At 67.4% G+C, this 115,343-nt stretch carries 99 protein-coding genes, 1 other RNA gene, 4 pseudogenes and 1 riboswitch (1 of these 105 running past the window's edge); of the genes and pseudogenes, 60 read left to right on the top strand and 44 right to left on the bottom strand.

Annotation, left to right across the window (positions count from 1 at the left end; translation table 11 throughout):
- Nucleotides 1-292: 292 nt before the first annotated feature.
- The 6 genes from ABH915_RS16365 (at nucleotide 293) to ABH915_RS16340 (ending at nucleotide 6,918) form a co-directional block, all read left to right on the top strand.
- On the top strand, nucleotides 293-2,011 hold the full coding sequence (locus tag ABH915_RS16365; RefSeq protein ID WP_370123237.1) for a trypsin-like peptidase domain-containing protein: 1,719 nt from the start codon (nucleotides 293-295) through the stop codon (nucleotides 2,009-2,011).
- 300 nt (nucleotides 2,012-2,311) lie between these two features.
- Entirely contained in the window at nucleotides 2,312-3,112 is an 801-nt protein-coding gene (locus ABH915_RS16360; protein ID WP_370125025.1) for an electron transfer flavoprotein subunit beta, read from the top strand.
- A gap of 17 nt (nucleotides 3,113-3,129) precedes the next feature.
- A complete protein-coding gene (locus ABH915_RS16355; RefSeq protein WP_370123235.1) occupies nucleotides 3,130-4,080 on the top strand; it encodes an electron transfer flavoprotein subunit alpha/FixB family protein in 951 nt (316 codons plus the stop codon).
- Between the two features lie 4 nt (nucleotides 4,081-4,084).
- Nucleotides 4,085-4,864: a PIG-L deacetylase family protein gene (locus ABH915_RS16350; protein WP_370123233.1), complete on the top strand. Its 780-nt coding sequence runs from the start codon at nucleotides 4,085-4,087 to the stop codon at nucleotides 4,862-4,864.
- Between the two features lie 75 nt (nucleotides 4,865-4,939).
- Complete coding sequence (locus tag ABH915_RS16345) at nucleotides 4,940-5,470, top strand: gluconokinase (protein ID WP_370123230.1); 531 nt, start codon at nucleotides 4,940-4,942, stop codon at nucleotides 5,468-5,470.
- Between the two features lie 53 nt (nucleotides 5,471-5,523).
- Nucleotides 5,524-6,918, top strand: a complete 1,395-nt coding sequence (locus tag ABH915_RS16340; RefSeq protein WP_026538400.1) for a gluconate:H+ symporter — start codon at nucleotides 5,524-5,526, stop codon at nucleotides 6,916-6,918.
- 154 nt (nucleotides 6,919-7,072) lie between these two features.
- On the opposite strand, the gene ABH915_RS16335 is transcribed toward ABH915_RS16340, so the two are convergent.
- From ABH915_RS16335 to ABH915_RS16320, 4 genes are all read right to left on the bottom strand, one after another.
- Nucleotides 7,073-7,972, bottom strand: a complete 900-nt coding sequence (locus ABH915_RS16335; RefSeq protein ID WP_370123227.1) for an anti-sigma factor domain-containing protein — start codon at nucleotides 7,970-7,972, stop codon at nucleotides 7,073-7,075.
- 10 nt (nucleotides 7,973-7,982) lie between these two features.
- The gene (sigK, locus tag ABH915_RS16330) at nucleotides 7,983-8,588 is read right to left on the bottom strand and encodes an ECF RNA polymerase sigma factor SigK (protein WP_018775186.1); all 606 of its coding nucleotides are present in this window, start codon (nucleotides 8,586-8,588) and stop codon (nucleotides 7,983-7,985) included.
- Nucleotides 8,589-8,896: 308 nt separating this feature from the next.
- A complete protein-coding gene (locus ABH915_RS16325; RefSeq protein ID WP_026538402.1) occupies nucleotides 8,897-9,364 on the bottom strand; it encodes a tRNA (cytidine(34)-2'-O)-methyltransferase in 468 nt (155 codons plus the stop codon).
- 81 nt (nucleotides 9,365-9,445) lie between these two features.
- Nucleotides 9,446-10,429 (bottom strand): J domain-containing protein, encoded by a 984-nt coding sequence (locus ABH915_RS16320; protein ID WP_370123222.1) that lies wholly within the window; start codon nucleotides 10,427-10,429, stop codon nucleotides 9,446-9,448.
- Nucleotides 10,430-10,570: 141 nt separating this feature from the next.
- On the opposite strand from ABH915_RS16320, the gene ABH915_RS16315 reads away from it, so the two are divergent.
- Nucleotides 10,571-11,464 (top strand): diacylglycerol kinase family protein, encoded by an 894-nt coding sequence (locus tag ABH915_RS16315; RefSeq protein WP_370123219.1) that lies wholly within the window; start codon nucleotides 10,571-10,573, stop codon nucleotides 11,462-11,464.
- 43 nt (nucleotides 11,465-11,507) lie between these two features.
- Here the strand turns inward: ABH915_RS16315 and ABH915_RS16310 are convergent, their stop codons facing one another.
- Nucleotides 11,508-11,936, bottom strand: coding sequence for a hypothetical protein (locus tag ABH915_RS16310; RefSeq protein WP_370123216.1), 429 nt, complete (start codon nucleotides 11,934-11,936; stop codon nucleotides 11,508-11,510).
- A 92-nt stretch (nucleotides 11,937-12,028) separates the two neighbouring features.
- On the opposite strand from ABH915_RS16310, the gene ABH915_RS16305 reads away from it, so the two are divergent.
- Entirely contained in the window at nucleotides 12,029-12,799 is a 771-nt protein-coding gene (locus ABH915_RS16305; RefSeq protein ID WP_370123213.1) for a helix-turn-helix transcriptional regulator, read from the top strand.
- Here the strand turns inward: ABH915_RS16305 and ABH915_RS16300 are convergent.
- A complete protein-coding gene (locus ABH915_RS16300; protein WP_370123211.1) occupies nucleotides 12,741-13,742 on the bottom strand; it encodes a DMT family transporter in 1,002 nt (333 codons plus the stop codon). The two genes, ABH915_RS16305 and ABH915_RS16300, sit on opposite strands and share 59 nt — an antisense overlap.
- Nucleotides 13,743-13,894: 152 nt before the next feature.
- Here ABH915_RS16300 and ABH915_RS16295 point away from each other — a divergent pair, with 152 nt between their 5' ends.
- Nucleotides 13,895-15,136, top strand: coding sequence for a cysteine desulfurase family protein (locus tag ABH915_RS16295; RefSeq protein WP_370123208.1), 1,242 nt, complete (start codon nucleotides 13,895-13,897; stop codon nucleotides 15,134-15,136).
- Nucleotides 15,137-15,143: 7 nt separating this feature from the next.
- Here ABH915_RS16295 and ABH915_RS16290 read toward each other — a convergent pair whose 3' ends face one another.
- Complete coding sequence (locus ABH915_RS16290) at nucleotides 15,144-16,382, bottom strand: NAD(P)/FAD-dependent oxidoreductase (RefSeq protein WP_370123206.1); 1,239 nt, start codon at nucleotides 16,380-16,382, stop codon at nucleotides 15,144-15,146.
- 268 nt (nucleotides 16,383-16,650) lie between these two features.
- Here ABH915_RS16290 and mnmA point away from each other — a divergent pair, with 268 nt between their 5' ends.
- The 7 genes from mnmA (at nucleotide 16,651) to ABH915_RS16255 (ending at nucleotide 25,275) form a co-directional block, all read left to right on the top strand.
- On the top strand, nucleotides 16,651-17,763 hold the full coding sequence (gene mnmA / locus ABH915_RS16285; protein WP_370123204.1) for a tRNA 2-thiouridine(34) synthase MnmA: 1,113 nt from the start codon (nucleotides 16,651-16,653) through the stop codon (nucleotides 17,761-17,763).
- Between the two features lie 286 nt (nucleotides 17,764-18,049).
- Nucleotides 18,050-19,678: an ABC transporter substrate-binding protein gene (locus tag ABH915_RS16280; protein WP_370123201.1), complete on the top strand. Its 1,629-nt coding sequence runs from the start codon at nucleotides 18,050-18,052 to the stop codon at nucleotides 19,676-19,678.
- Between the two features lie 134 nt (nucleotides 19,679-19,812).
- The gene (locus ABH915_RS16275; protein ID WP_370123199.1) at nucleotides 19,813-20,904 is read left to right on the top strand and encodes an ABC transporter permease; all 1,092 of its coding nucleotides are present in this window, start codon (nucleotides 19,813-19,815) and stop codon (nucleotides 20,902-20,904) included.
- 2 nt (nucleotides 20,905-20,906) lie between these two features.
- The gene (locus ABH915_RS16270) at nucleotides 20,907-21,920 is read left to right on the top strand and encodes an ABC transporter permease (RefSeq protein WP_370123196.1); all 1,014 of its coding nucleotides are present in this window, start codon (nucleotides 20,907-20,909) and stop codon (nucleotides 21,918-21,920) included.
- On the top strand, nucleotides 21,917-23,620 hold the full coding sequence (locus ABH915_RS16265) for an ABC transporter ATP-binding protein (protein WP_370123193.1): 1,704 nt from the start codon (nucleotides 21,917-21,919) through the stop codon (nucleotides 23,618-23,620). The genes ABH915_RS16270 and ABH915_RS16265 overlap by 4 nt, the downstream gene beginning before the upstream one ends.
- Before the next feature lie 192 nt (nucleotides 23,621-23,812).
- Nucleotides 23,813-24,229: a chorismate mutase gene (locus ABH915_RS16260; RefSeq protein WP_370123190.1), complete on the top strand. Its 417-nt coding sequence runs from the start codon at nucleotides 23,813-23,815 to the stop codon at nucleotides 24,227-24,229.
- 2 nt (nucleotides 24,230-24,231) lie between these two features.
- Complete coding sequence (locus ABH915_RS16255) at nucleotides 24,232-25,275, top strand: hypothetical protein (RefSeq protein ID WP_370123187.1); 1,044 nt, start codon at nucleotides 24,232-24,234, stop codon at nucleotides 25,273-25,275.
- Between the two features lie 63 nt (nucleotides 25,276-25,338).
- Here ABH915_RS16255 and ABH915_RS16250 read toward each other — a convergent pair whose 3' ends face one another.
- Nucleotides 25,339-26,070, bottom strand: coding sequence for a DUF4166 domain-containing protein (locus ABH915_RS16250; RefSeq protein WP_370123184.1), 732 nt, complete (start codon nucleotides 26,068-26,070; stop codon nucleotides 25,339-25,341).
- Nucleotides 26,071-26,250: 180 nt separating this feature from the next.
- Between ABH915_RS16250 and mtrA the strand changes: the two genes are divergently transcribed.
- The 7 genes and pseudogenes from mtrA to secA all read left to right on the top strand — a co-directional run bounded on the left by mtrA (nucleotide 26,251) and on the right by secA (nucleotide 36,779).
- Nucleotides 26,251-26,925: an MtrAB system response regulator MtrA gene (gene mtrA, locus ABH915_RS16245; RefSeq protein WP_026538469.1), complete on the top strand. Its 675-nt coding sequence runs from the start codon at nucleotides 26,251-26,253 to the stop codon at nucleotides 26,923-26,925.
- 109 nt (nucleotides 26,926-27,034) lie between these two features.
- Nucleotides 27,035-28,963 (top strand): MtrAB system histidine kinase MtrB, encoded by a 1,929-nt coding sequence (gene mtrB, locus ABH915_RS16240; RefSeq protein ID WP_370123180.1) that lies wholly within the window; start codon nucleotides 27,035-27,037, stop codon nucleotides 28,961-28,963.
- A pseudogene (locus ABH915_RS16235) lies at nucleotides 28,960-30,679 on the top strand (LpqB family beta-propeller domain-containing protein). The gene mtrB and the pseudogene ABH915_RS16235 overlap by 4 nt, the downstream one beginning before the upstream one ends.
- Nucleotides 30,680-30,838: 159 nt before the next feature.
- On the top strand, nucleotides 30,839-31,804 hold the full coding sequence (locus ABH915_RS16230) for a ComF family protein (protein ID WP_370123177.1): 966 nt from the start codon (nucleotides 30,839-30,841) through the stop codon (nucleotides 31,802-31,804).
- 156 nt (nucleotides 31,805-31,960) lie between these two features.
- Nucleotides 31,961-32,686, top strand: a complete 726-nt coding sequence (gene hpf / locus ABH915_RS16225) for a ribosome hibernation-promoting factor, HPF/YfiA family (protein WP_370123175.1) — start codon at nucleotides 31,961-31,963, stop codon at nucleotides 32,684-32,686.
- 33 nt (nucleotides 32,687-32,719) lie between these two features.
- Nucleotides 32,720-33,937: a winged helix-turn-helix domain-containing protein gene (locus ABH915_RS16220; protein ID WP_018775208.1), complete on the top strand. Its 1,218-nt coding sequence runs from the start codon at nucleotides 32,720-32,722 to the stop codon at nucleotides 33,935-33,937.
- A gap of 103 nt (nucleotides 33,938-34,040) precedes the next feature.
- Entirely contained in the window at nucleotides 34,041-36,779 is a 2,739-nt protein-coding gene (gene secA, locus ABH915_RS16215) for a preprotein translocase subunit SecA (protein ID WP_370123172.1), read from the top strand.
- A 206-nt stretch (nucleotides 36,780-36,985) separates the two neighbouring features.
- Here secA and ABH915_RS16210 read toward each other — a convergent pair whose 3' ends face one another.
- Nucleotides 36,986-37,471, bottom strand: coding sequence for an Rv3235 family protein (locus ABH915_RS16210; RefSeq protein WP_370123169.1), 486 nt, complete (start codon nucleotides 37,469-37,471; stop codon nucleotides 36,986-36,988).
- Nucleotides 37,472-37,658: 187 nt separating this feature from the next.
- Nucleotides 37,659-38,468, bottom strand: a complete 810-nt coding sequence (locus tag ABH915_RS16205) for a LysM peptidoglycan-binding domain-containing protein (protein ID WP_370123166.1) — start codon at nucleotides 38,466-38,468, stop codon at nucleotides 37,659-37,661.
- A 181-nt stretch (nucleotides 38,469-38,649) separates the two neighbouring features.
- On the opposite strand from ABH915_RS16205, the gene ABH915_RS16200 reads away from it, so the two are divergent.
- On the top strand, nucleotides 38,650-39,219 hold the full coding sequence (locus ABH915_RS16200) for a hypothetical protein (protein WP_370123164.1): 570 nt from the start codon (nucleotides 38,650-38,652) through the stop codon (nucleotides 39,217-39,219).
- Between the two features lie 14 nt (nucleotides 39,220-39,233).
- Here ABH915_RS16200 and ABH915_RS16195 read toward each other — a convergent pair whose 3' ends face one another.
- Nucleotides 39,234-39,455: a helix-turn-helix domain-containing protein gene (locus tag ABH915_RS16195; protein WP_018775212.1), complete on the bottom strand. Its 222-nt coding sequence runs from the start codon at nucleotides 39,453-39,455 to the stop codon at nucleotides 39,234-39,236.
- Between the two features lie 152 nt (nucleotides 39,456-39,607).
- On the opposite strand from ABH915_RS16195, the gene ABH915_RS16190 reads away from it, so the two are divergent.
- The 4 genes and pseudogenes from ABH915_RS16190 (at nucleotide 39,608) to ABH915_RS16175 (ending at nucleotide 47,998) form a co-directional block, all read left to right on the top strand.
- Nucleotides 39,608-40,252 carry a hypothetical protein gene (locus ABH915_RS16190; RefSeq protein WP_370123160.1) on the top strand — a complete coding sequence of 215 codons (645 nt, stop codon included), beginning with the start codon at nucleotides 39,608-39,610 and terminating at the stop codon, nucleotides 40,250-40,252.
- Nucleotides 40,249-41,575: pseudogene (locus ABH915_RS16185) on the top strand (CpaE family protein). The gene ABH915_RS16190 and the pseudogene ABH915_RS16185 overlap by 4 nt, the downstream one beginning before the upstream one ends.
- Before the next feature lie 57 nt (nucleotides 41,576-41,632).
- Nucleotides 41,633-46,492, top strand: a complete 4,860-nt coding sequence (locus ABH915_RS16180) for an NAD-glutamate dehydrogenase (protein ID WP_370123157.1) — start codon at nucleotides 41,633-41,635, stop codon at nucleotides 46,490-46,492.
- Nucleotides 46,493-46,528: 36 nt separating this feature from the next.
- Nucleotides 46,529-47,998, top strand: a complete 1,470-nt coding sequence (locus tag ABH915_RS16175; protein ID WP_018775216.1) for a sensor histidine kinase — start codon at nucleotides 46,529-46,531, stop codon at nucleotides 47,996-47,998.
- A gap of 149 nt (nucleotides 47,999-48,147) precedes the next feature.
- Here the strand turns inward: ABH915_RS16175 and ABH915_RS16170 are convergent, their stop codons facing one another.
- Entirely contained in the window at nucleotides 48,148-48,396 is a 249-nt protein-coding gene (locus ABH915_RS16170) for a WhiB family transcriptional regulator (protein WP_003804966.1), read from the bottom strand.
- Nucleotides 48,397-48,649: 253 nt separating this feature from the next.
- Here ABH915_RS16170 and ABH915_RS16165 point away from each other — a divergent pair, with 253 nt between their 5' ends.
- Nucleotides 48,650-49,195: a hypothetical protein gene (locus tag ABH915_RS16165; protein ID WP_370123149.1), complete on the top strand. Its 546-nt coding sequence runs from the start codon at nucleotides 48,650-48,652 to the stop codon at nucleotides 49,193-49,195.
- Here the strand turns inward: ABH915_RS16165 and ABH915_RS16160 are convergent.
- Together ABH915_RS16160 and ABH915_RS16155 are read right to left on the bottom strand one after the other, a co-directional pair.
- Nucleotides 49,163-52,873 carry an FtsK/SpoIIIE domain-containing protein gene (locus tag ABH915_RS16160; protein WP_370123146.1) on the bottom strand — a complete coding sequence of 1,237 codons (3,711 nt, stop codon included), beginning with the start codon at nucleotides 52,871-52,873 and terminating at the stop codon, nucleotides 49,163-49,165. The two genes, ABH915_RS16165 and ABH915_RS16160, sit on opposite strands and share 33 nt — an antisense overlap.
- A gap of 184 nt (nucleotides 52,874-53,057) precedes the next feature.
- Nucleotides 53,058-53,228 (bottom strand): annotated as a pseudogene (locus tag ABH915_RS16155) (FHA domain-containing protein); the annotation flags it as partial.
- A gap of 656 nt (nucleotides 53,229-53,884) precedes the next feature.
- Between ABH915_RS16155 and glf the strand changes: the two are divergent.
- The 5 genes from glf (at nucleotide 53,885) to ABH915_RS16130 (ending at nucleotide 60,965) form a co-directional block, all read left to right on the top strand.
- Nucleotides 53,885-55,072 carry a UDP-galactopyranose mutase gene (glf, locus tag ABH915_RS16150; protein WP_018775219.1) on the top strand — a complete coding sequence of 396 codons (1,188 nt, stop codon included), beginning with the start codon at nucleotides 53,885-53,887 and terminating at the stop codon, nucleotides 55,070-55,072.
- Entirely contained in the window at nucleotides 55,069-57,066 is a 1,998-nt protein-coding gene (locus tag ABH915_RS16145) for a glycosyltransferase (RefSeq protein ID WP_018775220.1), read from the top strand. The genes glf and ABH915_RS16145 overlap by 4 nt, the downstream gene beginning before the upstream one ends.
- Nucleotide 57,067: 1 nt before the next feature.
- Entirely contained in the window at nucleotides 57,068-57,949 is an 882-nt protein-coding gene (locus ABH915_RS16140) for an ABC transporter permease (RefSeq protein ID WP_018775221.1), read from the top strand.
- The gene (locus ABH915_RS16135; RefSeq protein ID WP_370123142.1) at nucleotides 57,950-58,675 is read left to right on the top strand and encodes an ABC transporter ATP-binding protein; all 726 of its coding nucleotides are present in this window, start codon (nucleotides 57,950-57,952) and stop codon (nucleotides 58,673-58,675) included. It abuts the gene before it with no gap.
- 130 nt (nucleotides 58,676-58,805) lie between these two features.
- Nucleotides 58,806-60,965 carry an acyltransferase family protein gene (locus tag ABH915_RS16130; RefSeq protein WP_370123140.1) on the top strand — a complete coding sequence of 720 codons (2,160 nt, stop codon included), beginning with the start codon at nucleotides 58,806-58,808 and terminating at the stop codon, nucleotides 60,963-60,965.
- Nucleotides 60,966-61,049: 84 nt separating this feature from the next.
- Here ABH915_RS16130 and ABH915_RS16125 read toward each other — a convergent pair whose 3' ends face one another.
- The 7 genes from ABH915_RS16125 to ABH915_RS16095 all read right to left on the bottom strand — a co-directional run bounded on the left by ABH915_RS16125 (nucleotide 61,050) and on the right by ABH915_RS16095 (nucleotide 68,320).
- Nucleotides 61,050-63,038, bottom strand: coding sequence for a DUF6541 family protein (locus ABH915_RS16125; RefSeq protein WP_370123137.1), 1,989 nt, complete (start codon nucleotides 63,036-63,038; stop codon nucleotides 61,050-61,052).
- Nucleotides 63,039-63,050: 12 nt separating this feature from the next.
- Nucleotides 63,051-63,914, bottom strand: a complete 864-nt coding sequence (gene rfbA / locus ABH915_RS16120; protein WP_370123135.1) for a glucose-1-phosphate thymidylyltransferase RfbA — start codon at nucleotides 63,912-63,914, stop codon at nucleotides 63,051-63,053.
- Between the two features lie 76 nt (nucleotides 63,915-63,990).
- Nucleotides 63,991-64,926 (bottom strand): glycosyltransferase, encoded by a 936-nt coding sequence (locus ABH915_RS16115; protein ID WP_370123132.1) that lies wholly within the window; start codon nucleotides 64,924-64,926, stop codon nucleotides 63,991-63,993.
- Nucleotides 64,923-65,810, bottom strand: coding sequence for a glycosyltransferase (locus ABH915_RS16110; RefSeq protein ID WP_370123129.1), 888 nt, complete (start codon nucleotides 65,808-65,810; stop codon nucleotides 64,923-64,925). The genes ABH915_RS16115 and ABH915_RS16110 overlap by 4 nt, the downstream gene beginning before the upstream one ends.
- Before the next feature lie 9 nt (nucleotides 65,811-65,819).
- On the bottom strand, nucleotides 65,820-66,194 hold the full coding sequence (locus ABH915_RS16105) for a DUF2304 domain-containing protein (protein ID WP_026538433.1): 375 nt from the start codon (nucleotides 66,192-66,194) through the stop codon (nucleotides 65,820-65,822).
- Nucleotides 66,194-66,946: a glycosyltransferase family 2 protein gene (locus ABH915_RS16100; protein ID WP_043423040.1), complete on the bottom strand. Its 753-nt coding sequence runs from the start codon at nucleotides 66,944-66,946 to the stop codon at nucleotides 66,194-66,196. The genes ABH915_RS16105 and ABH915_RS16100 overlap by 1 nt, the downstream gene beginning before the upstream one ends.
- Nucleotides 66,947-67,069: 123 nt before the next feature.
- On the bottom strand, nucleotides 67,070-68,320 hold the full coding sequence (locus ABH915_RS16095; protein ID WP_370123125.1) for a polysaccharide biosynthesis protein: 1,251 nt from the start codon (nucleotides 68,318-68,320) through the stop codon (nucleotides 67,070-67,072).
- A 95-nt stretch (nucleotides 68,321-68,415) separates the two neighbouring features.
- Here ABH915_RS16095 and ABH915_RS16090 point away from each other — a divergent pair, with 95 nt between their 5' ends.
- The 3 genes and pseudogenes from ABH915_RS16090 (at nucleotide 68,416) to ABH915_RS16080 (ending at nucleotide 71,615) form a co-directional block, all read left to right on the top strand.
- Nucleotides 68,416-69,171, top strand: a complete 756-nt coding sequence (locus tag ABH915_RS16090) for a glycosyltransferase family 2 protein (protein WP_370123122.1) — start codon at nucleotides 68,416-68,418, stop codon at nucleotides 69,169-69,171.
- 31 nt (nucleotides 69,172-69,202) lie between these two features.
- Nucleotides 69,203-70,202 (top strand): annotated as a pseudogene (rfbB, locus tag ABH915_RS16085) (dTDP-glucose 4,6-dehydratase).
- A 3-nt stretch (nucleotides 70,203-70,205) separates the two neighbouring features.
- On the top strand, nucleotides 70,206-71,615 hold the full coding sequence (locus ABH915_RS16080) for a sugar nucleotide-binding protein (RefSeq protein ID WP_370123119.1): 1,410 nt from the start codon (nucleotides 70,206-70,208) through the stop codon (nucleotides 71,613-71,615).
- 98 nt (nucleotides 71,616-71,713) lie between these two features.
- Here ABH915_RS16080 and ABH915_RS16075 read toward each other — a convergent pair whose 3' ends face one another.
- Nucleotides 71,714-74,221, bottom strand: a complete 2,508-nt coding sequence (locus tag ABH915_RS16075) for a lysozyme (protein WP_370123116.1) — start codon at nucleotides 74,219-74,221, stop codon at nucleotides 71,714-71,716.
- A gap of 291 nt (nucleotides 74,222-74,512) precedes the next feature.
- Between ABH915_RS16075 and ABH915_RS16070 the strand changes: the two genes are divergently transcribed.
- From ABH915_RS16070 to ssrA, 13 genes are all read left to right on the top strand, one after another.
- Nucleotides 74,513-75,736: a CpaF family protein gene (locus ABH915_RS16070; RefSeq protein ID WP_026266742.1), complete on the top strand. Its 1,224-nt coding sequence runs from the start codon at nucleotides 74,513-74,515 to the stop codon at nucleotides 75,734-75,736.
- Nucleotides 75,736-76,590 (top strand): type II secretion system F family protein, encoded by an 855-nt coding sequence (locus ABH915_RS16065; RefSeq protein WP_018775237.1) that lies wholly within the window; start codon nucleotides 75,736-75,738, stop codon nucleotides 76,588-76,590. Before ABH915_RS16070 ends, ABH915_RS16065 begins: the two co-directional genes overlap by 1 nt.
- Complete coding sequence (locus ABH915_RS16060) at nucleotides 76,587-77,528, top strand: type II secretion system F family protein (RefSeq protein WP_370123113.1); 942 nt, start codon at nucleotides 76,587-76,589, stop codon at nucleotides 77,526-77,528. The genes ABH915_RS16065 and ABH915_RS16060 overlap by 4 nt, the downstream gene beginning before the upstream one ends.
- A gap of 236 nt (nucleotides 77,529-77,764) precedes the next feature.
- The gene (locus tag ABH915_RS16055; protein ID WP_370123111.1) at nucleotides 77,765-78,016 is read left to right on the top strand and encodes a hypothetical protein; all 252 of its coding nucleotides are present in this window, start codon (nucleotides 77,765-77,767) and stop codon (nucleotides 78,014-78,016) included.
- A 3-nt stretch (nucleotides 78,017-78,019) separates the two neighbouring features.
- Nucleotides 78,020-78,445, top strand: coding sequence for a TadE family protein (locus tag ABH915_RS16050; protein ID WP_370123108.1), 426 nt, complete (start codon nucleotides 78,020-78,022; stop codon nucleotides 78,443-78,445).
- Nucleotides 78,426-78,878: a hypothetical protein gene (locus ABH915_RS16045; RefSeq protein WP_370123105.1), complete on the top strand. Its 453-nt coding sequence runs from the start codon at nucleotides 78,426-78,428 to the stop codon at nucleotides 78,876-78,878. Before ABH915_RS16050 ends, ABH915_RS16045 begins: the two co-directional genes overlap by 20 nt.
- Before the next feature lie 35 nt (nucleotides 78,879-78,913).
- Nucleotides 78,914-79,327 carry a pilus assembly protein TadG-related protein gene (locus ABH915_RS16040; protein WP_370123102.1) on the top strand — a complete coding sequence of 138 codons (414 nt, stop codon included), beginning with the start codon at nucleotides 78,914-78,916 and terminating at the stop codon, nucleotides 79,325-79,327.
- A 127-nt stretch (nucleotides 79,328-79,454) separates the two neighbouring features.
- Nucleotides 79,455-80,570, top strand: a complete 1,116-nt coding sequence (prfB, locus tag ABH915_RS16035; RefSeq protein ID WP_018775243.1) for a peptide chain release factor 2 — start codon at nucleotides 79,455-79,457, stop codon at nucleotides 80,568-80,570.
- A 206-nt stretch (nucleotides 80,571-80,776) separates the two neighbouring features.
- Nucleotides 80,777-81,598, top strand: coding sequence for a cell division ATP-binding protein FtsE (ftsE, locus tag ABH915_RS16030; RefSeq protein WP_370123098.1), 822 nt, complete (start codon nucleotides 80,777-80,779; stop codon nucleotides 81,596-81,598).
- Entirely contained in the window at nucleotides 81,595-82,509 is a 915-nt protein-coding gene (gene ftsX, locus ABH915_RS16025) for a permease-like cell division protein FtsX (RefSeq protein ID WP_018775246.1), read from the top strand. The genes ftsE and ftsX overlap by 4 nt, the downstream gene beginning before the upstream one ends.
- Before the next feature lie 26 nt (nucleotides 82,510-82,535).
- On the top strand, nucleotides 82,536-83,939 hold the full coding sequence (locus ABH915_RS16020) for a peptidoglycan DD-metalloendopeptidase family protein (protein ID WP_370125024.1): 1,404 nt from the start codon (nucleotides 82,536-82,538) through the stop codon (nucleotides 83,937-83,939).
- Between the two features lie 113 nt (nucleotides 83,940-84,052).
- Nucleotides 84,053-84,523 (top strand): SsrA-binding protein SmpB, encoded by a 471-nt coding sequence (smpB, locus tag ABH915_RS16015; RefSeq protein ID WP_026266743.1) that lies wholly within the window; start codon nucleotides 84,053-84,055, stop codon nucleotides 84,521-84,523.
- Between the two features lie 111 nt (nucleotides 84,524-84,634).
- Nucleotides 84,635-85,003, top strand: a transfer-messenger RNA (tmRNA) gene (gene ssrA, locus ABH915_RS16010).
- 140 nt (nucleotides 85,004-85,143) lie between these two features.
- Here ssrA and ABH915_RS16005 read toward each other — a convergent pair.
- From ABH915_RS16005 to ABH915_RS15940, 14 genes are all read right to left on the bottom strand, one after another.
- The gene (locus ABH915_RS16005) at nucleotides 85,144-85,488 is read right to left on the bottom strand and encodes an SHOCT domain-containing protein (protein WP_370123094.1); all 345 of its coding nucleotides are present in this window, start codon (nucleotides 85,486-85,488) and stop codon (nucleotides 85,144-85,146) included.
- Between the two features lie 39 nt (nucleotides 85,489-85,527).
- Complete coding sequence (locus tag ABH915_RS16000; RefSeq protein WP_018775273.1) at nucleotides 85,528-85,992, bottom strand: DUF6325 family protein; 465 nt, start codon at nucleotides 85,990-85,992, stop codon at nucleotides 85,528-85,530.
- A 304-nt stretch (nucleotides 85,993-86,296) separates the two neighbouring features.
- Nucleotides 86,297-86,431, bottom strand: a complete 135-nt coding sequence (locus ABH915_RS15995; RefSeq protein WP_018775274.1) for a hypothetical protein — start codon at nucleotides 86,429-86,431, stop codon at nucleotides 86,297-86,299.
- 47 nt (nucleotides 86,432-86,478) lie between these two features.
- Nucleotides 86,479-86,850 carry a hypothetical protein gene (locus ABH915_RS15990; RefSeq protein ID WP_018775275.1) on the bottom strand — a complete coding sequence of 124 codons (372 nt, stop codon included), beginning with the start codon at nucleotides 86,848-86,850 and terminating at the stop codon, nucleotides 86,479-86,481.
- A gap of 87 nt (nucleotides 86,851-86,937) precedes the next feature.
- Nucleotides 86,938-87,306, bottom strand: coding sequence for a CrcB family protein (locus ABH915_RS15985; RefSeq protein WP_370125023.1), 369 nt, complete (start codon nucleotides 87,304-87,306; stop codon nucleotides 86,938-86,940).
- Nucleotides 87,306-87,755 carry a CrcB family protein gene (locus ABH915_RS15980; protein WP_370123089.1) on the bottom strand — a complete coding sequence of 150 codons (450 nt, stop codon included), beginning with the start codon at nucleotides 87,753-87,755 and terminating at the stop codon, nucleotides 87,306-87,308. Before ABH915_RS15980 ends, ABH915_RS15985 begins: the two co-directional genes overlap by 1 nt.
- Complete coding sequence (locus ABH915_RS15975) at nucleotides 87,756-88,469, bottom strand: metal-dependent transcriptional regulator (RefSeq protein WP_370123086.1); 714 nt, start codon at nucleotides 88,467-88,469, stop codon at nucleotides 87,756-87,758.
- A 16-nt stretch (nucleotides 88,470-88,485) separates the two neighbouring features.
- A complete protein-coding gene (locus ABH915_RS15970) occupies nucleotides 88,486-89,775 on the bottom strand; it encodes an Nramp family divalent metal transporter (protein ID WP_026538451.1) in 1,290 nt (429 codons plus the stop codon).
- Nucleotides 89,776-89,941: 166 nt separating this feature from the next.
- Nucleotides 89,942-90,718 (bottom strand): class I SAM-dependent methyltransferase, encoded by a 777-nt coding sequence (locus ABH915_RS15965; RefSeq protein WP_370123083.1) that lies wholly within the window; start codon nucleotides 90,716-90,718, stop codon nucleotides 89,942-89,944.
- A gap of 80 nt (nucleotides 90,719-90,798) precedes the next feature.
- Nucleotides 90,799-92,262, bottom strand: a complete 1,464-nt coding sequence (locus ABH915_RS15960) for an aminotransferase class V-fold PLP-dependent enzyme (protein WP_370123081.1) — start codon at nucleotides 92,260-92,262, stop codon at nucleotides 90,799-90,801.
- Nucleotides 92,263-92,296: 34 nt separating this feature from the next.
- A riboswitch (SAM riboswitch) is annotated at nucleotides 92,297-92,410 on the bottom strand.
- A 179-nt stretch (nucleotides 92,411-92,589) separates the two neighbouring features.
- Nucleotides 92,590-93,420, bottom strand: a complete 831-nt coding sequence (gene hisN / locus ABH915_RS15955) for a histidinol-phosphatase (RefSeq protein ID WP_370123078.1) — start codon at nucleotides 93,418-93,420, stop codon at nucleotides 92,590-92,592.
- A 76-nt stretch (nucleotides 93,421-93,496) separates the two neighbouring features.
- Nucleotides 93,497-94,612, bottom strand: coding sequence for a ribosome small subunit-dependent GTPase A (locus ABH915_RS15950; RefSeq protein ID WP_018775283.1), 1,116 nt, complete (start codon nucleotides 94,610-94,612; stop codon nucleotides 93,497-93,499).
- Entirely contained in the window at nucleotides 94,596-95,984 is a 1,389-nt protein-coding gene (gene aroA / locus ABH915_RS15945; protein WP_370123075.1) for a 3-phosphoshikimate 1-carboxyvinyltransferase, read from the bottom strand. The genes ABH915_RS15950 and aroA overlap by 17 nt, the downstream gene beginning before the upstream one ends.
- Before the next feature lie 7 nt (nucleotides 95,985-95,991).
- Entirely contained in the window at nucleotides 95,992-96,540 is a 549-nt protein-coding gene (locus tag ABH915_RS15940; RefSeq protein WP_018775285.1) for a DoxX family protein, read from the bottom strand.
- A gap of 248 nt (nucleotides 96,541-96,788) precedes the next feature.
- Here ABH915_RS15940 and ABH915_RS15935 point away from each other — a divergent pair, with 248 nt between their 5' ends.
- Both ABH915_RS15935 and rsrA read left to right on the top strand, forming a co-directional pair.
- Nucleotides 96,789-97,541 (top strand): sigma-70 family RNA polymerase sigma factor, encoded by a 753-nt coding sequence (locus ABH915_RS15935; RefSeq protein WP_018775286.1) that lies wholly within the window; start codon nucleotides 96,789-96,791, stop codon nucleotides 97,539-97,541.
- On the top strand, nucleotides 97,538-97,798 hold the full coding sequence (gene rsrA / locus ABH915_RS15930; RefSeq protein ID WP_018775287.1) for a mycothiol system anti-sigma-R factor: 261 nt from the start codon (nucleotides 97,538-97,540) through the stop codon (nucleotides 97,796-97,798). Before ABH915_RS15935 ends, rsrA begins: the two co-directional genes overlap by 4 nt.
- 87 nt (nucleotides 97,799-97,885) lie before the next feature.
- On the opposite strand, the gene ABH915_RS15925 is transcribed toward rsrA, so the two are convergent.
- The 5 genes from ABH915_RS15925 to ABH915_RS15905 form a co-directional block, all read right to left on the bottom strand.
- Nucleotides 97,886-97,960 (bottom strand): 50S ribosomal protein bL37, encoded by a 75-nt coding sequence (locus ABH915_RS15925; protein WP_104061284.1) that lies wholly within the window; start codon nucleotides 97,958-97,960, stop codon nucleotides 97,886-97,888.
- 115 nt (nucleotides 97,961-98,075) lie between these two features.
- On the bottom strand, nucleotides 98,076-98,714 hold the full coding sequence (locus tag ABH915_RS15920; protein ID WP_370123070.1) for a PadR family transcriptional regulator: 639 nt from the start codon (nucleotides 98,712-98,714) through the stop codon (nucleotides 98,076-98,078).
- Nucleotides 98,714-99,541 (bottom strand): DUF4097 family beta strand repeat-containing protein, encoded by an 828-nt coding sequence (locus ABH915_RS15915; RefSeq protein ID WP_018775289.1) that lies wholly within the window; start codon nucleotides 99,539-99,541, stop codon nucleotides 98,714-98,716. The genes ABH915_RS15920 and ABH915_RS15915 overlap by 1 nt, the downstream gene beginning before the upstream one ends.
- A gap of 159 nt (nucleotides 99,542-99,700) precedes the next feature.
- Nucleotides 99,701-100,300 carry a GDSL-type esterase/lipase family protein gene (locus ABH915_RS15910; protein ID WP_026538458.1) on the bottom strand — a complete coding sequence of 200 codons (600 nt, stop codon included), beginning with the start codon at nucleotides 100,298-100,300 and terminating at the stop codon, nucleotides 99,701-99,703.
- Nucleotides 100,301-100,411: 111 nt separating this feature from the next.
- Nucleotides 100,412-104,239, bottom strand: a complete 3,828-nt coding sequence (locus ABH915_RS15905) for a multifunctional oxoglutarate decarboxylase/oxoglutarate dehydrogenase thiamine pyrophosphate-binding subunit/dihydrolipoyllysine-residue succinyltransferase subunit (protein WP_370123066.1) — start codon at nucleotides 104,237-104,239, stop codon at nucleotides 100,412-100,414.
- Between the two features lie 376 nt (nucleotides 104,240-104,615).
- Here ABH915_RS15905 and ABH915_RS15900 point away from each other — a divergent pair, with 376 nt between their 5' ends.
- From ABH915_RS15900 to ABH915_RS15875, 6 genes are all read left to right on the top strand, one after another.
- Entirely contained in the window at nucleotides 104,616-106,094 is a 1,479-nt protein-coding gene (locus ABH915_RS15900; RefSeq protein WP_370123063.1) for a GuaB1 family IMP dehydrogenase-related protein, read from the top strand.
- A gap of 317 nt (nucleotides 106,095-106,411) precedes the next feature.
- Entirely contained in the window at nucleotides 106,412-107,749 is a 1,338-nt protein-coding gene (locus ABH915_RS15895; RefSeq protein WP_370123060.1) for a hemolysin family protein, read from the top strand.
- Complete coding sequence (locus ABH915_RS15890; protein WP_370123057.1) at nucleotides 107,746-108,810, top strand: hemolysin family protein; 1,065 nt, start codon at nucleotides 107,746-107,748, stop codon at nucleotides 108,808-108,810. Before ABH915_RS15895 ends, ABH915_RS15890 begins: the two co-directional genes overlap by 4 nt.
- A 132-nt stretch (nucleotides 108,811-108,942) precedes the next feature.
- Nucleotides 108,943-109,902 (top strand): metal ABC transporter solute-binding protein, Zn/Mn family, encoded by a 960-nt coding sequence (locus tag ABH915_RS15885; protein ID WP_370123055.1) that lies wholly within the window; start codon nucleotides 108,943-108,945, stop codon nucleotides 109,900-109,902.
- A gap of 49 nt (nucleotides 109,903-109,951) precedes the next feature.
- Nucleotides 109,952-110,767, top strand: a complete 816-nt coding sequence (locus ABH915_RS15880) for a metal ABC transporter ATP-binding protein (protein ID WP_370123052.1) — start codon at nucleotides 109,952-109,954, stop codon at nucleotides 110,765-110,767.
- The gene (locus ABH915_RS15875; RefSeq protein ID WP_370123050.1) at nucleotides 110,768-111,649 is read left to right on the top strand and encodes a metal ABC transporter permease; all 882 of its coding nucleotides are present in this window, start codon (nucleotides 110,768-110,770) and stop codon (nucleotides 111,647-111,649) included. It abuts the gene before it with no gap.
- A gap of 122 nt (nucleotides 111,650-111,771) precedes the next feature.
- Here the strand turns inward: ABH915_RS15875 and ABH915_RS15870 are convergent, their stop codons facing one another.
- The gene (locus ABH915_RS15870; RefSeq protein ID WP_370125022.1) at nucleotides 111,772-112,233 is read right to left on the bottom strand and encodes a Fur family transcriptional regulator; all 462 of its coding nucleotides are present in this window, start codon (nucleotides 112,231-112,233) and stop codon (nucleotides 111,772-111,774) included.
- Between the two features lie 114 nt (nucleotides 112,234-112,347).
- On the opposite strand from ABH915_RS15870, the gene ABH915_RS15865 reads away from it, so the two are divergent.
- Nucleotides 112,348-113,004 carry an MBL fold metallo-hydrolase gene (locus ABH915_RS15865; RefSeq protein ID WP_370123048.1) on the top strand — a complete coding sequence of 219 codons (657 nt, stop codon included), beginning with the start codon at nucleotides 112,348-112,350 and terminating at the stop codon, nucleotides 113,002-113,004.
- Nucleotides 113,005-113,089: 85 nt separating this feature from the next.
- Here ABH915_RS15865 and ABH915_RS15860 read toward each other — a convergent pair whose 3' ends face one another.
- Nucleotides 113,090-114,193 carry a PLP-dependent cysteine synthase family protein gene (locus tag ABH915_RS15860; protein ID WP_370123045.1) on the bottom strand — a complete coding sequence of 368 codons (1,104 nt, stop codon included), beginning with the start codon at nucleotides 114,191-114,193 and terminating at the stop codon, nucleotides 113,090-113,092.
- A 48-nt stretch (nucleotides 114,194-114,241) separates the two neighbouring features.
- Between ABH915_RS15860 and ABH915_RS15855 the strand changes: the two genes are divergently transcribed.
- The gene (locus ABH915_RS15855) at nucleotides 114,242-115,114 is read left to right on the top strand and encodes a sulfurtransferase (RefSeq protein WP_370123042.1); all 873 of its coding nucleotides are present in this window, start codon (nucleotides 114,242-114,244) and stop codon (nucleotides 115,112-115,114) included.
- A gap of 67 nt (nucleotides 115,115-115,181) precedes the next feature.
- Here the strand turns inward: ABH915_RS15855 and ABH915_RS15850 are convergent, their stop codons facing one another.
- A protein-coding gene (locus ABH915_RS15850) for a DUF222 domain-containing protein (RefSeq protein WP_370123039.1) crosses the window boundary here: on the bottom strand, nucleotides 115,182-115,343 show its end. It continues 1,407 nt past the right edge of the window; 162 of the gene's 1,569 nt are visible here — the last part of the coding sequence; its start codon lies off the right edge, out of view; the stop codon is at nucleotides 115,182-115,184.

Genomic DNA, 115,343 nt, shown 5'->3' with positions numbered 1-115,343 from the left:
ACCCTTCAGCACTTCTGGGACCGGTTCGGTCGAACCAGCCGTCACAGAAAGCAGCAGCGCCCCCACGCAGATGTAAAGCCGCAGGTCGCTGTGGCATTTCCATTTGATTCTATGGTGCACCCAAATGGCAGTCCACCTAGGGGAATATGCCACCAGCGAAACGCGCTTAACCAAAGAAACACCGGCCCGCGGGCCGCGAAACTGTCCGTTCAGGAACCTCCCAGCAAATGTCCGCTCTAGTGTCAGCCTGAGCGTCCATAGTTAAATGCAGACGAGGATGAAAGGAAGTCTCATGACTGAGAACCCAGTGCCGGGTGTGTCACCGGAGCCGACACAACAGAACCAGGAACCGGCGGGAGCACAGGAGGGCTCGCCGGAGCAGCCGCATGCCGGCCGCACGCCTGAGGCGGCACCGGGAAATCCGGTATCCGAAAGCCCGGCCGCGGGAAGCCCGGCGCCCGAGAACCCGACCCTCCGGCTGGACCGCACCGAGGACGGCGCACCGCGTCCGGTGTACCAGCAGCACCAGCCGCCCGCCGCGGACACCCAGCAGATAGGCGCCCCGGCCCAGCAAGCAGGCCCCTACGGCGGACCATCGCAGCCCGGCCAAGGCCAGCCCGGCCAACCGCCCTACGGCCAGTCGCAGCAAACCCCGTACGGCCAGTCGCAGCAAGCCCCGTACGGCCAGTCGCAGTACGGCGCCAACCCCTACGGTGCCCACTCCGGCGGCCAGCCGCCGTCGGGCCCGTCCTACCCTTCCGGCCCGGCCTTTGCGAACGACCCGGCACACGCCCCCAAGCGCAAGGCGGCATTCGGCGTTCCCACCCTCGTGGCCAGCATCGTGGCCGCCGGCCTGATCGGCGGCGGCGTGGTGGCCGGCAGCAACGTCCTGCTGGGCGACCGTCTTGCCCCGTCCGCCGCGAGCAACACGAGCCAGGCCGGTCCGGTGATCGTCAACAACAGGGACGACGTCAACGCCATCACCGCCGCCGCCCTCAAGGCTTCCCCGAGTGTTGTGACCATCAAGGCAACCAGCGGCAGCGACGGCGGCACCGGCAGCGGGATCATCCTCGACACCCAGGGCCACGTGCTGACCAACACCCACGTGGTGACACTCGACGGCAAGGCCGCGAACGCTTCCATGGAGGTCCGGACCAGCGACGGCAAGGTCTACTCCGCGAAGATCGTCGGTACCGACCCGCTTTCCGACCTCGCCGTGATCAAGATCGAGAACCCCTCGGGGCTGGTCCCGGCAACGCTCGGTGATTCGGGCAAGCTGAACGTCGGCGACACTGCCGTCGCCATCGGATCGCCGCTGGGACTCACCGGAACAGTCACGGACGGCATCGTCTCAACCCTGAACCGGACCATCAGCGTGGCATCCTCGGCTGCGCCGAAGGACGGTGCGGACAACTCCCAAGGCGGTGACCAGGGCTTCCAGTTCGCACCTCCCGGCGGCGGCGAGACTCCGAACACCGCGGATCAGGGCTCGATCTCGATCAATGTCATTCAGACGGACGCGGCCATCAATCCGGGTAACTCCGGCGGCGCGCTGGTGAACACCAAGGGCGAAATCATCGGCGTCAACGTCGCGATCGCCTCCGCCGGCGGCGACGCGGCCAGCGGAAGCAGCAGCGGCAACATCGGCGTGGGCTTCAGCATCCCCATCAACCATGCCAAGCGCGTGGCCCAGGAGATCATCAGCGCCGGCAAAGCCTCCCACGGGCAGTTCGGCGTCAGCGTGAAGCCCAAGGCCGCCGGCTCGTCCTCCTCCGGGTTCTCGGTGGGCGCGGAGGTCGCGACCGTCGAGTCCGGCTCGGCCGCAGACAAGGCCGGCATCAAGGTCGGCGACGTCGTGACGAAGTTCCAGAACCTGACCATCAGCGATCCCAACCAGCTCACCGCGGCGGTGCGGGAACAGGCCGCCGGGGCCACGGTCAAGGTGACTGTGCTGCGCGGCGGCCAACTCAAGGACGTCGACGTGACGCTCGGCGCCGCAGCTGAGCAGTAGAACTGAGCAGTAACCTGAGCAGTAGGAAGCCAGCGCAGCAGTAAACAGCGCAGCGGCAGACTGCGCAACAGTCAAGAACAGCGCAGTACCGGGCAGGCCGGGCGGCACCGGAAAGGTGCGGCCCGGCCTTTGCCGTCCCGGGCCCGTTCGCTGACACAGACCTTAACCGTGGCCGCGCTGCCCGGCGGCTATATGGTTAGCTAGGAACAGCCCGGCTGCCGGGCGATCCGTGGCCATGACCCCGTCAGGGGCGGCTGTCCACCCGCATGGAAGGCTGCTGTAGACACAGTGGAAGAAACTCTGAAAATCATTGTGCTGGTCAAGCACGTCCCGGATGCGCAGTTCGACCGCCACCTCACCGATGAGGCCAACACGGTGGACCGCTCCGAAAGCATCCTGTCCGAACTGGATGAATACGCCCTGGAAGCGGCGCTGCAGCTGACCGAGGCCCGCGGCGGAGAAGCGGCCGGCAACAAGGTCATCGCACTGAGCATGGGCCCGGCCGGGGCCGTCAATGCTGTGAAGAAGTCCCTCCAGATCGGCGCCACGGAAGGCGTGCACCTCAGCGATGAGGCCTTGGCCGGTTCTGATGCCGCGGCCACGTCGCTGGCGCTGGCCGCCGCGATCCGCCACCTCGGCGCGGATGTCCCCGCGGACCTGATCCTCACAGGGATGTCCTCCACGGACGGGGAGACCTCGCTGGTCCCGGCACAGCTCGCTGAACGGCTGGGTCTCCCGCAGGTAACTTTCGCCGCGTCCCTGGAGCTCGACGCCGGCAAGCTCACCGCCCGCCGCGACGGCGACACCCACGCGGACACCATTGAGGCCGCACTGCCGGCCGTCGTTTCCGTCACCGACCAGATCAATGATCCGCGGTACCCCAACTTCAAGGGCATCATGGCGGCGAAGAAGAAATCCATCACCACCTTGAGCCTTGCCGACATCGGCGTCGACGCTGCCCAGGTGGGCAAGTCCGGTTCCTGGACCGCCGTCGAGACCGCAGAGGCCCGCCCGCCGCGGACGGCCGGCACCATTATCACCGACGAAGGCGACGCCGGCATCCAGCTGGTCGAGTTCCTGGCCGCCCAGAAGCTGCTCTAAAGGGGATTATCCGAATCATGGCAAAAGTACTCGTTTTCATCGACAATCCCGGTGCCGCGCTGAAGAAGTCGAGCCTGGAACTGCTCACGATCGCCCGTTCCCTGGGCGAGACCGTCGCCGCCGTCAACGGCGAACTGCACGACGACGTCGCCTCGACCCTGGCCGCCTACGGCACCCAGGCACTGTACCGCCCGTCTGCCGAGGACCTCGACGACTACCTCGTAGGACCCAAGGCGGCATTCCTGGCCGCGGCCGCCGACGCCGCCGGGGCTGGCGTGGTCCTGGCCGAGAACTCGGCCGAGGGCAAGGAAATCGCCGCCCGGCTCGGCATCAGGCTCGGCGCCGGCGTCATCACAGACGTCGTGGCCGTGGACCCCGACGGAACGGCACACAAGTCCGTGCTGGCCGGGTCCTACACCACCACCGCGAAGGCCACGACGCCCGTTTCCGTGCTGACCGTGAAGCCCAACAGCGTCACGCCCGAGCCCGCGGTCACCGGCACGGCGCCGGAAAGTATCACTGTCCAGGTCCCTGACGTGACCGCGGCCGCCGCCCGGGTCACGGCGCGCACCGAAAAGCCTGCCAGCGGACGCCCCGATCTGTCCGAGGCGCGGATCGTCGTGGCCGGCGGCCGCGGCGTAGACGGAAACTTTGGTCCGCTGGAGGAACTCGCCGACGCCCTCGGCGCGGCCATCGGCGCCTCGCGGGCTGCCACGGACGCCGGCTGGATCGGCCATGACGCGCAGATCGGCCAGACCGGCAAGACCGTCGCGCCGCAGCTCTACATCTCCGCGGGCATTTCCGGAGCCATCCAGCAGAAAGCCGGCATGCAGACCGCCAAGGTGATCGTGGCCGTGAACAAGGACGCCGAATCGCCGGTCTTCGAGATCGCGGACTTCGGCATTGTGGGCGACCTCTTCCAGGTCCTGCCGCAGGCCACCGCCGAAATCAAGAAGCGCAGAGGCTGACCGCATGAGCACCACCGCCATCCCGGCACAAAGCCCGTTCGATCCGGAGACCTCCCGGATCGAGCGGGTGCTTTGTTTCACGGCCCACCCCGACGACATCGATTTCGGCGCCGCCGGCACGGTTGCAGCATGGACCGCCGCCGGCGTCCAGGTCAGCTACTGCATCATGACCGACGGCGATGCCGGCGGCTTTGATCCGGAGCAGCGGGAGGAAATCGTGCGGCTGCGCGTTGCGGAGCAGCAGCGCGCCGCCGCCCTGGTCGGCGTCACGGACATCCATTACCTGCACCAGCGCGACGGCTACCTCGAACCTTCGCATGAGGTGATGCGCGAGGTGGTGCGCCTGATCCGGCAGCTCCGGCCCGACGTCGTGGTGTCCATGCATCCGGAACGCAACTGGAACCGGATCCAGAAGAGCCATCCGGACCACCTGGCCGTGGGGGAGGCCGTGACCCGTGCTGTGTACCCCGCCCTGGAAAACCCGTTTGCGTACCCGGAACTGGCCGAGGCCGGGCTGGAGGCCTACAAATTGCCCTGGCTGTGGCTCTTCGCCGGGCCGGAAGAGCGCGAAAACCACTTCGTGGACGTCACAGAGCATGTGGAGAGCAAACTGGCCGCCATCCACATCCACGTCAGCCAGCATCCCGACGTCGACGCCATGGAGCGCACGGTCCGCGGCCTCATGCTCGGCACCGGGGCCCGCGCCGGACTTCCCGCCGGGCGCAGCGCCGAGGCCTTCCATGTCGTAACAGTTAACGGCCAGGGGACCATCGCCGGCTTCTAGTGTTGCTGCAGCACAACCTCTGCCATAAGCTGGCCTCTGTTTAAATCATATTTATTTGATGGAAGGCAGACTTTGATGGCGAAGACTGCGCAACACCCCGTTCTTGTGATCATGGGCGTCTCCGGATCCGGCAAATCAACTGTCGCGGGACTTCTGGCCGGCAGGCTGGGCTGGGACCTGGCCGAGGGCGATGATCTGCACCCCGAATCAAACGTCGCGAAGATGCACGCAGGACAGCCGCTGACCGACGAGGACCGGTGGCCCTGGCTCGAAAGCATTGCCGACTGGATCAGGGCCCACACCGGGTCCGGGAATCCCGGCGTCGTGACCTGTTCGGCGCTGAAGAAGCGCTACCGGGACATTCTGCGCGGCGAAGGGGTGGTCTTCGTGTTCCTTGAGGGATCACGGGACAAGATCTCCGACCGGCTGGCTTCCCGCCACGGGCACTTCATGCCCCCGGCCCTGCTGGAGTCCCAGTTCGACGCGCTCGAAGCCCCCACAGCGGACGAAAACTTCATTTCCCTGTCCGTCTCCGCAACGCCGGCGGAAGAAGCACAGGAAATCATCACCCGACTTAATCTCGACGCCGCCGACGCCAGGCCCTGAGCCTTCCCGCGTTCCGCCGCGACCAAGGAATTTTTGTGAAATCACTGTTAGCAATGCAGCTTCCGGCTGCCGTTGAGGCCGGGACCGGCGTCAATACCCAACTACTGCTCATTGCGGGCCTGGGCATCGCCCTGCTCGTGGTGCTGATCGCCAAATTCAAGTTCCACCCCTTCCTGGCCCTGATCCTGGGATCCGGATTCGTCGGCCTCGCCGCCGGTGTGGAACCGGCCAAGGTGATCGCCAACTTCGAAGACGGTGTGGGCGGCGTCCTGAAGGAAGTCGGCCTGCTGGTCGCCCTCGGCGCGATGCTGGGCAAACTGCTCGCCGACTCCGGCGGCGCCAACCGGGTGGTCGACACCCTCCTGGCCAAGGCCACCGGAAACAAGCTGGTCTGGTCCATCACCCTGGTCGCCGTGATCATCGGCCTGCCGATGTTCTTCGAGATCGGGCTCGTCCTGCTGCTGCCGGTGATCGTCCTGGTCACGCAGCGCTCGAAGATGCCACTGATGCGCATCGCCATCCCGGCGCTGGCCGGCCTGTCCGTGCTGCACGGGCTGGTGCCGCCGCACCCGGGACCGCTGATCGCGATCAGCGCCGTCAAGGCGGAACTGGGCACCACCCTGGCCCTCGGCATCCTCATCGCCGTGCCCACGGTGATTATCTGCGGCCCGCTCTTCTCGCGTTTGGCGGCCCGCTGGGTGCCGGTGGGCGCCCCCGCCGTCGCCGGCGGCGTCGACACGGTGCATGGCGCGGACATGGAGGGCGTCAAGCGCCCGCCGAACTTCACCGTCACGCTGCTGACCATCCTCTTCCCGGTGGTCCTCATGCTGCTCAGGGCCGTCGTGGACATCATCTGGCCCGACCCCAGGACGGCCCCGGCGATCCGGATGTTCTTCGACTTCGTCGGGCAGCCGCTGGTGGCGATGACCCTGGCCGTCCTGCTGGCCATGGTGACCTTCGGCTACGCCGTGGGCCTGAACGGCGCCAAGATCACGAGCAAGATCGCGGCCAGCCTGGGCCCGATCGCGGGGATCATCCTGATCGTCGGCGCAGGCGGCGGCTTCAAGCAGACGCTGATCGGCGCCGGCGTCGGTGACTCCGTGAAGGCTTGGGCCGAGGGGACCAACATGTCCGTCCTGGTGCTCGGCTTCATCGTGGCCGTTGCCCTGCGCCTGGCGACCGGCTCGGCCACCGTCGCCACAGTGACGGCCGCCGGCATCGTGGCACCGCTGGCCAGTTCGCTGTCGCCGACGCACGCAGCCCTCCTGGCGCTGGCGATCGGTGCGGGCTCGCTGTTCTTTTCGCACGTGAACGACGCCGGGTTCTGGCTCGTCAAGGAGCTGTTCGGACTCACGGTGGGCCAGACGTTCAAGACCTGGTCCGTCATGGAAACGCTGATCTCCGTGGTGAGCTTCGGCCTGGTCATGCTGCTCTCGCTGGTCATTTAGCCGGACAAGACGTCCACCGGACAAGACGTCCACCGGACAGGACGCCCGCCGGACACAACACAGAAGCCGCCCGGGCCTTGAGTCCTTCTACGGAAGGAGCCAAGGCCCGGGCGGCTTTGTGTCTGCGGGCGGCTTTGCCGTGTCCTGCAGGTTGCTAGGCGTCCAGCGGTGCGGCTGCGACGGTCGGCAGGGTAGGTGACGCGGATCCGCCTTCGGGTTCCACGGTGATGCCCAGCGCGGCAGCGGAACCGATGCCCTTGACCACCGCGGGCTTGGACAGGGCTTCAGCGTCCATGAGGCCCTGCGAGACCGGGGCAGAGCCGTCCTTGGGGATCAGCCACATCTGGTAGACCTTGCCCGTGGGCGGAGCGGGGACGCCGTTCATTTTGACGACGGCTGCGTCCTTGGACGGGGAGATCGACACGGTGGCGGTGCCGCCACCGTTGACGTCGACGGTGGCCTGGCGGACGTCGCTGGCCTGCATGACCTGATTCAGCGGATCGTTCTGGTTGGCGACGTACGCGCCGACGCCCACGCCGCCCAGGGCGATCACGGCTGCGGCGGCGACGCCGATGAGCCAGTTCCGCATGCCCTGCGGGCGGCGGCGTTCTTCCCTGCGCTGGCGGGCCGCACCGAGTTCGTCGGTGGCGGGCAGTGCGGAGCTGTCGCGTGCCGGATGCGGCAGCACCGGCGTCGCTTGCGGACCCTTGCCGGGAAGGGGCACTGCGGCGGGGATCCGCGCTGCGGCCTGCTCTGCCGTTTGCGCGGGCAGGGATGACATGATCCGGTCCAGCAGCCCGGCCGGAGGCTCTTCCTCTGCGGTGAAGCTGGTGGCCAGGGTCTCCCGGGCCTGCCGGACACGGTCGTTGAAGGCATCCCGGTCTGCTGCCGGCGCGGAGGCGAGGAACTGCTCGATTGCGGTGCGTTCGGCGTCGTCCACGGCGTTGAGGGCGTAGACCTCGGCGAGGTCCACGACGCGGCCGGACGACAGATCGGTGGCGATCTCGGCGGTGAAGCCGCCGGGGAGGCGGTTGTTGTTCTCAGGTGCGTTCATGTCGGTCAATTCAGCTCACCCCCAAGCAGGTCTTCAGTCGGATGAGTCCATCGCGGATGCGGGACTTGATGGTAGGTACTGCGGCATTCAGCCGCTCGGCCACTTCCCGGTAGGTGAGGCCGCCGTAATATGCCAGCCGGACGGACTCCTGCTGCGTATCGGTCAGCGTCTCCATGCACCGGACCACGGCCTCGGCCTCGAGCCGGCTGCCGACTTCGTCCGAGACGGAATCGTGGTCGATCTCCTGGCTGCTGGCACCGTATCTGGCTTCGCGGTCGGTGGCGGACTGCGAGGACCGGACTTTGTCAACGGCGCGGCGGTGCGAGATGGTCATGAGCCAGGCGAGCGGACTGCCGGCGGCGGGATTGAACTTGGCGGCGTTCTGCCACACCTGCAGGAAGACTTCCTGGGTGGTGTCCTCACTGAGTTCGGTGTCGATCAGGACCCGGCGCGCCATGCCGAAGACGCGCCTGGAGGTAAGGCTGTAAAACTCCGCGAACGCCGTCTGGTCACCCTGGGCAATCAGTGCCAGCAGGCTGCTGAGCCGGCCGTTGATGTCGGCTGAGGTGCCCGCCGGTGCGGCGGCCTCGGGGTTCGGGGCATTCGGAGTTTCCATCACTCCCAAGCATAGGGCGCCTGCAGGCCAACGCGGGCCACTCGGTGCGACATGCTGCGCGAGGCCGGCCCCTGCCGCGCCGGCAGAGGATCTGTCCAGATGTACTGTTCTCACCCGCCGTTCCTCGCTCCCTTCCGTTTCTCCGCATGATGCTTGGTAGACACAATGCCGAGTGGCGGATTTGGTGTCCGCCTTCAGAAGTGATTCGGCGCAGCCCGGCACCTGGATGGGCGCGGTGCGCGGGAATTCTTTCCCGCGGGCTCCCCATGGGGCCGCCGCCGGTCCTGGCGGGCCTCCGCGGCGGACCGCTACAACTTGGCCCCTGCGAACCCGTTCTGGCGCCACGCCTCGTAGACGGCGATGGACGCCGCATTGGCCAGGTTCAGCGAGCGCAGGGCTGGCAGCATCGGAAGGCGGACCCGGGACGTCACCCGGGGACTGTGTTTGACTTCCTCGGGCAAGCCCACGGATTCAGGACCAAACAGGAGGACGTCCCCGGCGCGGTAGCGGATGTCTGTGTACGTGGTCTCGCCGTCAGAGGTGAAGGCAAATACCCGTTCCGGTTCCAGAGCGGCCCACGCCGCGTCGATGTCCGGGTGGACGGTCACGACGGCGAGGTCATGGTAGTCCAGGCCCGCCCGCCGGAGTTTGGCGTCGGAGAAGTCAAAGCCCAGGGGCTCCACCAGATGCAGTTCGGCGCCCGTGATGGCAGCCAGCCTGATGGCGTTTCCCGTATTGCCGGGGATTTCGGGGGTGTGGAAGAGGATGCGGAACACGTTTCCATCCTAGCGAGCCGGCGGCGTCGAACGCGCCGCGGGCCTTCTGTCCCGGGGGCGCAGGGGAGTACTGGGCGGAATCTAGTGCATTCCGCCCAGCAGGCGGGCCAGAACGGGAACGTTGACCGTGTTGGGAGCCGGTCCCGAGCCGAGGAAAAGTTTGAGGCCACGGGCCAGGCCCGCGGCATTGACCACCTCGACAAGGCCCGAGCCTTCCCCGTACCCGCTTCCCTGGCCGCCGGCGCGGCGGTGCCGGTCGATGACCGGTTGATGCAGATTGCCGTCCGTGCTGTGGACAACAATCCAGCCGGTGACATTGAGCTCGGGAAATATGTCCTGCATCCGGCGCACGATGTGGCCCAGTTGGGGCGGGGCAACGGAGCGTCCGCCGTGGGTCAGCGTGCTGCCGTTCCACGCATAGGCGCCCGGCGGCAGGAGCATGGATCCCACGATCGCGAGCCGGTACCCGGCAAGGACGGCGTGGTCGATGTGGCTGTTGTCCGCCGGGGACTGCAGCCCGTTGACGAGGCGCGCCGCCGGGATGGTGGTCAGGATCTGTCTGCTGATGAGCTGCACGGTGCGCATCTCGCGTTGGATCCGGGCTTCGGCACCGAAGATTCCGCGCTTGCGGGGCATGCCGTGGACCTGCTGTCGGGCCACGCTGGCGGGAATCAGCGGCACCGCCGTCCCGCCGTCAAACTGCTCGAACGGCGGAACGTAGACGGGTGGGTCCGCGGCCGTATTCCGCGGCGTGTTCGGCCGTCGCACGTTGGCCGAGGCCCGGCTGCCCGCGGCCGGCGCGTCGAAGTGGGCGCCCTCGTCGCCGGCGGGAGACGCATACGCCCCGCCGGATGCGCTGCCGTAGGAGCGGTCATAGTCCGCGCGGCGCTTGGTGTCGATGAGTGTCTCGTAGGCGAGGGTGACGCGCCGAAACGCGGCAGGATCGCCGCCGTGGTCCGGGTGGGCGGTCCGGGCGGCCTTGCGGTACGCCACTTTGATGTCCTTCTCCGTCGCCGACAAGGGGATCCCGAGGACCTGGTAGTGCGAGCTGCTGCCCTGCGTCAAACAGAGATCCTTTTCATTGATGGTGCCGGCGGTGCGAATGCCGGACCGTTCGTGGGCGTCCGGCGTGCCCAGTTTAACCGGCTGGAAGGATAACGACTGCGTGTACAGGGATGGTTCCCGGCGGCTGGCATAATTGCGCGCATGCTGATCGCCGTCGCCGTCAACCCGCGCGCATCCTTTGGCCGGGCGCGGCACGCCGGGAAGGACGCGGCGGCGCACTTCCGTGCAGCCGGGGCGGAGGTCCTGCTGCTGTGCGCAGACAGCTATGCCGGGCTCGCGCAGGCCGTTAAGGATGTGCTGGAGTCCGGCGTGGATGCCCTCGTGGTGGTGGGCGGCGACGGCATGGTCCACCTCGGGCTCAATGCGATTTCCGGTGCCGGCCGTCAGGTTCCGCTGGGCATCATTCCAACCGGGACGGGCAACGATACGGCCCGGGCGCTGGGCCTGCCGCTGCACAACCTCCCGGCGGCCTGCGAACGGGCGCTGGAGTCTTTGGCCGACGGCGGCCGGATGATCGACGCCGGCAGGATTACCGCTGGAGGATCCTCCCGCTTGTTTGCGGGCGTCGTCTCGGCCGGGTTCGATGCCGCCGTCAATGAGCGGGCCAATGACTGGCATTGGCCGCGCGGCAAGATCCGCTACCAGCTCGCCATGCTTCGGGAACTGGCGTCGTTCCGGGCCATCGATTACACGGTGACGGCCGACGGCGAGCGGTGGCAGCAGGGCGCCATGCTGATTTCCGTCGCCAACGGCCAGTCGATCGGCGGCGGGATGAGGATTGTCCCGGAAGCCGTCCTCGATGACGGCTACCTGGACCTGTTCATTGTCAGCCGGCTGTCCCGGACCGGGCTGCTGGCCGTGTTCCCGAAAGTGTTTGCCGGCAAGCACGTGGGCCACCCCGCCGTGCAGCTTCGCCGGGTCCGCACCGTGGAACTGTCGGCCGGCAACATCATGGCCTACGCCGACGGCGAGCGGATCGGGGCGCTCCCGATGACCATCGAGGTCGTTCCGCGGGCCGTCTGCGTTTTGGCGTAGTGCCCGGCGTCGTCGCTTAACTGCTGGGGACCAGCCGATTGGCCTAGCTGCCCGGCGTAGCGGCCGGCGCGGCCTTGCGCGGGGATAGCCTGTTCAGTGCCAGGGCGCCCACGAGCAGCCCGAAGTCACGCAGAGCGACGTCATAGAAGCCGCCGAGGATGATCAGGTTGATGATGATGCCCAGCAGCCAGGCGGCCACAAGCGCCGATCCGAAACGCGGGCGCAGCGCCACCGCTACACCGGCGGCGATCTCCACCACGCCAACGATGTACATGATCGTCTGGGCCGGCAGCGGGACCACCTGGGTCACCACGGGGGCCAGATACATGGTCCAGTCGGTCAAAAGGTTCGTGAACTTGTCCAGGCCGAACAGGATCGGCGCAACCGTGAAGACGGTCCGCAGTGACAGGAAGGCCTGGCGGTCCTTTGTGAGCTGATGCGTCTGAGTGGCGGGGGCTGGGGAAACTTTCATGGCATTGCTCCTTCTAAAAGTGGATACCTCGATTTTAGAGGGCCGCACGAGGATTAAGCAATGATTCTTGTTTTTAGAGTTATTCTTGTTTCATGACCAAGCTTCCGTGGAACCACAGGCTCGCGGCGGTCGCGTCGCTGGGAGACGAGAGCCGCAGGAGGCTCTTTGACTTCGTCGCCTCAGCGGCGGATGCCGTTGGCCGGGAAGATGCAGCCCGGGCCGTCGGCCTGGCGCGGAGCACCGCCTCCTTCCATCTGGACCGGCTGGTGAAAGACGGGCTGCTGGCCGTGGAGTTCCGCAAGCTCGGAGGGCGGGAGGGCCCCGGTTCCGGCAGGCCCGCCAAGCTGTACCGGGCCGCCGTGGACGAGGTCGCGGCCTCCGTTCCCGACCGCCACTATGACCTCGCCGCCGAACTGCTGGTGTCCGCGATCGAGGACGCAACCAGCGGCGGCGGATCGCCGCGGGAGGCCCTGCTCCGGGCTGCCCGCGCCAGGGGGCAGTCAGCGGGTGAGTCGGCAGCCCGCGCAGCCGGCCGCGAGCCGGAGGGGGCCGCCGGGGCTGCGGAGGCGGACTCCGCCGGCGGTCCCGATGGCGCCGGTCCGTTCGCGGACTTCCTGGCGGGGCAGGGCTACTGCCCGGCGGACGACGGCGGCGGGGGACTGGTGCTGCTGAACTGCCCGTTCCACCGGCTCGCCGCCGGGCACGCAGACGTGGTGTGTGCCATGAACGGCGCCTTCCTCGGCGGGGCCTCAACGGCCCTGGGGATCGACCCGGGCCGGATCGAAGCGCTCGCCATCGAAGATCTCAGGGAGCAGGGCGGCGCGCAGCCCGGGCAGTGCTGTGCCCGTATTCTGCCATTGTGACCGGGCTGCCTGCGTGACCCGCCCTGCCTGACGCGGCGGCGACCGTCCCGGCCGGGGCCCTGCCGGCGGGCCGGCCGGCACTGCGGGCCTGGCCCTTGATTCCGGTCAGCAGGACGCCGGCGATCACCAGGAGGCCGCCTACGATCTGCACGAGGGTGAGCGGCGTCCCGAGCAGCACGGTGATGATCGCGGTAAAGACGACCATCAGGTTGAGGTAGTTTCCCGCAGTCCCGGACGGGGTGGTTTTCAGCGCCAGGTTCCAGAGCAGGTAGGAACCAAGGGACGGGAACAGGGCGATGTACGCCATTGACCAGCCCTCGGCCGCGGTGTCGGGAAACTGCACGTTCATGGCGAGGGCAAACGGCGCCAGCGTCACGGTCGCGATCACCACCTGCACCGCTGTGGCCGCGATGGGCGGCACAGTCAGCCGGCGGGCAATGATCGTGTAGAAGCCCCAGACGATGATCGCGCCGATCATCATGAGCTCACCGGTGTTGATGGAGAGGCTGACCACGCGGGCCAGGTCGCCCTGGGTCAGGACGAGCAGCACACCCAACAGGCCAAGGCAGATGCCGAGCCAGCCCAGCCGCGTGGTCTTCTCGCCGAGCAGGATGATCGCCATGACCACGATGAGGGCCGGGTTTGCGGCCGTCATCAGGGAGGCGTTCATCGCGGACGTGAATCCGAGCGCGCCGTAGAGCAGCAGCGTGTAGCCGCTCATGCCCAGGACACTCAGCAGCAGGAGCACCCGCCAGTGGCGCAGCACGGCGCCCCAGTCGGGCTTCTCGACGAAGTGGGCCAGGACCAGCAGCGGCACGGCGGCCAGGGTCCAGCGCCAGAAGGTCAGCTCCAGCGGGGTCATGGAGGCGACGGCGGCCCGTCCGACGACGAAATTGCCGGACCAGAACAGGGTGGCCAGCACAAGGCAGAGTGGCGCTTTCACCGCTTGAATGTACACCAGTACCGTCCTCTTCCCCGTCCCTCCGCCCGGCGCCCTCGCCCCGGACCTTCGGCCCGGCACTATGCCTTCGCCCCAACGCTGCGCTTTCGCCCTGGCGCCGCGGCTGCCCGGGTGCACGCAGGTAGAATTGGGCTGTGCCTGTCTACCTCGATCACGCCGCCACTACCACCCTCGCCCCGGAAGCGCTGGCCGCACTGACGCGCGAACTGGCCCGGACCGGCAACCCCTCATCGCTGCATGGATCGGGCCGCCGTGCCCGGCGTTCCGTGGAGGACGCGAGGGAAGTTCTCGCGGCGGCCGCCGGCGCCCATCCCTCGGAGGTCATCTTTACCTCCGGCGGGACCGAGGCGGACAACCTGGCGGTCAAGGGCCTGTACTGGGCCCGCCGTGCCGAGGATCCCGCGCGTAACCGCATCCTGTGTTCCGCCGTCGAACACCACGCGGTGCTGGACACCGTCGAATGGCTCGAACGGCATGAGGGCGCCGAGGTCTGCTGGCTCCCGGTGGATGCCGCTGGCGTCGTGGACCTGGCCGTGCTCGAAGCCGAGCTGTCCCGGGATCCGGGCTCGATCGCACTGGTGAGCGTCATGTGGGCCAACAATGAGGTCGGCACCATCCAGCCCGTCGCCCGGGTTGTGGAACTGGCCCACGGTGCCGGCGTACCGGTCCACTCCGACGCCGTCCAGGCCTTCGGTTCCCTGCCCGTTGACTTCCGCGGGACGGGCCTGGACGCCATGTCCGTCTCCGGGCATAAGATCGGCGGACCGGTCGGCGTCGGTGCGCTGATCCTGGGCCGCGCGGTGAAGCTGACCCCCGTCCAGCATGGCGGCGGGCAGGAACGCGACGTCCGTTCCGGGACGCTGGACACCGCCTCGATTGCCGCGTTTGCCGCGGCCGCCGAGGCCGTTGCCGCGAAACTCCCCGACGAAGCGGCCAGGATCGCCGCCCTTCGGGACCGGCTGATTGAGGGGGTCCGTGCTGCCGTCCCCGAGGCCGTCCTGCGGGGTGCCCCGGGCCCCGGGCGGCTGCCCGGCAATGCGCATTTCACGTTCCCCGGCTGCGAAGGGGACTCGCTGCTGTTCCTGCTGGACCTCGCCGGCGTCGAGTCCTCCACGGGCTCCGCCTGCACCGCGGGTGTTCCGAGGCCCTCCCACGTGCTGCTGGCGATGGGCCTGGATGAGGACACTGCGAGGGGGGCGCAGCGCTTTACGCTCGGGCATTCCTCGACCGACGCCGACGTCGATGCCCTGCTCGCTGCGCTGCCGGGAGCCTATGCGCGGGCCCGCCAGGCGGGCATGGCCGGGCATGAGTCCAGCATCCAGACCGCGGGAACGGTCGCGCGGGAGTCTGCCCGTCAGGCTTCCGGCAGGAGCTGATCCAGAGTTAATCCAGGAGCTGATCCAGGGGTACCGAGGAGTCGGCAAGCAGGTCCGGGCTCACGGCGGTGCGTGCGTTGATGAGCGCCTTGATCGCCTTCTGCGGCTTGGCGGCGCGGGGCCAGTTGACGTTCATTCCGGCGATCACCCGGCCTTCCTGCTGCCAGAAGGCAATGAACTCCTTGTCCGCCAGTGAGCCGCGGATGACCGGCGGCCCGGCAACGAGCGTCGGGAAGCCCGAGTACTCCATGCTGACGTCGTACTGGTCCGTGTAGAAGTACGGGATGGTGTCCAGTGTGGCGTCGAGGCCGAGCATCGCCTTGGCGGCCACCTTGCCGCCATTGAGGGCATTGGACCAGTGCTCGCTGCGGTGGTGCGCGCCGGTGAACGGGTGCACGGCATTCGCGACGTCGCCGGCGGCGAAGATCCCGGGCGCGGAGGTCCGCAGCGACGCGTCGGTGAGGATGCCGTTGCGGATCCCGAGGCCGGCCGCCTCGGCCAAGCCGACCTCCGGAACGACGCCGACGGCTATGACTACCAGGTCGGCGGGCAGCACTTCGCCGGCATCGGTGACCACTGCCGTCGCCCGTCCAGACTGCCCCTGAATCCCGGCAGCAGACGCCGGAAGCCTGAACCGTACACCGTGGGCCCCGTGCAGCTCGCGGAAGAAGCCACCCAGGTCCGGGCCGATCGCCGCGCCCAGCGGCACGTCCTCCAGCCCCAGCAGGGTGACGGTGTTTCCAAAGGTGCTGGCGGCGGCGGCCAGTTCCATCCCGATCCAGCCGGACCCGACCATGACCACGTTCAGGCCACCTCCGGCGAGGCGGGCATGCAGGCGCCGGCTGTCCTCCACCGTCCGGAACGTGCTGACGCCGTCGAGCCCGCTGCCGGGCAGCGGGATGGTCCTGGGCCGCGCTCCCGTGGCGAGCAGGAGCGAGCCGTACTCCAGCCGCTGCCCGTCCTCCAGAACCACGGCCCGGGCCGCGGGGTCCAGCGCCGTGGCCTGGACGCCGAGCCGGAGGTCGACGTCGTTCGCGTCGTACCAGTCCTCGGGCACCACCGGCAGGGTGTCGTCGCCGGCCTTGCCCAGCAGGTACTCCTTGGACAGCGGCGGGCGCAGGTAAGGCGGGTGGTATTCGGCGGCCACCAGCACCACGGGGCCGCCGAATCCCTCCGCCCGCAATGTCTTGGCGGCGGTGGCGCCGGCCAGCCCGCCGCCCACGATCACGATGTTCCCGACAGCCATGTCCGCTCGATTCCCGCGAGTGCGCATTCCCGTTTTCTAAAACCGCTTATCCTGACGCTAGAAGGGGGACTCGGCCCCGTCAAGGCTTTTTGGGGAGGATTCGGCGTGGCGATAGAATGGCGTAGCAGGCATTGTGCTATTTCCGGGGGCCGGCAGTACCAGCCCAGTTGTTAAGCCCAGTTAAGCCCAGTTGTGAAGCCCAGCCGTACTGCAGCTGTGAACAGCATCCCCGGAGCCTGCGACACCCCGAACCCTAGAGAAAGCCAGTATGCGAGTTCTTGCAGCCATGAGTGGCGGCGTCGATTCCGCCGTTGCCGCCGCCCGCGCCGTCGAGGCGGGGCACGACGTCGTCGGCGTCCACCTCGCGCTGTCCCGGATGCCGGGCACCCTGCGAACCGGCAGCCGAGGCTGTTGCACGATCGAGGACTCCCGTGACGCCTGGCGTGCCTGCGACATCCTCGGGATCCCGTACTACGTCTGGGACTTTTCCGAGCGGTTCAAGGAAGATGTCGTCCAGGACTTCATCGATGAATACGCCGCGGGCCGCACCCCCAATCCCTGTATGCGCTGCAACGAGCGGATCAAGTTCGCCGCCCTGCTGGAGAAGGCCATCGCCCTGGGCTTCGATGCCGTGTGCACCGGCCACTACGCCAAGGTCATCACCGACGCCGACGGCAACCCCGAACTGCACCGCGCTGCGGACTGGGCCAAGGACCAGAGCTATGTGCTCGGCGTGCTGACCCACGAACAGCTTAAGCACTCGATGTTCCCGCTGGCCGAGACGCCGTCCAAGGCTGAGGTCCGCGCGGAGGCGGAGCGCCGCGGCCTTTCGGTGGCGAACAAGCCGGACAGCCACGACATCTGTTTCATCCCCGACGGCGACACCGCCGGCTGGCTCGCCGAGAAGATTGAAATGACCACGGGGGACATCGTGGACGAATCCGGCGCGAAGGTCGGCGAGCACCCGGGCGCCAACGCGTTCACCGTGGGCCAGCGCCGCGGGCTGAAGCTCGGCACTCCGGCCGCGGATGGCAAGCCGCGGTTCGTGCTGGAGATCCGGCCCAAAGAGAACAAGGTGGTGGTGGGCCCGGAGGCGCTGCTCGCCATCGACGAAATCCGCGGCATCAAGGTCTCCTGGGCGGGGCGGCCCATCGCCGAGGTGGCAACGGGCGAAGAGTTCGACTGCTACGCCCAGGTCCGCGCCCACGGCGACCCCGTCCCGGCCCGCGCGCACATGGCGGGGGACGAGCTCGTGGTCACCCTCACCGAGCCGCTGCGCGGCGTGGCCCCCGGCCAGACCGTCGTGCTCTACCAGGGCAGCCGCGTGCTCGGCCAGGCCACGATCGATGCCGCGCGCTCACTCCAGCGGGCCGCGCTCTAGCCGGCCGCCACACCGACTCCAGCGAAGGGTCCCGCCAGATGGCGGGGCCCTTCGTCGTTCACCCCACGGCCGGCGGGCCAGCGACCCTGCCGAAGATCCGGGCGGAATCCTGAAGAAAATGAGAGAAACCTTCGAATCGTGTAAATTTTGTGTCTCAACTCACAAAATGCAACGTTTCACCGAATGATTGTCTGGTTGAATCTAGGGATCAGCAAAGCGTGCCGCCCGACGAGTCCTTCGTTTCACTTCGGGCTGCGCTAGAACGCATCGAACAGAAAGTTCACAGATGGCAATGAACAAAAAGGCCTGGCAGAGCGTCATCGCGCTCGCCGGGGTTTCCGCCTTTGCACTGACGGCCTGCACCGGGCCGACGGGCGGCGCTGGCGGGTCATCAGCCGCAGCAAGCGGTCCGATCGCCTACGGCACCACGGACAAGGTCACAGCCTTGGATCCGGCGGGCGCCTACGACAACGGTTCGTTCATGGTGATGAACCAGATCTACTCCTTCCTCCTCAACTCGAAGCCGGGCAGCGCAGATCCCGTGCCGGACCTGGCCGAGTCCGCGTCCTTCACCTCGCCGACCGAGTACACGGTCAAGCTCAAGCCGGGCCTCAAGTGGGCCAACGGCCACACGCTCGACTCCAAGGACGTCAAGTTCTCCTTCGACCGGCAGACCAAGATCAATGATCCCGCCGGTCCCGCAAGCCTGCTGACCAACGTCGAAAGCATCACCGCCCCCGATGCGAACACCGTGGTCTTCAAGCTGAAGCAGGCGAACGACCAGACCTTCGCCCAGATCCTCAGCAGCCCTGCCGCGCCGATCGTCGACGATGAAGTCTTCCCGGCGGACAAGCTGCTTGACGACGACTCGATCGTCAAGGCCAAGGCCTTCTACGGCCAGTATGTGATCGACACGTACAAGAAGAACGAGTTGATCAGCTTCAAGGCATTCCCGGATTACCAGGGAGTCCTCGGCAAGCCGGCCAACGACGCCGCCACGATCAAGTACTACGCCGATCCCACCAACATGAAGCTGGACATCCAGCAGGGGAACATCGACGTCGCTAACCGCAGCCTGAGCGCCACCGACGTCGATGACCTGAAGAAGGACTCCAAGGTCAAGGTCAACGTTGGCCCCGGCGGCGAAATCCGCTACATCACTTTCAATTACGACACCATGCCGTTCGGTGCGAAGGCTGCCGACGCCGATCCGGCCAAGGCGCTCGCCGTCCGCCAGGCCGTCGCGAACCTCGTTGACCGCCAGTCCATCGCGGACCAGGTCTACAAGGGCACCTACCTGCCGCTGTACTCCAACGTTCCCAGCGGCTTCCTGGGCGCCAACGAATCGTTCAAGGACGCTTACGGCGACGCCGGCAAGCCGAGCCTGGACAAGGCCAAGAAGGTCCTGGCCGACGCCGGTGTGACGACCCCCGTCTCGATGAACCTGCAGTACAACCCGGACCACTACGGCAAGTCCTCCGGCGACGAGTACGCCATGATCAAGGACCAGCTGGAGAAGTCCGGTTTGTTCAAGGTCAACCTGCAGTCCACCGAATGGGTCACCTACAGCAAGGCCAGCCGCGCCGATGAATACCCCCTGTTCCAGTTTGGCTGGTTCCCGGACTTCAGCGACGCCGACAACTACCTGACCCCGTTCTTCCCGGAGGGCGGCTTCCTGAAGAACCACTACAACAACCCGACCGTCAACGACCTGATCAGCAAGCAGCTCACCACCGTCGATAAGACTGAACGCGAGTCCACAATCAAGGATGCGCAGAATGCCCTCGCCAAGGACATCTCCACGCTTCCGCTGCTCCAGGGCGCGCAGGTTGCCATCTCCGGCAGCGGTGTCAAGGGTGTCGATACCACCCTCGATGCCTCCTTCAAGTTCCGTTTGGGAACTATTTCCAAGTAAGGCTGCACCTGTGCTGACCTGACCAGCCTGCCAGGCGGGGCGCCCTCGAGGCGCCCCGCCTTTGCTGGTCATTGCCGCACCCTGCAGTCCACGCCGGCCCGCCCAAGGCCGCGACAGCACAATCTTAGGTACCAATGACAACATTGATTGAGGCGCCGCCAAGCGACGCCGACGGACTTCTTCCGTCCAAGAAAAAATCCTCGGGTGGGGGCTTGGGGACCTACATCCTGATCCGGTTCTTCCTGATCATTCCGACCATTTTCATCCTGGTGACGTTGGTCTTCTTCCTGATGCGGGTCATCGGCGACCCCATCACCGCAGCCCAGGGCGGCAGGCTTCCGCCGGAGGCGCTCGCGCAGCGCATCCACGATGCCGGCTACGACCGCCCGATCCTCGTGCAGTACCTCGAATACGTTGGCCAGGTGGCGACCGGCAACTTCGGCACCACCATCACCGACCGCCGGCCCGTGGTCGAAATGATCATCACGTTTGGCACGGCAACCCTGGAACTGGCCATCAATGCCCTCATCGTGGCGCTCTTGGTCGGCATCCCGCTCGGGCTGATCTCCGCCTACAAGCGCGATAAGGCACCCGACGCAGTCCTGCGGTTCTTCGCTATCCTCTGCTACGCCACCCCGGTGTTTTTCGCCGGCCTGCTGATGAAGCTGGCCTTCTCCGTCTGGCTCGGCTGGCTGCCCGTCGCAGGACGGGCCTCCACCAGGACCGAACTGGCCATGGGAAGCCTGGCCGCACCGACCGGGATCTACTGGCTGGATGCCTTGCGCAGCGGCAACATGGCCGCGTTCGGCGACGTCGCGGCCCATTCAGTCCTCCCCGCGCTCACCCTCGGGCTTCTGACGGCAGGGGTCTTCCTGCGGCTGGTCCGCACCAACGTCATCGGCACGCTCGGCAAGGATTACGTCGAGGCCGGCCGGTCCCGTGGCGTCAGTAACTACCGGCTCGTGACCAAGCATGCCTACAAGCCTGCCCTCATCCCGATCATCACGGTCATGGGGCTCCAGATTGCCCTCCTGCTCGGCGGCGCCGTCCTCACGGAGTCCACCTTCGAGTGGAAGGGCCTCGGCTACCAGCTGGTGCAATACCTGAACGCCCGTGACTTCGTGGCCGTCCAGGGAATCGTCGTAATGCTGGCGGTCATTGTTGCCGTCACGAACTTCATCGTGGACGTCGTCGCAGCCCTGATCGACCCGCGAGTGAGGTACTAGCCATGAATGCAACCAAAGTAAGCGGGCGCAAGCAGCCCCTCGTCTACCGGCTGCCGGTGATCTCGCATTTCCGCTCGAGCGTCGGGCTGCAACGCGGCATGCTCGTCACGGGCATGGTGCTGGCCGCCGTCTTCCTGCTCGTCGCCGTGTTTGCGCCGTGGATCGCGCCCTACGGGTTTGCCCAGCTCAGCGACGCCGCCGGTCCCTTCCCGACCCAGCAGCCCCCCAGCCCGGCCCACATCTGGGGCACGACGGTTGGTGGCTATGACGTTTATTCGCGGGTGCTCTGGGGTGCCCAGACGGCCGCCGTGGTGATCATCGTCGCCGTCGCGATGTCGATCTTCCTCGGCGTAGCCCTCGGACTCGTCAGCGGCTACTTCGGCGGCTGGCTCGACCGGGTGTTCGTGGTGGTCGCCGACGCGATCTACGCTTTCCCGTCCCTGCTGCTGGCCATCGTGATGTCAATCGTCATCAGCCACGGCCAGTCCAGTTTCTGGGGAGGCATTGTTGCCTGCTCCATTTCCATCTCGGTGGTGTTCGTCCCGCAGTACTTCCGCGTCATCCGTGCCGAGACGATCCGGCTGAAGGCGGAGCCGTACGTCGAATCGGCCAAGGTGGTGGGTGCCTCCAGCATCCGCATCATGGGCCGGCACATCTTCAAGAACGCCACCCGCACGCTGCCGCTGATTTTCACGCTGAATGCGTCCGAGGCCATCCTGACCCTGGCGGGCCTTGGCTTCCTGGGGTTCGGCATCGAGCCGACCTCCGCCGCCGAGTGGGGCTATGACCTGAACAAGGCCATTGCAGACGCCTCTTCGGGCATCTGGTGGACCGGTGTCTACCCCGGTACGGCGATCGTCCTGACCGTGCTTGGGCTGACCCTCGTCGGTGAGAGCATCAACGACCTCAACGATCCCCGCCTGCGGGGTCGCAAGAAGGCTGTGGCAGGCAAGGGCGGACCGGACTCCACCGCCGGCACCCAGGCTGCACTCGAAGCAGAATCGAGAGTTCTATGACCATCAACATCGACAAGCCGGGCGCAGGCGCAGGCCCGGTCCTGGACATCGACCACCTTAAAGTCACCTTCGCGACCGACGCCGGGGATGTGTACGCCGTCAAGGACGTCAGCCTCGAGGTCAACCCCGGCGAAGTCGTCGCCATTGTTGGCGAGTCGGGATCGGGCAAGACCGTGACGGCCAAGACCATCCTGGGACTTTTGCCGGAGACGGCCATCAGCCAGGGCGCTGTCCTGATCAACGGCAACAACGTCATCAGCGTCAGTGAAGCCAAGCTGCGGGAGATCCGGGGCCGCGACGTGGCCATGGTGTTCCAGGAGCCATCCACCGCCCTCAACCCGGTCTTCACCGTGGGGTGGCAGATTGCCGAGGGCATCCGCGCACACGCCGGCAGCGGCGGCCGCAGCAAGGTCTCGGCCAAGGAGGCCAAGGCGCGGGCAATTGAGGCCCTCCGCAAGGTGGGCATCCCGGACCCGGAGACGCGGGTCAACTACTACCCGCACCAGTTCTCGGGCGGCCAGAAACAGCGCGTCGTGATTGCCGCCGCGCTGGCCCTGAACCCTGGCCTCATCGTGGCCGACGAGCCCACGACCGCCCTGGATGTCACCGTGCAGGCCGAGATCCTTGAACTTCTGCGGGACCTGCGCGACAACTACGGGACCTCCATCGTGCTGATTACGCACAACATGGGCGTCGTCGCCGACCTCGCCGACCGCGTCGTGGTCATGTACCAGGGCGACGTCGTGGAGGAGGCATCCTCACGGGTGCTGTTCGCCGAGCCCAAGGAGGACTACACCAAGAAGCTCCTCGCCGCCGTCCCGCACCTTGGCCGCAACTCCGCCTCGGAGGGCATGGTCGAACGCGCCCACCAGGGCGGCAAGGTGCTGGTCGAGGCGAAGAACCTGACCATCGAGTATCCGGGGCGGCTCGGCAGCCCGGCGTTCAAGGCCGTCGACGGCGTCAGCTTCACCGTCTCCGAAGGCGAAGTCTTCGGCCTCGTGGGGGAGTCCGGCTCCGGCAAAACCACCATCGGCCGGGCAATCGCCGGCCTGAACCGCACCACGGGCGGCAGCCTGAAGGTGCTGGGGTACGAGATGCTGAACTTCAAGGAGCGCACCTTCAAGCCGCTCCGCAAGGAGATCGGCTTCGTGTTCCAGGACCCGGCAGCCTCGTTCAACCCGCAGCTGACCATCGGCGACTGCGTGGCGGAACCGCTGATCATCCACTCCAACCCGACCGCGGCCGAGGCGCGCAAGAGGGTCGGGGAGCTGCTCGAGTCCGTGCAGCTGCCGGCCTCGTACGCTGACCGGTTCCCGCACGAACTCTCCGGCGGGCAGCGCCAGCGCGCCTCCCTGGCGCGGGCGCTCATCCTGAACCCGAAGCTGCTCATCGCCGATGAGCCGACCTCGGCCCTGGACGTGTCCGTGCAGGCCGTGGTGCTGGAGCTGTTCAAGGAGATCCAGCAGGAATTCGGCTTCGCGGCCCTGTTCATCAGCCACGACCTCGCCGTGGTGGACATGCTCTCCCACTGGGTCGGCGTGCTCTACAAGGGCAAGATGGTGGAGCAGGGCCTCGGCAACCAGGTGATGGGCAACCCGCAGCACGACTACACGAAGAAGCTCATCGCTTCGCTGCCCGTTCCGGATCCCGACGAACAGGCAAGGCGCCGCGAGGCATTCAAGGCCGTGCTCCACAGCTAACCGCCAGGACCGGGCGCCGGCCCGATTGAGGCCCGCTCCGGCGCCGGCCCGGGCTCCGGCAATGCCGCAGCCACTTGGGCATGCCCACCGTTCGCCACGAACGGTGGGCATGCCCATTGGTGTCTCCGCGGGCGGCCTGCAACGGTGCTTAACAGCGGGAGGCATTGGCCGCCGAACCCCTAGACTGGGTCAATGACCGAGCAGAACCCCAATCTTCCCGAAACCGATTCCTACGACCCGGCGGCAAGCTCCCTGGCCGGTTCCGTGGATCCCGCGGTCATGGCGGAGCTGCTGTCGATCCGCTCCAGCATCGACAACATCGATGCCACCTTGGTCTTCCTCCTCGCCGAACGCTTCAAAGCCACCCAGAAGGTCGGCTTCCTCAAGGCCGCGCACCAACTTCCCGCCGGGGACCCGGGCCGCGAAACGGCGCAGATCGCCCGGCTGCGGCACCTCGCCGCCGAGGCCCACCTGGACCCGGCGTTCGCGGAGAAATTCCTGAACTTCATCATCGGCGAGGTCATCCGCCACCACGAGGCCATCGCCGAGGACCACCAGGCCGCCCAGGCCTCCGGCTCCGCGGACGCCGCCCGCGCCGCGGGCGCCTAGCCATGGCCGCATCAGAGGCTCCCGCACCGGGCCAGGTGACCGCGACGGCCCTTGGCCCCTGGCCGGGCGAGGATCCGGCCGAGGCCGCGCGCATCATCCGCGGTGAACTGGGCAGCCCGCACCTGCCGTTCCTCGCCGAACTTCCCGACCGCGGCGTCGGCTCCGATGCCCTGGGCCGGACCGCCTCATTGCTCGTGGAACTCGCCGTCGACGTCCAGCCGCATGGATGGCGGTTCGTGGACCGGCCCGGCAAGGACCTGCAGCGGGCCAAGTCGGCCCTGTCCACCGACATCAACATCCTGGCGGACGTGATCGGCGTCGAGGAAGTGCCGTCGGACGATATCAAGATCCAGCTGCGCGGGCCGCTCAGCCTTGCCGCCGGCCTGCACCTGCACAACGGTGAGCGGGCCCTGATCGACTACGGAGCCCGCCGGGACATCGCAGACTCGCTCGCGGCAGGCGTGGAAGGCTACCTCAAGCGGGTGGCGGCGGCCGCCCCCGGTGCCCGGATCGTCGTCCAGATCGACGAACCCGAAATTGCCTCGGTGCTGGCCGGCACCATTCCCACCGCCAGCGGTTACCGGACCTTGCGCTCGGTGCCGGGCCGGGAGGTTACCGAGTCCTGGCAATTGGTGATCGACGCGCTCCGGGCCGCGGGCGCCGTCGAAACCGTAGTGGCGGTCTCCGAGGTCGAGGCGCCGTTCGAGCGGATCCTGGCGGCAGGCGCGGATGGAATCGCCGTGCCGCTTCGGGCACTGACGTCGCGCCAGTGGGAACAACTCGCGGGCGCGGTGGAGGCCGGCAAGCGGCTCTGGGCCGGCGCGCTGGACGTGGCCGACCCTGCCGCGTCGCTGCCAAGGGTCCGCGACGTCGTGGAAGACGTGTGGCGCCCATGGCGGCAGTTGGGTCTCCCCGCGTCCACGCTCGGGGCGCTCCGGGTCACGCCGTCGGAGGGCCTGGCCCGGCACTCGCCCGCCACTGCGGCAGCGGTCCTGACCCGCCTGACCCAGGTCGCGGACGGCCTCAACCAGCTCGCCCTCGGTTAGCCCGGCACCTTAAGCCCCCGGCGGGCCCGGGCCGCAACCGGGCCCCGGCCGCCGGGGACCCGGTCAGACCCTGCTTTCCCAGCCGTCCGGGCGGGCGTGCCCGGGCAGGTAGCCCGGCGTCGCGATACCGCCGGGGTAGGGCTCGAGCCGGTAGTCGAAATGGCCGGCGTAGACCAGCACCAGGCCGAGCTGGGGCTGGATCACCTTGACCTGGATCCGGTGCCGGCCGCCGTCCTGCGGCTCCCACCACTGCTCGGCGTAGGCCTTGGCATCGAAGGCAGCCGGCAGCGGGATCCGGAGCGGTCCCAGGAACAGCCGCGACGCCTCGGACACGCCGCGCAGCCGGCCCTCCGGTGTGACGCTGAGATTGAGGTCGGTGACCAGCCGCCGGTACCGGCCCACGTAGTCCACGAGCCCTGGCCCGCGCCCGCCGTTAGCCGGCCCGCCGTCGTCGCCGTCATCAAAGCTGGTGGTGTCCTGGAACAGCCGGGTGGTCCCCGGGAAGAAGATTTCCCGGCGGGCCGTCAGGCTTGACCGGCCAAAGGGGTCCAGGTGGGCGTGGTTCTCGATCCGGAAGCGCACGCCCTCGCCGTATTCGGGGAAGAAGGCCTGCTCGCCGGTGGTGAGCCGCAGCAGGGGGCGCAGCCAGGCCTGCCGGCAGCCGACGACGTCGAACACCCCCTCGCCGACGCCATAGTGGCCGGATCCCGGCGCCAAAGCAAAGTATTCTTGAAGCTCCGGCTGCAATCGGGCAAAGTCGCTGCCCAGGGCACGCTCGTAGATCGGGGTGTTCACGGGTTCCTCCTGCGGTCCGGGCCGGTTCACTGGGCCTGTCCACAGCATGCAGGACAACGCGGCAATTGTCACAGCGTCCCGTACGGCGGCCGGGTTCCGGCAGCGGGTGCAGGCCCAGTAGCACCATGCCGGCGGGCCGCCCGATACGACAAAGCCAATTCAATGGGGGAATATATAACTATGAAGGCACGCATTCTGGTAGTGGATGATGACGAGGCACTGGCCGAGATGATCGGTATTGTGCTGCGCAACGACGGCTTCGAACCCGTCTTCTGCGCTGACGGCGCACAGGCGCTGGACGTGTTCCGCTCCTCCAAGCCGGACCTCGTGCTGCTCGACCTCATGCTTCCGGGGATGGACGGCATTGAGGTCTGCCGCCAGGTCCGCGCCGAGTCCGACGTCCCGATCGTGATGCTCACTGCCAAGGCGGATACCTCGGATGTGGTCCGCGGCCTCGAGTCCGGGGCCGATGATTATGTGCCCAAGCCGTTCAAGCCCGCCGAGCTCGTCGCCCGGGTCCGGGCCCGGCTCCGCCCGGGTGACCAGAAGGCCCCGGAAACCCTGCGGATCGCCGATGTCACGATCGACGTGGCCGGCCACCTGGTCAGCCGCGGCAACGACCGGATCTCCTTGACGCCGCTGGAATTCGACCTCCTCGTTGCCCTGGCCCGCAAGCCGTGGCAGGTCTTTACCCGCGAACTGCTCCTGGAGCAGGTCTGGGGCTACCGGCACGCTGCCGACACCCGGCTGGTCAATGTCCATGTCCAGCGGTTGAGGTCCAAGATCGAACGCGACCCGGAAGCCCCCGAAGTTGTATTGACGGTCCGTGGTGTCGGCTATAAAGCAGGTTCCTGAGCCTGCGGACCGCAGTGTCCGGCAGGCCATAGCAACGGATACGTCGCCGGACACGAGGCCGGCCGAGCCATCCGCGGCGCCATCGCCAGAGTCATCAGCAGGCACCTCGATGCCCCGCGCGCCCGAAACGCCGCCGGCCGGCGGCGGGCCGGACCCTTTGCGCCGTCTCGCCTTCCGGACCCGGTTGTGGGCCAAGCGCGCGAGGATCGTGGGCGTCCGGGTCGCGCGGCTGGTCCGCACCGGGATGCAGCGCCTGTGGCCCGGCATTCTGTACCTGCTCCGGGCGGTGCAGCGGAAGTGGCGGCGGTCCCTGCAGTTCCGCACCGTCCTGACCACGCTGATGCTGGCCATGGGCTCGTTCGCTGTTGTGGGCGCCTACCTGTCCAACCAGATCGCCAACAACCTGTTCCAGGAACGGCTCGCCCAGGCCGAATCGGAGACGCGTTACAACGTCAAACAGGTCCAGGACACGTTCGACGGCGCCCAGGTCACGGACCAGTCCAGCGTCATCACCTTGGTCTATGACACCCTGAATGCCGTCGAAGGCCGCGGATCCGTGATCCAGCGGCGCTACGTCTTCGAGGCCATGCCGGAGCAGACCAAGCCGCGCAACCGTTGGGTTGAATCCCGGGCCTCGGACCAACTCACCATCGGCGTCATCCCCCCGGACCTGCGCAAGGCTGTGCAGGACTCGGGCAAGGACCAGTACTGGGCGTCCACCCAGTTCCCGGTAGGGACCGAAGACCGGCCCGGCATCGCCGTCGGCAACAAGGTGACCTTCAACGGCACCGTCTACGAGCTCTACCTCATCTATGACCTCAATACGGCGCAGAAGACGCTGGACGAGATCCAGAATGTCCTGCTGGCCGGCGGCGCGCTGCTGGTGCTCATGATCGGCGGCGTCGCCTGGTATGTGACCCGCAACGTGGTCAGCCCCGTCAGCCATGCCGCCGTCGTCTCCGAGAAGCTCGCCGCCGGCCAGCTGCAGGAGCGCATGGTGGTCAAAGGCGAGGACGAGGTTGCCCGGCTTGGTGCCTCGTTCAACCACATGGCCGCAAGCCTCCAGGAACAAATCACCCAGCTGGCCACGCTCTCCCAGATGCAGCAGCGGTTCGTCTCCGATGTCTCCCACGAGCTCCGCACACCGCTCACCACGGTCCGCATGGCCGCCGAAGTCCTCTATGACGCCCGCGATGACTTCGACCCGATCAACAAACGCTCCGCGGAGCTGCTCTACAACCAGGTGGAACGGTTCCAGTCGCTCCTGGCGGACCTGCTGGAAATCTCCCGCTTTGACGCCGGCGCCGCCACCCTTGACGCCGAGCCCACCGACATTGTGCAACTTGTCGCGCAAGTCATTGAGGCGGTGGCGCCCGTCGCCGCCGAATACGGGTCCGCCGTCACCCTCAACGCCCAGGCCGGCAGCGTCATTGTCGATATGGACGACCGCAGGATCGACCGGATCCTGCGCAACCTGATCCTGAACGCCCTCGAACACGGCGAGGGCCGGCCGGTGAACGTTTCCGTGGCCGCCAGCGACACCGCCGTGGCCGTGGCCGTTCGGGACCACGGAATCGGCATGACCCCGGCGGAGGCGGCGCGCGTCTTCGACCGCTTCTGGCGCGCCGATCCGGCCCGGGCCCGCACCACCGGCGGCAGCGGGCTGGGACTGTCCATTGCCGCCGAGGACACCAAGCTCCACGACGGCTGGCTGCAGGCCTGGGGGAGCAAGGGGCACGGGTCGAATTTCCGCCTGACCCTTCCCCTGCGCCGGGACGAGCCGATCACCAGGTCCCCGCTCCAGCTCGAACCGGTCAACGTCGGGCTCCCCGAGGCAGGCCGCCAGCGGACCGTGGTGTTGCCGGACCCGCTACGGACCGCGGGCAGCGGGACCAGTGCTGAGGGGTCCGCGGGCGGATACGCCGACGGTTTCGATGGCGACTTTTCTGGCGACGGCGGCAGCGGTGCCGCCGGCGGGGCAATCCCGGACGGCGGTTCGGCCGGAACCCGGGGAACCGGGACGGAGGGCAGGGCATGAGTGGGGTTTCGGGCAAGTTCACCCGCGTGGGAGTTGCGCTGCTGGCGCTCGTCCTGCTTCTGTTGACCTCGTGCGCCCAGATTCCGCGCTCGGGGCCGGTGGGCAAGAGCACGGACGAGAGCGCGGGCAACCCCAACGCCCCGGTCTTCTTCCCGGCCGCGCCGCGTCCCGGCGCCGGACCCGAAGCGGTGATCGAAGACTTCTACCTCGCCGGCAGCGGCTACGAGGACGACTACGCCGTGGCCCGGCAATACCTCACCCAGGGTTCGTCGGTGACGTGGAAGCCGGACCAGCGGGCGCTCGTGTTCCGCAAGGCCACTGTGGTGGCCACCGGCGTCGAAAACGAATTCAACTACCAGCTCGACCTCGCCTATTCGGTAGACGCCGACGGCGTGGCCACGCAGCTTCCCGAGGGCACCACCGAAAACATACCCGTCACCGTGACCCAGGTGGACGGTGAGTGGCGAATCTCCGCATCTTCCGGACGGCACCGCCATCCCGGAAGAGACCTTCAAAGTCATCTACGGCGCCTACCCGATCTACTTCTACGACCCCACGTTCACCTATGCGGTGCCCGATGTCCGGTGGTTCATCCGCAAGAAGACCGTCAAAGCCATGACGAGCGCCCTCCTGGGCGGACCCGCCCCCTACCTCAAGGGCGCCGTCGTCAGCGCGTTCCCTTCGGGCATCAAGCTGGCCCGCGAGTCAGTGCCCGTTGTCTCCGGCGCCGCGCAGGTGGATCTCACCGCCAAGGACCTGGTCGAGGCCTCCAACGAGGACCGGCTGCGGATGCAGACGCAGCTGGCACTGACGTTCCGCAGCCAGCCCGATGTGATCAATGTCGAGCTCCGGGCCAACCAGGACCTGGTGCGCGTCGAGGACAACGGCACGGTCCTGCCTCCGGTCCAGAACGAAAGCGTCCCCGCCTACCAGATCGCCGTCAGCAACAATGACCTGGTCCGGTACGAAAACAACAGGCTGTCACCGCTCCCGGACGTCCGGTCCGTCGCAGCCCTGTCACCCCGGGCGCCCGCGGAGTCCACCGAGTCGCAGGCGGCCGCGTTCCTCAACGCCGCCCGCACCACGCTGTACTCGATCGTTCCGGGCCAGCCCGCCAGGGCGTTGACCACCCGGGCCGCGCTGTCCCGGCCTTCGTTCGGCCGGTACGACTGGGTCTGGACCGCCGGGCCGGGTGCCGGCGGCGCCACCGAGGTGGTGGCCTACCGGCCGGTCGGTGTGGCGGAGAACGCCAGCGTACCCACCGTCACCCTGTCGCCGGGGTGGCTCTCGGGCCGGACGGTCAAGGAGTTCCGGATTTCCCGGGACGGCACGCGTGCCCTCGTCATTTCCCAGCAGAACGGCAAGAGCAAGGTCCAGATCACCGGGATCATCCGGAACGCGGACGGCACCCCCAGGGACCTGACCGTGCCCCTGACCCTCCTGACTCCACGGGATCCGGATCAAGGCGTCTGGGTGGATGACACCACAGTCGCGGTCATGAAGGCCTCCGCCAGCGATGCCGTCACCCCCGAGCTGTTGTCGCTGACCTCGGCACAGCCGCAGCAGCTGGCGCCGTGGCCCGGGCTGACCGCCCTCAGCGCAGGCAACGGACCAGCCGAGATCTACGGCCAGTCCGCGGAAGGGATCTTCCAGCGGCTGGGCAACGGCTGGTCACCGCAGCTCAAGGGCCCCATCGACCCCTCGTTCCCCGGCTGACCGGCGCCCCCTCGGAAGGCGCCCCTGCATCGATGACGGCGACGCCGCCGACGGCGGGGCCGCCATCACCGGGATCCGGTGACGGTTCCGGCCGGGGTGTTGTCCACATGGCTGCCCGCCGGGCTACTACTCGGGGCGTACCCGGTCCAGGATCGGAGGATGGGCAGCCACACCACCCGCGTCCCGTCCGCCGATCCTGACCTCGCCCCGGCCGCGGCCAGGGCGGCCCGACACCGCGGGAGCTACGCGCGGCCGCTGGCGAGGCTGGGGGACCGGACAGCCGAAGCGGCGGCTGAGGTGCTCGCCCTGGCCATTCCGGTGGACTGCGTCTGCTGCGGGGCGGAGGACTCCGCACTCTGCGGCGCGTGCTCCCGGAAGCTGCGCCTGCTGACGCTCAGGCCGTTCCGGGCAGAGGCCCAGGCTCCGGCCCTGATGGACATGGACGGCTCCGTGCTGCTGCCCGTGGTGGCGGCCGGGGCCTACCGGGCCGAGCTGGCGCAGTGCCTGCTGTCCTTCAAACGCCACGGGCAGGCCCGGCTGGGCGCCGAACTGGCCCGGGGCCTGGCGCGCGCCCTCCACGCCGCGGCCGGGCCCGGGCAGGGACTCGTCCTCGTCCCCGTGCCCACGAGCGCCGCCGCTTTCCGCATGCGGGGCTTCAGCCCCGTCCATCTCCTGCTCCGTCGGCTCGCCCGCGGCAATGAACTCGCAGGGTTCACCGTCGCGGACGCGCTGCGGAAATCCGTGCCGCCCGCGCGGACCACGAAACCCCCGGCTTTCCCCCTGTGGGACCGGTTACGGGCCGGCCCCACAGGGGCCCGCTCCCTGCCCGGCGGACAGAAGGGACTGGGCGGGGGTGAGCGCGCCCGGCGCGTGCGCGGATCCATGCGGGCCAGGTCCGGTCCGTGGCCTGCGCGAGTCGAAGGACGTCCCTGCATCATCGTCGATGACGTGCTGACTACCGGCGCTACACTGGCGGAGGCGGCCCGTGCGCTCCGGGCCGCGGGGGCCATTGTCAGCGGCGCCGTTGTGCTGGCCGCGACACGCCCGCCGGCCGCCGCCGATGTCGGCGCCGCCAGCCCCGCGGCGGCGCGGACGATCGGCGGGACCCAAAAAAATAAACCGTAAAAGGATGAATAACAGGTGTCTATGAACTAACGTCGAAGATGGGTACCAAGAACAGATGTACCTGTCGATAGCGGCTCGGAAAGGGGCTCGACTGTCAGTCAGATCGGCCCCCGGGAAGTACCGCCGTCGTGTCACCGAAGTCATTTGGAGGGCACCATGGAGTTCATGATCAGCGGACGCAACTTGACGGTCTCAGACCGGTTCCGCGAATATGCCGACGACAAGATCTCAAAGATCGCGTCGTTGGGAGACAAGGTCCAGAGGGTAGACGCGAAGGTCACCAAAGAGACCAAGGCCCGCCAGACCGCCGAATCGCTCACGGTTGAGTTGACAGTCCTGGGACGCGGCCCAGTAATCCGCGCAGAAGCGAGTGCCGCCGACAAGTTCGCTGCGTTCGATCTCGCTTACAACAAGCTTCTTGAACGCCTGCGCAGGGCCAGGGACCGCAGAAAGGTCCACCACGGCCGGCATACCCCCAAGTCCGTCACCGAGGCGACGGCAGCCTTGGAGCCGGCCAGCCCCAGCGAACCCCTCTACGTCGAGGCGGCGCAGCAGCAGGAGAGCCAGGCGACGGCGGCAGAGAAGTCGCCGTATGAGGTCGAGAACGATATTCCGGCCGGCGACTCGCCCGTGCTGATCCGCCGCAAGGTGTTCGCCGCGTCCCAGCTCACCCTCGATGACGCCGTCGACAACATGGAACTTGTGGGTCACGACTTCTATCTTTTCGTGGACAAGGAGACCAAGGCGCCGTCGGTCGTCTACCGCCGTGACGGCTGGACCTACGGGGTCATCTCCCTGGACCAGACGTGCGAACCCGGACATTCGAGTCTGGAAGAGAAAATCGTGGCCTACCGTTCAGAGGATGAGCCCGCCAGCGCATAAGCTGGTGCAGACTTTTCCGACGAAGGGACTAACGTGCAAGCATCGCTGAGCCTGGCACAGGCACGGCGGATCGCGTTGGCAGCCCAGGGACTGGACAAGGAACGGCCCACCGGACCCGTGAATGCGCGGGCGGTGGGCCGTACCTTTGCCCGGCTGCACCTGGTTCAGATCGACTCCGTCAATGTGGTGTCCCGCAGCCACTTCCTGCCCTTCTTCTCTCGGCTCGGCAACTACGACCGCACCATCCTGGCGCGCATGGCGGGGACCCACCCGCGCCGGATGATGGAGTACTGGGCCCACGAAGCCTGCTTCATCCGCCCGGACCACTTCCACGATCTCGTGCAGTGGCAGAGCCGCAAATGGGTGGGCGCGCATGCGATGGACCCCGAATTGCGCAACGGCGTGGCGGCCAAGGTGCTCGAAACCCTGGCCGGCGGGAAGCCGCTGACCGCCGCCGAACTGACAGCCCGGCTCGGGCACGTGGAAGACCAGCAGCGGGACAACTGGGGCTGGAACTGGAACGCCGTCAAAAGGGTGCTCGAACACCTCTTCGAAGAGGGCCTTGTCTCCGCATCCTCGCGGACCGAATCCTTCGAGCGGCGCTACACCCTCACAGCCCGGGTGCTGCCCGGACCGGACGGGGAAGCGGCGGCACCTGAACCGGATGCGGCCGCCGCCATGGACCGGCTGATCGACGCCGCGGCCCAGGCCCACGGTATTGGGACCGTGCGGTGCTTCGCCGACTACTTCCGGACACCGCAGAAGGACGCCGCCGTGGCCGTCCGGAACCTTGTGGACAGCGGCCGGCTGCAGCCGGTCACGGTAGCCGGCTGGGACCGGCCCCTGTACCGCCACACGGAGGCGAAACTGCCGCGCTCAGCCACCGGCCGGGCGCTCCTGAGCCCCTTCGACTCCCTCGTGTTCGAACGCCGGCGGCTCGAGGAGCTCTTCGGGTTCCACTACCGGATCGAGATCTACACGCCCGAGCCGAAGCGGAAGTACGGCTACTACGTCCTGCCGTTCCTGCTCCGCGACGCGATCGTCGCACGGGTCGACCTCAAAGCGGACCGGGCCGGCGGGCGGCTCCTGGCCAGGGCCGCCCATGCGGAACCCGGCGCGCCGGAGGACACCGCCGTCGAACTCGCCGCGGAACTGCAGCTCATGGCAGAGTGGCTGGGACTGGACGACGTAGTTGTCTCGCCAACGGGGAACCTTGCGCCGGCGCTCGCCGAAGCCATGGCTGCCCGGTGAACCGCACTATCCGCTGTGAGGGAACAGGCGCCACCGGCCCGGCGTCTCTCCCGTAGACTAAACACGCCAGAATTCGGCAGCTTGAGACTGGGAGCAACTTCACGTGGCATCACTTATCGAAAAACTTCTCCGCACGGGTGACAAAAAAACCCTGCGGCAACTGCGGAACTATGCCGATTCCATCAATGCCCTGGAGAGCTCCTTCCAGACCTTCACGGACGCCGAGCTCCGTGAAGAAACTGACCGTCTGCGCGAACGCCACCTGGCCGGCGAGAAGCTCGACGATCTGCTGCCCGAAGCGTTCGCGGCGGTACGCGAGGCCTCGTCCCGTACCCTCGGCATGCGCCACTTCGATGTCCAGCTCATGGGCGGCGCCGCCCTGCACCTGGGCAACATCGCCGAAATGAAGACCGGTGAAGGCAAGACCCTGGTGGCCACCGCTCCGGCCTACCTCAACGCCCTTACCGGCAAAGGCGTCCACGTCGTCACCGTGAACGACTACCTCGCCGAATACCAGTCCGACCTCATGGGCCGCGTCTACCGCTTCCTCGGCCTCACCAGCGGCTGCATCCTCTCCAACCAGGACCCTGCGCTGCGCCGCGAGCAGTACGCCGCGGACATCACGTACGGAACGAACAACGAATTCGGCTTCGACTACCTGCGCGACAACATGGCGTGGGACAGCTCGGAACTCGTCCAGCGCGGCCACCATTTCGCCATCGTCGACGAAGTGGACTCGATCCTCATCGACGAGGCCCGCACCCCGCTCATCATCTCCGGTCCGGCGCAGGGGGACACCAACCGCTGGTACAGCGAATTCGCCAAGGTGGTCATGCGCCTGCAGGCCGAGACCGACTACGAGGTCGATGAGAAGAAGCGCACCGTGGGTGTCCTCGAGGCCGGCATTGAAAAGGTCGAGGACTACCTCGGCATCCACAACCTTTACGAGTCCGCCAACACGCCCCTGATCGGCTTCCTGAACAACGCCATCAAGGCCAAGGAGCTGTTCAAGCGCGACAAGGACTACGTCATCCTCGACGGCGAGGTGCTGATCGTCGATGAGCACACCGGCCGCATTCTCGCCGGCCGCCGCTACAACGAAGGCATGCACCAGGCCATCGAAGCCAAGGAAGGCGTCGAGATCAAGGCCGAGAACCAGACGCTCGCCACCGTCACGCTGCAGAACTACTTCCGCATGTACGACAAGCTCGCGGGCATGACCGGCACGGCCGAGACCGAGGCCGCCGAGTTCATGAGCACCTACAAGCTCGGCGTCGTTGCCATCCCCACCAACCGTGACATGACACGGATCGACCAGGCCGACCTCGTCTACAAGAACGAGACCGTCAAATTCGACGCCGTGGTCAAGGACATCGCCGAACGTCACGAAAAGGGCCAGCCTGTCCTCGTCGGCACCACCAGCGTCGAGAAGAGCGAATACCTCTCCCGGCTGCTGGCCAAGGAAGGCGTCCGGCACGAGGTCCTGAACGCCAAGAACCATGCCCGTGAAGCGTCCATTGTGGCCCAGGCCGGCCGCAAGGCCGCCGTCACGGTCGCGACCAACATGGCCGGCCGCGGTACCGACATCATGCTCGGCGGCAACGCGGAGTTCACCGCCGTCGCCGAAATGGCCAAGCGCGGCCTGGACCCGGAGGAGAACTCCGAGGAATACGAGGCCGCATGGCCCGAGGTGTTTGAATCCGCCAAGCAGGCCGTCAAGGACGAGCACGAGGAAGTCCTGAACCTGGGCGGACTCTACGTGCTCGGCACTGAACGGCACGAGTCCCGCCGCATCGACAACCAGCTCCGCGGGCGTTCCGGACGCCAGGGCGACCCCGGCGAGTCCCGGTTCTACCTCTCGCTGACCGATGACCTGATGCGTCTGTTCAACTCCGGCGCGGCCGAGCGGCTCATGAACAGCTCGGTGCCGGACGACGTCGCCCTCGAATCCAAGCTCGTCTCGCGCGCCATCGCCTCGGCCCAGGGCCAGGTGGAGGGCCGCAACGCCGAACAGCGCAAGAACGTGCTGAAGTACGACGACGTCCTGAACCGCCAGCGCGAGGCAATCTACGGTGACCGCCGCCGCATCCTCGAAGGCGATGACCTCCACGAGAAGGTCCAGTACTTCCTGGAAGACACCATCAACGCCTTCATCGACGCAGCCACAGCCGAGGGCACGGGCGATGACTGGGACTTCAACCTCCTGTGGTCGAATCTCAAGACGCTCTACCCCGTGAGCTTCTCTCCGCGCGACGTCATTGACGAGGCCGGCGGCAAGTCCCGGATCACGGTCGACTTCCTCCGGGAAGAGATCCTCTCCGATGCCCGTCTGGTGTACCAGGCCAGGGAGCAGGCGATCGGCTCCGAGAGCATGCGCGAATTGGAGCGCCGGGTTGTCCTGTCCGTCATCGGGCGCAAGTGGCAAGAACACCTCTACGAGATGGACTACCTCAAGGAGGGCATCGGGCTGCGCGCCATGGCCCAGCGTGACCCCCTGGTGGAGTACCAGCGCGAGGGCTTCATCATGTTCCAGGCCATGATGGAGGCCATCCGCGAGGAGAGTGTCGGCTTCCTGTTCAACCTCGACGTCGAAGTGACACCGGCGGAGGACGTTGTGGTGGCGGACGCCCAGGGCCAGCACACCGAACACCACGAGCCGCAGATCCATGCTGCCGGACTCGAAGCCCCGGAGAAACCCGCGCAGCTGCAGTACACCGCCCCTGGCGAGGACGGTGCCGCCCAGACCCGGATCGAGGCGAAGGTCTCCGGTCGTTCGGGAAACCCGGCCAAGGCCGCGGCGCAGGACATTGGCCGCCGCGCTGCGAAGAAGAAGCGGCGCTAGGCACGACGCCAACGTACGGGAGGACCGGAGCATTTGCTCCGGTCCTCCCGTGTTTGCGCCTCCTTTCCTTGACAGTCCGGCCCTAGACAGTCCGGGCTTTCCCTTGCAGGCCGGGGCCGGTCCCGCAGGTTCCTGCCCGTTGCGCCTTCGGCCCGCTACTGTTTTCTGCCGGCTCTCAGCCTGTTTTCTGCCTCCGGCCCTGCCGTTCAGCCGATCTCCAGCACGGTGACGCGCCAGGCCGCCGTGCCGCGCTCCAGCCGCAGCGCGACTGCGCGGACCCGTGTTTCCTCGACCACCACCGCGCTGGCCTCGTAGACGTCATCCGCTACGCGGCAGGCCCGGACGGACCGGACAGACGGGTTGCGGTGCAGCCTGCCCGCCGTTGGCGAGCTGCCGGAGGCAACCCGTCGGGTCAGTGCGGCGCGGTGCTGGAGGGCCGCCAGGCAGCGCGGGTCCAGGCGCCGGGAGAGCTGCTGTGCGGGCCGCGTGCCGGCCAGCACTTCGATCGCGGCCTGCACGGTGCTGCGGGAAATCGCGCATATCTCGCGGGCCTCGTCAACAACGCGCAGCGGCGGCGGGGCCGCGGCGGCGTGGTTGGCCGCTGGTGTTGCCGTGCCGGACACAACCCGGAGGGCGGGGGCGTGCGGGACGGGGGTCGCCGCGGCTGAGCGGATCCCGGTGACTGCCTTCATGACGGTTCCTTTGCTGATGGCTAATGGCTAATGGCTAATGCGGGCGGCTGGTGCCTGTGCGGGTGGCTGTGCCGGATGAATTTCCGGCCGGCCCGTGCTGTGGTCTTCGGTGTAGGCGGAGCCGGAGCCGGAGCCGGAGCCGGAGCGGGGCAGGGGCCGTGGCTGCGGCCCGTGGTGCGGCGGGCGCCTAGCGTGGCGGCGGGAGGACCAGGACTTGTCCGGGCCGCAGCAAGTGCGGGTCGGCTCCGATAGCGTCGCGGTTGCCCGCATAGAGCCGGGGCCACTCCCTGGCGATGTCGGCGTCGGAAGCCAACGGCCCCAGCGCCGCCGCGGCGATGCTCCACAGCGAATCGCCGGACCGGACCGTGACCTCTCTGCGGGCGCCGGGGATGTCCCGCGCGCGCACATGGCGTGCAGCCAATGGTCCGGCATCCACGATGGGGCTCAGCGGCTTCCACCGCGGATCCAGCGCGGTACCGGCTCCCGGCCCTTGCGGGTCCGGCGCCAAGGCCTGCCCGGGCGACGGTGTCCACGAAGCCGACACTGCTGCGGGGCCGGTCCGGTCCGGCCCGGCCACGCCGGGCGCAGTGGCCGCGTTGGCCAGCGGCGCTGTCAGCAGCTGCAGCCCGACGGCGGCGAGCACCAGCCGCCGCATGAACGCCGGGCTGAACCGGGCCGTGGCCGCCGCCGCGCGGGTCCTGCCGAAGCGGTCCAGCAGTGCCGCTGCGACGGCGATGGCGAGCGACATCACCCACCAGGTGATGACAATCAGCCCGGCCGTATTTGCCACGATCCCCACCTGGTCCTCGAAGGACAGTGACTGCCGGCGCGCCGAGCCGGACTGCCAGCGCTGAATGAGGAAACTTCCCGTAGCCGCGAGGAAGATCCCAAGCAGCAGGATGACGGCGGCCATGGCGGCGTCGGCCCGAACTGTCTGTCTGGGCAGGCGGACGGGCAGGGGACGGGCCCCGGGTTGCGGTGTTGCTGTCCGGTCCATGGGCTGTTTCCTCCAGTCAGAATAGATATCTTTTGATGCTGTTTGATGTCGTTTGATTGTGTTTAATTCTGTTTAACGAAGTGTGATCCTATTGCGTCCCGGTTGTCTAGGTGCAGTGCGTGCCTGTGGATAGGGTTGCCTACGGATTGACCGGCGCGGGAGGCCCGCCTACGCTGGCGCCATGCGGTGGGATGCCTTGTTTGAGGACATGGAGGGACAGCTGGCTGGGCGCCAGCGGCTGGAATTTGAGGCCGAAATAGCCGAGCGTGCACTGGTGGACTCTGCGGGAGTGGAACTCGCGGACCGGCTCCGGGGGTCCCTCGGGCTCAGTATCCGCGTGCAGCTGTCCTCGGGGAGGGCGTTCGAGGGAGTGCTGAGCCATGCGGGCAGCGAAGCCCTGGTCCTTGACGAGCCCCAGCACCAGGTACTCGTTCCCTACGCCGCGGCGGCGTACTATGGGGGTCTTTCGCGGGTGGCGGTCTCCGAACCGTCAGTTGTCCGCCGGCGGCTCGGTTTGGGCAGCGCCCTGCGGGGACTCGCAAGAAACCGTGCGCCGGTGACGATATTTGTCGCTCACGATGGGGCGGATGCCGGGCTCTATGGGGTCATTGACACAGTCGGCAGGGACTTTTTGGACCTGGCCGTGAGACGGGAGGGCGAGGAACGGCCTCCGGGGAACGCCCGGCAGGTGCTGGCCATTCCCTTCGGTGCCCTCGCGGGCATCAGATCCGTTGGTGCCGCCGGCGGCTAGTCAGCCCGCCAGGTTCAACTTCCGGCGGACTTCGCCTTGGCCTCTTCGATCATGCGGCTGGCCTCGGCGTAGCGCTCCTGGATGTACTGCTCAAGCATCTTCTCCTCGACGCGCCACTGGCCGCGCCCGCCCACCTGGATTGCCTTCAGCTCGCCGCTGCGAACAAGCGCGTAGGCGGCCGGAGAGTTGATCTGGAGCTGCTCGGCAACGTCAGCGAGAGTCAGGAATCGGGGCATGAATCCATTTTGCCACCGTTGAGGCCTACTGGTGCCGTTATCCACAGTTTGCGCCTGTTTGGCCCTGGATCTTCCACGAAGGCGGCCCGGGCGCAACAATAGGGGTGCCCGGCATCCCGGGAACGGACGGCGACGACAGGGGGAGCGGACGCATGAGTGGAAGCGCGGCAGCCGGAGGTGCCCGTTTGAAAAGGCCGTCCTGGAAAGACCCCCGGCTCCTCGTCGGAATCCTGCTCGTCCTGGCATCCGTGGTGGGCGTGGTCTCGCTGGTCGGTGCCGCGGACCAGACCACGGAAGCGTATGCAGCGCGGGAGCCGATCGCCGTGGGGGAGACGCTGACTGCCGACAAACTGCACCGGGTCAAGGTACGGCTCGGGGATTTGGAACAGCACTACCTGACCCCGGAGGCCGGCCTGGATGCCGGACTCGTGGCCGTGCAGCGGATCGGCAAGGACCAGTTGCTGCCGCGCGAGAGTGTCGGGCAACTGGACGGGCTGGATCGAAAGCCGGTCGCCGTCACCGTCGAGGAGACCCTTCCCGCCCAGGCCGTGGCGGGCTCGCGCGTGGATGTCTGGGTTGCCTTGCCGGATACCCGCAACGGCTTCAGCGAGCCTGCGTTGCTCCTCTCCGGCGCCGAAATTGCCCAGATCACCTCGGGCAGTACGGCTCTGGGCTCCTCCCGCTCCACGGTGGTCATGGTGCTCGTCCCGGACGCCCAGATGCCCAAGCTGCTGGGGGCCCAGGCCAACAAAGCAAAGATCGCGGTCGTGTGGAACCCGGGCGGTACCGCGCGATGAGCATTCCCGTGGTGACCGTGGGGGACTCCCGTGATGACCTGGTCGGCGGACTCGAGCGGCTGCACGGGCCCGTGTCCGTTGTCCGGCGGTGCAGCGAACTGGCTGAACTGCTGGCGGCCTGCCAGAGCGGGTTGGCCCGCGCCGCCGTCGTAGCGGCCGGCAGTCAAGAGCTGACGGCCTCGCTGGGTGGACCGGCTGTCCGCCGTTGGCGTCGTCGTTATCGCCCTGACCGACAACCCTGAGGAAACGGTCCGCCTGCGGACTATTGGCGTGGCAGCGGAAGCCCGCGCCATTGATGCCGCGGCCCTGGCGGCGCGGATTTCCGCGGCGGTGGCGCAGCTCAGCGGCGCCGGAGACGGGCCGGGGCTGGCCGCGGGTGACGGCGCCTCGTCCGTCGCCGTCGCGGCCGCAGGGCAGATGCCGCGGTCTTCCGGGGCGCCCCCGGTCACCGCAAGTCCAGCCGCGAAGGGCCGGATCATTGCGGTCTGGGGCCCCGCCGGCGCGCCGGGCCGGACCCTGGTGGCCGCCAACATCGCGGGGGAGTTGGCCGCAGAAGGCCAATCCGTGCTGCTGGTCGACGCCGACAGTTACGGTGCCAGCGTGGCCGCCCTTTTGGGTCTGCTTGACGAGGCCGCCGGGCTGGCCCAGGCCTGCCGGCTGGCAGACCAGGGTCTGCTCGACGCCGATGCCCTGCTCAGGATCGCCACGACGGTGCCGACCAAGGCCGGGGCAATGCGGGTGCTCACCGGCATCACGCGGGCGGACCGCTGGACGGAACTGCGCGCTGCGGCCCTCACGCTGGTGCTGGACCGTGCCCGGGAGATTGCGGATGTCACGGTGGTGGACACCGGTTTCTGCCTCGAAACCGATGACGCGCTGGGCTTTGACAGTGGCGCGCCGCGCCGCAACGCCGCGACCCTGCGAAGCCTGGAACTGGCCGACACGGTCTTTGCCGTCGGGGCAGCCGACTCCATCGGCGTGCCGAGGCTGGTCCGTGGCCTCGCCGAACTCCGGACGGCCGTCCCGCAGGCATCGCCCCACGTGGTCCTGAATAAAGTCAGAACCTCCGCCGTTGGACGCTCGCCCGAACGTCAGCTGCGGGCCGCCTGGGAGCGGTACGGCCCCTCGGCGCCGTTGTCGGCGTTCCTGCCCTCCGACCCCGCAGCGAGCGACGCCGCCCTCCTGTCGGGGGCACTTTTGCTCGAAGCCGCCCCTGAATCCGAGCTGCGGCATGCGATCGCCACATTGGTTTGTGCACCTGCCCAGCGAATCAAGAAATCCTTTGTCTTTTCTTCCACAGCACGACGCCGGGCAAAGGGTTAGTGTCAACGTAAGGGCCGCAAAGAGGCGGCTGTGAACTTCTTTTATGGAGGCGTTTCGATGTCGTCTGGGTCCAGCGTGGAGGATCAGCCCGTTTCGATCGGTAGTAGCGAAAGCTACCTCGGGGATTACTACGAGCACCTCGCGGAGGAGGATTTCCGGGCCTATCCCCAGGAAGTCCTGACGGCAAGGACCGAAACCCACCGCCAGATCGCGGCGACGCGGAAGCCGGGCATCGCGAACATCGCCCTCCGTGACGAGGCCGACTGCAGCGTCCTGTACATCGTCACCGATGACATGCCCTTCCTCGTGGATTCCGTCAACGCCGAACTGGTCCGCCAGAACGCGCCCATCCACCTCGTGCTGCACCCGCTTTTCGTGGTGACCCGCAACCGGGAGACCGGCGATCTCGTCAAGGTGGCGCGCGTCCCCTCCCACCTGGGCATCTCCAGCGGTGACACGGCGGCCATGCCGAACCTCTCCCACCTCATCGCCGAGGGCGACAACGCCTCGCACATGGAATCCTGGATCGCCGTCGAGATCGACCTCGTCGACGAGGAGAAGCGCGCGGAACTGGTCAAGGGAATCTCCCGCGTGCTTGGCGATGTCCGCGCCGCCGTCGAAGACTGGCCCAAGATGCGCACGAAGGCCCTGGAGATCTCCGCGGATCTGGACCGGGTGGCCAACCGGGCGCAGATTGCCGAGCTACGGCAGGCCCAGGACCTGCTCCGCTGGCTCGATGACGGGAACTTCACTTTCCTCGGCTACCGCGAATACGACCTCGTGAACGAATCCGGTGAGGATGTCCTCGAACTGCGCGAGGAAAGCGGCCTCGGCCTGCTCCGCGCCGGCGCGGACACCCGACAGGTCCAGCACCTCACCGAGGCCGGCCGGAAGAAGGCCCGCGAGAAGCGCGCGCTCGTGATCACGAAGGCGAACTCCCGCTCCACCGTGCACCGCCCGGCGTACCTGGACTACATCGGCGTCAAGAGCTTCGACGCCGCCGGCAACGTCAACGGGGAACGCCGCTTCATCGGCCTGTTCGCCACGACCGCCTACGCCGGATCCGTCCGCGATATCCCCGTCGTCCGGGAAAAAGTGGCCGCCGTCCTCAGCGACGCCGGCTTCCCGCCGGACTCGCACTCGGGCAAGGACCTGCTGGGCATCCTTGAAACCTATCCGCGCGATGAGCTCTTCCAGATCGAAATCCCGGACCTCGCCGCCATCGCCACCGGCATCCAGCGGCTGCAGGAGCGCCGCCGGACGCGGCTCTTCCTCCGCCCCGACATCTACGGCCGCTTCATGTCAGCCGTCGTCTATCTGCCCCGCGACCGCTACACCACCAACGTCCGCCTGCGCATTGAGCAGGAACTGCGGGAGACCTTCAACGCCGTCTCCATCGACTACGAGGCGCGCATGACAGAGTCCGCTCTGGCCCGCCTCTTCTTCCGGATCCGGCTGCCCAAGGACGCCGACGTCAGCAACGTCAACAGCGACGAGCTGGAGAAGCGCCTGGTCCGGGCCGCCCGTTCCTGGGGCGAAGGCATTTCCGAAGTTCTGCGGGCCCGCGGCGACGGCGGAGACGCCAGCGCCAAGGAACTGGCAGCCGTCTGGGCGGAAGCATTCCCGGCCGGCTACCGGGTGGACTACGAGATCGAAGACGCGCTGCAGGACATCGACCGCTTCGAAAAGTACGGTGCCGCGGCCGAACGGGCCGGCGAAGCCGTCAAGGAGCACCCCGGTGTCCACGTGTACCTCCCCGATGGCGCCGGAGCCACACTGGAAGAGGACGCCCGGGTCAAGCTCTACATGCTGGAGCCGAAGAGCCTGAGCCAGATCCTGCCGTACTTCCACAACCTCGGCCTCGAGGTCCTGGACGAACGCCCGTTCGAGATCGAGACCGCGGATCACCGGGACTTCTTCCTCTACGACCTTGGCCTCAAGTACCCCGCCGGCGTGGATCCCCAAGCCACCGGCCAGCTGCTGGGCGAGTTCTTCGGCGCCGCCGTGACCGGCGCCGTGGAATCCGACAGCTTCGACCGGCTGGTGCTGCGGGAAGGCATGCACTGGCGCCAGGTGGTCGTACTGCGCGCTTACGCCAAGTACATGCGGCAAATGGGCAACACCAACTCCTTCGGATTCCTGGCCGACACCCTGCTGGCGAACCCGGATGTCACCAGGGGACTCAGCGCCCTGTTCACGGCACGCTTCGACCCCGCGCTCAGCGACGCCGACCGCGTGCTCAGGGAAGTAGAGGTCCTCGCCGGCCTGGATGCGGCGATCGAGCAGGTCGCCACCCTCGATGCCGACCGCGTGCTGCGCACGTTCAAGAACCTCATCCAGGCCACGCTCCGCACGAACTACTTCCAGAACAAGCCCCACCTGAGCTTCAAACTGGATCCGTCCCAGATCGAGGGCCTGCCGTTCCCGCGGCCCATGTTCGAGATCTGGGTCTACTCGCCCCGGGTCGAGGGCGTGCACCTGCGCTTCGGCAAGGTGGCCCGTGGCGGCCTGCGCTGGTCGGACCGGCGCGAGGACTTCCGCACCGAAATCCTGGGCCTGGTGAAGGCGCAGACCGTCAAGAACGCCGTCATTGTGCCGACGGGTGCCAAGGGCGGCTTCTACGCCAAGCAGCTCCCGGACCCCGCGGCAGACCGCAGCGCCTGGATGGCCGAAGGTGTCGAGAGCTACAAAACGTTCATTCGCGGGCTACTGGACATCACGGACAACCTGATCGTGACGCCCGAGGGCGAAACCGTCCGGCCCCCGGCCGACGTCGTGCGCCATGACGACGACGATTCCTACCTCGTGGTCGCGGCCGACAAGGGTACGGCGTCCTTCTCCGACATCGCCAACGGACTGGCCGGCGAATACGGCTTCTGGCTCGGCGACGCCTTCGCCTCCGGCGGCTCCGTCGGCTACGACCACAAGGCCATGGGCATCACCGCCCGCGGCGCGTGGGAGTCGGTCAAGCGCCACTTCAGCGAACTGGACCTCGACACCCAGGCCGAGCCCTTCACCGTGGTGGGCGTCGGTGACATGTCCGGCGACGTGTTCGGCAACGGCATGCTGCTCTCCAAGCACATCCGCCTGCTGGCGGCGTTCGACCACCGGCACATCTTCCTCGACCCCACCCCGGACGAGGCAACGTCCTACGCGGAACGCCAACGGCTCTTCGAACTGCCCCGGTCCTCCTGGGATGACTACAACAAGTCGCTCATCAGCGAAGGCGGCGGCGTCTTTGCCCGGCAGGCCAAGTCGATCCCCGTGTCCGCGCAGGTCCGCGCGGCCCTCGGCCTCCCGGAGGGCACCACGGAGCTGAGCCCGCCGGAGCTCCTGCGCGCCATCCTCCTGGCCCCGGCCGACCTGCTCTACAACGGCGGCATCGGCACCTACGTCAAGGCCAGCACCGAAACGAATGCCGAGGTCGGTGACAAGGCCAACGACGCCATCCGCGTGGACGGCCGCGAACTGCGGGTCAAGGTGGTCGGGGAAGGCGGAAACCTGGGGATGACCCAGCGCGGACGCATCGAGGCCGCGCTGCAGGGCGTCATCCTCAACACGGACGCGATCGACAACTCGGCCGGCGTGGACTGCTCGGACCACGAGGTCAACATCAAGATCTTCGTGGACCGGATGGTGGCGGCAGGCAAGCTTGAGCCCGCCGAGCGTGCGGACTTCCTGGCCTCGATGACCGACGAGGTCGGCCGGCTGGTGCTCGAGGACAACATCGACCAGAACATCCTGCTCCTCAACGACCGGATGCGGGTCTCCGAATGGAGCCCCAGCTACGAACGGCTCATGGACTGGCTGGAAAAATCTGCGGACCTCAAGCGGGACCTGGAGGCGCTGCCCACCACGGACACGCTGCGGGAGCGCCTGGAACAGGGCCAGGGGCTGACCTCCCCGGAGCTGTCGGTCCTGGCCGCCTACGCCAAGATCGAACTTGCCACCGCGCTGCGCGACAGCGGCCTCGCCGATGACCCGTGGTTCCGCACGACACTGCGGGCCTACTTCCCGGAGCAGCTGCGGGAGAGGTTCGACGCCGAACTGGACACCCACCCGCTGCGCCGCGAGATCATCGCGACCGTGGTTGCCAACGACATGATCAACCTCGGCGGCATCACCTTCGCGTTCCGTGCCATCGAGGAAACCTCGGCCACGGAGGCGGCCGTCGCCAAGGCGTTCGTGGCCCTCCGCGAGGTCTATGAGCTGGACATCATGGTCACGGAACTCAACGAACTGCCGGCGTCGTTCCCGACCGAACATTGGAGCACCGTCCACCTGGACATCCGGCGGCTGCTGGACCGCGCCGTCCGGTGGCTCCTCGGCCAGGGCTCGGCGTCCCGCCCGATCGCCGAGATCGTGGCCGAATTCAAACCGCTGATGGATCCCATGCGGGCCCGGCTGCTCGACTACCTCCGGGGCGACGACCGCGCCCGCGTGGCCGAATGGCTGGAGAAGGCCCGCAGCTGGGACCTTCCGGAAGACCTGGCTCACCGCTGGGCGGAACTGTTCGAGAGCTTCGTGCTCCTGGACATCGCCAAGATCGTCCACGGCAGCAAGGAATCCGTGGCCGATATTGCCCACGTGTACTACACCGTCTTCAACCGCTTCCATGCAGATTCCCTCCTCGAACGCATCACCAAGCTGCCGAGGGAGGACCGCTGGCAGGCCCTGGCCCGTGCAGCCCTGCGCGATGACCTCTACTCCACCGTCTCGGACATGACGACGGCGGTGCTGGAGTGCACCCCCGCCGGGACTCCCGCGGAGGAGCGGCTGGCGGTCTGGGAGGGCCAGAACGCGGAGCAGCTGGGCCGGGCGAAGTCAATGTTTGACGAGGTCAATGCGCTCGAGGCCGATGACATGGCCTCACTGTCGGTAGCATTGAGGCTCTTGAGGTCAATCGTCCGACGCTAAGGGGCTGCCGTCCCTGGCGTCGCAAATGGAGGTGCTGTGGCAATCTTTACGGACCCAATCAGGGAACATGCTGATTTCGGGCCGGGGGACGCCGAATGGCTGCATCTCCTGGTCGGCGACTGGCAGATGGTCGCCGACCTCGCGTTCGCCGACCTTGCCCTGTGGTTTCCGCATCCTGAGTTCGGCTATGTGGCACTGGCCCACGTCCGCCCCTCCACCACGCACACGGTGTTCCACGCCGACTTCGTGGGGGAGGGGATCCGGTCGGACCTGCAGCCGCTGGTCGACAAGGCGTGGGAGAGCCGCGCGATCGAGCGCTCCAACGAGACCAACTGGAGCAGCGACATGGCGCTGCGGGTTGAGGCGGTCCCGATGGTCCGCAACGGCCGTACCCTGGCGATCGTGACCTCCCACATGGACCTTTCGAGTTCGCGGATGCCCTCCCGGCTCGAACTCACCTACCGGCAATGCGCTTACGATCTGCTGCGCATGGGAACCCTGGGGCTGTGGCCGGACTTCGCGTCGCCCACGGGCTCGCGCCGGGGCGCTCCCCGTGTGGGTGACGGTTTGATCAGGCTCGACGCCGAGGGGATCGTGCAGTACGCCAGCCCCAACGGGGTCTCGGCGTTCCGCCGCCTCGGAGACGGCGAGTCGCTCGAGGGCCGGTCCCTGGCCGAGGTCACTGCCGGGCTTTTGCGGGACCGGCGCATGGTCGATGAAACACTGCCGCTCGTCGTCACCGGCCGGATGCCGTGGCGCAGTGAAATCGAGTCACGCGGTGTGAGTCTTTCGCTGCGCGCGATCCCGCTGCGCGACGAACAGCAGCGCTTCGGCGCCTTGGTCCTGTGCCGGGACGTCTCGGAGCTGCGCCGCCGGGAGATGGAGCTGGTCACCAAGGACGCCACGATCCGCGAAATCCATCACCGGGTGAAGAACAACCTGCAGACTGTCGCGGCCCTCCTGCGGATGCAGTCGCGGCGCATGGTCAGTGACGAGGCCAAGCAGGGACTCGAGCAGGCCATGCGGCGGGTGGCGACCATTGCCCTCGTGCATGAGACGCTCTCGCAGGGCCTGACGCAGAGCGTTGATTTTGACGAACTCATCGGCCGCCAGTTCCGGCTCTCGGCCGAGGTCGCCTCGCCTTCGCAGCAGGTCAAGACGCAGCGTTCGGGCCTCTTCGGCGAACTGCCGAGCGACTTCGCCACCCCGTTGGCCCTCGTCATCAACGAACTGGTCACGAACGCCGTCGAGCACGGGCTGGAGGGGAGGACCGGCACTGTCTGGCTGCTCGCCGACCGGTCTGAGAGCGAGGACGGGGATGAACTTCTCACCGTGACAGTGGAGGACGACGGCGTCGGACTGCCGGACACGCCGTATGTCGAGGGCCTGGGCCTGCAGATTGTCCGCACACTGGTCATGAGTGAACTCGGTGGCACCATCCACTGGCAGGGAAGGGATGGCGGGGGAACAGCAGTCCAGATTGTCCTCAGCCTGACGCCGCGCTGACAGCTTGGCGCCGCATTGACAGCTTGGCGCCGCGCTGGCGCCGGCTTAACGCGCTGGCGTGGGCTTAAACGGAGAATGGCCGCGGACCTGTGGGTCCGCGGCCATTGCTGCAGGGTAGGGCGATGGCTGCCGGCACTCCGGCAGCAGGCTTAGGAGGCGCGCCGTGCCCGTGCTGCGCGGCGCTTGAGGGCGCGGCGCTCGTCCTCGCTCATGCCGCCCCACACTCCGGCATCCTGGCCGGATTCCAATGCCCATTGCAGGCAGGTGTCCACGACGGGGCAGCGTCGGCAAACACTTTTCGCTTCCTCGATCTGCAGGAGGGCAGGGCCGGTGTTTCCTACGGGGAAAAACAGCTCCGGGTCCTTGTCAAGGCAGGCTGCGCGGTTACGCCAATCCATGCTGATCAGTCACTCCATTCCTGGGAACACGTTAAATGCCTTGTGAAATTATTCACTAGAGGCTTCATAAGAAAAGGGCCCATTGGGGCCCCCTCGGTCATCTGGATTAAGCGTGTCATGTTAACGCTGTGTAAACAAGGGGTAATTGAGGCCAAGATGCCTCGAGACCGTGAGCGATGCATCACATTCAGTGGCGGAGTCCTCACATCTAGACGACTATGTCCGGTAGTGTGCCAGTGTGTCAAGGCCCCCTGTGAACCCTAAAGACCCCCGTGAAAATGCCGGCGAAAACCCCGGTGAGAATCCCCGCGAAAACCCCGGCGACAGTCTCCGTGAAAATGCCGGCGGGCCTCCCGCAGCAGATTCGCTGCCCAATCCGGGCGAAGCCCCTGCCGGAAGCCCTGTGCGGCCAAGGGGAATTGTTGTCATCGCCGTGATCGTGGCACTGGAAGCCACGGCGCTGCTCGTGGCGGCCGTCTGGTATGGGACCCAGCTTTTGACCGGGGCGCCGGTGCTTTCATTCTGGGGTGCGGTCTTTACGCTCTGCCTCCTGCTGGCCTTCTCCGTCTGGCTCTTTGCCGTTGCACGCTTCCTGCTGCGGGGGTTCCGCTGGACTCGGGCCGGTGCCCTGGTGGCCCAGCTCTTCCTGCTGACCATCGGCTTCCCCACCCTGACCGGCGGCTATCCGGTGGCCGGACTGGCCATGCTGATCCCCGCTGTGACGGCGATCGTGCTTCTGTTCGACAAGCGGGTCATAGCGTTCGCCTCACGGGCAGCCGGAGCCCCGCCCGCCCTGTAGCGGTCCGTCCCGTGCGGCGTGCCGCCCAGATGAGATGCGCTCGGCCCCGCCGTTGGACCGGAGAGAATCCGGCCGGACGGCAGGGCGGGGCGCAGCCAGCTGGACCGGCGTCGCGCGGCCGTCGGAAATGATGACGGCGCGTCCCGGCGGGGGACTGTGCTCCGGATCGAACCGGACCCCGAACGGCTCACTGTCCATTGGCCCCCGCGGACGTATCAGGACCGCCCGTCCCTGGCCACGCACGGTGGCGGCTAGATCCACCCGTTGCCCAAAGGACGGGCCATATCCCGCGGTAAGGATCACCCTCCAGCCCAGACTGTTCAAGGACGCCAGGGCCCTGTTGGCCTCCGGTGAGAGCAGATCGGCGTCGTCTGCGAGCGCGATCGCTGACCGGTCCAGCGTGCCTGCGAGCGCGCTGGCGTGGAGTCCGGACCAGTACTGGCCGGAATCGGTCCCCGGCCGCGGCGCGAGCCAGGCGCAAGCGGGGTTCATCCCCGGCAGCGCAGCCAGCAGCGTGCTTTTGCCCGAGCCGGGGCCGCCGAGGACCGCGAGGACGCCGCCGGGCGGCCACTGAATCTGTTGCGGCCGGAGTTCGTCGCCGCCGACCCCGAGGACCAACGCGGCCGCCGGGACCGGGACGTCCGCGGTGCCGGGCAAGGCGCTGGACCCGGCAGCAGGCGCCGGAGTCCTCTGCCCTGGACCGGAGCTGCCGGACTGGGCCATCACCTCGTCCACGGTCACCAACCCAGGCAGCGCGTCCACCCGGAAGGGCCTCGTCGAGACGGCTCCGCCCGTGGCGTGCCGCCCGCCCGCGGCTGCTGGTTCGAACAGCTGGGCCGCATGCCCGGTCGCCAGAGGCGTGGGAACAAAGGCGCCGAACACGGCCACGCGGCCGGGGACGGTTTCCAGCGCCGGAAGCCGCGGCCATGCAAGCCGGCCTTCGTCGGTAGACCCCAAAGGGAAGAAGATCCGGTTAGGCAGGCCAGCGAAGAACCTCGCGGTCACGAGCTCACGCCCGCCCGAGACGATGACAGTGATCCCTGCCCGGGAACCGTCCCGCACGATGTCATGAACGAGGTCTTCGGCCCAGGCCAACGGGCCGGACCGGAATGCCGAAACCCAGGCGCCCCAGCCGCTGAGCACCAGGACCAGCCCGGGCCGCGGCCCGCCCGCAGGCGTCCCCAGCCGTGACGTGGCTTCCTCGGCGACCCGCCGCAATACCCTGGCGGCCCGGCGCACTTCCTGCAGCCCGGCCACCGCGCCGACACGGGGCTGCGCCGCGGCGCCGCTGAAAGCCCCGGTGGCGTCAAGTATGTACAGGTGCGACTCGACGCTGCCGGCCAGGAGCTGATCGACTGCGAGGGCCAATACAGGATCGCCGCCGCCGTCCTCAGCGCCGACAAGGCCCAGATGCCCGTGCGCGGCAGGACTCCAGCCCAGCTCCGCGACGCGTTGGAGTTCCGGCAGGTCCACCCGCCCCAGCCGGACCGTGTCCCGCTCGGCGTGCCCGGGACCTGGATGCGGCAGCAGGGCCGGCAGGGGATCTGCCACCGGCCGGCGGGGCCGCCGGGCGCCGAGATCCTGCCAGATGGCCACAGCGGCGTCGATGAGCGCGCCCGATCCCTGTGCCGGAGTCGAGACCGGTGACGGGGCCGCGCCGTCGTCAGCGTCGCGTCCGGCGGAGCCGCCGGCGTTGGAACCGGCGGCTGCCGGTGGCCGCGTCAGCTCGTCCGTGACCGTGCGAACCGTGATTGTTCCCTCGGCCTGCGGGGCGGTCCGGGCCGTCAGGGCGGCCGTCTGGAACTCCTCCGGAGCTTGTGCACCGCGGATCAGGAACGCCCGCCCGGGGCGGCCAATGGGAATGGCGGCCGCAAGCCCGGAGCCCATAATGTCGAACGATTCGGGGCCGGACTGGACCCGCAGCGCGATGCAGGTGGTGACATTGGCCCTGATGTCGGCGTTCAGGGCTCCCTGCGGGCGCTGGGTGGCCATGATGAGATGGATCCCCAATGACCTGCCGATGGCGGCAATCCTCATGAGTTCGGAGAGGGCGCCGGGCGCCTCGTCCACCAGGATCCTGAACTCGTCAACGACGATGACCAGATAGGGGACGGGCGGTCCGGCGGCCGGTAACCCCTCGTAGGTTGTGAGGTCCGGTGCATTGGCCCGGGCGAGCAGCTCCTCCCTCCGCCGGACCTCGGCCCGCAGGGAAACCAGTGTGCGCTCCACCTGCGTGGCGCCCAGATCGGTCAGCATGCCGACGCAGTGCGGAAGGCCGGTAAGCGGGCCCAGGCCGGAGCCGCCCTTGAAATCTATGAAGAGCAGGTTGACCCGGTCCGGAGGATGGCTGGCCGCGAGGCCGGCGGCAAGAGTCCGCAAGAACTCCGACTTCCCGGAACCCGTGGTCCCCGCGACCAGGAAGTGCGGACCGTCAGCCTTTAGATCGATTCGCACGGTCCCCCGGATCGCCGCGCCGACGGGCGTACCCAGCCCGGCCTCCGCGCCGCTCCGGGACCAGCGCCGGGAGATGTCCGATGCCGAGAGGGGAAGGACGTCGGCCAGGCTGCAGTGCTGCGGGATGGCCGGCGGGGGAGTCGCCGGCGTGCGCCGTGTGGCACTGAACCCCCGGCAAAAGCGGTCAAAGACCTCGGCCGGGACCAGATCCGGGACGAAGTCCAGGGGCAGGGACCCAGTCCTGATCAGGGCGCCGCGCCGGCCGAGGACAATGCCGGGGTGCACGCCGGGACCCGGCTCCGGCGAGCACTCGATCACCTTCCACCCGTGTGCCGCCGCCAGTGCCCTGAATGCCGGGCCGGCGCCTGCAGCGTCCGGCCCGGCAGCGCCCGGTCCGGCAGCGGCGCCGGACCGCGCCGGAGTGTCCCAAAGCATGAGGAACCCCCCGTCGAAGCCCTCGCCCGGACCCGGACCACCGGTACTGCCGGGACCGCCCGGACTGCCCTGACCCGCGGGACCGCCCGGGCTGCCCTGACCCGCGGGACCGCCCGGGCTGCCCTGACCCGCAGGACCGCCCGGGCTGCCCTGATCGCCGGTACTGCCGGGACCGCCCGGACCGGCAGCCAGCAGGGCCGCGGTGGTGGCGTCATTTGCGGACAGTGTGACGCTGGGCAGGAAACGCGCTGGCAACGGCACCGTGTCCGCCGGGCCGTGCAGCAGCAGACGGGTGCTGCCCGCCAGGGGATAGGCGGCCAGTTGCAGGATGAACGAGCGCATCAGCCCGGCCGTCGCGGGCGCGGGGCCGTGGACAGTCACCACTGCCGGGAGCGGGTCCAAGGTCAGGGGCACTTGGCCGAGTGGGGGTGGCCGGAAGCTGGAGTCGGGTGGTTCGAGCCGGATATTCGCCCTCTGGTCCGCCAGCCCGAGCCGCAGGCAGATGTCCGGCGGCTCCCCGTGACGTGCACGGGCCGCCGGGGGTACCGCGGCCGCGCAGCCAATGGTCAGGTCCGCCGCGGAGGGTGCGGCCTGCCGGCGTCGTTCCCGGTCCTGCAGGGCGGCCTCCGCGACAGCGGAATGGAGCTCGCGGCGTTGGCGACGGCCCGCAAGGAATGGGACGAGGACGGACACGCCAGAGACTGCGGTGAAGGCCAGGAACATCCACATGCCGGTGAGAAGTGCCAGGCCGACGCCGGCCAGGAGCGGCAGAACGGCGGCCAGCGCCACGGCGGCCCGGTGGCCTGGGCCAACGGCGCCGCGGACAACCAGTGGCGCGGCAACGCTGGAGCCGGACCAGCGACGTCACGGTGTCCATCGCAGCACCGGGTACGCCCGGCGGCCCGAGCCGGAGCGAGATGGTGGAATCGCCGCAGCGGATCGAGGACGCCGTGGTCACCGGGGCCATTCGCACTTTCTGGCCATCGACGCTGGTGCCGTTCGCACTGCCGAGGTCGTGGATCGTGACGTCCGAGTCCGCGACGTCCAGGCGCGCGTGCTCCCGGGAGAGCGCAGCATCAGGGATCACGATCTCGGTGCCGCCGCGTCCGATCCGGAACCGTCCCCGCCGCAGCGCGACAAGCATGCCCGCGCCGGGACCGCTGTCCACGGTGAGCAGCAACGTGGCAGTGGCCGGTTTGCCCGGCCCGGAGCGGAATGCCGAGCCCGATCCGCTCACCGGCCCGGCACCCTCAACAAGCACCGCCGTATCAACCAGTACGGCACCCTGGACCAGTGGAGGCACGCCAACGGTCATGGCGGCGACCGGCGCTCCCCGGACCGACAGCCCACCGGTCCCGTAGCGCCGGGCGACGGCAACCTCCAAGTCCGCGCCCGGGCACGGGTCGGGGACCTCGACGGACAATTCAATGAGCTGCCCGTCCGGCGTCGAACCCGCCGCGGGCGCGCTCTGGATCAGGGTGCTGGGCACAAGAGTGCAGTGGTAAATCATCCGCGACCTCCTTTCCCGTGCGGCCGCCCGGTTCCGCAGGCCCGGTTCCATAGGCCCGGTTCCACAGTAGGGATGGTCCGGCCCGACCGCGCCCGGGAAAATGATCCATGTGGAAAACGCTTCGGAGCGGCGCGGCTATCCCTGCCAGGCGGGGCTCCCGGACCCTTTATGGGGGTGGTATCGGGCCGTGGGGCGAGGCACGATTCGCCGGTACCCGCCGGGTCTCAGGTAGGCTAGACCAGCAGACAATGCACAACATTGCGCTGCCCGCATTCGAACCAGGAGAGTTTGTGACCGCTGACCTCGTCATCGTAGGGTCGGGCTTTTTCGGCCTGACAATCGCAGAACAGGCCGCCACTGAGCTGGGCTTGAAGGTAGTCGTCATCGACCGCCGGCACCACATTGGCGGCAACGCCTACAGCGAAAAGGAAGAGCAGACCGGTATTGAGGTGCACCGCTACGGTGCCCACCTCTTCCACACGTCCAACGACCGCGTGTGGGAGTACGTGAACCGCTTCACGACGTTCACGAACTACGTCCACAAGGTCTACGGCGTGCACAAGGGCGAGGTCTACTCCCTGCCCATCAACCTGGCCACGATCAACCAGTTCTTCCGGGCCAACCTCACCCCCGGGCAGGCCCAGGAACTGATCAAGGAGCAGGCCGGCGAACTGGCCGGCACCGATCCGCAGAACCTGAACGACAAGGGCATCCAGCTGATCGGCCGCCCGCTTTACGAGGCGTTCATCAAGCACTACACCGGCAAGCAGTGGCAGACGGATCCGAAGGACCTGCCCGCGGGCATCATCTCCCGCCTTCCGGTGCGCTACAACTACGACAACCGGTACTTCAACGACAAGTACGAGGGCCTTCCGACCAACGGCTACACGGCGTGGATCGAAAAGATGGCCGAACACCCCAACATCGAGGTCCGGCTCAACACGGACTTCTTCGATGAGTCCCACGAGTACAGCAAGGGCAAGGTGGTCGGCAACATCCCGGTCGTCTACACCGGACCCGTCGACCGCTACTTCGACTACGCCGAAGGCGATCTGTCGTGGCGCACCATCGATTTCGAAGAAGAGGTGCTCGACGTCGGGGACTTCCAGGGCACATCGGTAGTGAACTACAACGACGAAGACGTCGCGTACACCCGCATCATCGAGCCGCGGCACTTCCACCCGGAGCGCGACTACCAGTCGGAGAAGACCGTCATTATGCGCGAGTTCTCCCGTGCCGCGGAGAAGGGCGACGAGCCCTACTACCCGATCAACACGCCCACGGACCGCGATCGGCTCCTCAAGTACCGCGACCTGGCCGCGGCCGAGCAGGATGTCCTCTTCGGCGGCCGCCTCGGCACCTACAAGTACCTGGACATGCACATGGCGATCGGCTCGGCCCTGACCATGTTCGACAACAAGATCCGCCCGCACTTCGAGGGCGGCGCCAAGATTGAAAGCGGGGGAGTGGACGCATGAGCGCCGCAACCGACACCCAGGTAGAGTCCGCCCAGCAGTGGGACACCCTCCAGCGGGTCATCCTGCCCAACGCCAGCCAGATGGACACGGTTCCCCTGTACATGGACATGGGCACCGCGACCGGCATCCAGCTTCCCACGGTTGGCAGCGGCGACGGCAAGAAGGCCAGGGCACAGTCCTTCAGCAGCTCCACCAAGGAAGCCCACGTTGAAGACTTCCTGTCCCGCAGCTCCACCAAGGTCCGTTCGGGGGAGCGGGTCTCGTTCGGCAGCTACTTCAACGCCTTCCCGGCGAGCTACTGGCGGCGCTGGACGACGGTGGACAAAATCCGGCTTCAGGTCCGCACCCAGGGCGCCGGATCGGTCATCGTCTACAAGTCCAACGCCCGCGGGTCCCTGCAGCGTGTCGACACGCGGCGTGTCGAGGGCTCGGCCGAGAACACCTTCGAGCTGTCCCTTGCGCCTTTCGGTGACGGCGGCTGGTACTGGTTCGACCTCGTGGCGGGCTCCGAACCGCTTGTGATGGTCGACGCCGAATGGCAGGGCCCCGCTGTTGAGAGCACGCCCGGTTCTGTCACCCTGCAGATCACCACGCTGAACAAGACCGACTTCTGCCTCAACAACCTTCGGCTGCTGGCCGAGAACCCCGATGCCCTCAAGCATGTCCAGGAAATCCTGCTGGTTGACCAGGGCACGCAGAAGGTCGAGGACGCGGACGGTTTCGCCGAAGTCCATGAGTCGCTTGGCGGCAAGCTGCGGATCATCAACCAGTCGAACCTCGGCGGCTCCGGCGGCTTTGCCCGGGGCATGTTCGAGGCCGTCGAAAACGGCAGCGACTACGTCCTGCTCATGGACGACGACATCGTGGTGGAGCCTGAAAGCATCATCCGCCTGCTCACGTTCGCGGACCGCTGCAAGACCCCGACGATCGTCGGCGGCCACATGTTCGACCTCTACAACCGGACGGTTCTCCACACGTTCGGCGAGGTGGTCAACCCCTACCGTTTCCAGCCGTCATTGCCGAGCGAGGACATGGTCCTTGGGCATGATTTCCTGTCCTCGAACCTGCGTCAGACCTCCTGGCTGCACCGCCGCTGCGATGTGGACTACAACGGCTGGTGGATGTGCCTGATCCCGACCTCGGTCATCCGGGAAATCGGCCTCTCGCTGCCGCTCTTCATCAAGTGGGACGACTCGGAATACGGGCTGCGCGCCAAGGCGCACGGCTTCCCGACAGTCTCGCTGCCGGGTTCGGCCGTATGGCACGTGTCCTGGATCGACAAGGACGACCTCGTCGGTTGGCAGGCCTACTTCCATGCCCGCAACCGGATCGTGGCGGCATTGCTCCACAGCCCTTACGAGCACGGCGGCCGCGTGGTGCGCGAATCGCAGTATGCGGACATCAAGCACCTCGTGTCGATGCAGTACGCGACCGCGCACGGCCGTGGCTGGGCGCTCGAGGATGTTCTCAAGGGCCCGGCCGATCTGCCGGACCTGCTGCCCTCGAAGCTGCCCGAGATCCGTAAGATGATGGCGGGCTATTCGGACTCGATTTTCCGGGCCGACGCGGACGAGTTCCCGACGCCCAAGATGGACAAGCCGCCGCGCCGCGGGCACGGCGTGTCGCAGCCGTCCAGGGTCACCCTCCTTCCCTGGGCTGCCAAGACGGTCGCACGCCAGTTGTTCCGCCCGGTCACCAAGACGAGTGCGGAGCGTCCGCAGACCAACATTGCGCACCAGGACAACCGCTGGTGGCGGATCGCGCAGTTCGACAGCGCCATCGTCTCCAACGCCGAGGGAACCGGCGCGTCCTGGTACAAGCGGGACCCCAAGCGTGTGAGGGAGATGCTCACCGAGAGCAGCCGCCTGCACGCTGCCCTGCTCAAGGACTGGCAGTCGCTGAGCAAGCAGTACAAGGCCGCGATGCCGGAGCTCACGTCCCTGGATTCCTGGAAGAAAATCTTCGAAGAACACACCCAGAGTGAAGTGAAGTAGCGTGACAACCACGATTTCCGGGGAATTGACCCGCCCGGGTCTCGGTGGTGGATTTCGGGATCTTCGCCAGTCCAGTTTTCTGCTGAAACTGCTGGTCCGGAAGGAACTGAAAGTCCGCTACCGCGGCTCCGTTCTGGGTCTCCTCTGGTCCTATGTGAAGCCCGCCGTGCAGTTCATCGTGTTCTATGTGGCCTTGGGCGTCTTCCTGGGCCTGGAACGCAGTGCACGCAACCCGGACGGCCTCTCGAACTACGCCGTGTATCTCTTCTCCGGAATCGTGCTGATCAACTTCTTCTCCGAAGCCCTCGGGAACTCCGCGCGATCGATCGTGAACAACGGCAACCTGATCAAGAAGATCTATCTTCCCCGGGAGCTGTTTCCAGTTGCGTCGGTCTGGGTGTCGGCCGTGCATTTCTTCCCCCAGCTCGTTGTCCTGGTGATCGGATGCGTCGTTGCCGGGTGGCATCCGGACGCGTTCCAGCTCTTGGCTGCGGTAGGCGGTTTCGCCATTGTGGGCTTCCTGGCCACTGGGCTCGGGCTGTTGTTCGGGGCCGCCAACGTATATTTCCGTGATTCGGAAAACCTCGTTGACATGCTCCTGATGGTGGCGACCTGGGCATCGCCCGTCATGTACTCCTGGACGATGGTGGAATCAAAGCTGGGCCCGGGATTCTTCGCCCTCTACCAGGCAAACCCCATCACGGTGGGCGTCGAGCTGTTCCACTATGCCTTCTGGTACCCCACAACTGACGGTTCGGCCGCGATGCCGCCGAACCTGTTCAGTCTGTGGCTGCCGGTCGGCATGGTCATTTCGCTGGTGGTCCTGGCTCTGGGACAGCTAACTTTTCGGCGGCTTGAAGGCCGCTTTGCCCAGGAGCTCTAAATGGCAAACGCGATTGAAGTTTCCAATATCAGCAAGGAGTTCGTGCTCCGCCACACCCGTTCCATCAAAGAGGCGGTTGTCTGGCTCGTGAAGGGCCGCAAGGGTGATCTTTCCAAGAAGTTCCACGCCCTGAAGGACGTCTCTCTGATGGTGGAAACGGGGGAGACCGTGGCGCTGCTCGGCCTCAACGGCTCCGGCAAGTCCACCCTGCTCAAGCACATCTCCGGCGTGATGCTCCCGGATTCCGGCAGCGTCTATACGCGTGGCCGCGTGGCCGGGCTGATCGAGGTCGGGGCGGGTTTCCATCCTGACCTGTCCGGCCGCGACAACGTGTACCTCAATGGAGCGATCCTGGGGATGACGGAGAAGCAGATCAACGAACGCTTCGACGCGATCGTCGAATTCTCCGAGATCGGCGAATTCATCGACACGGAAGTCAAGTTTTATTCGTCCGGCATGTACCTGCGCCTGGCGTTTTCCGTGGCCGTCCACACCGACCCCGAGGTCTTCCTGATCGATGAGATCCTCGCCGTCGGAGATGAACCGTTCCAGCGCAAGTGCATAGCCAAGATTCAGGAACTGGCCGGGCACGGCAAGACACTGGTGGTTGTCAGCCACGACCTTGACCTGGTGTCGCGCATCTGTGCCCGGGGTGTCTATCTCGAGCATGGCAACGTATTATTCGACGGACCTATTGATGAGGCCGTTGCCCGGCTGCGGGCCTAGGCGGTACCGCAGCCGGTGACGGCAGCGCAGCTGAAGGGACCATGTCCACTGGACATGGTCCCTTCAGGTTCCCGGCAAGCGCACTTGGCGCAAAATAACGATGACGTTGTTTGAACACAGAAAGAGAACCGTGACCTCTTTGCCGTCGGCGGCTGTTCTGCCCCAGCCCCAGGGTTTCCCCGAGTGTACCGGCCCCGCCAGCCCTGCGGGCGCTTCCAGCGCGGGAAGGAACGGCCGGCGACTGGACATCCAGGGGCTGCGCACCCTGGCGGTGGGCATGGTGATCATCTATCACGTCTGGCCCGGTATTCTCCCCGGCGGCTTTGTCGGCGTCGACGTCTTTTTCGTCATCTCCGGCTTCCTGATCGTGGGATCGCTCGTCCAGGAACTGGCGCGTACGGGACGCATCCGGCTCGCCATCTTCTACGCGAAACGGATCAGGCGCCTGCTGCCCGCTGCCACCACGGTTCTGCTGGCGACCATGCTGGGCGCCGTGGTCCTGCTTCCGCAGAACCGTTGGCAGTCCATTTCCCTGGACGTCATCATGTCCGCCCTGCAAGTGCAGAACTGGAACCAGGCCTTCAGCGTGGACAGCTATGCCGCGGCGACCGCCCTGGTGTCCCCGGTGCAGCACTTCTGGTCCCTGGCGGTGGAAGAACAGTTCTACCTGATCATTCCCGTCATTCTGCTGGCGGGAGTGGCCGTCACGGTGAAACGGCGCCTCCGGATCGAAACCGTCTCCTTATGGATCCTGGCGGCGGTGTCGGTGGCGTCCTTCGTCCACAGCGTCGACTTCTCGTCCGCCCAGCACGACATGGCGTACTTTGCCACCACCACGCGGATCTGGGAGCTGGGCGCCGGGGGCATCGGCGCCCTGCTGATTCCCAAATTGCGCCTGGGCCCGGTGCGGGCCTGGCTTTCGGGCTGGATCGGTCTGGGCGTGATCGTCTTTTCCGCGATGGCCCTCTCCGTTGCGATGGACTTCCCGGGCAGCATCGCCCTCCTGCCCGTCGCGGGGACATTACTGCTGCTCACAGCCGGTTCGCCGGCGGCCGGACCGGCCACTCCGGGCAGCCCGGTCGGCTACTCGGCAAGCCGTGTCCTCAGCCTGCGGCCAGTGACCTACATCGGTGATCTTTCGTATTCCCTGTACCTGTGGCATTGGCCCGTCGTCGTGTTCTACGTCTTCCACCTCGGGCGGGCTCCGGGCGTCTTCCAGGGCACCGCGATGGTGGCCATCAGCCTGGCGCTGGCGGCCGCCTCGTACCACCTTGTCGAGCAGAAGTTCCGGCACGCGCCGGCCGTCCAGGGGCCGTCGCCGCGGCCTGGACGGTGGGGATTGCTGCGCCGGAACGCCTTCGTCCTGGCGGCAGGACTGCTCGTGGCGTCGACGGTGGCGGCTGCGGTGCCGTGGGGCGTCGTCGAAGCCAAGTCGCAGCAGCTGAACGGGGCCTTGGATTTGCGCGACTATCCTGGCGCGACGGCGTTTGATCCCGTCCGGCCGGCCGCCGTCCCCGACGGCGTGCCCGTCCGGCCCGATCCCGCCGTCGCCATGAAGGATGTGCCCCTGACCTGGACGGAGACGTGCGGGAAATTCAATCCGGCCGTCACCGGGGCTGACCAATGCGTTTTCGGCGCGCCGGACGCCACCCAAACGGTGGTCGTCGTCGGGGACTCACACGCCGCGCAGTACGTGGATCCGCTCGTGATTGCCGGCGCAGCCGGGGGCTGGAAGGTGCAGGCCATGGTCCGGAACGGGTGCCCCTTCACGGCAGCGCCGGCGATGAATGGCGCCACGGTGCACCGCAGTTGCTCCGAACAGAACAAGGCCACGTTGCAGCGCATCCTGCAGGTGCGGCCGCGGTTGGTGGTGGTATCGGGAATGGCGCCGGCCGGCTACCGCGAAGCCCTCAACTGGACGTGGGGCAGCCCGGAAGAACTCGTCAAAGGCTATGTCCAGCTCTTGAAGCCGCTCCGGGAAGCCGGGATCCGCGTGGCTGTGGTGCCCGACACGCCGTATCCGGATTTTTCGGCGCCGGACTGTGTTCAGGTCAACGGACGGGATGCGCCCGAGTGCCAGTTCACGGCATCCGACGCCGCCGCAGACCCCCTGCAGCTGGCCGGAGCACTCGTGCCCGGCGTCGAGGTTCTCGATATGTCCGCCTACTTTTGCCGGCAGGGGATCTGCCCGGCCGTCATCGGCAACGTGCTCGTGTACCGGGACAACCATATGACCAACACCTTTGCCAAGACGCTGGCACCGGCGCTGGCCCGGCAGCTCAGCTTCTAGGCCACGGCCGCGGGGCAGGCGCCGGGGCAGGCGCCGGGCCAGGCTGCGGAACCTGCCCCGCGGCGGCAGGGCAGGCTGCTGGGTTCAGTTCCCGCAGGCGGTGACTTTGTAGAGCTTCGCCTCGCCCTGGCTGTCGATGAGCTGCACGCCGGGGTTCGCTGCGAGATTGCGCAGGCCGGCCGGAGTGTGGTCTCCGCCGTGGACCTCGACCGGGCCGAAGTCCAGGATGTAGTAGGCATTCGCCGCGCGAACCGCCTGGCACACGCTGGCGTCCGTCGTCACGTTGCCTATCGAATCGTAGATCCGCTTCACCTCCGGGGAGACGTAGCTCATGACATGGAGCTGGGCGGACTTGCGCTCGCCCAGCGCGTAGGACAGCGCCGCACCGGTGTACGGGTTATCGATCAGCAGCGCATTTTCGGGAACAGTCTGGGGCAGGCGCTTCATGAGCTGGAGTTCGTCGGTGGAGACCAGCGGCGAATCGGCGGCGAGCCTGTAGTTTCTTGAGCCCTGCTCCACCTCCAGCTCCAGGCCGCCCTGCTGTCCCAGGGCGATGGCGGCCAGCACGATGGCGGCGATGCCCACGGACCGGTAGGCTGCCGTTCCGGCGCGCCCCCAGCGCGGAGAGCCGTCCAGGGCAAGCTCGATGGCCTTCGACCGGCCGCGCATCGCCAGGATGCGGCGCCCTGCCCAGTCAACGCCGACGGCGACCAGCAGGACCGCAACCAGCGGCAGCAGGGCGGCAATCCGGTAGCTGTCGTTGTACCAGACGCCGGTGAGGAAGTCCCGGGTTTCCGACTTGGTAAAGCCGGAGACCACAACGAACAGGTAAGTGAACAATGCGAAGACCCCTGCGATCCACACCCGCTGCCAGCGGTGCTGGAAGCAGGCCCAGAGGCCGAGGAATACGAGCGGTGCCACAAGCCAGGCCAGTGCGAGGCCGTCGGGGGAGATGGTGACGGCTTCGCCAATGGCCTTCGGAATGCTCTGGTACGGGCCCCAGAACGAAGCCTCGGGTGGTGGGCGCAGGTTGGTCCACAGCAGGTCGAAAGCGACGGCGTATCCGGCGACCGGCAGCGCCAGCCTCAAAACGTACGAGCGGGCGCGGGCCTGCTTCCGCCGAAGGGCAGCCGCAGAGCGCCACACCAGCGTCACCACCATGGGCAGCGTCCACGTCAGCCAGGCCATGAACGTCGTGGGATGGGCGACAATCAGGCCGGTGAGCGCCAGCAGCAGGGCCAGTATCGAGGCGAGATCGCGGCGGACAAGTCCGGGCGTCAACCCGGCACACGCCGCTGCCAGGGCGACGCTGGAGGGCAGGACGCTAATGGCCAGCAGGTTGGGATACAGGACCCCGAAGTCCATCATGAGCAGCGGGAAGGCACCCAGCGACGCCGCCGCAATGCCTGCGGCGACCAGGGCGGCCGGGCGTCCCCCCACCACGGACCGCGCAAGCAGGAGGCATCCCAACGGCCAGAAGACGGCCGCGAGGACGATGCTGGTGATATTGACGGCGAGCGGGACGCTCGCGCCCGTCGCCATGGCGACGAGGGTGGCTACAGCGTTCCAGCCGGCCGGGTAGGCGCCGCCGCCGGTCATGGCACCCAGGGTCAACGACGACGCCTGGCCGGTGTCCAGGGCAAACCTGACCGAATTCAGGTGGAACACGGCGTCATACGTCTGGGAAATGGCCTGCGGGCTGCCGATGAGGTGGACGCTGTGGACGGCGAGGAGCCCTCCGGCGATGACGGCTCCGGCCAGCGCCGCGAGGTCGCCGCGGACGTCCGGCACCCGCAGCGGGTTCAGGCCGGTTGCGGCCGGGCCGGAGGGACGGAACCGCGCCGCCCACAAACCGAGCAGGGAGAGAACCACCGTCACCGCGGCCACGGGGAGCAGCCCGAACCTCACCTTCAGGAACGGGGCCAACGTGGAGGTGATGACCACAACACCGACGGTCAAGGCGGGGGCAAGCGCCAGGGCACTGAATCCCCTGAACCGCAGGGCAACGGAGATGATCAGCCCGGGCAGGATCAAGACAGCGCAGGCGATCAGGACCTGCGGTAAGACGGACATCCACATGGAGGGTTACGGCTCCAGGAGTTCGAGGAGATACGCTCCGTACCCGCTCTTGATGAGCGGCTCGGCGCGCTGGCGGAGTTCGTCATCGTTCAGGAAGCCCTGGCGCCAGGCGATCTCCTCCGGGGCGCCGATCTTCAGGCCCTGCCGGTTCTCGACCGTGCGGATGAAGTTCGACGCGTCGTTGAGGTCATCGAAGGTTCCGGTGTCCAGCCAGGCCGTGCCGCGGGGCAGGATTTCGACGCGGAGCTTGCCCTTTTCGAGGTAGGTCCGGTTGACGTCGGTGATTTCCAGCTCGCCGCGGGGCGAGGGCTTGAGATCCTTGGCGATCCCGACGACGTCGTTGTCGTAGAAGTACAGGCCGGGGACGGCGTAGTGGGACTTGGGCCGCTCCGGCTTTTCCTCCAGCGAGACGGCCTGGCCGGCGTCGTCGAACTCCACGACGCCGTAGGCTTTGGGGTTCTTGACCCAGTAGCCGAAGACGGCGCCGCCGTCGATGTCTTTGTGCTTCCGCAGCTGGGTTCCCATCCCCTGTCCGTAGAAGATGTTGTCACCCAGCACCAGGGCGACGGTCTCGTTGCCGATGTGTTCCTCGCCGAGGATGAAGGCCTGCGCCAGTCCGTCGGGGGAGGCCTGCTGGACATAGGTCAGGCTGATGCCGAACTGTGAACCGTCGCCGAGGAGGCGCTTGAACTGCTCGGCGTCATGCGGGGTGGTGATGATCAGGATGTCCCGGATGCCGGCCAGGATCAGCGTCGACAGCGGGTAGTAGATCATCGGCTTGTCGTAAACCGGGACGAGCTGCTTGCTGATGCCGTGGGTGATGGGATGGAGACGAGAGCCGGTCCCGCCGGCAAGAATTATTCCGCGCATGGTATACATCCTCCCCTACCGGTCTGCACTCGGCCAAACCCGTGGAGGGCCCGGCGGCCCGGCCTCCTGGGCGGTGTCAGGCCGAATGCCGGCGCCCGGTCCGGCCGCGGAGGCCGTCGGCGGTGCCGCGGAGCGCCGAGCCGAGCCGGGCGGAGCGGCCGGGCGCCAGCAGGGTCACGATCAGCAGATGCCGCAGATCGCCCCACATCCCACCGGCCACCCAGCCGGGATACCGGACCGCGTACCGGCGGCCCGTGACGAGGCGGTTCCTGAAGATGTAGTAGTAGCGCCAGGTCGCGGCGGTGCGCACCTGCAGCGGGCGGCCGCCCGCCGGGACGGGCCGGCCGAACACCTTGGCCTCCACCATCGTTCCGAGGGAGTGGTCGAACTCCGCCTCCGCGAGAACGGTGGGCAGGCCCGCGGCGAGTGCGCGGTAGTAGTACTCGGTGTCGACCAGGTCGATGAAGAGTTCTTCCCAGAACCCGCCAAGGACGTCCAGCGTGCCGGCCGGGATCAGGAGGCCCGACTGGATCGGCTCCCGGCCCAGGGCGACGCCGTTCCGGGTCCCGGCGCGCAGCACCGGGTTTCCGTGGATCCTGGACGGGGAGATGAGGCCGGGCTCGACGCCGGCGGCCCGCGCGTCCGCGGCGGCGCGGCGCAGGGCCTGAACGTAGCCCGCGGGCAGAAGCGAGTCCTGGTCCACGGTCAGGATGTAGTCCGGGTTGCCGTGCCGGCGGGCCGTGCGGATGCCGGCGTTCAAGGCGGCGCCGATGCCCGCGTTCTGCGGGAGGCGCACCACTTCTGCGCCGGCCGCGGCCAGCGCGGCGAAGATCGGCTCGTAGCCGGCGCCGCCGCCGTCGTCAACCACCACGACGGCGTCCACCTGTTCCCGCAGCGATTCGACGTTGCCGATCAGCGCCGGCGTCGGCCGGAATGCGGTGACGACGCCGGTGACGCCGGTGGCGCCCGCGGCAGGGACGGGGGACTCGCCAGTCACGTGGGGATCGCTCACTTTCCGAAGGAGTGCCGCAGGAGGATGCCGAGCGTCCCGGAGGCACTTTGCCGGAGTGTGCCGGCGAGGATCAGGAGTGCATGGGCCCGGGACGTGAGCCGCAGCCGGGCGGCGCGGGCCGCCTTGCGCCAGCCCTTCGCCGTGCACAGCGCCGCGGCCAGGTCGAAGAAGTCGCGCTCACCGACGAACCGGGACCCGTCGACGAGTTTCGCGGACGACGCGCTGCTGGTGTGCCGGCGGTATTCGAAGCAGATCTCGGGGACGATCAACAGTTCGGCCCCGCCAAGCACCATGTCGATGACGAGGGCGAGGTCCTGGATGACGGGGAAGCCATCACGGAAGTCATAGTCCCGGATCCGGTCGCGCCGGAAGGCCAGGGAGGGCCAGTAGAGCCAGTCGCCGTGCAGGAGGCTTACCGCCAGCCGCTCGCCGCCCACAAGCCGCGACCTGGTGCCGCGCGGTTTGACCAGCCGCTGTTTGACGATGTCCACCAGGGGAACGGAGGGTTTGCCGTCCTCGTCGATGATCTGGACGCCGGGCTGGATAATCCAGGCGTCGGGGAATTCGGCGTGGGCGCGCAGTACGACGTCCACGAAGTTCGGCAGCAGGAGGTCGTCGCATCCCATGACCACCAGGACGTCCTGGCTGGCCAGCGAGACGCAGGTCCTGAAGTTCTCGGTGATGCCCTCGTTCTTTTCCTTGCGGATATAGGTGATCCGGGGATCGTCCGCGGCCTCGACGTAGCGTCTGACGTCGTCACCCGGGTAGGCGTCGTCAACCACCGTCAGGCGCCAGTCCGGGCTGGTCTGGGCCAGGACGCTGTCGACGGCCTGTTTCATGTAGTTAACGTCGCCCCAGTAGGGGATAAAGATGTCCAGTGCCACCGGGGCCTCCTACTTCGTCGTCGGCGTCGCTGGAGCGTCGCCGTCCTGGGCGGACATGTCCTCGACCATGGTCCGGAGGATGGCCACTTCCTCCGCGAGGGTGCGCGTCTCGTCCTCCACCACGGACAGCTCCCAGGACAAGTGCAGGCAGACACCGAGCAGCAGCAGGATGCTGATGATGAACAGCAGATTGGAGGGCAGCTGGACGCCGACGCGTTCGGCCACGATCGTCAGCAGGCTCGGAAATGCGGCCAGAACCAGCGTGCCGATTCCCACGAAGAGCCAGAGTGCTGCGTATTTCTCGCGTAGCTTCTTCCGGCGGAGCATCTCGAAGACGACGCCGACGATCGCCAGGGCAAGGAAAAAGGCGGGCCAGTTGCCCATTAGACGGCTCCTTTGGCGGCCAGCGCGGGGTCGGAAATGGTGGACCGCTTACGGGTCAGCGCGAACATGAGGGCGAAGACGGACCGGCCGAGGTAGACGGCGGACTTGACGGGGTTGTGGCTGGGGGTCCCGCCTTGGCGCGGGCGCATTTCCACCGGGACCTGGGTCACCCGGCAGCCGGAGCGGATCGCCACCACCAGTGAGTCGATGGTGTCGCCCAGGTACTCCGCGGGGTAGTGGTCCAGGTACTGGTTGATGGCGCGCCCGTTCGCTGCCCGGAAGCCGCTGGTCACGTCCGTGAGCCGGGTCTTGGCCAGTGCTGAGATGACCTTGGCGAGGAGCTGCATGGCCCACTTGCGGGGGCCGCTGACCGAATAGTCGCCGCGGTCGGCAAAGCGCGCGCCGATGGAGATGTCGGCGTGCTCCAGGCCTGCCAGGACCTCGTGGATATTGCGGGGATCGTGCTGTCCGTCGGCGTCCACCTGGATTACGCGCTGGTAACCGAGGCGCTGGGCGTACTTGAAGCCGGCCCTCATGGCGCCGCCGACCCCCAGGTTGAACGGCAGCGTCAGGACGGTGGCGCCGGCGTCTTTCGCGACGGCCGCGGTGGCATCCGTGGAGCCATCATTGACCACCAGGACATCGTAGGGCCGGCCGACACTAAGCACTTCCCGGACGGTGTTCCCCACGGACTCGGCTTCGTTCCACGCCGGCATTATGACCAGCACACGGGTCGAGTCAAGAATTTTCATAGTTCTCCAATATATCAACGGCCCGGAGGCGGCTGACGGAGTGGGCGGGGTCCGGCTCGGGATTGGTGATCACCCTGCGGAATGCGGCGTTGGCGGCGGCGACCGGGCGCGGGCATCTGTCGATCACGCTGCTGATCCTACCTTCCGGCCCCGGCCGCGGGCGCCCGCGGGCAGGATCCGGAGGGAGGGACGCAGCAGGCCAAGGAACAGCAGGGCTTCGCTCACGGCCATGCCCAGGGCGACGCCGGGAACGTTGGCCGCCAGACCGGCCGCCACCATGAGCAGCACGCCGACGACGGCGGAAACCGCGGTCCACAACAGCACCGACTTCTGGCGCTGGGCGGGGATCAGCACGTTCCGGATCAGGGGCGTTGATGAGGAGATGAAGAAAAAGGACACCCCGTAGAACAGGCACGTCAGGGTGTCCGCGCGGACGGCTTCGCCGAACATCACCCCGGAGACCCACGGGCCGAACAGCGTCAGGAATATCCCGCCCGCAAGCCCCAGGACCGCGTGGGCGGCCATGGCCACGAAGTGGCGGCGCCGCGGGTCGGTGGCGTCGTGTTCCAGGGTCCAGCCCTGGAACGTGTTGCCGAGCGCCACGATCGTGAAGAGCCCCAGACGGTAGATGGCGTCCGCCGAGGCGAAACCGGCCGTGGCAGCGGCGGACGGCACCGTCGCGGTGGCGATCGGAACCGGGGACGAGCCGTAGGCGCTTCCCGTGAAGTTGATCCCTGCCGTGCCCGCGGTGGGCACGATCTCCCCCACGACCTTCCGCGGGCTCCGGGGCAGCCAGGTCCGGGGTTCGCCAAACCGGCGGTGGAACGCGACCAATGCCACCAGCGTCGTAAGGACCGAGACCAGCCCGTACGTCCAGACCTGTCCTGTGAGCAGGATGACCGGGGCGCTGAGGATGGCCGCGAAGAAACGGGGGAGCGTGTCGTAGACGGCAAGGATCCGGGGCTGGCCGGTGCCGATGCCGTACCAGGCGGGCGAGAATCCGGTCAGCGCCGTGGCCCAGGCCATGGTGATGGCGTCGAGGCGGAAACCTTCACGGGCCACGAGCGCGACGATCACGCTCATGACGGGCAGGACGATCACCGCGAGCAGGATCCGCGAACGGACGCTCCTGGAATACAGGGCCGCCCGCAGCGGGAAGGCGCCGGCGCGGGCAATCTCGACCGGGCCGGAGATGTTCCAGCTCCAGAGAATGATGGTGGACGCAAAGATGCCAATGGCCTGGCCGGAGGTGATGCTTGACCAGCCGGCGGCCCCCACGACGCGCGAAACGACCGGCAGGAGCAGGAACGGCAGGACCAGCGCCAGCAGCGGCAACAGGGTGAAGCCTGCAAGCCTGAACAGAACGGGTCTCATGCGGTGCGGTCCTCGTGCTGGGGGGCTTGACCTAACGATGATACGCGATTGCCCCGCACCGGCCCCTGGCCCAGGAGTCGCCTAGAGTGGTTCGCATGAACGACGAGAATGGCCCCGGCATACCGAAGATCAGGGCCAGCGTGTGCATGGCCACCTACAAGGGTGCGGCCTTTGTCCGGGAGCAGATAGCGTCCATCCTCGCCGAGCTGGGTCCCGACGACGAGCTCGTCGTGGTCGATGATGCGTCCCCCGACGAGACTGCCGCGATCGTGGAGGGCATCGATGATCCGCGGATCCGCCTCGTCCGCTCGCCTGTCAACCGGGGGTACGTGCGCAGCTTCGAGGAAGCGATCCGGCTGAGCCGCGGGGAGTACGTGTTCCTGTCCGACCAGGACGATGTCTGGATTCCGGGACGGCTGGAGCTGATGCTCGCTGCCTTGTCCGGTTCATTGGTGGTCGCCAGCAATTTCGACATGTTGGGCGGCGGGAGCCGGCCCTGGATTCCGCGGCTGAAGTCCGCGGACTCGCGGCGGCACCTGGCAAACTTGTTCGCCATCCTGATCGGGTACCGGGCGTACTACGGCTGCGGCATGGCCTTCCGCCGGGAGGCTGCCCGCTACTTCACCCCCATTCCCGCTTACGTCCGGGAATCACACGATCTCTGGCTGGCCATCTGCGGCAATGTCGCCGGATCGATAACCCACCTCGACGAGTCGACCATTTACCGCCGGATCCACGAATCGAACCAGACGCCAGCCGGCCTGCGGTCGCTGCCCAAGATCGTCGCGGCCCGCGTAATGCTGGTCCGGCTCATGGTCGAAGCCCTCCGGAGGACCCGCCGGCGCGTCTGAGCCGGCAACGGCCTTTCGGTAAGCTGGCCTCATGCAGAAACTCCTCGTCACCGGCGGCGCCGGATTCATCGGCTCCAATTTCGTCCACTACGTATTGCAGAATACCGACCACCACGTCACGGTCCTCGACAAGCTCACCTACGCGGGCAATGTGGAGTCGCTGGCGGGCCTGCCTGCGGACCGCTTCACACTGGTGCAGGGCGACATCTGCGACGCCGCTGTGGTGGAGCGCCTGGTTGCCGGGTCCGACGTCGTGGTGCATTACGCCCGCCGAATCCCACAACGACAACTCGCTGCACGATCCGCGTCCGTTCCTGGACACCAACATCATCGGGACCTACACCCTGATCGAGGCCGCGCGGAAGCACAACAAGCGCTTCCACCACATCTCCACCGACGAGGTCTACGGCGACCTCGAGCTCGATGACCCGGAGCGGTTCACCGAGAGCACGCCCTACAACCCCTCCAGCCCGTATTCCTCCACCAAGGCGGGCTCGGATCTGCTGGTCCGCGCCTGGGTGCGGTCCTTCGGCCTGCAGGCGACCATCAGCAACTGCTCCAACAACTACGGCCCGTACCAGCATGTGGAGAAGTTCATCCCGCGCCAGATCACCAACGTGATCGACGGCATCCGTCCCAAGCTGTACGGCAAAGGCGAGAACGTCCGCGACTGGATCCACGCCAACGACCACTCGTCCGCTGTCCTGGCGATCATCGCCAAGGGGCGGATCGGGGAGACCTACCTGATCGGCGCCGACGGCGAGAAGAACAACAAGGACGTCGTCGAACTGATCCTCAAGCACATGGGCCAGTCGCCGGACGCGTACGAGCACGTGGTGGACCGGCCCGGCCACGACATGCGGTACGCCATCGACTCCACCAAGCTGCGCGAGGAACTCGGCTGGGAGCCGCAGTTCTCCAACTTCGAGGCCGGCATCGAAGACACCATCGCCTGGTACCGGAACAACGAGGACTGGTGGCGGCCCCAGAAGGCCGCCACGGAAGCGAAGTACAAGGAACAAGGCCAGTAGATTATGTCGATCGAGTTCTCGAAGAAGCTCACAGCGCACGAAACCCCGATCCCCGGCGTCGTCCTCTACGACCTTCCCGTCCACGGTGACAACCGGGGCTGGTTCAAGGAGAACTGGCAGCGGGAAAAGATGGTGGCGCTTGGCCTGCCCGACTTCCGTCCGGTGCAGAACAACATCTCGTTCAACGAATCCGCCGGCACCACCCGCGGCATCCATGCCGAGCCGTGGGACAAGTTCATCTCCGTGGCCACCGGCAGGATTTTCGGCGCCTGGGTGGACCTGCGCGAAGGCCCGACCTTCGGCGCCGTGTTCACCGCCGAGCTGGACCCCAGCCAGGCCATCTTCATTCCCCGCGGGGTGGGGAACGCCTTCCAGACGCTGGAGGACAACACCGCCTACACCTACCTCGTCAACGACCACTGGTCCGCCGACGCCCAGGGCCAGTACACGTTCCTGAACCTCGCCGACGAAACCGCGGCCATCAGCTGGCCGGTGCCGCTGGAGGAGGCCGAACTCTCGGACAAGGACAAGGCGCACCCGCGCCTGGCGGACGTCACGCCGATGCCGCCGAAGAAGGTCCTCGTGGTCGGCGCCAACGGCCAGCTCGGCAAGGCCCTGCGCCGGCAGTACGACGGCGACCCGTCCGTTGAGTTTGCCGGCCGGGACGAGTTTGACCTCGGCAGCGAGGACGCCTTCGCCGGACGGAACTGGAAGAACTACTCCACGATCATCAACGCCGCGGCCTACACCGCGGTGGATGCCGCCGAGTCGGCCGAGGGCCGCACGGCCGCCTGGGCGGTCAACGTCACGGCCGTGGCGCGGCTGGCCCGCACCGCCGTCGAACACGACCTCACCCTGGTGCACGTGTCCTCGGACTATGTCTTCGACGGCACGCGCGCCACGCACGACGAATCGGAGCCGGTGGCGCCGCTGGGCGTCTACGGCCAGACCAAAGCCGCGGGCGACGCCGTCGTCAGCGTGGTGCCCCGGCACTACATTGTGCGCACCAGCTGGGTGATCGGTGAGGGCAACAACTTTGTCCGCACCATGGCCTCGCTGGCCGAGCGCGGCATCGAACCGTCGGTGGTTGACGACCAGATCGGGCGGCTGAGCTTCACCGAAGACATCGCCGCCGGCATCCGGCACCTGCTGGAATCGGGCGCCGAGTACGGCGTCTACAACCTCAGCAACGACGGCGAGCAGCAGTCCTGGGCGGACATCGCCGCGGACGTCTACGAACTCTCCGGCAAACCGCGGGAGGCCGTGACCGGTGTGAGCACCGAGGAGTACTTCAAGGGCAAGGCCGTCTCGCCGCGGCCGCTGAACAGCGCCCTCACGCTGGACAAGATCAAGGCGACCGGGTTCACCGTTCCCTCCGCAGCTGAGCGGCTGAGCGACTACCTCGGTTCCTGATCTAACGGTCCTTAAGGGCAGCCCCAGGCACCACAACGCAGACCGGCCCCCGCATGTGCGGGGGCCGGTCTGCGTTATGCGGCGTCAGTCAGGTGGGGCTAATAGGTGAGGTTTTGGCACCCCAGCAGGGAGTTGTTCAGGCTCAGCATCGAGACCGCGACGCCGTAGGCGCACACCCGGTACTGGCCGCGCTGGGTGATGGGGACCGATGACGTGAAGCCGTGATTTCCGACCGTGTCGAGGGCCCGGTTGACGTCCGGGCGCTTCTGGTCGGCCATGAAGGCGTACCCCTTCCGGACGCCGTCAGGCGAGGTCACGTAGACGTGGTCCGGGATCGATGAGGCCGGGAAGGACGGATCCAAGGTCCAGCCGGAGGCCCTGATGGAGGCTTTGCCGCTGGCGACCTGGATCGAGGCCGCATCCAGGTAACCCATGGTGGCCGGGGTTGGGCTTGCGCTGATGGACTTGCAGCCCAGCAGGGTATTGCCGGCCGTGACCGGGGCGATGCCGATGGCGTAGGCGCACACGGTGTACTTCCCGGCACGGGTCAGCGGGACCGAGACCTGGAAACCGTGGTCACCGACCGTCTGCAGCGCGGCATTGACGTCCGGGCGCGGGCGGTTCGCGGTGAAGGCGTAGCCGGGATTGGTTCCGTTGGGCGACTGGACGTAGACGTGCACGGGCACGCTCTTCCCTGGCTGCACCGGATCCAGTGCCCATCCGCTCACCTGGAAGTTCGCGGCGTTGGGCGCCTGGGTGAGGGACACCGAATCGTAGGAGCCGAAGGGTGCGGGGTTGGCCTGGACATTTGTGGTCTTGCAGGACAGCAGCACGTTGGCGTTCCGGCCGATCCCGTAGACGCACGCACGGTACGATCCCGGAACGGTGGCTTTGACCTGGTAGTCGAAGCCGTGGGCCAGCCCCAGGCCGGTCGCGTCCGCGACATCCTTCCGGGCGACGTTGGCCGTCATCCGGTACCCGGTGGTTTTCCCGGCCGGGTCGGTGACGTAGGCGTCGGCATAGCTGGAGGCCGAGGGGTTGGCGAGGTCGGCCGCCCAGCCTTTGAGCTGCAGCGTGACCTTGTCGGCCGTGCGGACCTGGCCGAAGCTGTCGAAGGACCCCGTCGGTGCCTCCACGCCGGTGGCCCGGAGTGACTTGCAGTCCAGGAGTGTGTTGCCGAAGGAACCGATGGCGTAGGCGCAGACCTTGTAGGTACCCGAAGCTGTGATCCGGACCGTGCCGTCGAAGCCGTGCAACGGACCGTAACCGAGTGCCTGGTCAACGTCCGGCCGGGGCTGGTTGGCCTGCCAGGCGTAGCCCTTGGTGGTCCCGGACGGATCAGTGACGTAAATGTGGGTCTGGATCGAGGACGACGTCTTGGCCAGGTCTGCCGACCAGCCCCGGGCGCGCAGGGAGACCGCGGCGCCGTCGCGCGTCACGGAGAGGTCGTCGAAGGACCCGGTGGGCAGCGGCGTCCCGGCGAAGCGCTGGAGTGAGGCATAGTCGCCATTCCAGATATTGGAGTCGCCCACGAACGGCCCGGTGCTGCTGTATTGCCACATGCTGAAAACGCTCCAGCTGGAGGGGACGGGCCCGGCGTTGTCCGTGGCGGAGAGCGGGTAGGACGCGACCCACAGCGGGTAGTCGCCGAAGCCCGGCGCGTTGGCCGTGCACTGGTTCCACCACGACGTGTTGGTGTAGATGACGGGAAGGCGGCCGGTGAGGGCCCGCATGGTGTTCCCGAAGTCGCGCACCCAGGACGTCAGCTGCGAGGGGGACATGCCGTAGCAGGTGTTGCCGAAGTAGAAGCCGTTGATGGTGCGGCCGGCGTAGGGGTTGAATTCGAAGTCGAGGACCGGGGGCATGGTCCGGCCGTCGGCACTCCAGCCGCCGCCGTTCTGGACGAAGAAGCGTGCCTGGTCCGCTCCCGAGGACCAGTTCGGGATCGCGAAGTGGTAGGCGCCCCGGATCATGCCGACGCTGCGGGCGCCGCCGTACTGGGCGGCGAAGGAATCGTTGGTGAAGTAGTTGCCTTCGCTGGCTTTGACGTAGGCAAAGCGGGCGCCCATGTTCCACTGGCTCTGCCAGTTGACGCTGGTCTGGTGGCCGCTGACGTCCAGGCCTTTGACCCCGTACGACGGCGACCACGTGCCCTGCGTGGTGAGCGATTCAATGCCGGCGGACTGGGTGGTCGCCTTCAGCAGAGGCGATGGAGCGCTGACCCGGGCGGAGCGCTGGCCCATCTCGGCACCACCGGGGCCGACCGCCGCGGCCATGGCCGCCCGGTCCTTGACGCCGCCCGGCGCCGCCGCGGCCTGTGCCGCTGCCTGCGTTGCGGTCGGTGACGGTGAGGGGGCCGGTGCCGGGGCGGTCGTGGCGGCCGGGCGGGCCGTTGCGGACGGCGCCGGAACGGTGCTCGTGACCGTCGGCGTCGGGGTGGCAGCCGGCGTGGCGGACGCGGTGGCAGATGCCGAGGGCGTGGCCGGCGGCTCGACGGCGGTTGCAGGCGCCGGAACACCGGTGATGGCCAGCAGGGTGGCGGCGAGGAGAATGGCCCCGGGCCGGCGGCATCGGTGGCTGGTGGGGGGATGTGGGGTGCGCTTCATGTTCCGCTCCGGGGCAATGGCACGCTGTGGGAGCCGCGCCACACGGTCTCGCGCCCGAGGGGCTACGAGGAGAGCTGGCCGGGCTGAGAGAATGTCTGACTTAACGCGCTCACCCTAACACCGGCCGACATCCGAGACCAGTGATTCAAGTGTTGCCAAAGTGAAAGTTGTCATGTTGAAACCTGCCGGTTATCCACATGGGCGCCCGGCACCCCTTGTCGGGCCGGTGGCCCGCCCCTAGTTTTAACCCCATCGCCCCGGCACAGGGGCGGCAGTCATATGGGGGTCCGCGTGGAGGCTGTACGCATTGTTGAGGACGAGGTCCGTGAACTGATCCGCCGGCGGGGCCTTGACCCCCTGCGGGAGTCCGGGGAGGTCCGGCGCCTGGTCGAGGCGGCGGTCAGCGACTATGACGAACGGGCCCTCCTGGCGCCGCTGCCCCCGCTGGGCCCGTTGGAGTCGGCCCGAAGATTTGTCTTCGACGCTGTGGCGGGCTTCGGCGCGCTCCAGCCACTCCTGGACGACCCGGGCATCGAGGAAATCTGGCTCAACGCGCCGAATGAAATCTATGTGGCGCGCAATGGCGAATCGGAGCTGACCTCTGTTTCGCTGACGGACCAGCAGGTCCGGGACCTTGTGGAACGGATGCTGAAGAGCTCGGGCCGGCGCCTGGACATGTCCTCCCCGTTCGTGGATGCGGCGCTCCCGGACGGCTCCAGGCTGCACGTCGTGATCCCGGACGTCACCCGGCGTCACTGGGCCATCAATATCCGAAAGTTCGTGGTCAAAGCCAGCCGGCTCGAGCACCTGGTGGAGCTGGGAACGCTGACCCCGCAGGCGGCCAGGTTCCTCGGTGCGGCTGTCGCCAGCGGCCTCAACATCCTGGTCTCGGGCGCCACCCAGGCGGGCAAAACCACCATGCTCAATTGCCTCGCCGCCAGCATCGGCACCCGCGAACGGGTTATAACGGTGGAGGAAATCTTTGAGCTGCAGTTGCCGCTCCGCGACGTCGTCGGTCTTCAGTGCCGTCAGCCGAACCTGGAGGGGCAGGGCGAGATTCCGCTGCGCCGCCTGGTCAAGGAGGCCCTGCGCATGCGGCCGGACCGGCTGGTGGTCGGGGAGGTCCGGGAGGCCGAGAGCCTGGACATGCTCATCGCTTTGAATTCCGGGCTTCCCGGGATGTGCACCGTACATGCGAACTCCGCCCACGACGCCGTGACAAAAATCTGTACCTTACCATTGCTCGCCGGCGACAACATCTCGAGTGCGTTCGTAGTTCCCACTGTCGCGTCCTGCATCGACCTGGTGGTCCATTGCAGCAGGCACGCCAGCGGGCGCCGGCAGGTCACCGAGATCCTGTCCCTGGGCCGGCGGGTGGAAAACGGGATCATCGAGTCTTCCATGGTGTTCACGATGTCGGACGGGCAGCTTCTGCCCAAGGCCAACTCCATGCCCGCCGCGGAAAAGTTTGCCCGATCCGGGTACGACGTCGCGGCGCTGCTGGAGCAGCGGTGATGGCGCCGCTGGTGGGCATGCTGGGCGGCGCCGGCCTCCTGCTGATCTGGTGGTCTGCGTGGGAGAAGCCTGAGAGCGTGCCGCGCAAGCCCCGGACCAGCCGGCTGGAGGACCTCCTGCGGTCGGCGGGCATCGAAAAGGTCAGCGCGGCAGGGCTGCTCGCCTCGTGCCTTGGGCTCGGGGCATTCACAACGCTCGCGTTCTTCGCAGTCACCGGGTCCTGGCCGATCTCGGGATGCTTTGGCCTGTTTGGCGGCTGGCTGCCGATGGCGATGGTCCGGTGGCGTGCCAGAAAGCGCACGGCTGTCCTCCGCCAGCTCTGGCCCGACGTCGTTGATCATTTGCGCTCAGCCATCAGGGCCGGCCTGTCACTGCCGGAGGCCCTTATCCAGCTGGGCGACAAGGGCCCCGTGGAGCTTCGTCACGTGTTTGTGGACTTTGGCTCCGACTACCGGTCGGGAGGCCAATTCGATCCCTCACTCACCCGGCTCAAGGACCGTCTGGCCGATCCCGTGGCGGACCGGATCGTCGAGGCCCTCCGGCTCACCCGGGAGGTGGGCGGCTCGGACCTCGGGAGGCTGCTGGGCACCCTCGCGGAGTTCCTGCGGGAGAGTGCCAGGACCCGGAGTGAACTGGAGGCAAGGCAGTCCTGGACCGTCAACGCCGCACGCCTCGCGGTCGCTGCGCCCTGGATTGTCCTGGTGTTGCTGGCCAGCCGTCCTGAGGCAGTGATGGCGTACAACACCCCGGTCGGCGCTGCCGTCCTTTTGGGCGGCCTTGCCGTCTCCCTGCTGTCCTACGCCCTCATGCTGCGCATCGGGGCGCTGCCGGAAGAACAACGGGTCCTCCGATGACCGGACTGATGGCCGGCGCCACGGTGTGCGGGGCCGTGCTCGGGGCCGGACTCTGGCTGTTCCTCGTCCGGCTGCCCTTCATGCGCCCAACGACGTTCGTGGAACGTATCGAACCGCAACTGCGAACCCATAACCTGGAATCCCGGCTTCTGCGCACCGCCCCGCGGAATGTCACGCCGTTTGGGCCGCTGGAACGAATCCTCCGCCCGGCGATCCGGGACGGTGCCAGGTCCCTGGGCGGGATCAACCTTGGCGCAACAGCATTGAACCGCAGGCTTGCCCGCGCCGGCAGCGCCAAAACAGCCGTGGACTTCCGGGCTGAACAGCTCCTCTGGGCGGCGGGCGGCTTCGTCCTGGCGATAGGAGTTGTGGCGCTCGCCGGCTCGGTCGGCCGCTTCAGCCCGTTCGTCGCCGTCGTCGCCGTCGTGGGAAGCGCCGTCGGCGGATTCCTGCTCCGGGACTACCTGTTGGGCGCGCACATCAAGAAACGGGAGACGCGGATGATGGCGGAGTTTCCGAGCATCGCCGAACTCATGGCCCTGGCCGTCAGCGCCGGCGAAAGTGCCACCGGCGCCCTGGACAGGGTCTGCCGCAGCGCACGGGGTGAGCTCTCGCAGGAATTCGGCCGTGTCCTCGCCGAGACCCGGTCCGGCAAGCCCCTCGTGGAAGCCCTCCACGAGTTCTCGTCCAGAACCGATCAAGGGCCGCTGCTCCGTTTCGTGGACGGGATGATCGTGGCCGTCGAACGTGGAACACCCCTCGCCGACGTCCTCCGGGCGCAGGCACAGGATGTCCGGGACACAGCCAAGAGGGAGCTCATGGAATCCGCCGGCAAGAAGGAAATCGGCATGATGGTGCCGCTTGTCTTTGGCGTCCTTCCGCTTACGGTCATCTTCGCCGTCTTCCCCGGTCTGGCCGCCATCAGTCTCGGACTCTAGGCGCCTGGCGCACGACGACGACCAACAGCCGGCGGCGGCCCACCCGGCCGGCACGGGCAGGACTCAAGAAAAGTCATACGAGGAGGGAACAGGATACGAAGAACGCCCTGCAGCTCGCCGGCCAGCCTGGCGTGCAGCACGATCCGTCGGCGACACACCACGACCCGTCAGATCCAAAAACAGGACTCCAAGAAAAACAGAAAAACCAAAAAACCAAAACCAGGAAAGAGGACACGGTGAAGAACTTCGGAACCCGGGCGGCATTGGCGGCCTGCGCGCTCAGCATGTTGACCTGGTGGTCTGCTCCGTCGCGACCGCGGGCGGGGGACCATCCTGACGCGGGAGTCGCCAATCCCCAGCGCGGCGACGTCCCCGGCTGGGTCATGATCACCCTCATGTCGGCTGTCCTCGTGGCCGCCTTGCTCGCCCTCGCCGGGCCCGCGCTCGAGGGACTCTTCAACCAGGCCATGGACAAGGTCGGACAGTAGGCAATGGCAGCCCAGGGCAGGGGGACCGGGCGCCACGGCAATAGCCGGCAGCACCGCAAGGATGTTCAGCGAGGCGCCGCCGTGGTGGACTTCGTGCTGATCGGTGCCATGCTCACCTTGCTCTTCCTCGCGATCGTCCAGCTCACCCTGGTACTTCACGTCCGGAATACGCTCATCGACGCCGCCGCCTCGGGCGCCAGATACGGCACGCTGGCCGACCGCGACGACGGGGACGCCAGGGACCGGACGGTCCAGCTGATCACCGCGGCGCTCAACCCGGATTTCGCCCGGGACGTGGCCACGAGCGAATCGACGTTCCAGGGCATCCGCACACTGGAGGTGACCGTCCGGGCACCCCTGCCGGTCATCGGCTTCATCGGTCCCCGGGCGCTCTTGGAGGTGAAGGGCCATGCGGCCATCCAGCGTTGAATGGCCGGAGCCCGGCACCTCGGCGGACGAGGGGAGCGCCGTGGTCGAGTTCGTCTTCCTGTCCGCGCTGCTGATGGTGCCGCTGGTGTACTTCATCATCACCGTGGCTCAGATCCAGGGCGGGTCGTTCGCGGTGGTCGGCGCTGCTGACCAGGCCGCCAAGGTCTACGTCGCCCAGCCGGACGCCGGGAGCGGACGGGCCGCCGCCGAGCAAGCCGTGCTGCTGGCGCTCGCCGACTACGGCCAACCGGCGGAAAACGCCAGCGTCGACACCCGCTGCGAGCCCGCCGACTGCCTGGCTCCCGGCTCGGCGGTGACGGTCACCGTCCACCTCTCAGTGCCCCTGCCGTTTGTGCCGTTCAGCGACGCACTGCATCTGAACGCGAGCCGGCTCAGCGCGTCGGCAACCCAGCTGGTGGGCAGGTTCCGGTGAGAGTCCGGCCCCGGGCCCGCCGGCAGGAGGGGCAGGTGCTGGTGCTGAGCATCGGCTTCATGCTGATTGCCCTGCTGGTCGCCACCGTCGTGATGGCGGCCTCCAGCGTCTACCTCGAGCACAAGAAGCTGCTCTCCGTCGCGGACGGCGCCTCGGTGGCCGCTGCGGACAGTTTCACGCTCGGCCAGCTGGGCAACGCCGGCGGTACACCGTCCGCCGTCCTCAGCGGGGCGAGGGTTCGCAGCACCGCCGTCGACTATCTGGGCCGCAACGGCGCGTTCGACCGCTTCAGCGCCCTAAGCGTGGCGCCGTCCACCGGCAGCCCGGACGGTGCCACCGCCGTCGTGGTGCTGAGCGCAGCTGTCCATCCGCCGGTGGTGAACTTCCTGGTGCCGGACGGCATCCGGATCGAGGCGACGTCGACAGCGCGCTCCCGCCTCAGCCGCTGAGCTGCTGGCCCACCACTCCGGTTGCCCTATCAGTAGATGCTGCCAACCAGGCCTTCAGGCAACCCAAAGTGACAGGTCAACCGGGCGGGTCAGAGGGCTAGGACACATAGCGTAGGCTTAAAAAACCATGGCAAACATTGATTTTCCCGCTGAAATCCGCGCGCTGCGGGCCACCTATGCGTCCATCGAGAACGTCTCGAACGTCGAGGCGCTCAAGGAAGACATCGCCGAGCTCAGCGAGCGGGCCGGTGAACCCAATCTGTGGGACGACCCCGCCGCCGCCCAGGTCATCACCTCGAAGCTCTCGCACAAGCAGACCGAGCTCGAACGGCTCAACAAGCTCGTGGCCAGGATCGACGACCTCGAGGTCCTCGTGGAACTCGGCCAGGACGAAGACGACGCCGACTCCATGGGCGAGGCCGCCGCGGAACTCGAATCGGTCCGCAAGGCGCTCGCCGACCTCGAAGTCGTCACCCTGCTCTCCGGCGAATTCGACGAACGCGAAGCCGTGGTAACCATCCGCGCCGGCGCCGGTGGCGTGGACGCGGCGGACTTCGCCGAAATGCTGCTGCGCATGTACCTGCGCTGGGCCGAACGCCACGGCTACCCGACCACCATCATGGACACCTCCTACGCCGAAGAAGCCGGGCTGAAGTCCGCCACGTTCGAGGTCAAGGCGCCGTACGCCTTCGGCACGCTCAGCGTCGAGGCCGGCACCCACCGCCTGGTCCGGATCAGCCCGTTCGACAACCAGGGCCGCCGCCAGACCTCCTTCGCGGCGGTGGAAGTGATTCCGCTGATCGAGCAGACGGACTCCATCGACATCCCGGACAACGAGATCCGCGTGGACGTCTTCCGCTCCTCCGGCCCCGGCGGCCAGTCGGTCAACACCACCGACTCCGCGGTGCGCCTGACCCACATCCCCACCGGCACCGTGGTGTCCATGCAGAACGAGAAATCGCAGCTGCAGAACCGCGCCGCCGCCCTGCGGGTGCTGCAGTCGCGCCTGCTGCTGCTGAAGAAGGAACAGGAGGACGCCGAGAAGAAGGCGTTCGCCGGCGACGTCAAGGCCTCCTGGGGCGACCAGATGCGTTCCTACGTCCTGAACCCGTACCAGATGGTCAAGGACCTCCGCACCGAGCACGAGGTCGGCAACACGTCGGCCGTGTTCGACGGCGAAATCGACGACTTCATCGACGCCGGGATCCGCTGGCGGACGGACAACCGCAACGCCGAGAAATAGGCCTGCCGCATCGACTGAGCGCCCGGCTGGGAGCCTCCGCTGGGAGGTCCCTGACAATCGCGCGACACACCCCGCCGTTCCGGCCGATCCGCCGTTACCCGTGCGTATAGTCGAGGGGCCGGAGCTCTACTTCCCCCAAACGAAAGCCCTTGCGCCGGCAGCAGAACCGGGCCCCCGCGGCCTCGTCCTGCAGGGTACTAAGGGCCATGATCCGTTTCGAAAATGTCACCAAGGTCTATGACCAGAAGGCGCGGCCGGCGCTGGATTCGATCAACCTTGAGATCGACCGTGGCGAATTCGCCTTCCTCGTCGGAGCTTCCGGCTCCGGCAAATCGACCTTCCTGCGCCTGGTCCTCAAAGAGGACCGCGCCTCCTCCGGCGCCGTCTACGTCGCCGGCCAGAACGTCGCCAACATCTCCAGCTGGCGGGTACCGCGCCTGCGCCGCGGAATCGGCGTCGTCTTCCAGGACTTCCGCCTGCTGCCGCAAAAGACCGTCTTCGCCAACGTCGCCTTCGCCATGCAGGTCATCGGCAAGAGCCGCAGCGTCATCCGCGACACCGTCCCCGAGGTCCTGAAGACCGTCGGCCTGGAAGGCAAGGAAAACCGCCTCCCGCACGAGCTCTCCGGCGGCGAGCAGCAGCGCGTGGCGATCGCCCGCGCCGTCGTGAACCGCCCCGGCATCCTGCTGGCCGACGAGCCGACCGGAAACCTGGACCCCACCACCTCGATGGGCATCATGGGCGTGCTGGACAAGATCAACCAGAACGGCACCACCGTGGTGATGGCCACGCACGACGACGACATCGTCAACGAAATGCGCAAACGGGTGGTGGAACTGAAGAACGGGGTCGTGATCCGCGACGAGGCCAAGGCCCTCTACACCTCCATGATTCCCGTCGTGGGCCAGTCGCGGCGCCTGCGCGACGCCAGCGGACGGGACGAACAGCCGCAAGTTCTCCCGCCCCGGGCCGGGTCACGCGCCGAAGCCCGCGCCGAACTCCGCACCGCAGGGGAGGGCCAGGCGTGAGGCTTGCATTCGTCCTGGGCGAGATCGGCAGCGGCCTGCGCCGCAACCTGTCCATGGTGATCTCCGTGATCCTGGTGACCTTCGTGTCGCTGACCTTCGTCGGCGCCGCCGGCATGCTGCAGCTGCAGATCAACCAGATGAAGGGCTACTGGTACGACAAAGTCCAGGTGGCCATTTTCCTCTGCAGTGACGGTTCGACGGCGCCCGGCTGCGCCACCGGGCCCGCGACGCCGGAGCAGGAGGACAACCTGCGCACGCTGCTGCAGTCTCCCGCGGTGGCGCAGTACGTCAACGACTTCCAGTACGAGTCCAAGGACGACGCCTACAAGCACTTCAAGGAACAGTTCTCCAATTCCCCGATCGTGGACTCCGTGACCCCGGACCAGCTGCCGGCGTCCTTCCGGATTAACATGAAGGACCCGGAAAAGTACGAGATCATTTCCGAGACCTTCTCCTCCCAGGCCGGCGTGGAGACCGTGATCGACCAGCGGCAGCTGCTGGAGCGGCTGTTCTCGGCCATGAACGCGGCGTCGCTGGTGGCCGTGAGCATCGCCGGCGTCATGATCATTTGCGCCATCCTGCTGATCGCGACCACCATCCGGCTCTCCGCGTTCAGCCGCCGCCGGGAAACAGGCATCATGCGCCTGGTGGGCGCCTCCAAGATGGTCATCCAGCTGCCGTTCATCCTCGAAGGCGTCATCGCCGCGGTGATCGGTGCGGCCCTGGCCTCCGGCACCCTGTGGGCCGTGGCCCACTTCTTCCTCGAAGGCGTGATGTCCAAGCAGTATCCGGACACCGCGTTCATCTCGCCCGGGCAGACGCTGATCCTGGTGCCTGCCCTGATCGGCCTGGGCGTCGTCCTGGCCGGAATTTCCTCCCTGCTGACCCTCCGCCGGTACTTGCGGGTCTAGCTTTGCGCAACGAAAAGGGAATGCTTATGACACCGATGGCCCGCCGCCCCCTCCGGCAGTCCCTCCGGCACCGCCTGGTGGGGCGCCGGAGCCGGATGATCGGCGCCACCCTGGCGCTGGTCCTGGCCGGGACCATGGGGGCCTCGAGCCCGGCGGCATTCGCCGACGACCTCGAGGACCAGCAGGCCGCGCTGCGCGAGGAGGCCGCACGGGTCCAGCACTCCCTCGAATTCGTGGACGGCCGGATCGCCCAGGCCGCGGCAGACCTGGTCCTGTACCAGGGCCAGCTCCCCGGCGCCCAGCAGGCCCTCACGGACGCCCAGGGCCGCGTGGCCGGCGCGGTCCAGGAAGTGCAGGCCCTCGCGGCCCGCGTGGACCTGGCACAGCAGAACAAGGCAAAAATCACGCAGCAGCTGGAAACGGACAAGCAGAAGATCGCGGACACCCGGAAACTGATCGGACAGATCGCCACGCAGGCCTACAAGTCCGGCGGCGTCCCGTCCAATCTGTCCCTGTTCTTCGGATCGAACCAGGGCAGCAGCCTCACGGACACCATCGACCTCGCGGACCAGGCCCTGCGGAGCCAGAACTCCGCGATGGACAAGCTCACCCAGCAGAGCGCCACCAACGTCAACGCGCAGGCCCGGCTGGCCGCCGTCGAGGCTGAAATCACCGACCTCAAGGCCAAAGCCGACGCCGCGCTGGCCCGGGAAAAGGCCGCCCGGGACGAGGCCGCAGCCAAGAAGGCCGCCGTGGACAAGCTGATCGCCGACACCACCCGGCTCGACGCCCAGCTCCAGGCCGCCAAGCCCGGCATCCAGAGCCAGCTCGCCCAGGTCAAGGCGCAGCAGGACGCCGTGGCCGCCGAAATCGCCGAACGCGACCGGAAGCTGCGGGAGGCCTGGTTGGCCGAGCAGCGGCGCATTGCCGAGGCCGCGGCGGCCGCCGCCCGGGCCCAGGGCCAGGCCGTCCAGCCGTATGTCCCGCCGGCCCAGGGCTCACCGTCGGCCTTCGGGCTGCAGCACCCGTTCCCCGGCAATATTCCGATCACCTCCGGGTTCGGCTGGCGTGCGACGCCGCCGGGCACCATCGACTTCTACGGCCAGGGCGGCTACATGCACACCGGGATCGACTTCGGCGCCGCCTGCGGCACCCCGGTCTACGCCGCGGCCGCCGGCACCGTCTTCTCGGCCGGCTGGGCCAACGACGGCGGCGGCAACAACGTGAAGATCTCCCACGGGGTGGTCCAAGGCAACTCGCTGACCACGATTTACTACCACAACACCTCCGTGGCGGTCTCGGTCGGCCAGCACGTCAACCGGGGGCAGCTGATCGCCTATTCAGGCACCACCGGCAACTCCACCGGCTGCCACTCGCACTTCGAGACCTGGCTCAACGGACGGGCCGTGGACCCGATGAACCTGCTGTAGTCCGCACGGGCCATCCGGCGGGCCATCCGCTGAGGCGGGCGCCCTGCCGTAAACTGGAAAGACTCCGCACCACTTGGCCGGAGTGAACCACCAACAAACCGAGGAGTCCTACCGTGCCCAAAGAAAGTGGCCGTAAGGTAGTGGCCACCAACCGCAAGGCCCGGCACGACTACCACGTCCTTGACACCTATGAAGCCGGCATCGCGCTGATGGGCACCGAAGTGAAGTCCCTGCGCGAGGGCCATGCCTCGATGGTGGACGGCTTCTGCACGTTCTACAACGACGAGCTGTGGATGGAGGGCATCCACATCCCTGAGTATCACCAGGGGAGCTGGACGAACCACGCCGCGCGCCGCCGTCGCAAGCTGCTGCTGCACCGCGAAGAGCTCACGAAGATCTCGCACAAGATCCGCGAGTCGGGTTTCACGATCGTGCCGCTGCAGCTGTACTTCGTGGACGGCCGCGCGAAGGTCGAAATCGGCGTCGCCCGCGGCAAGAAGGAGTACGACAAGCGCCAGACGCTGCGCGAACAGCAGGACAAGCGCGAGGCCCAGCGGGTCATGCGCGAACGCAACCGCCGCTAGCGCGCCGCAGGCTGTCACCTTCCCCGGGAATGTTTCCCGGAGGCGGTGCGTTATGATTGGTAGTCCGGGAAGGATTCGAAAGTGTCCGGTCCGGGTTTGATAAAAAAATACGGGGATGATCGGTTTCGACGATGTTAGTCGCGACAGGTGAAGCGGGCCGAGGATGCAGAATTATCTCGTAAACGCTGTCTGCAAACCAATAAGTGCCGAATCAAAACGCACTGACTTCGCTCTCGCTGCCTAAGCAGTAAGACAGTCCGTCAGCCCGAGGTTGCTATTGCCCCGGATCCTGGCGTCATTTAGATAGCCACTGCTGTTTACCTCCGTCATCGGGGTAAACGGGACTCTTAGATGACTGGGCCCGGATCAGCCAGCTGTTTGCAGCATGGCTGGGGCCGAGAAAATCCAACGCAAACTGCGCCCGGAGAAGCCCTGACAACACGACATCGGACGGGGGTTCAATTCCCCCCATCTCCACATAGGGGCCCGGCAACGGCGCTCCACCCCGTATTGGGTTCACAGAACTCCCCGCCGGCTTCGGCCGGCGGGGAGTTTTGTGCGTTAAGCGGGAAGGGAAGCGCCGGCAGGCACTTCCCTTCCCCTTACGCAACACGCCAACGTCAGGTGCCGAGGACTTTCGCCTTCTGGGCCGCAAACTCCTCTTCGGTGAGGATCCCTTGCTCCTTCAGCGCCCCGAGCTCCTTGAGCTGCTGGATGGCGTCGTTGCTGATGCCGCCGGCGGGCGGGGGAGGGGGCGGCGCTTGCTGGTAGACAGGCTGCTGGTATTCCTGCGGCGGTGGCTGCTGCTGGGCCATCTGCGCATCGTAGGCCTCCTGCTGCTTGGCCGCCGTCGCGGCGTCCTTCTCGGCAAACTTGTTGGCCTGGCGGCGCTGGACCCGGCCGCTGACTGCACTGGCCGTCCCGGCAACGACTGCCGTCCGTGCCACACCCCTAAGAAGTCCCATAATTCTTCTCCTCTCACATCTCTTGTTCTGCGTCAGGTCTTAGGCGTCGGCTACCGGAGGTGCGGCGGCGTCAAGGGCATCAAGTGCTTCCATCACGTCCGGCGCAGGGATCCGCGTGCTCGCGATGAGTTCGCCGCCGCTGTCCCGAACAGCCGCCACGAATGGGGCGGCCCAGGTGTTCTCGTAGACGATCAGCGCGGCCACCGTCCCGGGGAGCAGCGCGGCCGATGCCTCGGCGATATCATCGTCGCCCAAAAGCCCGGTCCGGGCTCCCTCGAAGTAGGAGAACCCCGCCGCGGGACCGCCTGGGTCGGTCAGTTCGAGCACCTCGACAGATCCGTCGTCATTCTTCATGACGACGAGGAGATCGAAGAGGCGGATCACGCCCTGCTCGACGAGCTTAACGAGTTCCTCACTCGCCTGTCCCGTTAACCCCGATACGGGGAACTCCAGGAGTACGAAGTCGACCGGCCCGTGGGCCTCAGTCTCCGGTGTGGTTGTCACTGGTATTCCTCCGGTCTGTGTCGAGCACGCTGTCTGGCGCACTGGTCTTAGTGTGGGCGGTCCCCGCCGGGCCGTCACCACCCGCGTCGAATGATTCCGATGGCGGCCCGCACCCGCTCAACGGTTGGAACTGGCCCGCGGACATGGGCTGGAACCGGACCTCGCGGTTGGATCCCAAGACCCACTAAAGCGCCAACCGGAGATTGTCACATCATCCATTTCGGGTGAGCCCCCCATCCCTCCGGCATGTGTCAGGGCCACACAACAAGAGGCCGGAAGCAACGGCTTCCGGCCTCTCGATTTTTCAGCGCTTCTTGATGTGTGCCACTGGGTCGGTGTGGGCATCAACGATGTGTTTCGCCTTTTTCTCTGCCCGTTTTTCCTTGATGGTTTTAACCGACTTCTTCGACACGCTCTGGTGCGGCGTCTTGTCAGGCATGGTGCTCTCCCTCACGGCTGGGGCCAGGAGTAGCCCCGACTTTTAAGCTACGCCTCCGGAACCGCGGCGTCCACGATCCCTGCGAAACGGCTGCCGACGCCGTCGTACACGCTGCGCACGAGCCCGGGCCCGAGCACCGGGATGTCGCGTTCCTCGTGGTGCGCGCAGCAGACATAGGTGAAGTCCGGCCACCATTTTTTGGGCCGGGCCGCTTCGGAGAATCCGCAGACGGCGCAGGTGAGCTGGACCCAGACGGGCCGCTTGCCGGTGCGGTTTGCTTTGGACTGGACCAGCCACGCCGGCGGGTTGTCCAGCAGCTCGCCGAGCTCGGCTTCGGAGAGCCGGGGTGGGATGCCGTGGCGGTGCGCCATTTCCAGGGGAATGTCGAGGATCTGGGCTGCTTCACGTCGGGTAACCATCCTTCAACGATACGGGAACGACGGCGGCCCGAAGCCACCCGAACGCCCCGGTGTAACGCTCGACACACCGGCGGCTGGCTGCGGTTTTCAGCCCGCGAGGGCAAGTCCCAGCGCCGCGGCCGCGAGCCCCGCGAGGAGGTTCGAGCCGATGTTGAGCGCCGCCGCCCGGTACCGCTCTTCGCTGACCAGGCGGATCGTCGCGGTGGTCCATGAGCTGAAGGTGGTCAGACCCCCGGCGAGACCGGTTGCGATCGCGGCGTGCCAGTCGGCGCCCAGCTCCAGGTGGCCGGTCAGGCCGACGGACCAGCCGATGATGAAGGATCCGACGACGTTGACCGTGAACGTCGCCCAGGGCCAGTGCGGTCGGGAGCCCTGATGGTGCGCAAACCAGGAGTCGACGGCGAACCGCAGGAGTGCTCCCGCCACGCCGCACGCCCCGACCACGAGCGCGGTCATCATTGGGCACCGCCGCGGAGGTCGGCAATCGCCTTGCCGGTTTTCCAGCCGGCCGCCGCCGCCCCCAGGCCCAGGACGAGCGAGAGCCCCAGGTAAGCCAGCCACGTGGCGTGGAAGCCGCCGCGGATCTGCTGGTCAATGGCGATCACCAGCGCCGAAAAGGTGGTGAAGGACCCCAGGAGGCCGGGGCCGATGCCGGCGCGCAGCCAGAATGCCGTCTGCGGCCGCGCGATCCAGAGGGTCGTCAGGGTGGCCAGGACGAAACTCCCGAAGACATTGATCGTCAACGTTGTCCACGGCACCGCGCCGGCGCCTTCGGGAAAAATCAGGCCGGCGCCGAAACGCAGCTCGGTTCCGATCAGTCCGCCGACGGCGACGGCGGACCAGGCCTTCCAGCCCGGGACGCCGGGGCGCGGTCCGGCCCGGCGCTCGTCCAGCGCACCCTTCACTCAGTTCTCCGTGACGCTGCAGCCGGCGTGCGCGGCTTCGCTGTGGACCCAGAGGGCCGAGGCGACCTCGTCGGCGAAATCGAACTCGCGCGGTGCCGCGGCGGAACCGATCCGCACCACCATGGGGCCGCCGAAGGGCCGCCGGCCCACGACCTCGACTTCGGCGTCGAGGTCGATGTCCTCGGCGGCGAGATAGCGCAGGAGTTCCGGGTTCTCGTCGCTGATCCGGGTGATCCGGCCGGTGTGGCCGTCGTCGAGTTCGCTCAGGCGGTGAGCGGCGGGCATCAGCACCGAGCCGTCCGCTGCCGGGATGGGATCGCCGTGTGGGTCCCGGGTAGGGTTCCCCAGCTTGGCCGCCATCCGTTCAATGAAGGTGTCAGAGACGGCGTGCTCCAGGAGCTCGGCTTCGTCGTGGACCTCGTCCCAGCGGTACCCGAGCTCCCGGACGAGGAAAGTCTCGATCAGCCGGTGCCGCCGGACCATGGACAGGGCGAGCCGGACTCCATCGCTGGTGAGCGTGACGGCGCTGTAGGGCTTGTGGTCTACGAGGCCTTGGTCCTTGAGTTTGCGGACCATTTCCGAAACCGAGGAGTTGGCGACGCCCAGGCGCTGCGCCAGCTGCGTGGAGGTGATGGGCTTGTGCTGCCACTCGGTGAACGAATAGATGACCTTGACGTAGTCCTCGATCGAGGAGGAGGGCGTACTGGTCTTCACAGACCTAAGCCTACCGTCAGCTGCCTCCGGAGAAAGTGAGCCACAGCAGGACCAGGTTGAGTGCCACGACGAGGACCACGCTGATGATGGCTGCGATTCGGAGGGCAGGGCCGTCGGCAAACCGTCCCATAAGGGCCTTGTTGCTGGTCAGCATCACCAGCGGGACCAGGACAAAGGGAATCCCGAAGCTGAGGACGACCTGGCTCAGGACCAGTGCCCAGGTGGGGTCGAAGCCTACCGCCAGCAGCACGACGGCGGGAATGAGGGTCACGACGCGCCGGGCCATGACGGGAATCCGGATCTTGAGCAGGCCCTGCATGATGGAGCCACCGGCATAGCACCCCACCGAGGTCGATGCCAGGCCGGAGGCGAGCAGCCCGACAGCAAAGACCACGCCGACGATCGGGCCGAGGTTGGCGGTGATGGCGGCGTGCGCGCCCTCGATTGTGTCCGTGCCCTCTTCGCCGCCGAGGGTGGAGGCGGCCAGGAGCAGCATGCCGATGTTGACCAGTCCGGCGATCGCGAGTGCGGCCACGACGTCGAACCGGGTGGCCCGGACCAGGCGCGCGATGGCCGCCGGGGGAACATGCAGGTGTTCGTCCGGCCGGTGCCGGTCCCGGGACAGGGCCGAGTGGACGTAGATGGCGTGCGGCATGACGGTGGCCCCGAGCATGCTGGCGGCCAACAGGACAGTGTCCGGGCCCTGGAAGCCGGGCATGAGCCCGGCCAGGGCGGCCCCCGGATCTGGCGGGCTGATGAACAGCCCGGCCAGGAAGCCGATAGTGATGATGCCGAGCAGGAACATGATGATGAATTCGAACGGCCGCTGTTTCTGCCGGGCCTGGACGGCGAGCAGGAGCATGGAAACGGCACCGACAATCAAGGCGCCAAGGGGGAGCGGGAGGCCGAAAAGCAGGTACAGGGCGATAGCGCCGCCCACTACCTCAGCGAGGTCGGTGGCGGCGGCGACAACTTCGGCCTGCACCCAGAAAGCGCGGCGCCAGAACGGCTTAAGCCGTTCACCAAGGATCTCCGGAAGGCTCTTGCCCGTCACGATCCCGAGCTTGGCGGACTGGTACTGGACGAGGACGGCCATGACGTTGGCGGCCACGAGGACCCACACCAGCAGGTAGCCGTACTGCGCGCCGGCGGTCAGGTTGGCGGCCACGTTTCCGGGGTCCACGTAGGCGATCGATGCCACGAACGCCGGCCCCAACAGGCCGATCAGCGCCCTGCGGGCACCCGGGTGTTTGTAGGTGGGGGCGACGTCCTGCGCCGGTTGCCCGTGTCCTTTTACCTCCAGCACTGCCAGCTCCTGTGATTGGCGCGTCCGCGTTGACGCGATGATCGGCGCCGGCTGGAAAACAGCCGGCGTCAAAGTTCCATCTGCCTACAAGTAATTATTAGGCATACCGAAACAATAAGCCCGGCGGGGCCTTGCATGCAATCCGGGAATCCGGGGGGAACGGGCATCAGGCCCGGAATGCCCGCCACGTCTGGGTGAGGTAAGGCAGTTGGAGCACGTCGCCTGGGGTGTGCCCCAGGTGCTCGTGCAGGTACCAGGTGAGGTTGGCCATGACCTTGGCCCGGGTGGAGTCCGATGCCGCGAGGTAGTAGCTGCGGGATTTGGTCAGCTCCTGGATGTCCTCCGTGGTGACGGAATCCTCCCACCGCGTCAGGTGGCTCTCCAGCCCGGTGAACTCGGGGCCCACAGCGGGGCGGAAGTGTGGTTTGAGGACGTCCCCGGCGTGCATGATCCGGGAGAGGCGGTGCACCCAGGGCACGCTGGTGTCCAGCTGGTTCCAGATCAGGCCCAGCACTCCGTGCGGCCGCAGGATCCGGGCAATCTCGATGCTGGCCAGGCCAGGATCGCACCAGTGCCACGCCTGGGCGACCGTGACGAGGTCGAAGGATTCCGGCTCGAGACCCGTGTCCTCGGCGCTGCCCTCGATGGCGATGACGTCCGGCAGGGTCCGGCGCAACTGCTCCAGCATGTCGGCAGAGGGGTCCACAGCCACCGTGTCCAGTCCGCGTTCTGCCAGGAGCGCAGTGAACTTCCCGGTGCCGGCGCCAATGTCCGCGGCGTCCCTGGCCCCCGCCGGGACCAGCCAGCCGGCGGACTCCTGCGGATAGCCGGGGCGGACGCGTTCATAGTGTTCCCCGCCGTCCTGGAAGCTTTGTCCGAGTTCCTGGCGCCGCCCGCTCTGCAGCTTGGGTCCACTGTGCAGCCTGGGGCCGGCGCTTGCCACGTGCGATCTCCTTCGGAAGGTCCTGCTTGTTTCAGGTACCTTTCGAATTTACCGCACCCTCGCCGGGCCCTGATCCTGCGCTAGTCGAGGGTGCAGGGCGCGGCGCCGGCGGTGCCCGGGGTGTTCGGCGCCCAGTGGGGGTAGCTGCGGGTGTCGTTGGCCGGCACCCAGCGGCCGGCGTCCACCACGTAATCCCAGCCGAGTCCGTTCTGCCGCAGCTGCTGCAGGCCGGCCAGCAGGCGTTCGGCGTCCTCCAGCCGCGAGCCCAGCCCGAAGCTGGCCCGCAGGGAGCCGGCGGGCAGGCCGAGCCGCTTGAGCAGCGGGTGGGCGCAGAATCGGCCGTCGCGCAGGCCAATGCCGTGTTCGGCCGACAGGTAGGCGGCCACCAGCCCGGCGTCGAAGCCTTCCACGGAAAAGTTCACGACGCCGATCGTGCCGGGGCCTGCCTGGCCGCCTTCGGGGGAAGAAACGGAAGGCGAATCGGCAAAGATACGGTGCACGGTTACTCCGTCGATGCCCTGGAGGCCTTCGACGAGGAAGGACCGGATGGCGTCCTCGTGGGCCTGCCACTGCTCCTGGTCCAGGGCCGCAATGACCTGGGTGGCACGGGCGAGGGCCGCCGCGCCAAGGACGTTAGGCGAGCCGCCCTCGTGCCGGGCAGGTCCCGTGGTCCAGCTGACGGAGTCGAGCCGGGCGTCGCGGACAGCGCCGCCGCCGGCCAGGTGTGGGGTGCCGGCGTCGAGCCAGTCCGTCCGGCCCACCAGCACGCCCGCGCCGAACGGGGCGTACAGCTTGTGCCCAGAGAAGGCGAGGTAGTCGACGCCGTCCGCGGCGATGTTAATCCGCCGGTGCGGGGCCAGCTGCGCGGCGTCGACAACGATCCTGGCGCCGTATTCGTGTGCCAGCGCGGCCAGGGTCCGGATCGGCAGGATCTCCCCGGTGACGTTGGAAGCGCCGGTGATGGCCAGCAGGCTGACATCGCCGCGCGCCAGCTCCTCGCGCAGGCGGTCCACCGTGGCCGCGAGGGTGGGGGCGGCCACGACGCTGCGGTGCGGGACATTCTGCCAGGGCAGGAGGTTGGCGTGGTGCTCGATGTCGAGGTAGACGACCTCGCCCGCGGGCCGCCCGTCGCGCAGCGGCAGGCAGCCCGCCAGCAGGTTCAGGGAATCGGTGGTGTTGCGGGTGAAGATCACGGAATCGTCCGGCCGGCCGCCCACGAAGTCCCGCACGATGTCCCGGGCGTTCTCGTAGACGGACGTGCTGATCTGCGATGCGTAGCCGGCGCCGCGGTGCACGCTGGCGTAGTACGGCAGGATTTCGTTCAGGTAGGCCGAGACCACGGACAGGGCCGGGGCGGAGGCGCCGTAGTCGAGGTTGGCGTAGCGGGTGTGGCCGCCGGTGATCAGCGGCGCCTGGATTTCCGCCCCGGTAACGGCGGCCAGCGGGCGGGCCGCGAGGGCGAGGCGGCCATCAGCCTGCCCTGCAGACCGTTCTGCACCGGCGGCATGGAATTCGGGGGCGACGGGGAAAATGGCAGTTGTCATGGGACCTCACTCGAACAGGACCCCACACCGTGGGAATCCGCGCTTGCCGGGTCCGTTCCGGACCGGCCAGGTCGTCACCCGGGGCACCCCACCGCGACTGGAGGGTTGCCGGCCAGCAAACCGGGGTTTAGCGCTGGCACTCGTGACCTGCATCGAGCGTAGGACATCCGCGCAGCCGGGGAAAAGGCGGGCGCCGATTGTGAAGCGGATTATTACGGGCGCGGCCACAACGCGCTGTGGCCGAACAAACGGCGGCGGCGGCCCCGCAATGGGGGTCGGCCGCCGCCGTTTGTTCGATCAACCAGGGGCTTGGATCAGTGGTTCGGTTCAGTTGTTGGGGTGAGCCGGGAAGAGGTCGTCGAGACCGGGGTTAAGCCGCTTGAGGACTTCCGAGTGCAGGATCGAATTGGTGGCCAGGGCATTGCCGCCGAAGGGTCCGTCCTCTCCCTCGAGCGAGGTGAAGCGGCCGCCGGCCTCGGTCACGATCGGCACCAGGGCGGCCATGTCGTAGAGGTTCAGCTCGGGCTCGCAGGCGATGTCCACGGCACCCTCGGCCACGAGGCAGTAGGACCAGAAGTCACCGTAGGCGCGGGTCCGCCACACTTCCTCGGTCAGGCCCAGGAACTCATCCAGATTCCCGCGTTCCTTCCAGCCGCCAAGGCTGGAGTAGGACAGCGAGGCGTCCTCGAGATTGGAGACATTGGATACCTTCAAGCGTGTGGCGGCGGCGAGCGAGCGGCCCGTGTAGGCGCCCGCACCCTTGGCGGCCCACCAGCGCTTGCCCAGTGCCGGCGCGCTCACGACGCCGACCACCGGTTCGCCCTCATCGACGAGGGCGATCAGGGTGGCCCAGACCGGGACGCCGCGGACAAAGTTCTTGGTGCCGTCGATCGGGTCGATGATCCACCGGCGGGAACCGTGGCCCGAGCTGCCGAATTCCTCGCCCAGGACCGCGTCCCGCGGACGTGACCGGGAGAGCTGGCCGCGGATGGCCTCTTCCGCGGACTTGTCGGCATCGGTGACGGGTGTGAGGTCGGGCTTCGTCTCGATCCGAAGGTCGAGCGCCTTGAAGCGGCTCATGGTCTGGGAATCGACCGAATCTGCCAGTACATGGGCAAGGCGCAGGTCATCGTTGTAGCTCGAAGCGGGTTGGCTCATGGTTCCAAACTACCGTCAAACCGGGCTGCCGGGCGGGAGGCCGCGGCACGGCGCCGCAGCCCGGTTGCCGGGCCGGCTAGGAGACGGTGCCCAGTTCCTTGGTTTCCTGTGCTTCCATCCGCGGGTCCGTGCCCAGCAGCCGGCGCAGGGACGCGAGCCTGGCCGGTCCCGAGGGCCCCGCGTGCCCGGCGGCCACCCACTTGTCGACGCCGCAGTTGACGGCGGTGGAGTCATGCTTGCAGCCGCGTTCGCAATCATCGGTTCCCGGTTCCAGGTCCGGGAAGGAACGGAGGATCCGGTCCGGGTCCACGTGGGCCAGGCCGAAGGACCGGATGCCGGGGGTGTCGATGATCCAGCTGCCCGCCGGGGCATCGTTGACCTTCAGCGCCAGTGCCGAGGAGGACGTGTGGCGGCCGCGGCCGGTTACCGCATTCACGCCTCCCGTGGCCCGCTCGGCCCCGGTCAGGGCGTTGACCATGGTGGACTTGCCGACGCCGGAATGGCCCAGCATCACGGTGACCTTGCCGTCGAGGTAGTCGCGCAGCTGGGACACCGCGTCCTTGTCGAGCCGGGCGGAGAGCCCGTCGTCGGAGCGGGCGTCGATGCCGGAAGCGGCGGAGTCCGCGGTCTTGGAGATGATGACGGGAAAATCGAGGTGCTGGTAGTTGGACAGCAGTTCGGCGGGATCCTTGACGTCGGCCTTGGTGACGAGCAGCAGCGGCTCGATGCCGGCGTCGTATGCGGCCACCAGTGCGCGGTCGATGAAACCGGTCCGCGGCTCGGGGTTGGCGGCGGCGACCACCACCACCAGCTGGTCGGCGTTGGCCACGACGGCGCGTTCGATCGGGTCCGTGTCGTCGGCGCTGCGGCGCAACAGTGTCTTGCGGTCCTGGATCTTGACCAGACGCGCGAGGGTGTCGGGCTCGCCGGTGACGTCGCCGACCAGGGAGACGAAGTCGCCGGCAACCACGGGGTTGCGGCGCAGCTCCCGGGCGCGGGCCGCGATGATCTTGCGTTCGTCCGGGGTTCCTTCGCCGACGACGGCGGTGTAGCGGCCGCGGTCAACGGTGATGATGCGTCCGGTGACGGCGTCGTCGTAGCTGGGCCGGTCCTTGGTGCGGGGGCGGGTGCCCTTCTTGTTCGGCCGGATCCGGACGTCGGACTCGTCCCAGGAATCAGTGCTGCGTGCCACCGGCGGTGTCCTCATCTGCGGCGGGTCCCTGTGCCAGCATCGCTTCCCAGAGTTGCGGGAAATCGGGCATGGTCTTGGCCGTGGTTGCGATGTCCTCGACCTCCACGCCGGGTACGGCAAGGCCGAGGATGGCGCCGGCGGTTGCCATGCGGTGGTCCGCGTAGCTGTGGACTACGCCGCCGTGCAGCGCGGCCGGGCGGATGATGAGGCCGTCGGCGGTCTCTTCGGCGTCGCCGCCGAGGCGGTTGATTTCGGCGACGAGGGCGGCGAGCCGGTCCGTTTCGTGGCCGCGGAGATGGGCGATGCCGCTGAGCCGCGAGGGGCCGGCGGCGAGGGCGCAGAGTGCGGCCACGGTGGGGGCGAGTTCGCTGGTCTCGTCGAAGTCGCCGCCCTTGATCTCCGGCCCTCCGCTGACGGTCAGGGTGCCGTCGTCCACTGTCACGGTGGCGCCCATGGCGGTCAGGATGCCGCGCCAGAGATCACCGACCTGGGTGGTTTCCGCGGGCCAGTTCGGGATCCGCACGGTGCCGCCGGTGGCCAGGGCCGCCGCGAGGAACGGGCCGGCGTTCGAGAGATCCTGCTCGATCCGGACGTCGAAGGCGCGGATCGGGCCGGGGGAGACAACCCAGTGGTTCGGCACCGAGTCATCGACCGCCACGCCCACGCCGCGCAGCACGGCCACGGTCATGTTGATGTGGTCCAGGCTCGGCACGGGCTTGCCGACATGTTCGAGGTGGAGTCCTTCGGTGAAGCGTGCCCCGGCCAGCAGCAGGGCGGAGACGAACTGGGACGAAGCGCTGGCATCGATGATCAGGTGGCCGCCGCGCACCTCGCCCGTGCCGTGGACGGTGAACGGCAATGACGACGCCGGACCGCCGTCGGGCGCGGTCACGGCCACACCCAGGCCGGCCAGGGCCTCGATGATGGTGCCCATGGGGCGTTTGCGGGCGTGCGGGTCGCCGTCGAAACGGGCCTCACCGCGGCGCAGCGCCGCCACCGGAGGCACAAAGCGCATGACCGTGCCGGCCAGGCCGCAGTCGATCGCCGTGTCCGCCGCGGCGGCGTCCATGCTGATCGGGACGATTTCCAGGTCGGGGCCGAAGGCGCCGTCGCCGGGAACCTCCGTAACGGTGGCCCCCAACTGCCGCAGGGCCTCAATCATCAGCGCGGAATCGCGGGAGTGGAGTGGGGCCCGCAGCCGGGACGGCCCGTCCGCGAGGGCGGCGAGCACGAGGTACCGGTTGGTCAGGGACTTGGATCCCGGAACGGTGACCGTGGCATCGACGGGCCGTGCGGCGAAGGGGGCGGACCAGTGCGGACCGCCGTTGGCAGGGTGGGACGGGGCGGCTGCTGAGGGGGTGGTGCCAGTCATTACCGTCTTAGGCTCCGGCAGAGTGGTCTACGGCCTTGCGGACGACTTTGTCGGCCTTCTTCAGCTGCTTGTTGGTGGTCTTGCGGGCATCGGCGGCGAGGTGTCCGGCGCTCTTCTTGGCATCCGCGGCCAGGTGCCCGGCGCGCCAGGCCAGGCTGGGCTTGCCGGCGGTATCGACCGCGGCGAGGAGCACGCCGCCGGTGAGGGAGACGTTTTTCAGGAGCTGTTTGCGGCGGGCGTCGCGGGCTTCCTTCGAGGAGATGTCCGCGCTGCGCCATTCGACGTAGCCGTTCAGGATCGAAATGACGGCGAGCAGGGTGGCCGCCAGCCGGGCGGATTTGCCGAGGGCGAAGCAGAGGCCGGCACCGATCTGGGTGCCGCCGATCACGCGTGCCACGACTTTTTCATTCGGCTGGAACGGCAGGGCGTCGGCCGTGCGGCGCAACAGGGGCGACAGCTGGGCCGCAGTGTCATCCGCGTTCTTGAGCTTGTCCATGCCGGCGAGGACGAAACTGGAAGCGAGCATGGGCCGGGCGAGAAAGCGGACAAACGACATGAATTTCCTCCTGGATGGACGAACAGCGGCTTCACTGCGGGAGAACCGGTTCTAGTCTTGCACTTTTGCGGAATATTTGCCCGCAGGACGTGGTTGTGAAAGGCAGATCCCAGCAGGCTAACGAAGGCGGAGATTTGACTCTGGTCAAAGACAGGGCGGAACCGGAAGCCGGTTCCGGGCAATCATGGACCCTCGCGCTTCCGGCGGTTCCGGGTGCCCGGCGGAAGGTGACAGTAGACTTGAACGCAATGAGCACCATGGACCCGGCCGTTGCGGCCATGCACGAGGTTGCCGGAAACGACGCCACGCCCACCAAGACACCTGATGCCGGCGCGTCCGCGGCCTTGGAGACCGAGGTGGACGGGAAGCCCCTTGATGTCTCCACCGAGTCCGCGGAAGAGCGCCGGGTGCGCTTTGAACGTGACGCGATGCAGTACGTGGACCAGCTGTATTCGGCGGCCATGAGGATGGCCAGGAACCCCTCCGACGCCGAGGACCTGGTCCAGGAGGCGTATACAAAGGCGTTCTCCGCGTTCCACCAGTACAAGCCCGGAACCAATCTGAAGGCCTGGCTGTACCGCATCCTCACCAACACGTACATCAACCTGTACCGGAAGCGTCAGCGCGAGCCGCTGCAGTCGAATTCGGACACCATCGAGGACTGGCAGCTGGCCCGCGCCGAGTCGCATACGTCTTCGGGACTGCGTTCGGCGGAGGCCGAGGCCCTCGACCACCTGCCCGATTCGGATGTGAAGCGCGCCCTCCAGTCGATTCCGGAGGAGTTCCGGCTGGCCGTGTACTTCGCCGACGTCGAGGGTTTCGCGTACAAGGAAATTTCAGACATCATGAACACCCCCATCGGGACCGTCATGTCCCGGCTGCACCGCGGCCGGAAGATGCTGCGGGACATGCTGGCGGACTATGCCGCCGAACGAGGATTCAGGGCCGCCACCGAGTCAAGCGCCGCGGCCGACAGCAACAAACAGGAGAACAGGAAATGAGCGACTGCCAGGGACTGGGCGATTGCGATGACGCCCGGATGCAACGTATCTATGAATATCTGGATGGTGCGCTCACGCGTGCGGACATCGCAGAGATCAAGGACCACCTGGACAGTTGCCCGGAGTGCCTGGAGCAGTATGACCTCGAATGTGTCATCCGCGTGATGGTCAAGCGTTCGTGCACCGAAGCGGCTCCGGAAAACCTCAAGAACTCCATCCTGGACCGGATTCACTCGATCCGGACCGTGGAAGCCTGAGCCGGCCCGTACCGGCATAAACGAATGACCCCGGAATCCGTGCGGATTCCGGGGTCATTCGTTTAAAGCTGTCATTCCAAGCTTTGCTTAGGCGTTGGGGCGCTTACCGTGGTTCGCGCCGCCACGCTTACGGTCACGACGTTTACGTGCACGTTTGCTCATAGCTGGCCTCCTTAATCTTGGTACTCAAAAGAGCTGCCCTCAAGTCTCCCACATCGCGGCACCCGCCGCGAACCGGGGAACCCGCGCTACGGGCCGTGACGGGTTGGGCCCGATCTCAGCCGTCCAACGAATTGCGGATCGAGATCCGGGCCTGGTCCAGCACGGTCCTGACTGTTTCGAGCGTGACGGCGGTGACCGGATGGCTTCCGGCGTGGCGCCGCAGTTCCACCCGCATGTCATCGCGGAACGCCTGCACCAGCATTTCCGCCTCCTTCAGCCGCCGTTCGCCCTCCGGGGAGTACCACGGGCTGCCCGCGCCGCCGGCAGTGCCTGTCCCGCCGGCAGAACCCGCGGCGCGGGCCGAGGTCCGGGCCGCCTCCGCCGTCGCCGCAAGGTCGGCCCGGAGGCCTCGCATGTTGACGCGGATGTCCTGGCGCAGGTTGTCGGCAAGCCGGCGGACTGACGCCGAGATGTCGTTCTCGACGCCGGCGAGTTCGTCCCGCCGGCTGTTCAGTTCCGTGAGACCGGCCGGGGTGATGCTGTAGTTGGTGCGGCGGCCCTCGGTGCGGGTGGCCACGAGCCCTTCCTCTTCAAGCTTGCCCAGGCGCGGGTAGATGGTCCCGGCACTGGGGGAGTACGTGCCGCCGAAACGCTCGCTGAGCGCCTTGATCAGCTCGTAGCCGTGCTTGGGGCCCGTTTCGAGCAGGGCGAGCAGGTACAGCCGCAGCGCCCCGTGGGCGAAGACGGGAGGCATCAGAGGGCCGTTTCGGTGTCCGGGCTGGGCTGGCCGTGGAAGAGCGAAGTTTTTCCCGAGACCGAGTTCGTCCGGACCAGCATCAGCTTGGCGTCCGGTCCCGCGATGGTCTGCACGGTGCCGCCGGGCTGGACGTACCTCGTGTCGTCGATGACCACCGCGCCGCTGGCGGACTTGGCAACGATGTCCACCCCGATGTCGTGCGGAAGCCGGATGGTGACGTCGCCGGAGACCGAATTGGCCCCGAAGTCATGGGTGAAGCCGTGCAGGTCGAAGTTCAGGTCGCCGCTGACGGTGTTCGCGCGGATGTTGCTGAATTCCCCCGAGGCCGTTACTTCGCCGGAGACGCTCTTGGCGGTCAGGACGCCGCGGTGGTTGCGGGCAATCACCTCGCCGCTGACCGTGTTGACTGACAGGTTCCCGGAGGTGCCGTCGGCCAGCACGGATCCCGAGACGGTGTTGAGCCGGGTGTGGCCGCTGAGTCCGGAAACCATGCCGTCGCCGCTCACCGTCCCGGCCTCGACCTCGACGCCGGCCGGCAGGGCGATGCTGATGACCACCGAGTTGCTGCTGCCGTTGTTGACGGTGCTCATCAGGTTCTTGAACCAGCCCTGGGGGCCGTGCAGCTGGTGGCGGACTTCCAGGCGGCCGTTGACGACCGAAACGGACAGGGGATCGCCTTCGATTTCGGAGACCTCGATCCTGGCAACGTCCTCCTCATGGGTGACGATGTCGAAGCGGCCGCGGACAATCCCGAGTTTGAGGGAGTGGACGCCGTCGACGTCGATGGTCTGCGGGCCGGTCACGGTCCACGTGTTCTCTGACATGGTTCCTCCGGAAAGGCGAAAGGGGCTGGACAACTAACGATATATCGCGACTATGAATTCACGATATATCGCGCTTGCCGCCAGGTCAAGATATATCGCGAAATTCCGTGGACGGTGGGCCCGGGCACGGCCGGTTGCCGCTTGCCCCTGCTCGTCCGCCTATTCCGGGGCGTCCAGGCCCAGCCACTGGAACCAGCCGCGGTGCAGCACGAGCCAGGCCATGAGCCCATAGCCGGCCTGGCCGGGCGTGCCGCCGTTGGCCGCGAGGTCCTGGCGCCACTGCTCGTGGTTCAGCAGCGGCGAGAACGTGTCGACATAGAGGTGCTTCCGGCGCGTCGTGACGTCGGCGAAGGCGGTGTTGAGTTCGCCGAGCCTGCGGTTCTGTGCGGGGTCAAGTGTGGGCGGCGGGCCCACGACGAAGACCTCGATCTTGTTCTGGGAGGCGGAGTCCAGGATGTTGGCCAGGTTCAGGCGGCTGCGGGCCGTGGACAGGCCGAACTCGATGTCGCGTCCGGACAGGCCGATCACCAGGCGGTTTTCGTGGTGGTTCCCGAAGCGCCGGCCCGCTTCCTCGAGCCAGCGGGCTGCGATGCCCTCGGTGCCCTCTTCCGGGCATGGCAGGGAGTAGCACTCCAGGGCAACACTGTCCTGCGGCGTGCGGGCCAGGACCCGGCCCAGCCAGCCCAAGGCGCGCGGATCACCAAGCCCGGCCAACAGCTCGTCCCCAACGGCCGCGATCCGCAGCTTCCGATCTTCCACGACTACCTCTTCACTTCAACGCTGTCCAACAAGCTGACCACTAATAGTCCATTAAACAGAACCGCCCGGCCGGAGTGTTGTGTTTCAGTCTCCGGCCGGGCAGCAATGCCGCTATTTACGAGCGAATGCCTGCTTCAGCAGGGCGTCCTGTTCTGCCGCGTGGCGCTTCATCGACCCTGCCGCGGTGGAGGCCGAGGCGGGGCGGGAGATGAGGCGGACCCGGCGGTCCAGGGCATCCGGCAGGTTCAGGCCGATGAACGGCCACGGACCCTGGTTGGCCGGTTCGTCCTGTGCCCAGACCACTTCGGCGTTCGGGTACTTGGCCAGCTCGGCGGCGATCTCGTCGGCCGGCAGCGGGTACAGCTGCTCGACGCGGACGATCGCCGTGGTCTTGTTCTCGGTCTTCTGCCGGGTGGACAGCAGATCGTAGTACAGGCGTCCGGAGACCAGCAGCACGCGTTCGACGGCGTCGGCCTGCAGCTGCGCGTGCTCCGGAATGACCGGGCGGAACGAGCCGGTGGTGAAGTCCTCCACGGAGGACGCGGCGGCCTTGAGGCGGAGCAGCTGCTTGGGCGTGAAGATGATGAGCGGCTTGCGCGGCCTGCTGTACGCCTGGCGGCGCAGCAGGTGGAAGTGCGAGGCCGACGTCGTGGGGTTGGCCACGATCATGTTCTCCTCGGCGCACATCTGCAGGAAACGCTCGATGCGGGCGGAGGAGTGGTCCGGACCCTGGCCCTCGTAGCCGTGCGGCAGCATGAGAACCAGCGAGGACCGCTGGCCCCATTTCTGCTCGGCCGAGGAGATGAACTCATCGATGATGGTCTGCGCGCCGTTGACGAAGTCACCGAACTGCGCTTCCCAGAGCACCAAAGCATCCGGGCGTTCCACCGAGTAACCATATTCGAAGCCCATGGCGGCGTATTCGGAGAGCAAGGAGTCGTAGATCCACAGCTTCGCCTGGTTGTCCGACAGGTGCGCCAGGGGCAGCCACTCGTCGCCGTTGGCGCGGTCGTGGAAGACGGCGTGGCGCTGCACGAAAGTGCCGCGGCGCGAGTCCTGGCCGGCGAGCCGGACGGGGACGCCTTCCATGATGAGCGAGCCGAACGCGGCCAGTTCACCAAAGCCCCAGTCGATGCCGCCTTCGCGGGACATCGCCTCGCGCTTCTCCAGCAGCTGCTTGAGCTTGGCGTGGACAGTGAAGCCGTCCGGGATATCGGTGTGTGCCTTGCCGATGCGGGCCAGGGTCTCCGCGGAGATCGCGGTAGAGACCGGCGCGCTGACGCCGGAATCGGACTGCTGGGCCATGGGGCGTTCGAGGTCCGATACCGCGGCGGAATCGGCCGTGATGATCGGGATCGGAGACGTCTGGGCCGCGTGGGTTTCCGCGAAGACGCGTTCCAGGCGTTCCTGGTAGTCCCGAAGCAGTTGCTCGGCTTCTTCCTCGGTGATGTCACCGCGGCCGATCAGCGATTCGGTGTACAGCTTGCGGACCGAGCGCTTGGCCTCGATCAGGTTGTACATCAGCGGCTGGGTCATCGAGGGGTCGTCGCCCTCGTTGTGGCCGCGGCGGCGGTAGCAGACCATGTCGATGACAACGTCCTTGTGGAAACGCTGACGGAACTCGTAGGCAAGCTGTCCGATGCGGACCACGGCCTCCGGGTCATCGCCGTTCACGTGGAACACCGGTGCCTGGATCATCTTGGCGACGTCCGTGGAGTACGTGGAGGAACGCGAGGACGACGGCGCGGTGGTGAAGCCGACCTGGTTGTTGACCACGATGTGGATGGTGCCGCCGGTGCGGTAGCCGCGCAGCTGGGAGAGGTTGAGCGTTTCCGCGACGACGCCCTGGCCTGCGAAGGCGGCGTCGCCGTGCACCATGATCGGCAGCACGGGGAACGCCTCGCCCTGGTCCAGGCGGTCCTGCTTGGCGCGGACGATGCCTTCGAGGACGGAGTCGACGGCCTCGAGGTGGGACGGGTTCGCGGCGAGGTAGACCTTGGTCTCCTTGCCGTTGTCCGAGGTGAAGGTGCCCTCGGTGCCCAGGTGGTACTTGACGTCGCCGGAGCCCTGCACGGAGCGCGGGTCCTGGGTGCCCTCGAATTCGCGGAAGACCTGCGCGTACGTCTTGCCCGCGATGTTGGTCAGCACGTTGAGCCGGCCACGGTGGGCCATGCCGATCGCCACTTCGTCGAGTTCGTCGTCGGCGGCGTCGGAGATGATCGCGTCCAGCAGCGGGATCAGGGACTCGCCGCCTTCGAGCGAGAAGCGCTTCTGGCCGACGAACTTCGTCTGCAGGAAGGTCTCGAAGGCCTCGGCGGCGTTGAGCTTGGAGACGATGCGCAGCTGCTCGTCGCGGCTCGGCTTCGAGTACGGGTGCTCCAGCTGGTCCTGGAACCACTTGCGCTCGGCCGGGTCCTGGATGTGCATGTATTCGATGCCGGCGGTGCGGCAGTAGGCATCACGGAGGACGCCGAGGATGTCGCGGAACTTGAGCATCGGCCTGCCGCCGAAGCCGCCGGTGGGCCACTCGCGGTCCAGGTCCCACAGGGTCAGGCCGTAGGTCAGGACGTCGAGGTCCGGGTGCTTGCGCTGGACGTACTCGAGCGGGTCGGTGTCCGCCATGAGGTGGCCGCGCACGCGGTAGGCGTGGATCAGCTGCTGGATCCGGGCAACCTTGTTGATCTCGTCGGCCGGGTCCACCTGCAGGTCCGGGCTCCAGCGCACGGGCTCGTAGGGGATACGCAGGGACTCGAAGATCTCGTCGTAGAAGTTCTGCGCGCCCAGCAGGAGCTGGTGCACGAGCTTGAGGAACTCGCCGCTGCCGGCACCCTGGATGACGCGGTGGTCATAGGTGGAGGTCAGCGTGAGGACCTTGCTGATTGCGTTCTGCGCGATGATCTTCTCGCTGGCACCCTGGAACTCGGCCGGGTAGTCCAGCGCGCCGACGCCGATGATGGCGGCCTGGCCCTTGGACAGGCGCGGCACCGAGTGCACGGTGCCGATGCCGCCGGGGTTGGTCAGGGACACGGTGGTGCCGGAGTGGTCGTCCGCGGTCAGCTTGCCGTTGCGGGCGCGCTTGATCAGGTCCTCGTAGGTGTGCCAGAACTCGGAGAAGTTGAGGGTCTCCGCCTTCTTGATGTTCGGGACCATGAGCAGGCGGGTGCCGTCGGGCTTGGGCATGTCGATCGCGATGCCGAAGTTCGCATGCGCCGGCTGGACAGCCACCGGCTTGCCGTCAATCTCGTCGTAGTAGACGTTCATCGACGGGAACTGGGACAGGGCCCGGATGACGGCGTAGCCGATCAGGTGCGTGAAGGAGACCTTGCCGCCGCGGGCGCGGGCCAGGTTGGAGTTGATGACCACGCGGTTGTCGATCAGGAGCTTCGCCGGGATGGCGCGGACGCTCGTGGCGGTCGGCACTTCCAGGCTGGTGACCATGTTCGAGGCGATGGCCTTGGCCGGGCCGCGCAGGACCGAGACGACGTCTTCTTCGGGTGCCGTCGGGGCCTTGAGGTTCTTGGGCAGCTGCGCCGGGATCGGCGCGGTGCCGGGGCCGGCGTCGGAAGTCTTGGAGCCGTCCCGGGCGACGGTGGCCGGGGCTTTCTTGGCTGCGGGCGCAGCCGGTGCGGGCGCAGCCGGTGCGGGCGCAGCCGTGGCGGCGGGAGCTGCGGGGGCCGCGGGCGCTGCCGGCGCAGGTGCTGCCGGAGCGGCGGCGGGCGCTACAACGGGAAGTTCACGGGTGGCAGGATGCACAGCTGTCGCGGTGCCGGACGTTCCGTTGGCGGGAGAGGCGTCACTAGCTTCGAAGGATTCGAACAGGGGCCACCACTTGGAGTCGACCGTGTTCTTATCCTGCTGGTAACGCTCATACAGTTCGTCAACGAGCCACTCGTTTCCGCCAAATTCCTCTGGTAGACGGTGGCTAGGCTGCTCTGGCACTTGAAATACGCCTCTTCCATGAGTTTGATTCCCTCTGGCTTCCACGGTGCCTCGGCACAACGATTGAGCCAGTCTCTGCGTCCAGTGAACCCAGACCCATGCCAGTCTAGTGACGATTCTTACCAAACCGCCAATAAGCGTGACCCAAATCATGATCGGCCCCGGCAGCCACTGAAATACAGAGAAGAAGAGTCGCAGAATCGGCCCGGATACGGCCCGGACGCGGTGGCCTGCGCGGCGCCCTGCACGGGGCCGGAGTCCGTGCCGGCGGGCGTGCCGGAGGCGGTGCCGGCCCCGTCGGATTCCGCCCTAGAATCAAAAGAGAACCCGTATGTCGCCGACGGTGCCAGCCGCGGGTGCCAGCAAAGGAGCAGCAGTGCGTTTCCTGAATGAGCCCACCACCGATCTGACCTACTCGGACCTCTTCCTGGTCCCGTCCCGGTCCGATGTCACCTCGCGCCTGGACGTCGACCTCGCGGCCGACGACGGGACCGGCTCGGCGATCCCGCTGGTGGCGGCGAACATGACGGCGGTCACGGGGAAGCGGATGGCCGAGACCATGGCCCGCCGCGGCGGCCTTGGGGTCCTGCCGCAGGACGTCCCGCTCGATGTCATCCGTGATGTCACGTCCTGGATCAAGGGACGCCACCCGGTCCTCGAGACCCCCGTCACGCTCGCTCCCACGGACACCGTCATTGATGCCCTCCACCTGATGGGCAAGCGGCCGCACGGGGCCGTCGTGGTGGTGGACGACTCCGGCGCGGTCACCGGTGTTGTCCGCGCCACCGACTGCGAGGGCCAGGACCGTTTCGCGTCGCTGGCCTCCGTCATCCGCCACCAGCCGCTGGTGCTCGACGCCGGACCGCTCGCCGGCGGCTTGTTTGGGGGCGGATCGGCGGCCGATGCTGCGCAGGCCCTCCGCCGCGCCTTTGAAGCGATGGACGCCGCCGGGACCGACTACGCGCCGGTGCAGCAGGACGGCGTCCTGGCCGGCGTGCTCACCCGTAAGGGCGCCCTGCGCTCCACGCTCTACCGGCCGTCCCTGGACGACGACGGCAGGCTGAAGGTTGCCGCCGCCGTCGGAATCAACGGTGACGTGGCCGGGCGGGCCGCCGAGTTGCTGGCGGCCGGCGTGAACGTGCTGGTCCTCGACACCGCACACGGCCACCAGCAGAAAATGTTCGATGCCCTGGCCGCCGTGAAGGGTCTCAACCCCGGCGTGCCGGTGGTCGCCGGCAACGTCGTCACCGGTGACGCCACGCGTGAACTCATCGAGGCCGGGGCGGACATCGTCAAGGTGGGGGTGGGCCCCGGCGCCATGTGCACCACGCGCATGATGACGGCCGTGGGCCGCCCCCAGTTCAGCGCCGTCCTGGAATGCTCCGCCGCGGCCCGGGAAGCCGGCGGCAGGGTGTGGGCCGACGGCGGGGTCCGCTACCCGCGCGACGTCGCCCTGGCCCTCGCCGCCGGGGCCAGCCAGGTCATGATCGGCTCCTGGTTTGCCGGTACGCACGAGAGCCCCGGAGACCTGCAGCTCGACGCCTCGGGCCGGCAGTACAAGGAGAGCTTCGGCATGGCGTCCGCCCGGGCGGTTCAGAACCGCAACCAACGCGAGGGCGCCTTTGAAAAGGACCGCAAGGCCCTCTTCGAGGAGGGCATCTCCACCTCCCGCATGTACGTCGACGCGGCGCGGCCCGGCGTCGAGGACCTGCTGGACATGATCACCGCGGGCCTGCGCAGTTCCATGAGCTATGCCGGCGCTGCCGATCTCGCCGCTTTCCGGGAACGTGCCGTGGCAGGCATCCAGTCCGCGGCCGGGTACGAGGAGGGCCGGCCCGTCCCGCAGAGCTGGTGAATCCGGCGCGGCCGGTGGCGCCGGCGGTCGGAGGCTGGCGGCGGCTGCTCCTGTAGACTGAAATTCTTATGGACAGTAAATCTAGGTGCCGGCCTGGGGGCTGTCAGCGGAATACGGAAACCGTTCCCGCGCAGTCCACCCGCAGAGCCGGCAAACCCCGTTCACGCGCCCATCATGCTCCGGCCGCACGCCATTCCGGAGCTTTCCAGGAAACAGGGTCGGCCGCCGCCGACCATCCTCCGCCAGGCAGGGCCTTCCAGCACTTACGTCCCCTGCAGCGGCACGCGCCATGCGCTGCTGCGGAAGCAGGCCGCTAGATGGAATGGCTACTCCTCGCAGCAGGCCTCCTGCTCATCCTCGGCACCGGCTTCTTTGTTGCCGTGGAATTCTCCCTGGTCGCCTTGGACCAGGCCACAGTGCAGCGTGCCGTTGACACCGGCGACACCGCCGCCGAGCCTCTGCTCAAATGTCTCAAGTCGCTCTCCACCCAGCTCTCCAGCTGCCAGCTGGGCATCACCATGACAACGCTGCTGACCGGCTATGTCATGGAACCCTCCGTGGGCAAGCTGCTCGAGGGTCCCCTCACCGCGCTCGGCGTCCCGCCGGCGGCGGCCGCCTCGCTGTCCCTGGTCCTGGCGATGGCGGTGGCCACCTTGCTCTCCATGGTGATCGGCGAGCTGGTGCCCAAGAACATGGCCATCGCGCTGTCCTTTCAGATCGGCAAGGCCGTGGCCCGGCCGCAGCTGGTGTTCACCGCCATCTTCAAGCCCGCCATCGTGGTGCTCAACGGCTTCTCCAACAAGGTCCTCAACGTCTTCGGCCTGGAGGCCAAGGAGGAAATCTCCGGCGCCCGCACCCCGGCCGAGCTGGCCTCGCTTGTGCGCCGCTCCGCGGCCATGGGCACCCTCGACGCCGGAACGGCCAACTTCATCGCCCGGACCCTGAAGTTCTCCGGGCGGACCGCCGCGGACGTCATGACCCCCCGCATCCGCGTCGAGACCATCGACGCCGACCAGCCGGTCTCGGATATCGTCGAGGCCGCCAAGCGCACCGGATACTCCCGGTTCCCCGTGATTGGCGAGTCCTCCGATGACATCCGCGGGGTAGTCCACATCAAGAAGGCCATCGCGGTGCCCGCGGACCGCCGCGCCAAGCTGCAGGCGGGGGCCATCATGACCGATGTGCTCCGGGTCCCCGAAACCATCCACCTGGACGCCCTCCTCGCCGAACTGCGCGAGGGCAATCTGCAACTGGCCGTCGTCCTGGATGAATACGGCGGAACCGCCGGTATCACCACGCTCGAGGACCTCGTGGAGGAAATCGTCGGGGAAGTGGCCGATGAGCATGACAAGGTCCGGCCGGGCCTGCTCCAAAGCGCCTCGGGGGACTGGTATTTCCCGGGCCTGCTCCGGCCCGATGAACTCTCCGAACAGATCCCGGGCTTGACCGTGCCCGACGAGGCTGCCTACGAAACGGTGGGAGGCTACGTCATGAGCCAGCTCGGCCGCATCGCGGCAGTCGGCGACACGGTCGACGTCGTCGGCGGGACACTCAGCGTGACCCGCATGGACGGCCGCCGGATCGACCGGATCTGTTTCCGGCCCATCCGGGTGTCCGGCGACGGCCAGCCAGCCAGCCAGGCAGGTGCCGCATGAGCGACTGGGCAGGAATCCTGTGGCTTGTGTTCCTCCTGGTGGGCAACGCCTTCTTCGTGGCAGCAGAATTCGCCGTCATGTCGGCCCGCCGCAGCCAAATCGAGCCGCTGGCCGAGGCAGGTTCCAAGCGCGCCCAGACCACGCTGCGGGCGATGGAAAACGTTTCCCTCATGCTCGCCTGCGCCCAGCTCGGCATCACCGTCTGCTCGCTGCTGATCCTGCAGGTGGCCGAGCCCGCGATCCACCACCTCCTGGCCGTGCCGCTGGAAGCGGTGGGCGTCCCCGTGGAGGTCGCCGACATTGTGGCCTTCGCCGTCGCCCTGCTGTTGGTGACGTTCCTGCACGTCACCTTCGGTGAAATGGTGCCCAAGAACATCTCCGTGTCCGTCGCGGACAAGGCGGCGCTGCTGCTGGCGCCGCCGCTGATGTTCATCGGGCGGCTCGTCAAACCCGTCATTGCCGCGCTTAACTGGTCTGCGAACCACATCCTGAAGTTGATGCGGATTGAGCCCAAGGATGAGGTGACCTCCACCTTCACCCTTGAAGAAGTGCAGTCGATCGTGCAGGAATCCACCCGGCACGGACTCGTGGACGACGACGCCGGACTCATCACCGGAGCGCTCGAGTTTTCCGAACACACCGCGTCCCATGTGATGGTTCCGCTGGGCAAACTCGTCATGCTCAAGGCGGCCACCACGCCGGTCGAATTCGAAAAGGCAGTGAGCCGGACCGGGTTCTCGCGGTTCCCGATGCTCGACGACGACGGCATGCTGGCCGGCTACCTCCACATCAAGGACGTGCTGTCCATCCCGGACGCCGGGTACCACCAGCCGATTGCCGAAAGCCGCATCCGGTCGCTGGCGAACCTGGCCATGGACGACGAAATCGAGAAGGCCATGTCCGTCATGCAGCGCACGGGCTCGCACCTGGCCCGCGTGATCGGCCCCGACGGGCTGACCCAGGGGGTGCTGTTCCTCGAAGACGTGATCGAGCAGCTCGTCGGCGAAATCCGGGACGCTACGCAGGCCACCGGCTACCGCAGGCTGGGCCAAGACCAGTAACGCACGGCCCAGTAACGGATGGCGGCAGCAGGGCACCCCGGTGTATCCCTAAATAGGAATGATTCCTATTTAGGGATACACTCGGGCTGTTGCTATTGCTCCTGATTCTCAATAACAGATCCGAGGTTTCCTGTGCGTCGTCCTGCTGCCCGAGCCATGCTGGCTGGTCTTGCCGGCTTAGGCCTCCTGCTGACCGCGTGCAGTCCGACGGCGGGCAGCTCGCGGGGGACCGCCGGCGACGGCGTGGTCGACGTCGTCGCTTCCACCAGCGTTTACGGCGACATCGTCTCCAGCATCGGCGGCGACAAGGTCCGGGTCAGTTCGATCATCAGCCGCACCAGCCAGGACCCGCACTCGTACGAGGCCACCACACAGGACAAGCTGGCCGTCTCCAAGGCCGAGCTCGTGGTGGAGAACGGCGGGGGATACGACGCCTTCATCGACACGCTGGCAACCGACACCGGGCTTGAGCCCGGCAACATCATCAACGCCGTGGACGCCTCGGGCCTGGCCACCGAAAGCCCGGCGGCGGCGAGCCCCGACTCCGCCGGCCATAGCCACGAGCACACCGGGCTGAACGAACACGTCTGGTACAGCCTGCCGGCCATGTCCCGACTCGCGGACGCCGTCGCCGACAAGCTGGGCTCGCTGGAACCGGGCTCGGCGCAGACGTTCCGGACCAACGCGGCGGCCTTCAAGGACTCGCTCGGCACCCTGGAAACCAGGCTCGCCGCCATCAAGTCCTCGGCGGGCCACGTGCCCGTGGCCGTCACCGAGCCCGTACCGCTGTATCTGCTCGAGGACGCCGGACTGGAGAACGAGACCCCGGCCGAGTACACGGCGGCGATCGAGGAAGACGCCGATGTCCCTCCCGCCGTGCTCAAAGCCGCTGTCGACCTCGTGGCATCCCGCGGCGTCCGGCTGCTGGCCTACAATACCCAGACCGAGGGACCGCAGACTCTGGCGCTGAAAAAGGCCGCCCAGACCGCCGGCGTCCCGGTCGTGAACTTCAGCGAAACCCTCCCGGACGGCCAGTCCTACCTGCAGTGGATGACCGGGAACGTGGAGAGCATCGGCAAGGCCCTAGGATGATCGCAACAGCGGGAGCAGCAGTCTCCGCGGAAAATCGAGGAAACCGCATTTGACACCGGTAGTGAGCCTCCGCGGCGCCTCCCTGGCGTTCGGCCAACGGACTCTCTGGGAGGGCCTGGACCTGGACATCAATCCGGGTGAATTCTTTGCCGTGCTCGGTCCCAACGGCAGCGGCAAGACCACCTTCCTGAAAGTCCTGCTGGGACTGCAGGAACTGAGCACGGGAACGGCTGTGCTCGCCAGCCAGCCCGTTGAGCGGGGAAGCCGCCGGATCGGCTACGTGCCCCAGCAGAAATCATTCGACCCCGATACGCCCCTGCGCGCCCGCGACCTCGTGGCCCTCGGCGTCGACGGCCACCGCTGGGGCATCCGCCTCGGCGGCGCCAAGGTGAACCGCAAGGTCGACGAACTCCTGGAGCTCGTGGGCGCCGCCGACTACGCCAAGGTGCCGGTGGGGCAGCTTTCCGGCGGTGAGCAGCAGCGCCTGCGCGTGGCCCAGGCCCTAGCGACCGATCCCAAAGTGCTGCTGTGCGACGAGCCGCTGCTCTCCCTTGACCTTCAGCACCAGCAGGGCGTCAGCGCGCTGATCAACAGGCAATGCCGTGAGGCGGACAGCGCCGTGGTGTTCGTGACCCACGAGATCAACCCGATCATGGACTACGTGGACCGGGTCCTGTACCTGGCCGGCGGAAAGTTCCGGGTGGGCACACCCGCAGAGGTCATGACCACCGAGGTGCTCTCCGATTTGTACGACAGCCGTGTTGAAGTCATCCAGGCCAACGGCCGGCTGATCGTCGTCGGGCTGCCGGATGCAGCGACGCACCACCATCTGGACGCGCACTCAGTCGCGGGCGAGGTGGGCTAAGTGGATCTGGGCGACCTGCTGCACTCCATCTTCAACTTCGAAAACTACGGCGAGCTGCTGGTCCTGGTGCAGAACTCCATCTGGGCCGGCGCCGTGCTCGGGCTTCTCGGCGGAATCATGGGCACCTTCGTGATGAAGCGCGACCTCGCCTTCGCCGTCCACGGAATCTCCGAGCTCTCCTTTGCCGGTGCGGCGTTCGCGCTGCTGATCGGCGCGGACATCATCCTCGGTTCGCTGGCAGGATCGGTGCTGGCAGCCCTGGTGCTGGGCGTGATGGGTGTCCGCGCACGGGACAAGAACTCGATCATCGGCGTCATCATGCCCTTCGGGCTTGGCCTGGGCATCCTCTTCCTATCCCTGTACGAGGGCCGGGCCGCCAACAAATTTGGCCTGCTCACCGGCCAGATCGTGTCGGTCGGAACCGTCCAGCTGCAGGTCCTGGCGGTCGCCGCCGTCGTGGTGATGCTGGCGCTGGCCGCCATCTGGCGGCCGTTGACCTTTGCCAGTGTCGACCCCGACGTCGCCACCGCCCGGGGCGTGCCGGTGCGGGCCCTGGCCCTGGGTTTCATGGTGCTGCTGGGGATCAGCGTGGCGCTGTCCATCCAGATTGTGGGCGCCCTGCTGGTGCTGGCCCTGCTGATCACGCCCGCGGCCGCCGCCATGCGCGTCACGTCCTCGCCCCGGCTGGTGGTCACCCTGAGCATCGTCTTTGCGATGACGGCGACCGTCGGAGGCATCCTGCTGGCCCTCGGCGGCCGGCTGCCGATCAGCCCCTATGTGACCACGCTGTCCTTCCTGATCTACGTGGCCTGCCGGATGATCGGTGGCGCACGGGCCAGGCGCGGGCTTAACGGCCGGGTGGTGCGGAGCGCGGCAGCTTAGACGCTCTCGCGCCACTGCGGCGGATTTTCCCCAGGTTTGCCGGCGGCCGCCGGCGGGTCCCTGCGGCCCGCCGGCGAATTCCGGGGTCACGAGGTCAAGGTGGGGAATTTCAGCAGCTTCGGCTATTGGCCGGGCTGGCCGGCCGTGCATTCGGGGCACAGGCCGAAGATTTCCACGGTGTGCTCCACCGCGGTGAAGCCGTGCTCATTCGCGATCCGCGCAGCCCAGGCCTCGACCGCCGGGGCTTCCACTTCCACGGCCTTGCCGCAGTTCCGGCACAGCAGGTGATGGTGGTGCCCGGTGACGGCGCAGCGCCGGTACACCGCTTCGCCGTCGGCGTTGCGCAGGACATCCACCAGCCCGTCGTCGGCGAGGGACTGCAGGATCCGATAGGAGGTGGCGAGGGACACTGCGCTGCCGCGCTCCTGGAGGATGCGGTGCAGTTCCTGGGTGCTGACGAAGTCCGCCAGGTCGTCCAGCGCTGCGCTGACGGCGAGTCGCTGCTTGGTGACGCGCTGTTCCTTGCCCTGCACAGGTGCCGGGGCCGGAGTCCGGCTGCTGCCGGTGGTGGCGCCTTGGGACATCGTGGAACTCGCTTCGTCAAAGAATTCGCGGGTGGGACTGGCTGGGGTGGCAATGTCCAAGATTACCAGCAGGGGTCCGTGGACACTGTGACGGCTGGTGCCTAGGCTGGCCGGATGAAGCTGACCAAATTTACTCACGCCTGTGTCCGACTCGAGCAGGACGGCCGGGTGCTGGTGTTCGACCCGGGCACTTTTTCGGAGACGGACCAGGCCCTCGCCGGAGCGCACGCCGTGCTCATCACCCACGAGCACGCTGACCATGTGGACGTCGACGCCGTCGCCGCTGCCTTGCAGTCGAACACCGCCCTTGAGCTGTTCGCCCCGGAGGCGGTGGCCGAGACGCTCCGCGGCAAGGCGCCCGACGCCGGAAGCCGCATCCATGCGGCAGCCGCGGGCGAGGAATTTGAAACTTCGGGCTTCGCAGTCAGGACCTTTGGCGGCCAGCACGCCCTCATCCATCCGCAGATCCCCGTGGTGGCCAACGTCGGCTACCTCGTCGACGGCAACGTTTACCATCCGGGGGACTCCTTCGCGATTCCCGACGGCGTCGACGTGAAGACGCTCCTTGTACCCATCCATGCACCGTGGAACAAGGTGGGCGAAGTGGTGGACTTTGTCATCGGTGTCCGCGCACCACGGGCCTTCCCGATCCACGACGCGCTCCTGAACGAGCTGGGCCGCGGCCTGGTGGAGGGGCACGTGACCCGGATCGGCGCCAAGTACGGCACCGAGTACCGCCACCTCTCCAGCGGCGATACAGCGGAGGTTTAGCCTCCGCGGACCCGGAGTGGTGCGGGCTGCCTGGCGGCGGCGGCTGGCGGCGGCTGGCGGCGGCTGGCGGCGGCTGGCTGGCGGCTTAGGCCGGCCAGGCGCCGGTCCGGAAGAACTCGCGCAGCACGGCCTCGTGGGGCTCCGGATCCAGGCCGTGGGCGTCCAGCCACTCGGGGTTGTAGTAGTTCCCGGCGTAGCGGTCCCCGGCGTCGCACATCAGCGTCACAACACTGCCCCTGCGGCCCTCCGCGATCATCCCGGCGATGAGCTGCCACACGCCCCAGAGATTGGTGCCCGTGGACGGGCCCGCGTGCAGACCGGCGTGGTCCCTCAGATGCCGCATGGCCGCTACCGACGCTGCGTCGGGAACCTGGATCATGTGGTCGATCACAGCGGGCACAAAACTCGGCTCCATCCGCGGCCGGCCGATGCCCTCGATGCGGGAGGGCAATCCCGCCGCGGGTGCGCCGGCAGCTGTCCCGCCGTCGGGCCGGCTGTTCCGCCAACCCGGATAGAACGCGGAATTTTCCGGGTCGACGACGGCGAGGCCCGTCTCGTAGCGGTGGTACCGCAGGTACCGGCCAATCGTGGCGCTGGTGCCGCCAGTGCCGGCCCCGACCACCACCCAGCGGGGGACCGGGTACTCCTCCAGCGCCAGCTGGCCGAAGATCGATTCGGCGATGTTGTTGTTCCCGCGCCAGTCCGTGGCCCGTTCGGCGTACGTGAATTGGTCCATGTAGTGCCCGCCCGTGCTGCTGGCCAGATCCGCGGCGGCCTCGTAGACCTCCGAGGCGTGGTCCACCAGGTGGCACGAGCCGCCGAACTGTTCTATCAGGGCGATCTTCTCGCGGCTGGTGGTCCGGGTCATCACGGCGATGAAGGGCAGCCCCAGCAGCTGCGCAAAATAGGCTTCCGAGACGGCGGTGCTGCCGCTGGAAGCCTCGACGATCGTGGTGCCTTCGCGGATCCAGCCGTTGACGAGGCCGAAAAGGAACAGCGACCGCGCCAGCCGGTGCTTGAGGCTGCCGGTGCGGTGGGTGGATTCGTCCTTCAGGTACAGCTGCACGCCCCAGCGCTCCGGGAGCGGTACCGAATACAGGTGGGTGTCGGCAGAGCGGTTGTTTTCGGCATTGATCCGGCGGACGGCTTCATCGGCCCAGGCCCGGTCCTGCTGGTGCGTGGTGTTCACCGCTACAGCCTACCGGGGGCGGCGGGACGCCAAAGATAGAGTGGGGAAATGGACACCCTTCTCAATGCTGCTGCCCTGAAGGACCGGATGGACGGCGCCGTCGAAACCGGCCGGCGCACAGTGCTCCTCGACGTTCGCTGGGCGCTGGGGGACCCCCACGGTCGCGACCACTACCTGCGCGGACACATCCCCGGAGCCGTCTTCGTGGACCTCGCCACCGAACTCGCCGGACCGGCGGAACCGCGACGCGGAAGGCATCCGTTGCCGCCGCTTGAGCAGTTCCAGGAGTCCGCGCGCCGCTGGGGCATCAACGACGGCGATGCGGTCGTAGCGTATGACGACAGCGGCAACATGGCCGCGGCCCGGCTGTGGTGGATGCTGCGCAACGCCGGCTTCAGCTCCGTGTTCCTGCTCGACGGCGGCCTGGCCGCCTGGCGGGCCGCCGGGTTCGAACTTGCGGCGGGACCCGAACAGCCGGCACCCGGAAACGTCACCCTGTCCGACGGCGCCATGCCCGCAATCGATGCCGGACAGGCCGCCACCTGGGGCGGGCGGGGGCTGCTGTTGGACGCCCGGGCAGGGGAGCGGTACCGCGGGGAATTCGAGCCCGTGGATCCCCGCGCCGGCCATATTCCCGGAGCCGTCAGTGCCCCGACCACCGGGAACCTGGACGCGGACGGGCGCTTCCTGGCCCCGGCGGAGCTGCGGGAGCGCTTCGAGCAGCTCGGTTACCGGGACGGCGTCCCGACTGCCGTGTACTGCGGATCCGGAGTGACGGCGGCCCATGAAATCGCCGCCCTCGAGATTGCCGGCTTCTCCGCTGCCCTCTACCCGGGGTCGTTTTCGGAGTGGTGCCACGGTCCTGCGAACGATGTTGTCACCGGGCCGGAACCGTACGGCGAGCAGACGGCTTCACACTAACGCCAGCAGGAGCGCCGGACGGCCGCGCAGCCGGAGCGCCTCCCGTTCCACGGGCAGCCAATGATTCCTAGGCTGCGGCTGCCACTTTGGGCTTTCCGCGCCGCAGCGTTTTGGCTTGGTGCCGGAGCTGGCGGCGGTGGCGGGAGTCTGGCTGGGAGCCCGGCTGTTCTGCGGCTGCTGGGCGAAGCGGTGTCCCCGGCAGCGGTGGCGCGGTGGAGTGGTAGGTGTG

Origin of the sequence: Arthrobacter sp. MW3 TE3886, assembly GCF_041262145.1 — a bacterium.
GTDB lineage: Bacteria > Actinomycetota > Actinomycetes > Actinomycetales > Micrococcaceae > Arthrobacter.
The sequence above is the reverse complement of the archived record's forward strand: the minus strand, read 5'-3'. Positions and strand labels throughout refer to the sequence as shown.

Bases quoted from the DNA above. Each gene is read 5' to 3' on its own strand.
- ABH915_RS16105 (WP_026538433.1), bottom strand. From the start codon at position 66,194: ATGGGCAACTGGCCCGCCTTTTTCCTTGCCCTGGCGATCGTCGGCGTC.
- ABH915_RS15940 (WP_018775285.1), bottom strand. From the start codon at position 96,540: ATGTCGTTTGTCCGCTTTCTCGCCCGGCCCATGCTCGCTTCCAGTTTC.
- ABH915_RS15960 (WP_370123081.1), bottom strand. From the start codon at position 92,262: ATGACAACTGCCATTTTCCCCGTCGCCCCCGAATTCCATGCCGCCGGT.
- mtrA (WP_026538469.1), top strand. From the start codon at position 26,251: ATGAAGGCACGCATTCTGGTAGTGGATGATGACGAGGCACTGGCCGAG.
- ftsE (WP_370123098.1), top strand. From the start codon at position 80,777: ATGATCCGTTTCGAAAATGTCACCAAGGTCTATGACCAGAAGGCGCGG.
- ABH915_RS16365 (WP_370123237.1), top strand. From the start codon at position 293: ATGACTGAGAACCCAGTGCCGGGTGTGTCACCGGAGCCGACACAACAG.
- ABH915_RS16335 (WP_370123227.1), bottom strand. From the start codon at position 7,972: ATGAACGCACCTGAGAACAACAACCGCCTCCCCGGCGGCTTCACCGCC.
- ABH915_RS15890 (WP_370123057.1), top strand. From the start codon at position 107,746: ATGAGCGACTGGGCAGGAATCCTGTGGCTTGTGTTCCTCCTGGTGGGC.
- ABH915_RS15915 (WP_018775289.1), bottom strand. From the start codon at position 99,541: ATGTCAGAGAACACGTGGACCGTGACCGGCCCGCAGACCATCGACGTC.
- mnmA (WP_370123204.1), top strand. From the start codon at position 16,651: ATGCGAGTTCTTGCAGCCATGAGTGGCGGCGTCGATTCCGCCGTTGCC.
- ABH915_RS16205 (WP_370123166.1), bottom strand. From the start codon at position 38,468: ATGGACCGGACAGCAACACCGCAACCCGGGGCCCGTCCCCTGCCCGTC.
- ABH915_RS15995 (WP_018775274.1), bottom strand. From the start codon at position 86,431: ATGCCTGACAAGACGCCGCACCAGAGCGTGTCGAAGAAGTCGGTTAAA.
- ABH915_RS15895 (WP_370123060.1), top strand. From the start codon at position 106,412: ATGGAATGGCTACTCCTCGCAGCAGGCCTCCTGCTCATCCTCGGCACC.
- ABH915_RS16100 (WP_043423040.1), bottom strand. From the start codon at position 66,946: ATGAAAATTCTTGACTCGACCCGTGTGCTGGTCATAATGCCGGCGTGG.
- ABH915_RS16260 (WP_370123190.1), top strand. From the start codon at position 23,813: ATGACCGAGCAGAACCCCAATCTTCCCGAAACCGATTCCTACGACCCG.
- ABH915_RS16355 (WP_370123235.1), top strand. From the start codon at position 3,130: ATGGCAAAAGTACTCGTTTTCATCGACAATCCCGGTGCCGCGCTGAAG.
- ABH915_RS16095 (WP_370123125.1), bottom strand. From the start codon at position 68,320: ATGAGACCCGTTCTGTTCAGGCTTGCAGGCTTCACCCTGTTGCCGCTG.
- ABH915_RS16340 (WP_026538400.1), top strand. From the start codon at position 5,524: ATGCAGCTTCCGGCTGCCGTTGAGGCCGGGACCGGCGTCAATACCCAA.
- ABH915_RS16090 (WP_370123122.1), top strand. From the start codon at position 68,416: ATGAACGACGAGAATGGCCCCGGCATACCGAAGATCAGGGCCAGCGTG.
- ABH915_RS16255 (WP_370123187.1), top strand. From the start codon at position 24,232: ATGGCCGCATCAGAGGCTCCCGCACCGGGCCAGGTGACCGCGACGGCC.
- ABH915_RS16305 (WP_370123213.1), top strand. From the start codon at position 12,029: ATGACCAAGCTTCCGTGGAACCACAGGCTCGCGGCGGTCGCGTCGCTG.
- rfbA (WP_370123135.1), bottom strand. From the start codon at position 63,914: ATGCGCGGAATAATTCTTGCCGGCGGGACCGGCTCTCGTCTCCATCCC.
- ABH915_RS16005 (WP_370123094.1), bottom strand. From the start codon at position 85,488: ATGGGACTTCTTAGGGGTGTGGCACGGACGGCAGTCGTTGCCGGGACG.
- ABH915_RS15865 (WP_370123048.1), top strand. From the start codon at position 112,348: ATGAAGCTGACCAAATTTACTCACGCCTGTGTCCGACTCGAGCAGGAC.
- ABH915_RS16290 (WP_370123206.1), bottom strand. From the start codon at position 16,382: ATGGCTGTCGGGAACATCGTGATCGTGGGCGGCGGGCTGGCCGGCGCC.
- ABH915_RS16075 (WP_370123116.1), bottom strand. From the start codon at position 74,221: ATGAAGCGCACCCCACATCCCCCCACCAGCCACCGATGCCGCCGGCCC.
- prfB (WP_018775243.1), top strand. From the start codon at position 79,455: ATGGCAAACATTGATTTTCCCGCTGAAATCCGCGCGCTGCGGGCCACC.
- ABH915_RS16270 (WP_370123196.1), top strand. From the start codon at position 20,907: ATGAATGCAACCAAAGTAAGCGGGCGCAAGCAGCCCCTCGTCTACCGG.
- ABH915_RS16210 (WP_370123169.1), bottom strand. From the start codon at position 37,471: ATGAAGGCAGTCACCGGGATCCGCTCAGCCGCGGCGACCCCCGTCCCG.
- ABH915_RS15855 (WP_370123042.1), top strand. From the start codon at position 114,242: ATGGACACCCTTCTCAATGCTGCTGCCCTGAAGGACCGGATGGACGGC.
- ABH915_RS15920 (WP_370123070.1), bottom strand. From the start codon at position 98,714: ATGCCTCCCGTCTTCGCCCACGGGGCGCTGCGGCTGTACCTGCTCGCC.
- ABH915_RS16135 (WP_370123142.1), top strand. From the start codon at position 57,950: ATGGCAAACGCGATTGAAGTTTCCAATATCAGCAAGGAGTTCGTGCTC.
- ABH915_RS16020 (WP_370125024.1), top strand. From the start codon at position 82,536: ATGACACCGATGGCCCGCCGCCCCCTCCGGCAGTCCCTCCGGCACCGC.
- ABH915_RS16170 (WP_003804966.1), bottom strand. From the start codon at position 48,396: ATGGATTGGCGTAACCGCGCAGCCTGCCTTGACAAGGACCCGGAGCTG.
- ABH915_RS16315 (WP_370123219.1), top strand. From the start codon at position 10,571: ATGCTGATCGCCGTCGCCGTCAACCCGCGCGCATCCTTTGGCCGGGCG.
- ABH915_RS15935 (WP_018775286.1), top strand. From the start codon at position 96,789: ATGAGCACCATGGACCCGGCCGTTGCGGCCATGCACGAGGTTGCCGGA.
- sigK (WP_018775186.1), bottom strand. From the start codon at position 8,588: ATGGAAACTCCGAATGCCCCGAACCCCGAGGCCGCCGCACCGGCGGGC.
- hpf (WP_370123175.1), top strand. From the start codon at position 31,961: ATGGAGTTCATGATCAGCGGACGCAACTTGACGGTCTCAGACCGGTTC.
- rsrA (WP_018775287.1), top strand. From the start codon at position 97,538: ATGAGCGACTGCCAGGGACTGGGCGATTGCGATGACGCCCGGATGCAA.
- ABH915_RS16145 (WP_018775220.1), top strand. From the start codon at position 55,069: ATGAGCGCCGCAACCGACACCCAGGTAGAGTCCGCCCAGCAGTGGGAC.
- ABH915_RS16080 (WP_370123119.1), top strand. From the start codon at position 70,206: ATGTCGATCGAGTTCTCGAAGAAGCTCACAGCGCACGAAACCCCGATC.
- ABH915_RS16345 (WP_370123230.1), top strand. From the start codon at position 4,940: ATGGCGAAGACTGCGCAACACCCCGTTCTTGTGATCATGGGCGTCTCC.
- ABH915_RS16265 (WP_370123193.1), top strand. From the start codon at position 21,917: ATGACCATCAACATCGACAAGCCGGGCGCAGGCGCAGGCCCGGTCCTG.
- ABH915_RS16180 (WP_370123157.1), top strand. From the start codon at position 41,633: ATGTCGTCTGGGTCCAGCGTGGAGGATCAGCCCGTTTCGATCGGTAGT.
- hisN (WP_370123078.1), bottom strand. From the start codon at position 93,420: ATGAGCCAACCCGCTTCGAGCTACAACGATGACCTGCGCCTTGCCCAT.
- ABH915_RS16310 (WP_370123216.1), bottom strand. From the start codon at position 11,936: ATGAAAGTTTCCCCAGCCCCCGCCACTCAGACGCATCAGCTCACAAAG.
- ABH915_RS16350 (WP_370123233.1), top strand. From the start codon at position 4,085: ATGAGCACCACCGCCATCCCGGCACAAAGCCCGTTCGATCCGGAGACC.
- ABH915_RS16280 (WP_370123201.1), top strand. From the start codon at position 18,050: ATGGCAATGAACAAAAAGGCCTGGCAGAGCGTCATCGCGCTCGCCGGG.
- ABH915_RS15870 (WP_370125022.1), bottom strand. From the start codon at position 112,233: ATGTCCCAAGGCGCCACCACCGGCAGCAGCCGGACTCCGGCCCCGGCA.
- ABH915_RS16050 (WP_370123108.1), top strand. From the start codon at position 78,020: ATGGCAGCCCAGGGCAGGGGGACCGGGCGCCACGGCAATAGCCGGCAG.
- aroA (WP_370123075.1), bottom strand. From the start codon at position 95,984: ATGACTGGCACCACCCCCTCAGCAGCCGCCCCGTCCCACCCTGCCAAC.
- ABH915_RS16125 (WP_370123137.1), bottom strand. From the start codon at position 63,038: ATGTCCGTCTTACCGCAGGTCCTGATCGCCTGCGCTGTCTTGATCCTG.
- ABH915_RS15990 (WP_018775275.1), bottom strand. From the start codon at position 86,850: ATGGTTACCCGACGTGAAGCAGCCCAGATCCTCGACATTCCCCTGGAA.
- ABH915_RS16200 (WP_370123164.1), top strand. From the start codon at position 38,650: ATGCGGTGGGATGCCTTGTTTGAGGACATGGAGGGACAGCTGGCTGGG.
- ABH915_RS16065 (WP_018775237.1), top strand. From the start codon at position 75,736: ATGGCGCCGCTGGTGGGCATGCTGGGCGGCGCCGGCCTCCTGCTGATC.
- ABH915_RS15985 (WP_370125023.1), bottom strand. From the start codon at position 87,306: ATGACCGCGCTCGTGGTCGGGGCGTGCGGCGTGGCGGGAGCACTCCTG.
- ABH915_RS16045 (WP_370123105.1), top strand. From the start codon at position 78,426: ATGCGGCCATCCAGCGTTGAATGGCCGGAGCCCGGCACCTCGGCGGAC.
- mtrB (WP_370123180.1), top strand. From the start codon at position 27,035: ATGCCCCGCGCGCCCGAAACGCCGCCGGCCGGCGGCGGGCCGGACCCT.
- ABH915_RS16275 (WP_370123199.1), top strand. From the start codon at position 19,813: ATGACAACATTGATTGAGGCGCCGCCAAGCGACGCCGACGGACTTCTT.
- ABH915_RS16060 (WP_370123113.1), top strand. From the start codon at position 76,587: ATGACCGGACTGATGGCCGGCGCCACGGTGTGCGGGGCCGTGCTCGGG.
- ABH915_RS16190 (WP_370123160.1), top strand. From the start codon at position 39,608: ATGAGTGGAAGCGCGGCAGCCGGAGGTGCCCGTTTGAAAAGGCCGTCC.
- ABH915_RS16195 (WP_018775212.1), bottom strand. From the start codon at position 39,455: ATGCCCCGATTCCTGACTCTCGCTGACGTTGCCGAGCAGCTCCAGATC.
- ABH915_RS16230 (WP_370123177.1), top strand. From the start codon at position 30,839: ATGGGCAGCCACACCACCCGCGTCCCGTCCGCCGATCCTGACCTCGCC.